General features: G+C 59.9%; 104 protein-coding genes, 2 pseudogenes and 1 other annotated feature (2 of these 107 only partly in view). Of the genes and pseudogenes, 63 read left to right on the top strand and 43 right to left on the bottom strand.

Translation table 11 applies throughout. From position 1 onward, the window contains the following. From ACMGGK_RS11855 to ACMGGK_RS11870, 4 genes are all read right to left on the bottom strand, one after another. A protein-coding gene (locus ACMGGK_RS11855; protein ID WP_420276921.1) for a molybdopterin cofactor-binding domain-containing protein crosses the window boundary here: on the bottom strand, positions 1-2336 show its 5' portion. Its footprint begins 1030 nt before the window's first position; 2336 of the gene's 3366 nt are visible here — the first part of the coding sequence; its start codon is at positions 2334-2336; the stop codon falls past the left edge of the window. Then, a complete protein-coding gene (locus tag ACMGGK_RS11860; protein WP_049298981.1) occupies positions 2329-2871 on the bottom strand; it encodes a (2Fe-2S)-binding protein in 543 nt (180 codons plus the stop codon). Before ACMGGK_RS11860 ends, ACMGGK_RS11855 begins: the two co-directional genes overlap by 8 nt. Before the next feature lie 85 nt (positions 2872-2956). Further along, on the bottom strand, positions 2957-3430 hold the full coding sequence (locus ACMGGK_RS11865; RefSeq protein WP_004938613.1) for a MarR family winged helix-turn-helix transcriptional regulator: 474 nt from the start codon (positions 3428-3430) through the stop codon (positions 2957-2959). A 66-nt stretch (positions 3431-3496) separates the two neighbouring features. Continuing rightward, positions 3497-4555, bottom strand: coding sequence for a 2,5-dihydroxypyridine 5,6-dioxygenase (locus ACMGGK_RS11870; RefSeq protein ID WP_049298978.1), 1059 nt, complete (start codon positions 4553-4555; stop codon positions 3497-3499). A 326-nt stretch (positions 4556-4881) separates the two neighbouring features. On the opposite strand from ACMGGK_RS11870, the gene ACMGGK_RS11875 reads away from it, so the two are divergent. The 5 genes from ACMGGK_RS11875 to ACMGGK_RS11895 all read left to right on the top strand — a co-directional run bounded on the left by ACMGGK_RS11875 (position 4882) and on the right by ACMGGK_RS11895 (position 9684). Further along, a complete protein-coding gene (locus tag ACMGGK_RS11875) occupies positions 4882-6033 on the top strand; it encodes an FAD-dependent monooxygenase (RefSeq protein WP_033634195.1) in 1152 nt (383 codons plus the stop codon). Next, positions 6030-6824 carry an alpha/beta hydrolase gene (locus ACMGGK_RS11880; protein WP_049298976.1) on the top strand — a complete coding sequence of 265 codons (795 nt, stop codon included), beginning with the start codon at positions 6030-6032 and terminating at the stop codon, positions 6822-6824. Before ACMGGK_RS11875 ends, ACMGGK_RS11880 begins: the two co-directional genes overlap by 4 nt. A 15-nt stretch (positions 6825-6839) precedes the next feature. Then, on the top strand, positions 6840-7592 hold the full coding sequence (locus ACMGGK_RS11885; protein WP_016927838.1) for an Asp/Glu racemase: 753 nt from the start codon (positions 6840-6842) through the stop codon (positions 7590-7592). A gap of 9 nt (positions 7593-7601) precedes the next feature. Further along, positions 7602-8231 (top strand): N-carbamoylsarcosine amidohydrolase, encoded by a 630-nt coding sequence (locus ACMGGK_RS11890; protein WP_049298973.1) that lies wholly within the window; start codon positions 7602-7604, stop codon positions 8229-8231. A gap of 142 nt (positions 8232-8373) precedes the next feature. Further along, entirely contained in the window at positions 8374-9684 is a 1311-nt protein-coding gene (locus tag ACMGGK_RS11895; RefSeq protein WP_147882018.1) for an MFS transporter, read from the top strand. Between the two features lie 71 nt (positions 9685-9755). On the opposite strand, the gene dcp is transcribed toward ACMGGK_RS11895, so the two are convergent. Next, complete coding sequence (dcp, locus tag ACMGGK_RS11900) at positions 9756-11957, bottom strand: peptidyl-dipeptidase Dcp (RefSeq protein ID WP_028128196.1); 2202 nt, start codon at positions 11955-11957, stop codon at positions 9756-9758. A gap of 300 nt (positions 11958-12257) precedes the next feature. Between dcp and ACMGGK_RS11905 the strand changes: the two genes are divergently transcribed. The 8 genes from ACMGGK_RS11905 (at position 12258) to ACMGGK_RS11940 (ending at position 23901) form a co-directional block, all read left to right on the top strand. After that, the gene (locus ACMGGK_RS11905; RefSeq protein WP_049298970.1) at positions 12258-12548 is read left to right on the top strand and encodes a hypothetical protein; all 291 of its coding nucleotides are present in this window, start codon (positions 12258-12260) and stop codon (positions 12546-12548) included. A 362-nt stretch (positions 12549-12910) separates the two neighbouring features. After that, a complete protein-coding gene (locus ACMGGK_RS11910) occupies positions 12911-14437 on the top strand; it encodes a hypothetical protein (protein ID WP_016927843.1) in 1527 nt (508 codons plus the stop codon). An 18-nt stretch (positions 14438-14455) separates the two neighbouring features. After that, positions 14456-14905: a toxin-activating lysine-acyltransferase gene (locus ACMGGK_RS11915; protein WP_025302733.1), complete on the top strand. Its 450-nt coding sequence runs from the start codon at positions 14456-14458 to the stop codon at positions 14903-14905. A 17-nt stretch (positions 14906-14922) separates the two neighbouring features. After that, positions 14923-18729, top strand: coding sequence for an AMP-binding protein (locus ACMGGK_RS11920; protein WP_420276922.1), 3807 nt, complete (start codon positions 14923-14925; stop codon positions 18727-18729). Continuing rightward, on the top strand, positions 18729-22874 hold the full coding sequence (locus ACMGGK_RS11925) for a non-ribosomal peptide synthetase (protein WP_420276923.1): 4146 nt from the start codon (positions 18729-18731) through the stop codon (positions 22872-22874). The genes ACMGGK_RS11920 and ACMGGK_RS11925 overlap by 1 nt, the downstream gene beginning before the upstream one ends. Before the next feature lie 244 nt (positions 22875-23118). Then, complete coding sequence (locus ACMGGK_RS11930) at positions 23119-23379, top strand: hypothetical protein (RefSeq protein WP_016927848.1); 261 nt, start codon at positions 23119-23121, stop codon at positions 23377-23379. 24 nt (positions 23380-23403) lie between these two features. Then, complete coding sequence (locus ACMGGK_RS11935) at positions 23404-23571, top strand: hypothetical protein (RefSeq protein WP_016927849.1); 168 nt, start codon at positions 23404-23406, stop codon at positions 23569-23571. Between the two features lie 42 nt (positions 23572-23613). Further along, a complete protein-coding gene (locus ACMGGK_RS11940) occupies positions 23614-23901 on the top strand; it encodes a hypothetical protein (RefSeq protein ID WP_025302730.1) in 288 nt (95 codons plus the stop codon). Between the two features lie 186 nt (positions 23902-24087). Here the strand turns inward: ACMGGK_RS11940 and ACMGGK_RS11945 are convergent, their stop codons facing one another. The 3 genes from ACMGGK_RS11945 to ACMGGK_RS11955 form a co-directional block, all read right to left on the bottom strand. After that, complete coding sequence (locus ACMGGK_RS11945; protein ID WP_016927850.1) at positions 24088-26187, bottom strand: peptidase domain-containing ABC transporter; 2100 nt, start codon at positions 26185-26187, stop codon at positions 24088-24090. After that, positions 26180-27466 (bottom strand): HlyD family secretion protein, encoded by a 1287-nt coding sequence (locus tag ACMGGK_RS11950; protein WP_016927851.1) that lies wholly within the window; start codon positions 27464-27466, stop codon positions 26180-26182. The genes ACMGGK_RS11945 and ACMGGK_RS11950 overlap by 8 nt, the downstream gene beginning before the upstream one ends. A gap of 437 nt (positions 27467-27903) precedes the next feature. Beyond that, the gene (locus ACMGGK_RS11955) at positions 27904-28818 is read right to left on the bottom strand and encodes a LysR family transcriptional regulator (RefSeq protein ID WP_420276924.1); all 915 of its coding nucleotides are present in this window, start codon (positions 28816-28818) and stop codon (positions 27904-27906) included. A 103-nt stretch (positions 28819-28921) separates the two neighbouring features. Between ACMGGK_RS11955 and ACMGGK_RS11960 the strand changes: the two genes are divergently transcribed. Continuing rightward, positions 28922-30088 carry an MFS transporter gene (locus ACMGGK_RS11960; RefSeq protein ID WP_197834756.1) on the top strand — a complete coding sequence of 389 codons (1167 nt, stop codon included), beginning with the start codon at positions 28922-28924 and terminating at the stop codon, positions 30086-30088. Here the strand turns inward: ACMGGK_RS11960 and guaD are convergent. After that, the gene (gene guaD / locus ACMGGK_RS11965; protein ID WP_123867601.1) at positions 30070-31386 is read right to left on the bottom strand and encodes a guanine deaminase; all 1317 of its coding nucleotides are present in this window, start codon (positions 31384-31386) and stop codon (positions 30070-30072) included. The genes ACMGGK_RS11960 and guaD overlap by 19 nt on opposite strands. 426 nt (positions 31387-31812) lie before the next feature. Between guaD and fecI the strand changes: the two genes are divergently transcribed. From fecI to ydfG, 5 genes are all read left to right on the top strand, one after another. Further along, entirely contained in the window at positions 31813-32337 is a 525-nt protein-coding gene (fecI, locus tag ACMGGK_RS11970; protein ID WP_033640439.1) for a ferric citrate uptake sigma factor FecI, read from the top strand. After that, positions 32334-33290, top strand: coding sequence for a ferric citrate uptake sigma factor regulator FecR (fecR, locus tag ACMGGK_RS11975; protein WP_049298962.1), 957 nt, complete (start codon positions 32334-32336; stop codon positions 33288-33290). The genes fecI and fecR overlap by 4 nt, the downstream gene beginning before the upstream one ends. A 114-nt stretch (positions 33291-33404) precedes the next feature. Next, entirely contained in the window at positions 33405-35756 is a 2352-nt protein-coding gene (gene fecA, locus ACMGGK_RS11980; protein WP_079451285.1) for a TonB-dependent Fe(3+) dicitrate receptor FecA, read from the top strand. Positions 35757-35955: 199 nt separating this feature from the next. Then, positions 35956-36477, top strand: a complete 522-nt coding sequence (locus tag ACMGGK_RS11985; protein WP_004938571.1) for a GNAT family N-acetyltransferase — start codon at positions 35956-35958, stop codon at positions 36475-36477. Positions 36478-36602: 125 nt separating this feature from the next. After that, positions 36603-37352 (top strand): bifunctional NADP-dependent 3-hydroxy acid dehydrogenase/3-hydroxypropionate dehydrogenase YdfG, encoded by a 750-nt coding sequence (gene ydfG / locus ACMGGK_RS11990; RefSeq protein WP_016927858.1) that lies wholly within the window; start codon positions 36603-36605, stop codon positions 37350-37352. Between the two features lie 36 nt (positions 37353-37388). On the opposite strand, the gene ACMGGK_RS11995 is transcribed toward ydfG, so the two are convergent. Continuing rightward, entirely contained in the window at positions 37389-37715 is a 327-nt protein-coding gene (locus ACMGGK_RS11995; RefSeq protein ID WP_004938563.1) for a YnfA family protein, read from the bottom strand. Between the two features lie 148 nt (positions 37716-37863). On the opposite strand from ACMGGK_RS11995, the gene ACMGGK_RS12000 reads away from it, so the two are divergent. Both ACMGGK_RS12000 and ACMGGK_RS12005 read left to right on the top strand, forming a co-directional pair. Beyond that, a complete protein-coding gene (locus ACMGGK_RS12000) occupies positions 37864-38232 on the top strand; it encodes a DUF1283 family protein (RefSeq protein ID WP_004938560.1) in 369 nt (122 codons plus the stop codon). 89 nt (positions 38233-38321) lie between these two features. Then, entirely contained in the window at positions 38322-38621 is a 300-nt protein-coding gene (locus tag ACMGGK_RS12005) for a DUF1161 domain-containing protein (protein WP_004938557.1), read from the top strand. 50 nt (positions 38622-38671) lie between these two features. On the opposite strand, the gene ACMGGK_RS12010 is transcribed toward ACMGGK_RS12005, so the two are convergent. Next, a complete protein-coding gene (locus ACMGGK_RS12010; protein ID WP_016927859.1) occupies positions 38672-40159 on the bottom strand; it encodes an MDR family MFS transporter in 1488 nt (495 codons plus the stop codon). A gap of 509 nt (positions 40160-40668) precedes the next feature. Here ACMGGK_RS12010 and ACMGGK_RS12015 point away from each other — a divergent pair. The 5 genes from ACMGGK_RS12015 to clcB all read left to right on the top strand — a co-directional run bounded on the left by ACMGGK_RS12015 (position 40669) and on the right by clcB (position 45529). After that, positions 40669-41385, top strand: a complete 717-nt coding sequence (locus ACMGGK_RS12015) for an ABC transporter permease (RefSeq protein WP_004938551.1) — start codon at positions 40669-40671, stop codon at positions 41383-41385. 64 nt (positions 41386-41449) lie between these two features. Then, positions 41450-42307 carry a glycine betaine ABC transporter substrate-binding protein gene (locus ACMGGK_RS12020; RefSeq protein ID WP_227944616.1) on the top strand — a complete coding sequence of 286 codons (858 nt, stop codon included), beginning with the start codon at positions 41450-41452 and terminating at the stop codon, positions 42305-42307. Positions 42308-42315: 8 nt separating this feature from the next. Further along, a complete protein-coding gene (gene osmW, locus ACMGGK_RS12025; RefSeq protein ID WP_004938544.1) occupies positions 42316-42966 on the top strand; it encodes an osmoprotectant ABC transporter permease OsmW in 651 nt (216 codons plus the stop codon). After that, complete coding sequence (gene osmV, locus ACMGGK_RS12030; protein WP_021505258.1) at positions 42963-44102, top strand: osmoprotectant ABC transporter ATP-binding protein OsmV; 1140 nt, start codon at positions 42963-42965, stop codon at positions 44100-44102. Before osmW ends, osmV begins: the two co-directional genes overlap by 4 nt. Positions 44103-44227: 125 nt before the next feature. Continuing rightward, positions 44228-45529, top strand: a complete 1302-nt coding sequence (gene clcB, locus ACMGGK_RS12035; RefSeq protein WP_176063259.1) for a voltage-gated ClC-type chloride channel ClcB — start codon at positions 44228-44230, stop codon at positions 45527-45529. Here clcB and ACMGGK_RS12040 read toward each other — a convergent pair. Further along, the gene (locus tag ACMGGK_RS12040) at positions 45526-45918 is read right to left on the bottom strand and encodes a helix-turn-helix domain-containing protein (RefSeq protein WP_016927863.1); all 393 of its coding nucleotides are present in this window, start codon (positions 45916-45918) and stop codon (positions 45526-45528) included. The two genes, clcB and ACMGGK_RS12040, sit on opposite strands and share 4 nt — an antisense overlap. Before the next feature lie 70 nt (positions 45919-45988). Between ACMGGK_RS12040 and ACMGGK_RS12045 the strand changes: the two genes are divergently transcribed. After that, complete coding sequence (locus ACMGGK_RS12045) at positions 45989-46483, top strand: DUF2938 family protein (protein WP_049298957.1); 495 nt, start codon at positions 45989-45991, stop codon at positions 46481-46483. Between the two features lie 5 nt (positions 46484-46488). Here ACMGGK_RS12045 and bioD read toward each other — a convergent pair whose 3' ends face one another. From bioD to ACMGGK_RS12060, 3 genes are all read right to left on the bottom strand, one after another. Continuing rightward, positions 46489-47157: a dethiobiotin synthase gene (bioD, locus tag ACMGGK_RS12050; protein WP_049298955.1), complete on the bottom strand. Its 669-nt coding sequence runs from the start codon at positions 47155-47157 to the stop codon at positions 46489-46491. 144 nt (positions 47158-47301) lie between these two features. Next, positions 47302-48519, bottom strand: coding sequence for an ROK family transcriptional regulator (gene mlc / locus ACMGGK_RS12055; RefSeq protein WP_004938526.1), 1218 nt, complete (start codon positions 48517-48519; stop codon positions 47302-47304). Between the two features lie 159 nt (positions 48520-48678). After that, on the bottom strand, positions 48679-49569 hold the full coding sequence (locus ACMGGK_RS12060) for a LysR family transcriptional regulator (protein ID WP_049298953.1): 891 nt from the start codon (positions 49567-49569) through the stop codon (positions 48679-48681). Positions 49570-49716: 147 nt separating this feature from the next. On the opposite strand from ACMGGK_RS12060, the gene ACMGGK_RS12065 reads away from it, so the two are divergent. After that, the gene (locus ACMGGK_RS12065) at positions 49717-50985 is read left to right on the top strand and encodes an MFS transporter (RefSeq protein WP_170913122.1); all 1269 of its coding nucleotides are present in this window, start codon (positions 49717-49719) and stop codon (positions 50983-50985) included. A gap of 51 nt (positions 50986-51036) precedes the next feature. On the opposite strand, the gene ACMGGK_RS12070 is transcribed toward ACMGGK_RS12065, so the two are convergent. Together ACMGGK_RS12070 and ACMGGK_RS12075 are read right to left on the bottom strand one after the other, a co-directional pair. Then, complete coding sequence (locus tag ACMGGK_RS12070; RefSeq protein ID WP_420276925.1) at positions 51037-52323, bottom strand: glycoside hydrolase family 10 protein; 1287 nt, start codon at positions 52321-52323, stop codon at positions 51037-51039. Positions 52324-52449: 126 nt separating this feature from the next. Next, positions 52450-54246, bottom strand: coding sequence for a glycoside hydrolase family 3 protein (locus ACMGGK_RS12075; protein ID WP_420276926.1), 1797 nt, complete (start codon positions 54244-54246; stop codon positions 52450-52452). Between the two features lie 277 nt (positions 54247-54523). On the opposite strand from ACMGGK_RS12075, the gene tus reads away from it, so the two are divergent. Continuing rightward, positions 54524-55462, top strand: coding sequence for a DNA replication terminus site-binding protein (gene tus / locus ACMGGK_RS12080; protein WP_420276927.1), 939 nt, complete (start codon positions 54524-54526; stop codon positions 55460-55462). Here the strand turns inward: tus and ACMGGK_RS12085 are convergent. From ACMGGK_RS12085 to ACMGGK_RS12100, 4 genes are all read right to left on the bottom strand, one after another. Then, positions 55452-55820, bottom strand: coding sequence for a VOC family protein (locus ACMGGK_RS12085; RefSeq protein WP_028128189.1), 369 nt, complete (start codon positions 55818-55820; stop codon positions 55452-55454). The two genes, tus and ACMGGK_RS12085, sit on opposite strands and share 11 nt — an antisense overlap. A gap of 90 nt (positions 55821-55910) precedes the next feature. Then, positions 55911-56600 (bottom strand): helix-turn-helix transcriptional regulator, encoded by a 690-nt coding sequence (locus ACMGGK_RS12090; RefSeq protein ID WP_016927872.1) that lies wholly within the window; start codon positions 56598-56600, stop codon positions 55911-55913. Positions 56601-56661: 61 nt separating this feature from the next. Then, the gene (gene fumC / locus ACMGGK_RS12095; RefSeq protein ID WP_016927873.1) at positions 56662-58059 is read right to left on the bottom strand and encodes a class II fumarate hydratase; all 1398 of its coding nucleotides are present in this window, start codon (positions 58057-58059) and stop codon (positions 56662-56664) included. A gap of 230 nt (positions 58060-58289) precedes the next feature. After that, on the bottom strand, positions 58290-58760 hold the full coding sequence (locus tag ACMGGK_RS12100; protein ID WP_228009684.1) for a hypothetical protein: 471 nt from the start codon (positions 58758-58760) through the stop codon (positions 58290-58292). Positions 58761-59082: 322 nt separating this feature from the next. Here ACMGGK_RS12100 and manA point away from each other — a divergent pair, with 322 nt between their 5' ends. Both manA and ACMGGK_RS12110 read left to right on the top strand, forming a co-directional pair. Beyond that, positions 59083-60261, top strand: coding sequence for a mannose-6-phosphate isomerase (manA, locus tag ACMGGK_RS12105; RefSeq protein ID WP_240429882.1), 1179 nt, complete (start codon positions 59083-59085; stop codon positions 60259-60261). Between the two features lie 140 nt (positions 60262-60401). Next, the gene (locus ACMGGK_RS12110) at positions 60402-61934 is read left to right on the top strand and encodes a YdgA family protein (protein WP_028128187.1); all 1533 of its coding nucleotides are present in this window, start codon (positions 60402-60404) and stop codon (positions 61932-61934) included. A gap of 44 nt (positions 61935-61978) precedes the next feature. Here the strand turns inward: ACMGGK_RS12110 and ACMGGK_RS12115 are convergent. The 3 genes and pseudogenes from ACMGGK_RS12115 to ACMGGK_RS12125 form a co-directional block, all read right to left on the bottom strand. After that, a pseudogene (locus tag ACMGGK_RS12115) lies at positions 61979-62314 on the bottom strand (serine hydrolase); the annotation flags it as partial. A gap of 41 nt (positions 62315-62355) precedes the next feature. Beyond that, positions 62356-63596 (bottom strand): IS3 family transposase gene (locus tag ACMGGK_RS12120; protein WP_420276929.1). Its coding sequence is split into 2 segments (ribosomal slippage): positions 62356-63281 and positions 63281-63596, totalling 1242 coding nucleotides; the frame shifts between segments, so codons are not numbered across the junction. Continuing rightward, positions 63172-63288, bottom strand: a sequence feature (AL1L pseudoknot). (Overlaps the previous gene by 117 nt.) A 51-nt stretch (positions 63597-63647) precedes the next feature. Continuing rightward, a pseudogene (locus tag ACMGGK_RS12125) lies at positions 63648-64472 on the bottom strand (serine hydrolase domain-containing protein); the annotation flags it as partial. A gap of 102 nt (positions 64473-64574) precedes the next feature. Here ACMGGK_RS12125 and ACMGGK_RS12130 point away from each other — a divergent pair. Beyond that, on the top strand, positions 64575-65480 hold the full coding sequence (locus tag ACMGGK_RS12130) for a LysR family transcriptional regulator (RefSeq protein WP_033640465.1): 906 nt from the start codon (positions 64575-64577) through the stop codon (positions 65478-65480). 29 nt (positions 65481-65509) lie between these two features. On the opposite strand, the gene blaSRT is transcribed toward ACMGGK_RS12130, so the two are convergent. Continuing rightward, positions 65510-66646: an SRT/SST family class C beta-lactamase gene (gene blaSRT / locus ACMGGK_RS12135; protein ID WP_016927879.1), complete on the bottom strand. Its 1137-nt coding sequence runs from the start codon at positions 66644-66646 to the stop codon at positions 65510-65512. Here blaSRT and ACMGGK_RS12140 point away from each other — a divergent pair. Further along, on the top strand, positions 66645-66860 hold the full coding sequence (locus ACMGGK_RS12140; protein ID WP_420276930.1) for a hypothetical protein: 216 nt from the start codon (positions 66645-66647) through the stop codon (positions 66858-66860). The genes blaSRT and ACMGGK_RS12140 overlap by 2 nt on opposite strands. After that, positions 66853-67734, top strand: a complete 882-nt coding sequence (locus tag ACMGGK_RS12145) for a LysR family transcriptional regulator (protein WP_097102130.1) — start codon at positions 66853-66855, stop codon at positions 67732-67734. Before ACMGGK_RS12140 ends, ACMGGK_RS12145 begins: the two co-directional genes overlap by 8 nt. Here the strand turns inward: ACMGGK_RS12145 and ACMGGK_RS12150 are convergent. After that, positions 67731-68762 (bottom strand): Mal regulon transcriptional regulator MalI, encoded by a 1032-nt coding sequence (locus ACMGGK_RS12150; protein ID WP_033640467.1) that lies wholly within the window; start codon positions 68760-68762, stop codon positions 67731-67733. The genes ACMGGK_RS12145 and ACMGGK_RS12150 overlap by 4 nt on opposite strands. A 223-nt stretch (positions 68763-68985) precedes the next feature. Here ACMGGK_RS12150 and malX point away from each other — a divergent pair, with 223 nt between their 5' ends. Together malX and ACMGGK_RS12160 are read left to right on the top strand one after the other, a co-directional pair. After that, a complete protein-coding gene (gene malX / locus ACMGGK_RS12155; RefSeq protein WP_420276931.1) occupies positions 68986-70605 on the top strand; it encodes a maltose/glucose-specific PTS transporter subunit IIBC in 1620 nt (539 codons plus the stop codon). Further along, entirely contained in the window at positions 70598-71779 is a 1182-nt protein-coding gene (locus ACMGGK_RS12160; protein WP_049298937.1) for a MalY/PatB family protein, read from the top strand. The genes malX and ACMGGK_RS12160 overlap by 8 nt, the downstream gene beginning before the upstream one ends. A gap of 32 nt (positions 71780-71811) precedes the next feature. Here the strand turns inward: ACMGGK_RS12160 and ACMGGK_RS12165 are convergent, their stop codons facing one another. Beyond that, a complete protein-coding gene (locus ACMGGK_RS12165) occupies positions 71812-72180 on the bottom strand; it encodes an NUDIX hydrolase (protein WP_143778939.1) in 369 nt (122 codons plus the stop codon). After that, complete coding sequence (locus ACMGGK_RS12170) at positions 72177-72773, bottom strand: NUDIX domain-containing protein (protein ID WP_016927885.1); 597 nt, start codon at positions 72771-72773, stop codon at positions 72177-72179. Before ACMGGK_RS12170 ends, ACMGGK_RS12165 begins: the two co-directional genes overlap by 4 nt. Before the next feature lie 96 nt (positions 72774-72869). Here ACMGGK_RS12170 and ACMGGK_RS12175 point away from each other — a divergent pair, with 96 nt between their 5' ends. The 3 genes from ACMGGK_RS12175 (at position 72870) to ACMGGK_RS12185 (ending at position 75416) form a co-directional block, all read left to right on the top strand. Next, on the top strand, positions 72870-73625 hold the full coding sequence (locus ACMGGK_RS12175; protein WP_033640472.1) for a DeoR/GlpR family DNA-binding transcription regulator: 756 nt from the start codon (positions 72870-72872) through the stop codon (positions 73623-73625). Between the two features lie 136 nt (positions 73626-73761). Then, positions 73762-74760, top strand: coding sequence for an adenosine deaminase (gene add, locus ACMGGK_RS12180; protein ID WP_176063265.1), 999 nt, complete (start codon positions 73762-73764; stop codon positions 74758-74760). A 110-nt stretch (positions 74761-74870) separates the two neighbouring features. Further along, positions 74871-75416: an AAA family ATPase gene (locus tag ACMGGK_RS12185; RefSeq protein WP_016927888.1), complete on the top strand. Its 546-nt coding sequence runs from the start codon at positions 74871-74873 to the stop codon at positions 75414-75416. Between the two features lie 11 nt (positions 75417-75427). Here the strand turns inward: ACMGGK_RS12185 and ACMGGK_RS12190 are convergent, their stop codons facing one another. Beyond that, positions 75428-76432 (bottom strand): bile acid:sodium symporter family protein, encoded by a 1005-nt coding sequence (locus ACMGGK_RS12190; protein ID WP_016927889.1) that lies wholly within the window; start codon positions 76430-76432, stop codon positions 75428-75430. A gap of 72 nt (positions 76433-76504) precedes the next feature. Beyond that, positions 76505-77545 (bottom strand): oxidoreductase, encoded by a 1041-nt coding sequence (locus tag ACMGGK_RS12195; RefSeq protein WP_049298926.1) that lies wholly within the window; start codon positions 77543-77545, stop codon positions 76505-76507. Between the two features lie 222 nt (positions 77546-77767). Between ACMGGK_RS12195 and ACMGGK_RS12200 the strand changes: the two genes are divergently transcribed. From ACMGGK_RS12200 to rsxC, 4 genes are all read left to right on the top strand, one after another. Then, positions 77768-78208 carry a DUF2569 domain-containing protein gene (locus ACMGGK_RS12200; protein WP_016927891.1) on the top strand — a complete coding sequence of 147 codons (441 nt, stop codon included), beginning with the start codon at positions 77768-77770 and terminating at the stop codon, positions 78206-78208. Positions 78209-78343: 135 nt separating this feature from the next. Beyond that, the gene (gene rsxA, locus ACMGGK_RS12205; RefSeq protein WP_004938443.1) at positions 78344-78925 is read left to right on the top strand and encodes an electron transport complex subunit RsxA; all 582 of its coding nucleotides are present in this window, start codon (positions 78344-78346) and stop codon (positions 78923-78925) included. Then, positions 78925-79497, top strand: a complete 573-nt coding sequence (gene rsxB, locus ACMGGK_RS12210; protein ID WP_004938428.1) for an electron transport complex subunit RsxB — start codon at positions 78925-78927, stop codon at positions 79495-79497. Before rsxA ends, rsxB begins: the two co-directional genes overlap by 1 nt. Next, entirely contained in the window at positions 79490-81805 is a 2316-nt protein-coding gene (gene rsxC, locus ACMGGK_RS12215) for an electron transport complex subunit RsxC (RefSeq protein WP_176063267.1), read from the top strand. The genes rsxB and rsxC overlap by 8 nt, the downstream gene beginning before the upstream one ends. 33 nt (positions 81806-81838) lie before the next feature. Here rsxC and ACMGGK_RS12220 read toward each other — a convergent pair whose 3' ends face one another. Then, the gene (locus ACMGGK_RS12220; protein ID WP_016927894.1) at positions 81839-82732 is read right to left on the bottom strand and encodes a helix-turn-helix domain-containing protein; all 894 of its coding nucleotides are present in this window, start codon (positions 82730-82732) and stop codon (positions 81839-81841) included. 365 nt (positions 82733-83097) lie between these two features. On the opposite strand from ACMGGK_RS12220, the gene rsxD reads away from it, so the two are divergent. The 5 genes from rsxD (at position 83098) to dtpA (ending at position 88276) form a co-directional block, all read left to right on the top strand. Next, positions 83098-84183 carry an electron transport complex subunit RsxD gene (rsxD, locus tag ACMGGK_RS12225; protein ID WP_004938416.1) on the top strand — a complete coding sequence of 362 codons (1086 nt, stop codon included), beginning with the start codon at positions 83098-83100 and terminating at the stop codon, positions 84181-84183. Between the two features lie 9 nt (positions 84184-84192). Further along, the gene (gene rsxG, locus ACMGGK_RS12230) at positions 84193-84822 is read left to right on the top strand and encodes an electron transport complex subunit RsxG (RefSeq protein WP_004938412.1); all 630 of its coding nucleotides are present in this window, start codon (positions 84193-84195) and stop codon (positions 84820-84822) included. Next, positions 84819-85517: an electron transport complex subunit E gene (locus ACMGGK_RS12235; protein ID WP_004938409.1), complete on the top strand. Its 699-nt coding sequence runs from the start codon at positions 84819-84821 to the stop codon at positions 85515-85517. The genes rsxG and ACMGGK_RS12235 overlap by 4 nt, the downstream gene beginning before the upstream one ends. After that, complete coding sequence (nth, locus tag ACMGGK_RS12240; RefSeq protein WP_004938407.1) at positions 85517-86158, top strand: endonuclease III; 642 nt, start codon at positions 85517-85519, stop codon at positions 86156-86158. Before ACMGGK_RS12235 ends, nth begins: the two co-directional genes overlap by 1 nt. 603 nt (positions 86159-86761) lie before the next feature. Next, the gene (gene dtpA, locus ACMGGK_RS12245; RefSeq protein WP_016927896.1) at positions 86762-88276 is read left to right on the top strand and encodes a dipeptide/tripeptide permease DtpA; all 1515 of its coding nucleotides are present in this window, start codon (positions 86762-86764) and stop codon (positions 88274-88276) included. Between the two features lie 75 nt (positions 88277-88351). Here the strand turns inward: dtpA and ACMGGK_RS12250 are convergent, their stop codons facing one another. Together ACMGGK_RS12250 and ACMGGK_RS12255 are read right to left on the bottom strand one after the other, a co-directional pair. Continuing rightward, entirely contained in the window at positions 88352-90445 is a 2094-nt protein-coding gene (locus tag ACMGGK_RS12250; protein ID WP_143778934.1) for a prolyl oligopeptidase family serine peptidase, read from the bottom strand. A 194-nt stretch (positions 90446-90639) separates the two neighbouring features. Next, on the bottom strand, positions 90640-91203 hold the full coding sequence (locus ACMGGK_RS12255; protein ID WP_049300525.1) for a helix-turn-helix domain-containing protein: 564 nt from the start codon (positions 91201-91203) through the stop codon (positions 90640-90642). Between the two features lie 115 nt (positions 91204-91318). Between ACMGGK_RS12255 and ACMGGK_RS12260 the strand changes: the two genes are divergently transcribed. Continuing rightward, positions 91319-92506, top strand: coding sequence for a benzoate/H(+) symporter BenE family transporter (locus ACMGGK_RS12260; RefSeq protein ID WP_049300526.1), 1188 nt, complete (start codon positions 91319-91321; stop codon positions 92504-92506). Between the two features lie 100 nt (positions 92507-92606). Continuing rightward, positions 92607-93110, top strand: a complete 504-nt coding sequence (locus ACMGGK_RS12265; RefSeq protein ID WP_004938395.1) for a cupin domain-containing protein — start codon at positions 92607-92609, stop codon at positions 93108-93110. Here the strand turns inward: ACMGGK_RS12265 and ACMGGK_RS12270 are convergent. Further along, on the bottom strand, positions 93075-93920 hold the full coding sequence (locus ACMGGK_RS12270; RefSeq protein ID WP_370446670.1) for an aminoglycoside phosphotransferase family protein: 846 nt from the start codon (positions 93918-93920) through the stop codon (positions 93075-93077). The two genes, ACMGGK_RS12265 and ACMGGK_RS12270, sit on opposite strands and share 36 nt — an antisense overlap. A gap of 188 nt (positions 93921-94108) precedes the next feature. On the opposite strand from ACMGGK_RS12270, the gene ACMGGK_RS12275 reads away from it, so the two are divergent. Then, a complete protein-coding gene (locus tag ACMGGK_RS12275) occupies positions 94109-94489 on the top strand; it encodes a RidA family protein (protein ID WP_049300534.1) in 381 nt (126 codons plus the stop codon). 7 nt (positions 94490-94496) lie between these two features. Here ACMGGK_RS12275 and ACMGGK_RS12280 read toward each other — a convergent pair whose 3' ends face one another. Beyond that, the gene (locus ACMGGK_RS12280) at positions 94497-94877 is read right to left on the bottom strand and encodes a nuclear transport factor 2 family protein (RefSeq protein WP_015377744.1); all 381 of its coding nucleotides are present in this window, start codon (positions 94875-94877) and stop codon (positions 94497-94499) included. 276 nt (positions 94878-95153) lie between these two features. On the opposite strand from ACMGGK_RS12280, the gene ACMGGK_RS12285 reads away from it, so the two are divergent. Next, positions 95154-95423, top strand: coding sequence for a hypothetical protein (locus ACMGGK_RS12285; RefSeq protein WP_004938382.1), 270 nt, complete (start codon positions 95154-95156; stop codon positions 95421-95423). On the opposite strand, the gene ACMGGK_RS12290 is transcribed toward ACMGGK_RS12285, so the two are convergent. Next, positions 95420-95812, bottom strand: a complete 393-nt coding sequence (locus tag ACMGGK_RS12290) for a nuclear transport factor 2 family protein (RefSeq protein WP_004938379.1) — start codon at positions 95810-95812, stop codon at positions 95420-95422. The two genes, ACMGGK_RS12285 and ACMGGK_RS12290, sit on opposite strands and share 4 nt — an antisense overlap. A 202-nt stretch (positions 95813-96014) precedes the next feature. Here ACMGGK_RS12290 and ACMGGK_RS12295 point away from each other — a divergent pair, with 202 nt between their 5' ends. The 4 genes from ACMGGK_RS12295 to gstA all read left to right on the top strand — a co-directional run bounded on the left by ACMGGK_RS12295 (position 96015) and on the right by gstA (position 99013). Then, positions 96015-96710 carry an HD domain-containing protein gene (locus tag ACMGGK_RS12295; protein ID WP_079449294.1) on the top strand — a complete coding sequence of 232 codons (696 nt, stop codon included), beginning with the start codon at positions 96015-96017 and terminating at the stop codon, positions 96708-96710. A gap of 95 nt (positions 96711-96805) precedes the next feature. Beyond that, positions 96806-97069: a DUF3811 domain-containing protein gene (locus tag ACMGGK_RS12300; RefSeq protein WP_004938373.1), complete on the top strand. Its 264-nt coding sequence runs from the start codon at positions 96806-96808 to the stop codon at positions 97067-97069. 361 nt (positions 97070-97430) lie between these two features. Further along, the gene (dapA, locus tag ACMGGK_RS12305; RefSeq protein ID WP_049300527.1) at positions 97431-98315 is read left to right on the top strand and encodes a 4-hydroxy-tetrahydrodipicolinate synthase; all 885 of its coding nucleotides are present in this window, start codon (positions 97431-97433) and stop codon (positions 98313-98315) included. A 92-nt stretch (positions 98316-98407) separates the two neighbouring features. After that, on the top strand, positions 98408-99013 hold the full coding sequence (gene gstA, locus ACMGGK_RS12310) for a glutathione transferase GstA (RefSeq protein WP_016927904.1): 606 nt from the start codon (positions 98408-98410) through the stop codon (positions 99011-99013). Between the two features lie 39 nt (positions 99014-99052). Here the strand turns inward: gstA and pdxY are convergent, their stop codons facing one another. Further along, a complete protein-coding gene (pdxY, locus tag ACMGGK_RS12315; protein ID WP_420276932.1) occupies positions 99053-99913 on the bottom strand; it encodes a pyridoxal kinase PdxY in 861 nt (286 codons plus the stop codon). A gap of 305 nt (positions 99914-100218) precedes the next feature. Here pdxY and ACMGGK_RS12320 point away from each other — a divergent pair, with 305 nt between their 5' ends. Then, positions 100219-102573 (top strand): hypothetical protein, encoded by a 2355-nt coding sequence (locus ACMGGK_RS12320; protein WP_420276933.1) that lies wholly within the window; start codon positions 100219-100221, stop codon positions 102571-102573. Between the two features lie 139 nt (positions 102574-102712). Next, on the top strand, positions 102713-105817 hold the full coding sequence (locus tag ACMGGK_RS12325) for a DUF4214 domain-containing protein (RefSeq protein ID WP_193842736.1): 3105 nt from the start codon (positions 102713-102715) through the stop codon (positions 105815-105817). Between the two features lie 76 nt (positions 105818-105893). Here the strand turns inward: ACMGGK_RS12325 and tyrS are convergent, their stop codons facing one another. The 4 genes from tyrS to anmK all read right to left on the bottom strand — a co-directional run bounded on the left by tyrS (position 105894) and on the right by anmK (position 109518). After that, positions 105894-107168, bottom strand: coding sequence for a tyrosine--tRNA ligase (gene tyrS, locus ACMGGK_RS12330; RefSeq protein ID WP_049300531.1), 1275 nt, complete (start codon positions 107166-107168; stop codon positions 105894-105896). A 138-nt stretch (positions 107169-107306) separates the two neighbouring features. Continuing rightward, a complete protein-coding gene (gene pdxH, locus ACMGGK_RS12335; RefSeq protein ID WP_028128179.1) occupies positions 107307-107960 on the bottom strand; it encodes a pyridoxamine 5'-phosphate oxidase in 654 nt (217 codons plus the stop codon). A gap of 89 nt (positions 107961-108049) precedes the next feature. Then, a complete protein-coding gene (locus ACMGGK_RS12340) occupies positions 108050-108352 on the bottom strand; it encodes an MliC family protein (RefSeq protein WP_016927910.1) in 303 nt (100 codons plus the stop codon). Between the two features lie 44 nt (positions 108353-108396). Then, entirely contained in the window at positions 108397-109518 is a 1122-nt protein-coding gene (gene anmK, locus ACMGGK_RS12345) for an anhydro-N-acetylmuramic acid kinase (protein ID WP_016927911.1), read from the bottom strand. A gap of 359 nt (positions 109519-109877) precedes the next feature. Between anmK and ACMGGK_RS12350 the strand changes: the two genes are divergently transcribed. Then, complete coding sequence (locus ACMGGK_RS12350) at positions 109878-110342, top strand: glycine zipper 2TM domain-containing protein (protein WP_420278076.1); 465 nt, start codon at positions 109878-109880, stop codon at positions 110340-110342. A 92-nt stretch (positions 110343-110434) separates the two neighbouring features. Here the strand turns inward: ACMGGK_RS12350 and slyA are convergent, their stop codons facing one another. Continuing rightward, positions 110435-110866, bottom strand: coding sequence for a transcriptional regulator SlyA (slyA, locus tag ACMGGK_RS12355; RefSeq protein ID WP_004931301.1), 432 nt, complete (start codon positions 110864-110866; stop codon positions 110435-110437). Positions 110867-111046: 180 nt separating this feature from the next. On the opposite strand from slyA, the gene ACMGGK_RS12360 reads away from it, so the two are divergent. The 3 genes from ACMGGK_RS12360 to ACMGGK_RS12370 are packed head-to-tail and all read left to right on the top strand — an operon-like array spanning position 111047 to position 114184. Further along, positions 111047-111283 (top strand): DUF1656 domain-containing protein, encoded by a 237-nt coding sequence (locus ACMGGK_RS12360; protein WP_004931303.1) that lies wholly within the window; start codon positions 111047-111049, stop codon positions 111281-111283. A gap of 3 nt (positions 111284-111286) precedes the next feature. Next, positions 111287-112150 (top strand): HlyD family secretion protein, encoded by an 864-nt coding sequence (locus ACMGGK_RS12365; protein ID WP_004931305.1) that lies wholly within the window; start codon positions 111287-111289, stop codon positions 112148-112150. Positions 112151-112153: 3 nt separating this feature from the next. Then, positions 112154-114184: an FUSC family protein gene (locus tag ACMGGK_RS12370; RefSeq protein WP_049300533.1), complete on the top strand. Its 2031-nt coding sequence runs from the start codon at positions 112154-112156 to the stop codon at positions 114182-114184. On the opposite strand, the gene sodC is transcribed toward ACMGGK_RS12370, so the two are convergent. Further along, positions 114185-114706, bottom strand: coding sequence for a superoxide dismutase family protein (gene sodC, locus ACMGGK_RS12375; protein WP_033640491.1), 522 nt, complete (start codon positions 114704-114706; stop codon positions 114185-114187). A 241-nt stretch (positions 114707-114947) separates the two neighbouring features. Between sodC and ACMGGK_RS12380 the strand changes: the two genes are divergently transcribed. Beyond that, positions 114948-115343 carry the start of a polyurethanase gene (locus ACMGGK_RS12380; protein WP_049300536.1) on the top strand. It continues 1449 nt past the right edge of the window, so the window shows 396 of its 1845 coding nt (coding positions 1-396); it begins with the start codon at positions 114948-114950; its stop codon lies beyond the right edge, outside the window.

Genomic DNA, 115343 nt, shown 5'->3' on the forward strand with positions numbered 1-115343 from the left:
GTAATGTTGGTGCTGTAGAGCGTGCCGAACGGCGTCGCCATCGCCAACCCGCCGGCGTTGGTCGCCCCTTCCGACGCGGTATGGCAAACCGCGCAGTCTCCGGCGACGGCCAATTGACGACCGCGCTCCAGCGTGGCGGCCGACCAGGTGCCGGCGCCGGGCGTCGCCACCGGCGCGATCTCCGCCCGCCACGGCAAGGCGCTGCCGGCGATGCCCAGCACGGCGCCCAGCGGCGGATCGTAAGGGCGCGGCATCATCACCACGTCCACCTCCGGCACCTCCGGGAAGGTCAGGATCGGGTAAGCCCCCCACTCTTTGGCGGAGACCGTCGATTCCTCAAAGGTCACGCGCTCTTTCAATACCCGGCTGGTCGATTGCAATACGTTGCCGTGAATTTGGTGGCGCACGCCGTCCGGGTTGACCATCATGCCCGCGTCGTGGCCGACCACGATGCGCGTTACCGCCACTTCGCCGCTGGCTTTGTCGATCGCCACGTCGGCCACCCAGGCGGCCCAGGCCGCGCCAAAGCCGGGAAACTTGCTGTGGATGTAACGGGCGTAGGCAAAGCCGCGCCCGCGCAGCACGCCGTCTTCCGCCGGGGTCTGCATCGGTTCAGTATGCGGCGTCCAGCCGGCGCGTTCTGCGGTGCTGCGCATCAGTTCACTGGCGCGTTCATCATGGATGTAGCGCAGCCGATACTCCAGCGGATCGACGCCGGCGGCGTGGGCCAGCTCATCGATATAAGACTCGTGGGCGAAGGTGTTGGGCAAGGCGGAAACGCCGCGCATCCAGGAGGCGCGCACGATCGGCGCCATGTCCTCGATGCTGACGCGCAGCGACGGATATTCGTATGGCGGCACCGAGGTGCGGTCGCCCATTTCATAGGCCACCGGCAGCGGCTCGACCCGGCCGGTCAGCAACAGCGCCAGCGTCGGCGCGCCGTTGGAAGGATAATAGGTGCGAAAATCGTAGGCGACCGGGTGCCCGGCGGCGTCCAGCCCGCCGTCCACCTCCATCAACTGCGCCGTGCCCTTCGGTTCCCACACATGCTCTTGCTCGCGGGTCAGTTGCACCCGCACTGGCCGGCCCACCGCGCGCGACAGCAGCGCCGCGTCGGCGCAGACGTCATCGGCGCAATTGCGGCCATAGCAGCCGGCCGCCTCCATGCGAACGATCTCGATCTGCGCTTCCGGGTACTCCAGCAGCCAGGCCAGATCGGCGCGCAGCAGGTGCGGGTTCTGGCTGCCTGACCAGACCTGCAGACGCTCCGGTCGGTAGTCCGCCAGCGCGCAGGAAGGGCCAATAGAGGCATGAAGCTGATACGGCCACAGGTAGCTGCGGGTGAAACGCCTGTCAGCCGCCGCCAGCGCCGCGTCCACGTCGCCGGTATCGTGCACCACCCGGGTCGAATGCGGGTTGTCGCGCAGCGCCTGCGCCACGTCGGTCATCTGCGGCAAATTGCGGCGCCAGTCTTTCCAGCTGACCTGCAGCGCCTGCGCCGCCTTAATCGCCTGCTCTTCACGCTCGGCGACAATGCCGATGAAATCGCCGATCACCACCAGTTTGACGATGCCGGGAATATGCGCGATCGAGGTTTCGTCCACCGCCAGCAGACTGGTGCCGACGAATTCGCCGCTGTCGTACCCGGCATAGGGCGGCCGCACTACCCGGCCATGCAGCATGTTCGGCAGGCGCATATCGTGTACGTAGGTGGTTTCGCCGGTCGCCTTGGCCGGAATATCGACGCGCGCGGCGCTGGTGCCCACCAGGCGATATTCCGCCTGCGGTTTCAGCGGCGCGTCGCCGGAAATCGGCAGTTCGACATGGTCGCCGGCCACCAGCTCGGCGTAGCTGAGCGCCTGCCCCTGCGGGCTGCGGATCACGCCCTCTTCCAGCGTCAGCTGTTCCACCGGCGCATCGAAGCGCTGCGCCGCCTGGCGCAACAGCCAACGGCGCGCCTCGGCGGCGGCGTTGCGCAGCGGCACGGCGGAGATCTGCAGCGTGGCGCTGGCGATGGTGGCGCCCTGATTCGGCGCACGTTCGGTATCACCCAACACCATTTGCACCTGATCCATGCGCAGGTACAGCTCTTCGGCGACGATCTGCCCGAGCGCGGTGCGCACGCCGGTGCCGAGATCGACATGGCCGTTAAAGGCATAGATTTCGCCGCTGCCGCACAGGGCGATAAACAGCCCCTGCTCTTTGGGCTTCAGCACCGGCGTTTGCCCCTTGGGCACCAGCCCCGGCGGCGGTTGCACGCTGTCGACGATCAGCAGCACGCCGTCGCGCTGCAGCAAGTCGGCCTGGCTCGGCGATGGGGTACGGGAATCAGTCATGATCGTGGGCGTCCTCATCGCGGCAGAGAATGATGGCGCGCTGAACCGCACGCAAGATTTCAAGATGGGTGCCGCAGCGGCACAGATTGCCGGACAGCGCCTGACGGATCTCCGCCTCACTCGGGGCGGGATTGCGATCCAACAGGGCTTTGGTGGTCATGATCATGCCATTGAGACAGTAGCCGCATTGCGCCGCCTGCTCTTCGATAAAGGCGCGCTGCACCGGATGCGGGCGCTGGCGAGTGCCGAGACCTTCCAGGGTCACGATCGCCCGGCCGGACACGCCGAGGGCCGGGATCACGCAGGAGCGCGCCGCCACGCCGTCGATCAGCACGGTGCACGCGCCGCATTCGCCCAGGCCGCAGCCGTATTTTGGGCCGTTGAGCGCCAGATCGTTGCGCAGTACCAGCAAGAGCGGCGTATCCGCCATCACCTGCGCATGAAGCTGTTCGCCGTTCACCGACAGCATCAGCGGATGCTCCGTCAGCGTGGTTTTCGCGCCGTCCCTGGGCGATTGCACTTCAGATATCGCCATTGTTTGCGTCTCCGCCTGCACTTGATGGTCTTATGGGCTGGCCTCTCGCCACCGACCACCAGGCAACCGACGTTACGCGGGCGAATCAGCCGGTGGCAGGGTCTTCCAGCATTTTATTCAGCAGAAATATCAGCGCTATCCGTTCGGCCGGGTTCAGCGTGCCGAACGTCAATTCTGTGATTTTCGCCGCCTGCGGCACCGTTTCCGCCAGCAGCGCGCCGCCGGCGTCGGTCAGGCCGACCACCACCTTGCGCCGATCCACCGGATCCGGCGTCACCGTGATCAGATCGCGCGCCTTCAGCCGCTCGACGATGCCGCGGATGGTGGCCTGATCCACCGCCGTCACCTGCACCAGCTCGGTCAGCGAGCTCGGCCCCATATCGCGCACCGCGCACAGGGTGATGAACTGCACCGCCGTCAGCTGCGAATCGCCGACGTTTTGCTGGAAAATCGCCACGTGGCGCTGATAAACCTTGCGCAGCAGGTGCCCGACTTGCTCGGTAAAATGATAATTTTCGGGTTGGCCGCTCACGGCTGACGGGTATTCGGGGGGCGTCATTGCGTTACTCTCACCATCTATGGAATCCACGAGAATAGTACAAACCCCCGCCGTTGGCAGCAACGATTACGCCCGGCGCACGCGCGACGCCTCCGGCGCCACCACTTCACCGTCCGCCACCACCGTTTGCCCGTCGAGGCGAATGTCGCAGCGGCGCAGCGCGATATCCATATGGCAAGGCGTTTTGCGCGTGCCGCCCACTTCGGTGTTCGGCCCGGTGGAGAACAGGAAGTTGCCGCAGAACGCGCGCGCGTCCATGCACATGCCGTCGTTCTTGTCGTGCAGGCCCATCGCCGTCCACTGGGCGCGCGGCTGCAGACCCCAGCCGATGTGCGAGATGCCGTACACCTCCGGATCGTCGAAGTATTTCATGTATTCGCGCAGGTATTCCGCCTCGAAGCCGCCGTGAATGCGGGTGACGAACCCTTGTTCGATCTCCAGCGTGATGCGTTCGCGCGCATAGCTTTTGAACGGCAGCAAGATATCGCCGACCTCCAGCACCAGCACCCCTTCCGCCTGTTCCTCATTCGGCCAGGTGAACAGGAAACCGCTCGGCCAGTGATCCCAGCGCCCCGGTTCATCGGCATAGCCGTACTCGGTCACCGTCGGGTATTGCCCCAGCGGCGCGCGGAAATCGCTGCCGGCGGCAGAGGTCACCTGCATCAGCTTCGCCTGCTCCAGCACGGCGGCGGCGGCCAGCACCCGCGCCTTGTCCTCCGCGTTGGGCAACATGCGCGCCAGCACCTCCGGCGGCTCCACCGCCAGCAGGATGCGGGTGCCGGTTTTCAGGATCTGTTCCTGCTCCGGCGAATGCAGCAGCATCATGGTATCGACGATCAGGTCGGCGGCCTCCAGCGCACGCTGCGCCGCCAGATTGCCGGTCAGCGCGGTATCGCCGCAATAGGCGGTCATGTCGTTGCCCATCGCTCGCGGATGGTTGAACGCCGGCAGTTCGACGGCATACACCCTGGCGCCCAGCCGCAGCGCCGCGTCGGTCGCGGCGCGCACCGTGCGCGCATCGGAATAATGGCTTTTCAAAATCGCCACGCTCTGCGAAGCATCGACCTTCGACAGCGTAAGCACCTGCTCGAACAGCTGTACCAACTGGGTTTCATTGACCGCCATGGCCTGTCTCCTGTCTCGTCAAGGGTCACCGACGCCCGCAAGGCGGCGGTGATTTTTCAAACAATTTAAAGTGAACACACTCATTTTATCTAAGTCAAAAAAGCAAAGGAAAGCAAGCTGCGAATATCCACCATAAGAAAGTCCTATTTCATCCCGCATCAATCCTGTGATTAACATGAGTTTAACAGTAACACGCTGTCAATTAGCGTGAGCGAGATCTGATTTAACACTTTTGCAACTTTGCGTTATCTAGCGCATACACTATAAATCGATCGTCCAGCCACGCGTTGGGCCTACGCTGAAAAAAGCCAACAGACAGGGGAAACATGATGAGCAAACAACCACGCATCGCCGTCGTCGGCGCCGGGCTGGGGGGCGCCGCCGCCGCCGGGCTGCTGCAAAAAGCCGGCTTTACCGTCGATCTGTATGAACAGAGCCCGGCGTTCTCGCGCCTCGGCGCCGGCATTCACATGGGGCCGAACGTGCTGAAGATTTTCCGCCGCCTCGGTATTGAGCAACGGTTGGAGCAGATGGCGTCTCATCCCGATTTCTGGTTCAGCCGCGACGCCGAAAGCGGCGACTACCTGTCGCGCATCGAACTGGGCGCCTTCGCCCGCCGGGAGTACGGCGCCGCCTATGTGACGGTGCACCGCGGCGATTTGCAGGCGTTGCAGCTCTCCGCGCTGCAGCCCGGCACCCTGCACTTCGGCAAGTGCCTGAGCAAGATTGAAGATCGCGGTGACGAGGTGGTGCTGAACTTCGTCGACGGCACCTCGGCCCACGCCGATATCGTGATCGGCGCCGATGGCATCAACTCGCGCATTCGCGAGCACCTGCTGGGCGCTGAAGCGCCGACCTACAGTGGCTGGGTGGCCCACCGCGCGCTGATCCGCGGCGAGAAGCTGGCGAAATACAACCTGACGTTCGAAGACTGCGTGAAGTGGTGGTCGGCGGACCGCCATCTGATGGTCTACTACACCACCCAACGGCGCGACGAGTATTACTACGTCAGCGGCGTGCCGCACCCGGCCTGGGATTTCCAGGGCAGCTTCATCGACAGCAGCCGCGAAGAGATGTTCGAGACCTTCGCCGGCTACCACCCGATCGTGCAGGCGCTGATCGAATCCAGCGAACAGGTCACCAAATGGCCATTGCTGAACCGCAAACCGCTGCCGCTGTGGAGCGAAGGCCGTCTGGTGCTGCTCGGCGACGCCTGCCATCCGATGAAACCGCACATGGCGCAGGGCGCGGCGATGGCGATCGAAGACGCCGCCATGCTGACCCGCTGCCTGCAGGAAACCGGCCTCAGCGACTACCGCACCGCCTTCCAGCTGTATGAAGCCAACCGCAAGGAGCGCGCATCCAGGGTGCAGGCGGTGTCCAACGCCAACACCTTCCTGCGCACCCAGGAAGATCCGGCCTGGGTTTACGGCTATGACCTGTATGCGCAAGCGCTGAAATCGGAGAACGCCGCATGAGCACCTTCCTCTACGGCGCCCACGTTCACGCCAACGACATTCGCCAACACTATCTGCGCTACGGCGGCCACGGCCCGGCGCTGATCCTGGTCCCCGGCATCACCAGCCCGGCGATCACCTGGGGCTTCGTCGCCGAGCGGCTGGGGGAAAAATACGACGTCTACGTGCTCGACGTGCGCGGCCGCGGTTTGTCGTCCAGCGGCCCGGAACTGGCTTATGACGCAGAGACCTGCGCACAGGACGTCAGCGCCTTCGCCGCCGCGCTGAACCTGGACAGTTACGCCCTGCTCGGCCATTCGATGGGTGCCCGCTTCGCCCTGCGCGCCGCCGTTTTGCGGCCCGCCGGCGTGCGGCGACTGGTGCTGGTCGATCCGCCGGTTTCCGGCCCCGGCCGCCGCGCCTATCCCGGCCAATGGCCGTGGTACGCCGACTCCATCCGGCAGTCGCTGCCGGGTATGAGCGCCGAGCAGATGCGCGCCTTTTGCCCAACCTGGAGCGAAGAACAGCGCCAGCTGCGCGCCGAGTGGCTGCATACCTGCTACGAGCCGGCGATCCAACGCGCCTACGACGATTTTCATCAGGTGGACAGCCACCGCGACTACCCGCAGCTGACCATGCCGACGCTGTTGATGGCCGCGGGCAAAGGCGGCGTCATTCAGCCCGAAGACCGGGCGGAGATCCGCGCGCTGCAGCCGGAGATCGCCATCGTCGAGGTCGAGAACGCCGGACACATGATCCCGTGGGACGATTTCGACGGCTTCTTCCGCGCCCTGGGCGATTTTCTGGATTAACTGAGGAACACCGACATGAGCAACCACTACCGCATCGGCCAGATCGTGCCCAGCTCCAACACCACGATGGAAACCGAGATCCCGGCGATGCTGGGCGCGCGCCAGCTGATACGCCCGGAGCGTTTCACCTTTCACTCCAGCCGCATGCGCATGAAACACGTCAATAAAGAAGAATTGGCGGCGATGGACGCCGAGTCCGATCGCTGCGCGCTGGAGCTGTCCGACGCGCGGGTCGACGTGCTCGGCTACGCCTGCCTGGTGGCCATCATGGCGATGGGGCTGGGTTACCACCGCGAATCGCAGGCCCGGCTGGCGCAGGTGACGAAAGACAATCAGGCCGCCGCGCCGGTCATCAGCAGCGCCGGCGCGCTGGTCAACGGCCTGAAGGTGATCGGCGCCAAACGCATCGCGCTGGTGGCGCCCTACATGAAACCGCTGACCCAGCTGGTGGTGGACTACATCCAGCACGAAGGCATCGAGGTCAAGGTATGGCGCGCGCTGGAGATCCCGGACAACCTCGACGTCGGCCGGCACGATCCGGCCAGGCTGCCGGGGATCGTCGCCGAGATGGACTTACGCGAGGTCGATGCTATCGTGCTGTCCGCCTGCGTGCAGATGCCTTCGCTGCCGGCCGTCCCGACGGTGGAGGCCCAAACCGGCAAACCGGTGATCACCGCCGCCATCGCCACCACTTACGCGATGCTGACCGCGCTGGAGCTGGAACCGATCGTTCCCGGCGCCGGCGCCCTGCTGTCCGGCGCTTATTGAGGAGGCAGAATGAACGACACCCTCAGCGACAACTATCGCGGCGTCTGGGGCCAGCGCATCGGCTTCGGCCGGCGCCCGGCGCTGCTGGCGATCGACTTTATGCAGGCCTACACCACCGAAGGCGCGCCGCTGTTCGCGTCGGGCGTAGTCAGCGCGGTCGAGGAAAGCCGCGAGCTGCTGGCCTGCGCGCGCCGAACGGGAATTCCGGTGATCCACACCCATATCCGCTATCATGCAGGCCATTTTGCCGATGGCGGCCTGTGGGTGAAGAAAGCGCCGGTGATGAAAGACATGGTGGCGGGCAACCCGCTGGCGGCGTTCTGCCCGCCGGTGGCGCCGCTGGCCGATGAGGTGGTGCTGAGCAAGCAATACGCCAGCGCCTTCTTCGGCACCGCGCTGGCGCCGCTGCTGGTGGCGCAAGGGATCGACACGCTGCTGATGATCGGCTGTTCCACCAGCGGCTGCATCCGCGCCAGCGCGGTGGATGCGGTGCAGCACGGCTTTCGCGCCATGGTGGTGCGCGAGTGCGTCGGCGATCGTCACCCCGGCCCGCACGAAGCCAACCTGTTCGACATCGACAGCAAATACGGCGATGTGGTGCACAAACAGGAGGCGCTCGACTACCTGAACCGGTTATGAGTCAACGATTCACCTGCCACGACAATAACGAAGGCGCAGACAGCGCCTCACGCGACCGCCCGAAACAGGGCGGCGCCCATGCAACGCAAACACAACAGGCGCCTCCTGCGGAGGCCAACACGCACCACCTGGAGACAACATCATGGCCATTGTCGACACCCCGCTGGCGGGGAAAGCGGACGCAGAATCGCTGCTGCTGTACCGCAAAATCACCTGGAAACTGATCCCGTTTCTTTGCCTGTGCTACCTGGCGGCCTACCTCGATCGCATCAACGTCGGGCTGGCCAAGCTGCAGATGGCCGACGCGCTGCAGCTGAGCGAAGCGGCCTTTGGTCTGGGCGCCGGGCTGTTCTTCGTCGGCTATATTCTGTTCGAGGTGCCGAGCAACCTGATCCTGCAGCGCGTCGGCGCCAAGATGTGGATCGCCCGCATCATGATCACCTGGGGGTTGCTGTCCACCGCCACCATGTTCGTCACCACGCCGACCCAGTTCTACGTCATTCGCTTTTTGCTCGGCGTGGCGGAGGCCGGTTTCCTGCCCGGCGTGCTCTTTTACCTGACGCTGTGGTTCCCGACCTATCGCCGCGGCCGCATCATCGCACTGTTCATGATCGGCCTGCCGCTCTCCAGCGTGATCGGCGGGCCGCTCTCCGGCTGGATCATGGGCCATTTCGACATGCGCCACGGGCTGCACGGCTGGCAGTGGCTGTTTCTGCTGGAGGGCATTCCCAGCGTGCTGTTGGGCGTGTTGACCTTCTGGCTGTTGCCTAACACTTATCAGCAGGCCAAGTGGCTGACGCCCGAGGAGAAACAACGCATCGCCGACGATCTGGCGCGCGACGACGCCGAGGCCGCTCACGGCAAGCACAGCTTCCGCGACGGCTTCTTCAACCTGAAGGTGTGGATGCTCGGCGGCATCGACTTCGCTATTCTGCTCAGCGCCTACGCCATGGGCTTTTGGATGCCGACCTTCATCAAAACCGCCGGCGTCACCGACATCACCACCATCGGCTATCTGACGGCGATCCCCAGCGTCGCCGCCCTGCTCGGCATGCTGCTGATCGGCAGCAGTTCGGACCGGCTGCGCGAACGGCGCTGGCATATCATCGTGCCGTTTATCATCGGCGCGTTGGCGATGGCCGGCAGCACCTTCTTTACTCACAACGCGCTGGCCACGGTGCTGCTGTTCTCCATCGCCCAGGCGGCGATCATCGGCGCGGTGCCGGTGTTCTTCAGTCTGCCGGCCACCTTCCTGCGCGGCACGGCGGCGGCGACCGGCTTCGCGCTGGCCTGTTCGCTGGCCAACATCGCCGGGCTGGTGAGCAATTCGCTGATGGGGCTGGCGCTGGATCTGACCGGCAAGAGCGGCGGCGCGCTCTGGGCCTTCGCCGGCTGCCTGCTGCTCAGCTCGCTGCTGGTGGTGGCCCTGCCGGCCAAGGTGGTGAACCGCTGAATGTCGGCCACGCCAAAAAGACGAAGGGCGCATAACGCGCCCTTTTGTTTGCTTATCGGGAGTGGCCGAACTTACTCGTCCTTCAACCCGCGATTGATCAGCATCGGTTCAATGCTCGGCTCTTTGCCGCGCCAGTCGATGTACAGCTTCTCCAGATCCTGGCTGTTGCCGCGCGACAGGATCATGTCGCGGAAACGCTGGCCGTTTTCGGCGGTCAGGCCACCGTGCTCGGTGAACCACTGGAAGGCGTCGTCCGCCAGCATTTCCGTCCACAGATAGGCGTAGTAGCCCGCGGCGTAGCCGTTACCCCAGATGTGCTGGAAGTAGCTGGAACGGTAGCGCGGCGGCACATAGCTGAGATCCACCTTGTCTTTTTGCAGCGACTCGGCCTCGAACTTGTCCACGTCCTGCTGCGGCTGATCGGCGGTCAGCATGTGCCAGTGCATGTCCAGCAGCGCGGCGGACAGCAGCTCGGTCATGCTGTAGCCCTTGTTGAACTTGTCGGCCTTCTTGATCTTGTCGACCAGTTCCTGCGGCATCGCCTCGCCGGTCTGGTAGTGCTTGGCGAAGTGGCTGAACACTTTCGGATCGCTGACCCAGTGCTCGTTGAACTGCGACGGGAACTCGACGAAATCGCGCGCGGTGTTGGTGCCCGACAGGCTCGGGTATTCCTGATCGGCGAACATGCCGTGCAGCGCGTGGCCGAACTCGTGGAACATCGTGATCACGTCGTCATACGACAGCAGCGCCGGCTGCCCCGGCGCCGGTTTGGTGAAGTTGGCGACGTTGTAGATCACCGGCTTGGTGCCGTTGAGCTTAGACTGATCGACGAAGTTGCTCATCCAGGCGCCGCCGCCCTTGTTGTCACGCTTGAAGTAGTCGGTGTAGAACAGCGCCAGCGATTTGCCGTCCTTGTCGAACACTTCATACACCTTGACGTCCGGCTGGTAGACCGGAATGTCCTTGCGTTCTTTGAAGCTGATGCCGTACAGCAGGTTGGCGGCGTAGAACACGCCGTTGTTCAGCACGTTGTTCAGCTCGAAGTAAGGTTTGATCTGCGATTCGTCCAGATCGTACTTGGCCTTGCGCACCTGTTCAGCATAGAACTGCCAGTCCCAGGCCTGCACCTTGAAGTCGCCTTTCTGCTGATCGATCACCGCCTGAATGTCTTTGGCTTCACGCTCGGCGCGCGCGGTGGCCGCCGGCACGATGTTGCGCATAAAGCTCAGCGCGGCATCCGGCGTTTTGGCCATCTGGTTTTGCAGCTTCCAGGCGGCGTAGTTCGGGTAGCCCAGCAGTTTGGCCTGCTCGGCGCGCACCTTGGCCAGACGGGAAATGGTCTGGCGGGTATCGTTGCCGTCCCCCTTCTCAGCACGCGTCCAGGAGGCGTCGAACAGCGCTTTGCGGGTGTCGCGATCTTTCAGGCTCTGCAGCAGCGGCTGCTGGGTGGTGTTCTGCAGCACCAACAGCCACTGTTTCTCCAGCTTGCGCTCGGCGGCCGCCTGCGCTGCCGCGGCCAGCTCACCTTCGGACAGACCGTCCAGCTTCGCCGGGTCGGTTATCGCCAGCGCGCCGTTTTTGCTCGCCGCCAGCAGTTTGTTGGTGAACTGGGTGCTCAGCGTCGCCGCTTCCTGGTTCAGCGCCTTCAGCTTGGCCTTGTCGGCGTCCGACAGGTTGGCGCCCGCCAGCTCGAAGTTCTTATAGGTGACTTCCACCAGCCGACGCGACTCCGGATCCAGCTTCAGCGCATCGCGATCTTGATAGATGGCCTTGATGCGCGCGAACAGCTTGCCGTTGAGCATGATGTCGTCGTTCAGCGCCGCCAGCTTCGGCGAGGTTTCTTCATCCAGCTTCTGCAGCGCGTCGCTGGTGTTGGCCGAGGTCATGGCGCCAAACACGTTCATCACCCGCGTCAGCAGCGAACCGGCCTGCTCCAGCGCCACAAAGGTATTCTTGAAGTTGGGCTTGGCCGGGTTGTTGGCGATCTTCTCCACCTCTTCCCGCTTTTGCTTGATGCCCGCTTCAATCGCCGGCGCGTAGTCGCTTTCCTTGATCAGGTTGAACGGCGGCGCCTGGAACGGCAGGCGGCTTTGATAGAAGAACGGATTCTGAGTCTTTTGCTTGTCGTGCTGATTGGCTTCACCGGTCACGGTAGCCTCCTTCGCCTGGCCGCTGGGCAGCGCGCTATGGTCGGCGTGAGGTTGGGTTTCTGCTGCCTGTGCCTGCGAGCCCAGCGCCATGCCGATCGCCAGCACCAATGTGGATAAACGCATCAAATCGAAACTCCTCCATGTTCACGGAATAAGGTCTCGGGGAATGGCTCCCTCAGAGTCATCACCTAGCTTAGGCGCAGTTGGCAGTTTGAGCAAAAACAAGTGATTAGAAGTTAACCGCCTCGCCGACCGCGGCCAAACGCTTCTTTGACATCTTTATTTTTCATCATCGACACATAGTCACAAAAAGTAATCATTTTATGATTAATTAATTCAATGCCATGATAAATAAAGAGGAATCATAAAATACCCTGTTGACTTATCAGGTTACCCAATGTAACTTGATGTAAATTTTGATTAATGGAGCTAATCAAATTGCACCTTATAACGGAAATAGTTCTTATTGTCATTTTCATCCTCATTATCAGTGCGATCTATAAAAACGCGAAGAAAAAAGGCGTGCGCGCGTACCACATCGTTATGCTGTTCTTGATATTTCCCCTTGCCGTATTTTTAGACTACTGCCTGCAGCGCCAGGCGATCCTTTTGGATACGGCCGCCCTTAAAACCACGGCCAGTTATGGTTTGCCGATGGCGATTATTTTTTCGCTTGTTTTATCTATCACCTCTCGCAAGAAGGAGTTTAAATGAGAGCCTTAACGGAAGTTGAATTGTCATGTATTAACGGATCTGACGGCAACGACTCTTATAATCCGACTTCGCTCATTGTCGGTAGCCTGAGCACAATAGCGAAATTACCCACCCCCGTATCCTTAGCTGTGGGCGTCGGGACGGAAATAGCTATTCAAGCCGCACCACACATGCCGGTTAACGTTGCTATTCCACAGGTTCCTATGGGCCCAACCTGGAATGGCAGTGGCGGTGGCCGCCCTTCACCTTCGTCTTCACTTTCAACACCGGATTCATCAAATTAAAAAAACAGTCTTATTATTCCTTGTGCAATAAGGCCGGGATTTAACTTACTCTGCACCAATAAAAATAACGATTAAAAAATGACAAAGCTCGCCATGCTTCACGAAAGCTTGATCCCTTTCGTCGCAAAAAAGACAGGTTCTCAATTACTCTGGCACAATGCATTAAGCCCTGCCGAACAAGACGAACTGAAAAAAGAGACCAGCTATCTCATCGAAGAAAATAATCGCCATGCTATTTTTGATGACGGTACGCCGCGCTTAAACGATGAAAAAGTCTTTTTCGCCGAACGTTATGGCGGCGGCGCTATTTCGCGCAACGGCGGCGGAGCACGCTGTGGCTTTGATGGGCGTTGGCAGGTTAAAGGTATTGGGGCTAATGCGTTAGTCGGTCAAGGGGCAAAGCATGTCGATGGTGAGTTGACGATGACCGGCGCAGTATTGGAGGCATTATGGGGGAACGTCATGGCCAAACTGCTGCCTTACGGTGCCGTGCCCAATAAGGCGATCTTGTTGACCGATAGCCCCTTAGCCGCCATCTCTCCTGAATCGGCGAGAAGTCCCCATAACCGCAAGGCGTTGCTGGTGCGTGAGCCCGTCGTGCGCCCTGCACATTTTTGCCGCGCACCCTACTATCATCCTCATGATGCAATGCAAAGGCAGCCTTCGGATATTCAGCGGGTCGAAAAGCTGATTGTCGCCGCACCGGCTTTTCTGCCTCGTCCCCCGGAGTTTGACGCCGCAAGCTGGTTGGCATTGCCCCAGGAAGAACAAGCATTCTACGGGCTCTGCGAGCTTGCCCGGCGTCTCGCGACGCAGATCGCGTACTGCCGCACCCGGCATTTGGTGATGATGACCTCACCCTCCAATTGCGATATGGCCGGCAGGCTGCTGGACTTTCATGGTGTTCGCAGTGTTTTTCCCGCAGAACGTCGCGATCCCGGGCGCAGCTACATTCAACACAACAAGCTCAATGAAGACGCCCCTTTGTTGCTGAGAGGCTTGCAAGATCTCGCTTTTTATTTAGCCAAACATCAATTCGGCCCGGCATTTCTCGCGGCAGCGCACCAAGGCATCGGTGCGGCCTTCAACATGGCCTATAAACGAGCCTGCCTGCTGGATAATCTCGGTATGGCGGGTTTTGACCCTGCATTTTTACAACGCCTGCCTCTCACCGCCGAGTGGTTCGCCTTAGGCGAACGCTTGCAAAAAATGTTCGATTTGGCTCCCGGCGTCTTTACCCGTCGACAAGGTCTTGGCCTGGGGAATGCTCATCCGGCGATTGCCCTGTTGCACCGGCTCATCGACGCGCCCGTAAGGGTTCCCGCCGAACAACAGGGTACGACCGCGGAGGAGAGATTTTCTCTGGCGTTCCGTCGGTTATACGCGCAATACCTTCAGGAAACATCAGCAGCTCAAACCTCCGCCGGATTACAACTGGCGATGAAGCAGACCGTCACCAGAAGGTTGGGTTCCCGCACGTTCATGCGCCGTGAAGTGATTTTTCAAGAAATTGCCGGCTGGCGCGGCGAAGTCAGCGAGATCACCGAACAATTGCAAACCTATCTCGACCGTTTCGAGCGCCAGGCGATCAACGTATTACAATAACAACGCTGAGGATATTTCGTGAGTTTTATCAAAGAAAACCAGCAGGGTAAAAGTAGGTTCAGTCAATACGAGAGCCTGGGCTTCGCCGTTAACTGTATGTTGATGAATAAAAATTACAGTTTGTACCATATAAAAACGTTGCAGCTATGGACTCAGGAAGCGATTAATCAAAACCAATTTAAAATATTATTCGACCATTTGGATAACCCGATAGGGTATATAACCTGGGCCTACCTGAGAGATGAGACGCTGAGTCGATTTATTAACGACCCGCAGTTTCTTCTCCATAACTCAGAATGGGATGAGGGCGGCACGCTGTGTATTTTAGATTTTTGCTGCAAGCCAGGCAGCGCGCATTTATGTTTGGAACACCTTAAAAGAGTTCACCCCATCGTAGAACGCCGCACGGTTGTGTGGCGCTCCCGCCGAACGGGCAGACTGATGACTGTAAAAAATAAAGAAAAATAATTGTCAGGGATGAGGCAATGAGCAAACATCAATTACTGGATTCACAGGCAGGATTTTACTATGGCACCAAGATCGGCGATGACAAATCGAGCTATAATATCGCGGAATATGTCGAAATAAATCACACTCTCGATATCGCAAGAATGAAACGTGCTATTCATCGTGTCGTCAGCCAAACCCCTACGCTGCACGTTCTGTTTGATGAGGATAACGGCACGCCTTATCAATATTCCGTCACCGCCAATATCTCAGTGGAATGGGTAGATCTTTCGCAGAGCGCCAACGATATGGCCACCGCTATCGAATTAATGGAAGCGGATGCTAAGCGCCCCTTCTCGCTGAACGCGGCGCCGTTATTCAGACAAAAAATCATCAGGCTGGGTGAGAAACGCTTTCTGTGGTATTTCTGCAGCCACCATCTGCTGCTTGATGGTTACGGCACTTATTTGCTGATCCATCAAGTGGCGCAGGCCTACCGAGACCAGACACAACAACCGCAAGACGTACCGGCGATCGATGCCTTGCTCGGGGCTGAATCTGAGTATAAACAGTCAGCCGCCTATCAAGCAGACCGACATTTTTGGCAAGCGGCCAGCGCCTCACTGCCAGACCCGATGACATTAGCCTGCGCCAATATTCCCTCGGGACAGACCATCCGCCATGTGACGTCGTTGCCCTATCCTGCCGAGCGCCTTGCGCTGCAAACCGAACATCCTTCTTGGCTGGCGCGCACTTTTGTAGCGGTGATGGCGTATTTGTACTTATGTACCGGCGAGAAGCAGCAAACGATCGGCGTCCCTATGATGGCGCGAACAGACGCCCTGTCGAGGCAGGCGCTAACCTGCAAGACCAACGTTGTTCCTTTGACTCTCGATATTGAGGACACCGCCTCATGCCGACAGTTGGCGCAAACCATTGAACACGCGCTCAAGCAACTCAAGAAACATCAAGCGTTTCGTTACGAAGAGATAAAAAGTCTGAGGAGCGTCGCCAGCCGCTCGCCGTTGTTCAACATCGTGGTCAATATCATTCCCTTTGAAGCGGCAGCCTCATTCTCTCCCGCTCAGCGTAGTGAAATTCGTAACTTACGCTCAGGAGGCGCGCAGGATCTGGTCTTCAACATGCGTCCCGATCTCGATAACCAAACGCTGCGGCTGGAGATCGATGCCGACTCAGGGCTTTACGATGCGGCCAGTCTGGTGCGGCACAGCCAGGGGATACAGACCTTGTGCACCTTGCTGTACGACGATCCGGAAAATCTTTCCGTCGCGGCATTGCGACAACGTTTCCCGCTCTCGCTGCTGGGTAAAACAGCCAACGACAATGTGGTCGATATCATGCAGCGTATCGATCGTGCCGTCGTTCAAGCGCCGCAACGCACGGCGATCCTCACGCCTGAACACGCTTCGTCATCGCTTAGAACGCTGTCTTATGCCGTTTTGCAGCAGCAGTGGCGTGCGCTGGCCGATGTCCTGGCTCCCGTTCGCGCCGCACATACCGTACTGTTGCTCGACTTGCCGCAAGGGCCGGAGGCCATCATCTGCATGCTTGCTGCGTTGCAATTGAAAATGCCCTTCGTCAACCTGAATGCCAAAGGGGATGGAGCGGCTTACCGTCAACTGCTTGAACAGTTTAGCGACGCTATCCTGATTACCGATCGCACGCGTCCCTCCGTTCATTCCGAGCCTGGCACATTGGCGCATTGGCGCGCATCGACACTCAATATGCCGACGGATTTCGCACACTTCACCGTGTTTCGCCGGCAAACATCGACTGAGGCGCCGGCGTTCCCGGTCGGAACCAGCTATATCATGTTTACCTCCGGTTCGACGGGAATGCCTAAAGGTGTGATAGGCGCCCGACATGCTCTCAACGTTTTTGTCGATGCGGCGATAAAATGCTATGGCATTCAACCGCACGAACGCGTGTTGCAATTTGCGCCCTTGCATTTCGATGCCTGCATCGAAGAAATTTTCATGACGCTGGGGGCCGGCGCCCACCTGTGTATCGCCCCCGAGACCGTCAAGCACAGCTTTGCCGCTTTCTTCACATTCTGCGACGATCATCAAATCAGCCTGTTGGATCTGCCGACCGCCTACTTTAATGAAATGCTGTTCGCCTCCGGTGGTGAACAGACGCTACCGCCGGCCGTCACTACCGTTATCATCGGCGGCGAAAGCCTTTCACCGCGAGCCAAAGAACGCTGGTTCGCGCACTACCCCAAAGGCAGGAAGTTATTCAACTCCTACGGCCCAACCGAAACAACCGTGGTGGCGACGGCCGCAGAAATCAAAAACGATGGCGCCGCCGTGACGATAGGCACACCGCTGGATGGTATATACACGGCGATCGTCGGCGAGGATCTCAGGCCGTTGCCGCTCGGCTGCAGCGGCGAATTACTGATAGCCGGAGCGACCGTCGGCCTGGGATATTGGCATCAGCCAACGCTGAGCGCGGAAAAGTTCGTCACCCTTGAGGCCAACGGCCATCTCATGCCCGCCTTTCGTACCGGCGATATCGCCTGCCAGCGCCAAGATGGGCAGTTGGTGTTCCTTGGCCGCAAAATTCGTGAAGCGAAAATCGCCGGGCAGCGCGTCAATATGGGTGAGATAGAAAGCTGTCTGGCCCGCTTGCCCTCCATTGTCGAGATTGCCGTACTGGCCAAAAGCGGCGACGCGGGAACGGAACTGTACGCGCATTATCACAGCCGGCAGCCGCTCAGTGAGGCAATGCGCCGCACACTGTACGGCGAACTGCCCAATGCCCATATTCCTCAGCGCTTCGTGCATCATCCAACGCCGCTGGTCAAACTGGCTAACGGCAAGATTGATTATCGCACCCTGGAGAGACAATCCCGGATGCCTGAACCCACACGGGAGTTGCGTTCGACGACATTCAACACCCTGGTGCATGAAGTTTGGCTGGCGACGCTGGGCAGTGACGATGGCGACTTCTTCACGCTCGGCGGCGAGTCCCTGCAGGCCATAAAAATCATTAACGTGCTTAACGCCCACTGTCGGTTGGATCTGAACCTGAGCGACATTCTTGAACATCCAAGACTCGCCGATTTCTGCCGACACCTGACGCAGTTGGCCCATGCACGCTATGGTCTGGATCCGCAGCATCTGGACATCCGTTGCGCTATCGGCCGCTGTCTATCAACCGAGGCGCCGACCAGCAGCAGGCTGTTTATTCAATCTGCCGAAGGCACAGATGAACGGCTTTTATTGGCCGCCCTCGCCGACAAACGCTATGTGGACATTCTGTCACCGCAGGCGCTGCCGTTGCCTGCTGAATGGTCGCTGAACGCGGCCATATTCAACGTACCGAACGAAGCCACTCAATATGCCAGTTGGCTTGATGCACTTTCGGCCCTGCTGCACACCCTGCCCGGCCGAGTTAACCACATGATCTTTATGCATGATACGGCCGGCGGAGCCAGACTCACGCAAGGCCTGCTACGCGATTTCCGACATGAGCGACTACTGTTGCTGCATAAAGTCGATGCGCGCCGCCAAGCCGTCGACGCCGGCGTTACAGAGTTGATAGCCCTCTCTGCGCGGCTGGGTTATTTCCCGCACATTCGGTTCGATACGGCCAATGAGCGATTGAACGGCTGCGTACTGAGGATCTTCGGTTTCGATGATGGGGAGAATATCGACCATCGCGCCGCCTTCACAATGGCGCAGCGGAGAAACCCGGGAGTGCAGTTGTGTAGCTTAGCGCATTGGCTGAATTTGATTTCCGCCCACAGCGACAAACGCCCGAATAAAAGCGGTCGAACAGCGAAAACTATCGACGTCAACATGGAAGGAGCGCACTGATGAGCGTCATCGGCTTGATCAATCTGATGGAAATGGCGAAACAGGGAGCAAAATTCGGCGAGCTGTCGCCTCGACGCCAAACCATTGAGCATGTTGACGCCGCCGCACTCAGTGCGGTGCAGGAAGACATCACCGCATTTTTATCTGTCTGTACGCCGGACAATTCAGAGCGGCACACCGGCGAGAAGCCTTGTTACACCGTCAATCACTACGCGGGGCAATACCTGTGGCTGTATGAAAACTTCACCAAGAACAGCCCGCTGTATAACATTCCGATCGCTAAAGAGATCCTGGGGCCCTTTGAACCCGAGCGTTTGCTCGCCGCGTTGAAAAAACTGCTCAAGCGGCACGGTGCGCTTTGCGGCCGCTACCGGCTAGACGGTGAAGCCATCACCGTTGACATCGTGCATCCTGATGAAACCATTTTCGAACACAGCCTCGAGGACATCAGCAGGCTGAACAGTGAAGAGCAGCAAGAAAATATGCTGGCGGCGCTTAACGCCCAGTGTACGATCCCCTTTGACCTCGCGGCTGAGTATCCTCTGCGCTGTCGGATCTTGAGAAAGAGCGCGCAGCACCACTATCTGTTCTTGACCTTCCACCATTGCGTGGTCGACGGCTGGACGGCCAATTTGCTGGTGGATGAACTGAGCCGTGACTATCAAGCGTACGAAGAGCATTGGCATTATGACAACGGCCAGGCGTTTTTCCGCTATCTTGAAGACCCTTTCCTCGCCGTCGCCAATGTCGATGACAGCATGGCGTTTTGGCGCGATGAACTGGATGGTGCGCCGGAAAAACACGCGCTTGAATACGATATCGCCATCACCGCGGCAGGCAAAACACAGAATATCGTCAGAACATCGCTGACGAACGAACTGCAGTCGGCCCTGGCCCAGTTAGCCAAACATAACGGTACGACGCTGTTTACGCTGTTGCACTCCGCCTTCGCGTTACTGATTGCCAGAGAATCGGCGACGGATCGCGTGGTCATCGGTAGCCCGATCGCCAACAGGAACGAGCCGACGTTAAACGACGCCGTTGGCAGCTTCGTCAACACGATCGCTCACCAATTTATCATCACTGGCGACGACAGTTTCACCGCGCTGCTGCAAAAGAACGCGAATAAATTTGCGCGCGCTTTCAAACATCAGGGATTGCCCTTCTCTTATCTGGTTGAACAACTCAAGCCCACGCGCGGCAAGTTCCACCCCATTTTTCAAATCATGTTCGTCTGCCAACATCGCAAAAGCAACGAGCTAAATCTTGGCGGTGCGCAGGTTAACACCCTGCCAAGACGCTATGCGCCGCCCAAGTTTGATCTGGTTCTGGAAGTGATTTCCGGCGCAGAAGGCATTCAGTTGGAGTGGCAATACAACGCCAAGCTGTTTACGCCGGAGCGTATTAACGGATTGGCGCAAGCTTACGCATTGCTGTTGCAGCAAATTGCCTGCGATCCTTCGCGGGCCGTCGACCACTATTCGCTGGCGCCAATGGCCGATAACCGGCAATTGCGGCAGCTCTCCGTCGGGCAGGCGATGCCGGTATGCTTGCGGCAACCTCTTTCCGATCGGCTGTTACGCGCTGCCCACCAGCATGGGGATCGCCCGGCGTTGTTCGAGGGAGATCAGGTGTGGCATTACGATCGGCTATTGCGGCACGCCGGCCTCGTGGCGCATTGGCTGAACGCCCATACCGCCCCAGGCGCGCTCATCGCCATCGATCTTCCACGCGGCGCTCATCAAGCTATTGCGGCGCTCGGCGTGATCCTCGCCGGACGCGCCTACTTGCCGTTGGCCGAAGGATTACCGGATGCCCGCGTAGCGGCCATTATGCGAATATCGGGTTGCGCCTGGGTTGTGAGCAATCGGGCTCACCATCGCGCCCGCTATCCGCAGACAACCCGCGTTCAGGATCTGGAGGCGCTGTTTTCTCCCCCTGTCACAGGCACAGCAACCTTCCCACCAGGCGAAGCGGAAGCACTCGCCTATGTCATTTATACATCGGGGACGACAGGCACGCCAAAAGGCGTGGCGATGGAACACGGCGCCGTCACCAATACCTTGCTGACCATGAATCAACTGTTTAACGTTTCACATCGTGACAACGTATTGGCGCTCGCCGACCTGGCCTTCGATTTATCGGTCTATGACCTGTTCGGCAGTTGGCTAGCCGGCGCATCGGTAACCGTGTTATCGCCGCACGACGCTAAAGAGCCGTCAGCATGGCTACATGCGATACGCCAGCGGAAAATCAGCATCTGGAACTCGGTTCCCGCCATCTTGCAAATGCTGGTGCAATACTGCGCACAAGAAAACATCCTGTCGCTGCCTCAACTGCGGCATATCTGGCTGAGCGGCGATCGTATCTCTCCGCGGCTGATCGCCGAAGCACATCGGCTTTGCCCCAACGCCACCATCACCAGCCTTGGCGGTGCCACCGAAGGGGCAATATGGTCAATTTATCATCCGCTTACACGAGATACGCACTACAGAAACGCCATCCCCTATGGAACCGCATTGCCGAATCAAAGCATGTGGGTGTTGAATGAAAAACTCGAGCCGTGCGGTTTCGGCGTTACCGGCGACATTTATATCGGTGGCGTTGGCGTTGCCCGCGAGTATTGGCGCGATAGGCAAACCACCGCCGGCAGCTTTGTTCTTCTCCCAACCACCGGAGAACGCGTGTACCGCACCGGCGATCGTGGCCGTTGGCATCGCAGCGGTTACATCGAATTTCTCGGCCGCGAAGACCAACAGGTGAAACTGCAGGGTTTTCGCGTCGAATTGGGTGACGTCGAATTCGCGCTCAAAAGCAGCGAACTGGTCGCTGAAGCGTGCGTCGTCTGTCGCGATGAAACCAGGAACGGCACACCGTATCTGGAAGCCTATTTCACATTGACCGAGGCGGGGAAAGCCAGCGTCCAGGCGGAGCAAAGAATACGCGAGCAGGTTACGGCCGCATTGCCCGCGTATATGGCGCCATCCCACTATCATCTTATTGAACGTTTCCCGCTTTCACGCAACGGCAAATTGGATCGCACCTTGCTATCGCCAGGCACCGAACGGAGTCAGGCCAGCGATGTTGTTCCCGTCGCGTCCGCGGAACTCATGCTGCTACGTGAGTTGTTGGCGGATACGTTAGGCTGTGCTCCAGACAAGATCGACCCCTATGCCAGCTTCTTCAGCAATGGCGGCAGCTCGCTTTCCGGCATCACGTTTTTGGGTAACATCAAACGTGCCCTTAATGTGGAATTAACCCTGGCGGAAATCCTTGGCTACTCACAGCTCGATAAACTTGCCGAGCGTCTGCGCGATAACTCGCCCTTGCCGTTATCGATATTGTCCGGCGCAGCCCATCGCCCCTCTCTGCCCACCTTGTATTTGGTGCATGGTGCCGGTGGCCAGGTGCATCAATATGCAAAGTGGACAAAACAACTTTCCGCCTGCGCCAACATCATCACCATCGCCAGCCCGGGGTTGGCCGCGCCAGGCGCAGACGACACACTCACCCTGCAGCGATTGGCCGCCTCCCATTTGGCGGCCATACCGCGTGCCAAACGCGACACTGCCGTTATCGCCGGCTGGTCATTGGGCGGCCAATTAGCTGTCCATATGGCGGCGCAGGCCACGGAACAAGGCGCGCCCTTTGCGCATGCGGTGCTTATCGACAGCGGTTTGCCCGCCCAGCAACCCTCAGTGAATCGAGGTTTCAGCGTGGCGCAAAGTTACCTCAGTCTGTTCGACTCTCTCGGTATTGCGCGTCATTTGTGTCGGCATCAAGAAACGAATGCGATAGACAGCTTCGCCAACGAGATAAAAATGCACTATGCGCTGAATCAGAGCGTGCTTGCGGAGAAGATCACGCTGGAACATGCCGAAGCCTTTTGTTGGGCGCTGAAAAAATCCTTTGATCTGACGAACAACGCCGGCCCTCTGCCACAGATAGCGATACCGCTGACGCTTTGGCTCAGTCAGCAACGTCGGCGTAAACACCCCAATCTTGCACAACGCTGGGAGAAGCAATCCTCTCATGACGTTCAACTCAATTATTGTGCAGAAACGCATTACAGCATTTTAAACAACGCTCAACTTCTTCGAGCGCTGTCGCGGATGCTGCGCGCGTTGTCCACATCATTGGAATAACGCGAGAAGATACCCCTGGCCATTCAAACCTATTGAGGCACTGATGAAATTACCCAGCAGTTGGATTTTTTTGTTCTGCTTTTACTACACATTCATGGATATTTTTTATTCGTTATTTTTTTCCGAAGACAGGAGGTTTACCAGCACAATCATTCAATCCTTTATCTTTTCAACCTTGCTAGTGGCATTTTTCTGGTATCGGAAAACTGTAAAAACCAAAAACCAATAATATAAGGAAGTCGTTATGAGAGAACTTACGATTAATGAAGTGAACTTTATCGCAGCCGCTGGGGATTTCAGCTATGCGGAACTGGGCGGGGCCGTCGCTGCCGGCGCGGTTGGTGGAGCGATGACCGGCGCCATGGCTGGCGGTGTCGGTGCCGGCCCAGGCGCTGTTGCCGGTGCCGTTATCGGTGGTGCCGCCTATACCGCTGGCAAAATGGTGGAATCCATGTTGGGTGGCAATAAACAAACATCGACGAACAATCCTGCCGACAGTAACTAATACAGGAAGATTCGTGTTCATCATATGAAAAAGTCACTTATTGTATTGTTCGCCATTTTAATTGGGCTTGTTGCTGGCACGATTGCGGATTATTTCACCCTCAATCGCTTCTTGAAATACGCCCTTATCGCCGTTGCCGTTATCGGCACGCATAAATTGCTCAATAGCGATCGCGGGCAGCGCTCGGCATGATAAACGTGGCTTATTTGAAAATTTAATGATTAAGGAGCAAATATGCGCAATCTTACCTCTGAAGAATGTTCAATCATTTCCGGTGCAGGAGATCGCAGCGGTACATTGACGGTTTCCGCGGAAACTGTCGGCGCAGCGATCGGCGGTGGCATCGGCTCTATCGGTGGCGTGGCGGGCGGCGTTGTCGGCACCATTGTCGGCGGTGCTGTCGGTAACTATGTCACCGGCGATCGTGCCCCCGGCTCTGTTGGCCCATCAGGCATTCCCTGGGGCGGGAGCAACGGCGGCGGTACCATGTGGGGGAACAACAACAATACCGATTCGAACTGATCGGGGCCCTGCAAGCCACACGGCTGACCTCCCCGGTTAACGTTGGCTTCAGCGCCTAAAGCGTCATTTCATGCCAGGGTTATCGTTATGATAACCCTTTTTGTCATGGGCCCACCACAGGGGGAGCAACGCGGTTGGTGTAGCGAAAATGTCGAGATGAAGAAGCCAGGTGAAGCGAAGCTGACGTTACCCGAGTTGAATGACTCTATCCGCAGAGGCAATCGTCGATGGACGGTGCGCAATAATCACGCGGGTAATGTTCAGTTGTGAAATAGCGCGGTTAATATGTGTTTCATTATCGAGATCCAGGTGGCTGGTCGCTTCGTCCATAAACAGAATGCTGGGGCGACGATAGAGCGCACGGGCTATCAATAAACGCTGTTTCTGTCCGCCAGAAAGGCTTCCCCCCAATTCGCCGATCAATGTTTCGTAGCCCATTGGCATGTTTTGAATATCATCATGCATATTGCAACGCCGTGCGCACGCCTCAATACGTTTCAGATCCATTTCGGCGTCAAATCCTGAAATATTTTCAGCGATAGATCCCGCCAGCAGCTTGTCATCCTGCAGCACGCAAGCGATACATTGGCGATAATTATTAACGCCAATGTTGCTGATATCCATACCATCGACCAGCACGGCCCCTTCATCCGGCGACAGCAACCCACACATTAACTTCATCAATGTGGTTTTACCCACGCCGGAGGGGCCGACAATCGCCACGCTTTCTCCCGCAGCAATGCTGAGATTCAAATCCGTGATAATGGGTTTCGCCAAACGATCATACTGGTAGCGCAGATTCCGCACCTGAAGCTCTGCGGCGTTGCCTTTTGTGAAGAGCTGACGCGCGGGCATTTGCGGTTCCGGTGACGAAAGCACAATGTCCGCCACCCTTTCATTGTGCAAGCTTAACATTCGCAGCTGAAGCATCATGTCGATCAAGCTGCTGGCACGCTCCGAGAACTGCCCACGGTAGGCGTTAAACGCGATAAACATGCCGATCGTCATTTGATTGTCTATGACCAATGCCGCGCCGAGCCAAAGGATGATCACCTGATCGCAGGTGGCAATAAACGCCCCCAAACCGCCAAACATCATGTTTAACTTGGTCAGCTTGATACCCGCATTGATCGTTTCTACATTTAGATTCAGCCAATACTGTGAACGGGTTTCAGATAACCCCAACGCCTTTAACGTACTGATGCTATATAACGTCTCCATGAAATGAGACCCGGCCCGCGCGCCCTTCACCAACTGCTCTTCCGACAGCTGCCGATAATGTTGATAAGTCGACAGCCTGAGAATGACGTATATCGCCGTAAAGCCGAGCACCACCCAAACTAACCAGCCGCCATAGAGCAGCATCATGACAAAGACCCCGACAGACATGATGCCATCAATAATGCTGCTGACGATGCTGGTAGTGAAAGTCGCTCTTATCGTATCCAATGAGCCGAAACGGGATTGAATATCACCCAACTTGCGCTTCTCAAAGAAGGAAAGCGGCAATTTCATCAGATGATCAAACACTCCCGCCTTCCATTGCACGTCTATCAACGCGCCCATGACGATAGAGATCCACGAGCGCAACATGGATACGCCAGTGCGGAATAAAATAAAGAACAGCAATCCTATACAAATCAGCGCTAAAAGATCATGATCGCCGGCCAAAATCACATGGTCCATGACCAACTGCGTACCAACGGGCAACAGCAGATTAACCGCTTCAATCACGATCGACAGACAGAAGATCTTTAGCAAGGCTCCCTTAAGGCCGCGCACATTGCTCATCAGCTTACGAAAGCGCAATCTGCTTTGCTGTTTGATCGGCTGAAATTCACTGTCTGGCCATAGCTCAAGCGCTACGCCGGTAAAATGCCGCGACAGTTCATGCAACTCCAGCACTTTACGGCCAAAGGCAGGATCATGGATCACCGCCCGCCCTCGGCTGACACTGACAAGCACCACGAAATGCTTCATGTCCCAATGCAGAATACAGGGCATTTTCAACGCTTTAAGCTCATCGATATTCAGCGATAACGCTCTGGATTGCAGCTTGAGTGCGCTCGCGATGTCAATCAACGCGGAAAGCGTCGCCCCGCGTGAAGAAAAGCCGTAGCGGCTGCGCAGATTAAACAGATCGATTTGCAAACCATGGTAATGGCATACCATCGCTAAACTGGCCAGCCCGCATTCCGAGGCTTCAGTTTGCAGGATCTGCGGCACTTTGCGGCGCAGCGACAAATTGAGTTTGCCCTTTAGCGCGTCTAAATAAGATTCAGTCATTGATTGGCCCCATCAGGCTGTTTTTCATATCGTAGAAAGGTGAGAACATCCATTGATATAGAGGCCTTTCTTCCAGAAACAGCGTGGATTGAGCCCGCATGCCGTTAGTGAGCTGCAACGCTTTGCCCTGGTAACTGATATGCGTTTTATCCAGGGAAACGGTCACCTTGTAAAAAGATGCCGTTTGCGCGCTGGGTTGATGCACGGGAGAACTGCTGTAAGTTGACATTTCTTGAATGGAGGCCGGTACATAAGCGATGCTTTCTATTCTGCCGGGAAACTGACCGAACTTCTCATAAGGGAAAGCGTCATAGCGAATGTTAATGCCGTCCCCCGCTGAAACATAAGGCACACTGGTGTTCGGCAACCATAAAACTAGCTGATAAATCGCGCCATTACGTGGAATAATCTGTACCAAGCTGTCACCGCTATTGACCATCTGACCCGGCGTAACGCTGAGAGACTCAATGCGGCCATCGCTTGGGGCATTCACGATCAATGCGCCGCTGGCATCGGCTTCCGCTAACTGCCGTTGCAAATCATTGCGCTGAAACTGGTACTGCGAAATTTGGTTATCGAAATCTGCCGCGCGCGTAACGATGTCACTTTCCAAATTCGTAATTTGCAACGACTCCTGAATGTGTTGACTATGCAGGTTTTGGAACAGACTTTGTTGTTGATAAAATGAATAGGTTTGCCCGCTAAGCTGATCTTTGGTAATCAGACCGCGTTGCTGATATTCCTTATAGGAACGCATGTTGTCCTGAGCAAATGCCACCCCCTCTCGTGCATTATCCAACAGCTGTTTGGACTGCATATGCGCCAATTCATACTGTTTTTTTTGCGCGCGTAGATTTTCCAGCGTCATACGCTTGTTGTCTTGCAACTTTAGAATGATGCTGTCGACATGTTTTAACTGGTTTTCAAGCGCCAGGCGAGTATTGGCGCTCACTTTCCCGTTATCCGTCACTCGGCTGACATCAATCTGATAAAGACGCTGGCCTTTTTTAACCACATCCCCCACTTCGACGAAGCGTTCCGAGATAAAACCCTGTTGGGGCGCAAACACGTTGACTGAGCGGGGGAAGGTGGTGATTTCACCATAAACATTAATGCGGCGTGTATAATGACTGAATATAAGAAAAGAGAGGAAAACAAGAATAAATAAAAACGATAAAAGACCAAAGCACCAGGCAGGCAAGCCGTTTATCAATAAAGCCTTACCCGCCCATTTCGCCCGCTGATGATCCGTGGCTTCCTGTCGAAACAAATCACGCATGACATCCCTTTCCAGAAATAAAATTCAAGCCAGCCTTGGCTCGTAAAATGCGGAAGCATATCGAAAAACAGCAGCAGAGATTAAAACAGGTCTGTTGTTTTTAATTAGCGATATCGTAAAGATAATTATTCTCATTATGATATCGGGCGTTCCGAAGAAATGCAATGTTTTTTACGCACTTACCCAGCCACATAGCCGTATATCACTATGCATATCGATAAAAAACCAATAAAGAGCCTCCTAATCAAATAACGCTATTCATTCTATCTCTCGCCATATGTAATATGCAGCGGCGTAACCGCCGGATCGAGCAGCAATGTGGATAAACGCATCAAATCGAAACGCCTCCATGTTCACGGAATAAGGTCTCGGGGAATGGCTCCCTCTGAGTCACCTCCTAGCTTAGGGCAGTTGGCAGTTTGAGCAAAAACAAGTGATTAGACGTGAGCCACCTCGCCGACCTGCTGTATCAGAAAGGTCAGCAGCGCGCGCGTTTTGGCCGGCAGATAACGGCGGCCGGGGTAAACGGCATACAGCTGCAGTGGCGCCGGCGGCAACGTCAGCGGCACCTCAACCAATCGCCGGTCGGCCAGAAACGGCCGGCAGCCGAGCTCGGAAAGCATGGCGAACCCCACGCCGGCCAAGGCCGCCTTCAGCGCCATCTCCCCGCTGTTGACGCGATAGCGCGCATTGACCGGGACGGTAACGAACTTGCCGTCCGGGCGGACGAACTGCCATGGCATCCCCTTCAGCGCATCCACCGTGCTGATACAGGGCGATTGCGTGAATTGCTCAATCTCCGACGACGGCGGCCACTGCGCCAGCAGCGCCGGGGCGGCCACCACGATGCAGGGGAAAGACGCCAGCGGCTGCGCGACATAGTCGCTGTCGTCCAGCATGCCCCGGCTGATCATCACCGCCAGATCGACATCGTCGAGCAGCGACGTCATACCCGCCAGGTTGGTTACGCAGCTGATTTCGATCTGCGGATGCTGCAGGGCGAACGCCGCCAGCGGCTCGCCCAACAGGTATGGCCCAACTTCATTGGGCACGCACAGGCGCAGCGGCCCGCGCAGCTGTTGCTGCCGCTCGCTGAGGGTTTGCGCGGTGTGTTCCAGCGACGCCAGCAGCGGCTGGGTGCGTTCATGCAGCAACTGGCCGTTCGGCGTCAGCCGCATCGAGCGGGTGCTGCGTTCGATCAACCGCTGCTCAAGCTGGCGCTCCAGCTGAGAGATATAGCGGCTGACGTTGGAGGTTGGCATCGCCAGCGCCCGCGCCGCCCCGACGAAGCTGCCTTGCTCCACCACCGCCACGAAAATGCGTAACAGGTTTAAATCCAATTTATCGCGCATGATTATCCCTGATTTGATAACAAACCATGCCATTTCTACCATCTAATCCCGATCAACGCCAAGCGCTACACTGCCGGCCTGACTCTGCAACCCATGGATGCTTATGACACCCGCGAGAAAGCTGACGGCGATAGCGCTGGTCATCGCCTTTATTCAGTTCACCAATGCCCTGGAATACATGGTATTCAACCCGATATTCATCTACATGGCCGGCGATTTTTCCGTGCCCGTCAGCTTCGCCGGCTATGTCAGCGCGGCCTATACGCTGGCGGCGGTGATTTCCGGCATCGGCGCATTTTTCTGGATCGGCGGCGTTGAGAAGCGGCGCTTTCTGATGCTCAACGTCACGCTGCTGGGCGTGACCACCTTATTGATCGCCACAACCCAGCAGTTTTACTGGTTGTTGGCGCTGCGGCTGCTGGCCGGGCTGTTGGGCGGCACTACGATGGGCGTCGGGATCGGCCTGCTGCTCAACGCCGCGCCTGCCGCGCTGCACGGCCGAATGCTGGCGACGGTGATCGCGTCCTTTTCGTTGGTGAGCATTGTCGGCATGCCGGGCATGCTGTACCTGTGCGAAGTGGCAAGCTGGCGCGCCGCGCTGGCGGCTATCGGCGGACTGTGTCTGCTGGCGGCCGTATTGGTGGCGCTGTTTGTTCCCAAGGATGCGCCGCAGTCACAGGCTGCCGCGCCCGTCACGCTCGATCGCCGGCTGTTGCTGTTCGCCTCCGCCGCCGGCCTGACACAGTTCAGCCCGATGCTGCTGATCCCGGTGCTGGCGCCGCTGCTCACCCAGCGGCTACAGGTGGCAGACGCGCATTTGTCCTGGCTGTTTCTCATCGGCGGCGTGGCCGGCTATCTGGCGACCGTGCTGGCGGGCCGCTGGTTGCAACGCGTTGGCGCCGTGACGCTGACGGTGGGCGCCACTCTGTTGCTGCTGGGCAGCCTGTGGATGGCGGCGCGCGGTGGCGATCGCGGTGAACTGTTCATGGTCGCGTTTCTCGCGGCGGCCTATGCGCGGCTGGTGGCGATCTCTTCCCTGAGCATGCGCTGGCCGGACAATCGGCAACGCGCCGCCTTCGGCACGCTGCAAACCGCCCTGATACACCTGAGCGCCACGGTGGCCTTCTTGCTCTCCTCCACGCTGCTGAGCGGCGGCCTCACCCCGCTCAGTTTGCAACGTCTGTTATGGCTGTGTGCGCTGAGCGCCATCGCCGTCGCGCCGCTCAGCGTTTGGCTGCAGGCGCGGCTGCGTCAGCGCGACGCCTCATAAACCACCTTACCATTCACATAGGTGCGATAAATGTTACGATCGTCTCCCAGGGTCATCAGTACGAACCCTTGCTCCGCAGACGTGGCGCTGTTGGCGTAGCGCAGCTGCTGCAGCGGCGTCACCGCCGGATCTAGCACCACGAAATCCGCCTCTTTGCCGACGTTGAAGTTGCCGATTTTGTCGTCCAGCGCCAGCGCGCGGGCGCCGCCCAGGGTGGCATGATAGAACGCTTCTACGGCGGAGAGCCGGTAATGCTGCAGCTGGCCGACCTTGTACGCCTCGCCTAACGTGCGCAGCATATTGAAGGTGGTGCCGGCCCCCACGTCGGTGCCGATGCCGAGCTTCACCCGCTTGCGCCAGGCCTGCTGCAGGTCAAACAGCCCGCTGCCGAGAAACAGGTTGGAGGTGGGACAAAAGGCGATTGCCGAGCGGGTCTCGCACAGGCAGTCCCACTCCTGCTCCTCCAGATGCAGGCAATGGGCGAATACGCTTTTATCGCCGGTCATGCCGTAGCGGTGGTAAACATCCAGATAGCTGCGGTGCTGCGGGAACAGCGCTTTTACCCAGGCCACTTCCTGCGGGTTCTCGCTCAGGTGCGTCTGCAGCCAAACGTCGGGATATTCTTCACGCAGCCGCTGCACCTGCGCCAGCAGCGCCGGCGTACTGGTGGGCGCAAAGCGCGGTGTAATGGCGTAACCGAGGCGGCCTTTGCCGTGCCAACGTTCGATCAGTTCGCGCGTCTGGCGGTAACTCTGCGCCGGCGTTTCCAGCAGCGCCTCCGGCGCATGGCGATCCATCATCACCTTGCCGGCGATCAGGCGCATGTTCATCGCTGCCGCCTGGCTGAACAGCGCATCGACCGACCGCGGATGCACGGTGCCGAACACCAGCGCGGTGGTGGTGCCGTTACTCAGCAACTCCCGCAGAAAGAAGGCCGACATCGCGTCGGCGTGCTGCTCACAGTCGTAACGGCTTTCGGTCGGGAAGGTGTAATTGTTTAACCAGTCCAGCAGTTGATCGCCATAGGCGCCAATCATTTCGGTTTGCGGATAGTGGATGTGGGTGTCGATAAACCCCGGCACGATCAGTTTGTCGCGATACTCCGTGACCGTGAAACCCGGCGGCAGCAGCGCCTCGCCCTGCCGCCAGCTGCCGAACCAGACGATGACGCCGTCGTTCAGCAGCAGTAAACCGTCGGGAATATGCCGCAAGCGTTCCTCAAGCTGTTGCGGCGCCTCTACACAGGCTGAGATATCAAAAAAATTGCCACGAATAGCCGTGGTGAATTGCAGTGCCATTATTTTCTTCCTTGTCGCGACCGGCCCACCTCACCCGCGTAATAACCTGCGCCGATGAAACAATGCCTTTGTCGCCCAAACGCCAAGACCGGCTTAAGCATAGCAAGCCGCGTGCCAGCTGACGGCGTAAAATACATTATCCCTTAAAGAACAAAGTGATATTAATTAACCAAGGGGAGTTAACCGGCAAAAAAGAATAAAGCAAACGTCGCGCTTCGCCGGCAGATCAATAGCAACCGTTTGCCTGCCAAAATAACACCGCGCCGCTGCACCTTGAATGGGCAAGCGAATATCTTCACGGCGTACGGCTTATTTCAACACCGCGCCTGGGGGTTGAATCTCGGCCTGAGGACAACCGCCAAACTTGAAACGATAACTATTCTCAATTATCATCCGCGCATCTTTTTGACCAGCAATGCGAAAATCATGTCCGCCACCGCTTCTGCCCCGCACGCCGCGCTGTCGCGCCTCTACGCCACCCATCACGCCTGGTTGCAGGGATGGCTGCGCCGGCGCTTGGGCTGCGCGTTCGATGCGGACGATGTGGCGCAGGACACCTTTATGCGCCTGCTGAAAGGCGACGCCGCGGCGACCCTGCGCGAGCCGAAAGATTTTCTGGTCACCGTCGCCAAGCGGGTGATGGTCGATCTGTTCCGCCGCAGAACGCTGGAGCGCGCCTATCTGGAGATGCTGGCGCTGATCCCAGAAGGCTACGCCCCGTCGCCGGAGCAGCGCCAGAGCCTGCTGGACAGCCTGCAGCAGATCGACGCCATGCTCGACGGCCTGGGGCCGAAGGTAAAACAGGCCTTTCTGTTGTCGCAGCTCGAAGGCCTGGGCTATGCGGACATCGCCGCGCGCCTCGGCGTTTCGGTCAGCTCGGTTAAAAAATACATGGCCAAAGCCACCGAGCATTGCCTGCTGTTCAGCCTCGAAAACGACGTTTATTCATGAGCAACGCCATCACCCCCGAGCAGCGCCAGGCGCTGAAAATGGCCGCACACTGGTATGCCCTGCTGTGCGACGAGCGCGTCACCGAACGCCAGCGCCAACAGTGGCAAGCCTGGCACCAGCAGCATGACGATCACCGCTGGGCCTGGCAGCGCGTCGAAGCGTTGCAGAGCCAGCTGCAGGGCGTGCCGGGCAAATTCAGCTATCGCGCGCTCGATCGCGCCGGCCGCCAATCCGCGATCGACCGCCGCACCCTACTGAAAAGCCTGCTGCTGTTACTCGGCGTGGGCGGCGGCGGCCTCCTTTACCAGTCGCCGCTCGGCCGGGAGCTGCGCGCCGACTACCGCACCGCCACCGGTGAAATCAAACCCATTGTGTTAAGCGACGGCACCCAGCTGGTGCTGAACACCGCCAGCGCGGTGGACGTGCATTACGACGATCGCCAACGGCTGATCCGCCTGCACGCCGGGGAAATCAGCCTGGTTACCGGACGCGATCCCCGGCCGCTGTGGGTGCAAAGCCCGCAGGGGGCGATGCGCGCGCTCGGCACCCGTTTTTTGGTGCGCGAGAGCGACGGCGAAACGCGCCTGACAGTGCTGGAGCATGCGGTCGAGGCGCAGCTGGCGCAAAACGCGCAACAACAGCGCCGGGTGAACGCCGGTGAACAGATCAGCTTCAGCGCGACGGCCTTCGGCGACAAACACCCCGCCGTGCAGGAGGACGGCTGGCTGCGCGGCGTGCTGAGCGTCAGCCAGTGGCGGCTGGACCGGGTGATCGCCGAACTGGCGCGCTACCGGCGCGGCCACCTGAGTTGCGATCCGGCCGTTGCCGGCCTGCGCGTCAGCGGCAGTTTCCCGCTCAACGATACCGATCGCGCCCTCGCCCTGCTCAGCCAGACGCTGCCGGTTCGCCTGCAGAGCTTTACCCGCTATTGGCTGCAAATCGTCCCCGCCTGAATTTTTTAAATGAAAATGATAAAAAATCGCATTCTTGATTGTCCCTTTTGCTTTGCTCATCCGACTCCCAGGAAAACACTGCAGCAATAAATAAAAAATGATTCAGGAGAAGGTATGAACAACGCTTGGGGAAAGGGAGCGCCGGCTTCGCTTTGGGGAAAACGGGCCACGCCGCTGGCCGTGGCCATTGGCCTGGTCTTCGCCGCACCGCTGACGGCGAGCGCCGCCAGCGCCGCTGCCACCTATCACATTCCGGCCGGTGAGCTGGACGGCGCGCTGAACGCTTTCGCCGCTCGCGCCGGCATCGCGCTCTCGGTGGACGGCGCGTTGACCGCCGGCAAACGTTCGCCGGGCCTGAGCGGCAGCTACGGCGTCGATGACGGCCTGAACGCCCTGCTGGCAGGCAGCGGCCTGCAGGCTAAAGCGCTCGGCAATAACGGCTACACGCTGGCCAAACTGCCGCAGCCGCAGAAAGAAGAGGACATCACCGTGGTCGGCGACTGGCTGGCGGAAGGCCGCCAGATCGACGTGTTCGAACACCCCGGCGCGCGCGACGTCGTGCGCCGCGAAGAGTTCGTCAAAACCGGCACCACCACCGTGCGCGAAGCGTTGAACCGCGTGCCGGGCGTGGTGGCGCCGGAGAACAACGGCACCGGCAGCCATGACATGGCGCTGAACTTCGGCATTCGCGGCCTCAACCCACGCCTCGCCAGCCGCTCCACCGTGTTGATGGACGGCATCCCGGTACCCTTCGCCCCTTACGGCCAGCCGCAGCTGTCGCTGGCGCCTATCTCGCTCGGCAATATGGATGCGATCGACGTGGTGCGCGGCGGCGGCGCGGTGCGCTACGGGCCACAGAGCGTCGGCGGCGTGGTTAACTTCGTCACCCGCGCCATCCCGAAAACCTTCGGCATGGCGGCCGGCATGCAGGGGCAGCTCAGCCCGACCTCGCGCCAGGATCACCCGAAAGGCACCGGCAACCTGATGATCGGCGGCACCGCCGACAACGGCTTCGGCGCGGCGCTGCTTTACTCCGGCACCCGCGGCAGCGACTGGCGCGAGCACAGTGCGACCAAAATCGACGACGTGATGCTGAAAAGCCGTTACGCGCCGAACGAGGTGCACACCTTCAACAGCCTGCTGCAATACTACGAAGGCGAAGCGGAGATGCCGGGCGGCCTGAGCCGGGCGGACTACAACGCCAACCCGTTCCAGTCGACGCGCCCGTACGACAAGTTCTGGGGCCGCCGCCAGTTGGCGAACTTCGGCTACCAGTATCAGCCGGATCGGCAGCACAAGTTCGACGTGCAGAGCTTCTACACCTATACCCTGCGCAGCGGCTATCTGGATCAGGGTAAAAACCTGACGCTGTCGCCGCGCGAATACTGGGTGCGCGGCGTGGAACCGCGCTACAGCCAGAGCTTCCGCTGGGGCGACTCGGCGCATGAGGTCGGCGTCGGTTATCGCTACGTCAGCGAATCCACCCACGAACTGCGCTACACCAGCAAAGCCAGTACCGGCAGGCTGCCGTCCACCGCCAGCCCGTACGATCGCGACACCCAGTCCGGTACCGAGGCGCACGCCTTCTATATCGACGATCGCATCGACATCGGCGACTGGACCCTCACGCCGGGCATGCGCTACGAGTACATCAAGTCGTATCAGAACAACTACATCAAGAACAACCGCCTCGACGTCAGCTATAACGCGCCGCTGCCGGCGTTGAACGTGATGTATCACCTGAACGAATACTGGAACCTGTACGCCAACACCGAAGGCTCCTTCGGCACCGTGCAATACAGCCAGATGGGCAAAGCGGTGGACAGCGGCAAGATCGAACCGGAGAAGGCGCGCACCTGGGAGCTGGGCACCCGCTACGCCGGCGATGCGCTGACCGGCGAGATCGGGCTGTTCCTGATCAACTTCAACAACCAGTACGACTCCAACCAGGTGACCGACAGCGTGACCGCGCGCGGCAAAACCCGCCATGCCGGGCTGGAAGGCAGCCTGCGTTACGATCTGTCGCAGCTGACGCCGAAACTGGACGACCTGACCGCCTACGCCAGCTACGCCTACGTCAACGCCACCATCCGTGAAGACGGCGGCTACAAGGGCAACCAGGTGCCGTTCTCGCCGAAGCATAAAGGCACGATGGGGCTGGACTACACGCCGGGCAACTGGGCGTTTAATCTTAACGGCGAGTTCCAGTCCAGCCAGTTCGCCGACAACGCCAACACCGTGGCGGAAAGCGCCGACGGCAGCACCGGCCGCATTCCCGGCTATATGCTGTGGGGCGTGCGCGCCGCCTATGATTTCGGCCCGGAAATGGCCGGCCTGAATCTGGGCGTCGGCGTGAAAAACCTGTTCAACCACGCGTATTTCACCCGCGCCTATGACGACAACAACAAGGGTCTGTACATCGGCCAGCCGCGCACGATTTATCTGCAAGGTTCGGTGAAGTTCTGATCCTCAACGGCGGGCGCGGTTAACCGTGCCCGCCGTCTTTCCCATCAACGTGACGACGTCACATAAAGCCGTTCCTCCGCGCCGCCGCAGCGGCGAAAAATAAGTCGCTTCTGCCGCCAATGCGCGTAATATCAACGATCCGCCCCGATTTACCGGTGCGGATTTTTTGCCGTTATGGCCTGAAAAGCGAGGGAATAAGATGAATCACAATGACCTTTCTCAGTGCCGCGTTGACACCGACCGTTTGTTGATTGCCCCCTTTACCGCAGCAGACGCCGACGATGTTTACCAGGCGATCACCCCCACTCTGACGCGCTTTATGACCTTTGAACCGGAGGCGTCGCCGGAGGATTTCGCCAACGTCTGGCAAGGCTGGCTGCCGTTGATGCGCGAAGGTGAAGAAGTGATCTTCGTCGCCCGTCGGCGCGAAGACCGGCAGTTCGTCGGGGTCGGCGGCGCGCATAATTTGCGCAGCCACACCCCGGAGCTGGGCATCTGGGTAAAAGAGAGCCTGCATGGTCAGGGCTACGGCCGCGAAATCGTGCAGGGCATCGCGCGCTGGGCCAGCGAGCGCTTTCAGCCGCCGCACTTTCTCTACCCGGTGGCCGAGCAGAATACCGCCAGCCGCCGCCTCGTCGAGTCGCTGGGCGGCGTGCTGGCCGGCCGTTGCGAGCGCATCAAGTATGACGCCGTGGTCTACCACCTGCCGCCTCAGCGCTAATCAGCATCGGGCCGCCGGCCCGGTGTGACCTTTTTTGCTTTCCGCCGTGATAACCGCTGCCACTGCCTGCGGGTTTGTGCTAATGATAGAGGCATGTAGGGTAAAAACAGTTGAGGAACAGCAACATGATTATTTTTGTTACCGGCGCCACCTCCGGTTTCGGCGAGGCCATTGCGCGCCGTTTTATCCGTGAAGGCCACCAGGTGATCGCCGCCGGGCGCCGCCTTGAGCGTCTTGAAGAGCTGCAGGAAGAACTCGGCCAAGCGCTGCACATCGTGCGGCTCGACGTGCGCAACCGCGCCGCCATTCAACAGGCGATCGAGGCACTGCCGGCCGAGCTGCGTCAGATTGACGTGCTGGTGAACAACGCCGGGCTGGCGTTGGGGCTGGAGCCGGCGCACAAGGCCAACGCCGATGACTGGGAAACCATGATCGACACCAACGCCAAGGGGCTGGTGAACATGACGCGCGCGCTGTTGCCGGCCATGGTCGAGCGCAACGTCGGCCATGTGATCAACATCGGCTCCACCGCCGCCAACTGGCCTTACGCCGGCGGCAACGTGTACGGCGCCACCAAGGCGTTCGTCAAACAGTTCAGCCTGGGCCTGCGCGCCGATCTGCACGGCACGCGCATTCGCGTGACCGATATCGAGCCGGGCCTGGTGGGCGGCACCGAATTCTCCAACGTGCGATTCAAGGGCGATGACGGCAAGGTCAACAAAACCTACGAAGGCGCCGATGCGCTGACGCCGGAAGACATCGCCGAGTCGGTGTTCTGGGTCGCGACGTTGCCGGCGCGCGTCAACATCAACACGCTGGAAATGATGCCGGTCAGCCAGTCCTTCGCCGGGCTGAACATCCACCGCGGCGCCTGAGCCGCGACGGCGGGAGGCAACTCCCGCCGCGTTTCCTCAGGCCGCGCGCCAGCCGGAAACGATAATCAGCATGCCCGCCAGCGCCACGCCGGCGCCGACCCAATCCAGCGCAGACAGCTTGACCCCGTCCACCACCCGCAGCCACAGCAGCGCGGTCGCCACATACACACCGCCGTAGGCCGCATAGACCCGCCCGCTGGCCGCCGGATGCAGCGTCAACAGCCAGACAAACAGCATCAGGCTCAATGCCGCCGGCAGCAGCAGCCAGGCGCTGCCCTGCTTCTTGAGCCACAGGTAAGGCAGGAAACAGCCGATAATTTCAGCCAGGGCGGTGGCGAAAAACAACAGCGTAGTTTTTAACATCAGTCGCAGTTTTCTCTCGATAAAGTAAACGAATCGGCGCTTGGCTGGTGAATTCCAGGAGCGCGGTGGTATATTTATCACCACGCCTGCGGGCGAGGTAACGCCAGTGCCGCCATCATCAGGCGCACTCACTCATAAGGATGAAACGATGAAAACATTTTCGACCCAACGACTGCTGCGCGGGATGCTGCCGGTCGCCATGCTGGCCGTCATGGGCGCCTGGCAGGCGCCGGCGCTGGCCGCCACCTGCACGCAGGGCAGCACCTGCGTCACCGTCGATGGCAAAGGCAGCGGCGCGATGAGCACCGAAGAAGCGCGCCAAAGCAAAGAGCAGTGGAATGATACCAAATCCCTGCGCCACAAGGTCAACACCCGCGTCGAGAAAGAGTTCGACAAGGCCGATCGCGCGGCGGATGACGAAGACCGCTGCAACGACAGCAACAACGTCAACGCCTACTGGGAACCGGACACCCGTAAATGCCTGGATCGCCAGACCGGGCGTCGGATTAATCCTTAATCCGCCTGCGGCGGGCGGGCATGCGTGAAACCCGGCCGCCGTTGCTGCTATCCTGTTACAGGAAGTTCATTGTCTAAAAGGATGACGTGATGAAGAAAACGCTGATATTAACCGCTGTATTGCTGGCCGGCGCCCCATTGGCGGCCCTGGCCTCCTGTGAAAGCGTGAAAGCGGACATTTCGCAAAAAATCGTCAATAACGGCGTTCCGGAGTCCGGCTTCAAACTGGAGATCGTGCCTAACGATCAGGCCGATCAAGCGGGCGGCCAGGTGGTCGGCCACTGCGAAAACGACACCCAGAAGATCGTTTATACCCGCCTGAACAATGGCGACGATAGTGGTGACGCGGCGCAGACCGGCACCAGCCAGGACACCTCCAACGCGCAGTAAGCCGCATCGGCTACCCAGGGCGCGCAACAGCCGCGCCCTTTCCTTTTCCTTTACGCCTGCTCCGCCTCTTCCTCTTCGCCTTGCGGCCGACAACGCGCGGGGATCAGCATCGCCGCCGCCAGCGCCAGCAACGACACCAACGCCGACACCAGGAACACCCAATGCAGCGAAGCCGCCACCTGCTGGATAAGCTGCGCCAGCGCCTCACTCCCCATGCTCTGGCGCACCGCCGGCTCCATCAGACGCTGCACCGGATCGTCAATTTCCGGCAAACGCCACTGCAGGTTGAGGTTCAGCGTGGCGCCCAAAATCGCGGTGCCGATGGCCGAGCCCACCATGCGGGTAAACACCGTACAGGCGGTGGCAATGCCGCGAATGCTGTAATGCGCCGCGTTCTGCACCGACACTAAAAACGTCGTGTTGCACAATCCCATGCCGGCGCCGACCATAAACGCCGCCACCCGGCCCCACAGCAGACCGCCGTTCGGCTGCAACATCAGCAGGATCAGGCCGCCTGCCACCAACAGCAGTGCGCCCAGCAGCGCCGTGGCGCGATACGAAGTCATCAGCATCAAACGGCCGCTCAGCGTGCTGGCCAACGGCCAACCAATCGACATCAGCGCCAGCGTGGTGCCCGCCTCCAGCGGCGAGCCCCCCATCACGCCCTGAATGAAAGTGGGCAGAAAGGCGCTGATGCCCATCATCGCCGCGCCAATCACCAGCCCGCCGATGTTGCCGGCGACGATCACCCGGCTTTGCCACAGCGCCAGCGGGAACAGCGGTTCGACCGCGCGCCGCTCCTGACGTATCAACAGCGCCAGCGACGCCGCCGCCAGCGCCAGCAACGGCGCCACCCACCATCCGAGGCTTTCCATCTGCAACAGCGCCAGCAGCAGCGCCGAAACGAACAGCGTCAGCCAGGCGGTGCCCGCCAGATCCAGCGCGTGCCGCCGCAGTTGCTGATGCGCCGGCAGATAGCGCCAGAGGAAGAACATCGCCAACAGGCCGATCGGCAGGTTGACCCAGAACACCAGCGCCCACGGCAGGTGTTGCACGATAAACGCGCCCAGCAGCGGGCCGATGATCGCCGATACGCCCCACACGCTCGACAGGTAGCCCATCACCTTCGGCCGTTCGGTGGCGCTGTAGATGTCGCCGATGATGGTGGACGCGATCGGCATGATGGCGCCGGCGCCCAATCCCTGCAATAAGCGGAAGCCGATCAGCCAATACATGTCGGGGGCGAAGCCGCACAGCACCGATCCCAGCAGGAACAGCGTCGCGCCGAAGAAGAACACCCGCTTGCGGCCGTAGAGATCCGCCAGCCGGCCGTAGATGGGAATGGTGATCGCCTGCGCCAGCAAATAGACCGCGAACACCCAGCCCAGCAGCGAGAAGCCGCCGAGATCGCCGATGATGGTCGGCATGGCGGTGGCGACGATGGTGGCTTCGATCGCCGACATGAACATCGCCAGCATGCAGGCAATCAGGATCAGCGGGCGATGGGCAATGGGTGCGGGTGAAACGTTATTTGTCATGGCGTTATGCAGGCTTCCTGGCGTTTTTATTTTCCCTGAGTATATCAGCAAGCACCTGCGCCAAGTCTATCCGCCCTCACATCCCGCCGTTGCCGATAGCGAATCGCACCATTTGGACTAACTGTTACGGCGTAACGTTTTACCGCGATTTTTTTTCACTTTACGCGCATCCCAGCGCTGACGCGGGCTGCGGCGCCAATACGGGCAAACTCAATCAGCTGATTTTGCTCATAAAACTTGGCACGGTCAACGACAGGGTGCTATACCTTCCCTAGCCGGCGCCTTTGGGCCCCGTGCTTTCTCGGGTTTAAATATCAGTATCTTATGCTGATTAACTCACGTATTGAGCCTACGTTCAGCACGCTGTGCCGAACGCACCCTTCGCTCAATGTCGCTAACCTCATGCGAAACGCCCGTTTTGTACCGCCACGCCCGCCGGGCCGTGGGCAACAATCAGAGCGGAATGCGCCGTCTCTTCGGCCGCTCCGCGCAACGGAGGACGCAACATCATGCACAAGTCAGCGCCATATCGGCGCCTGCTCCTCGGGAGCCTGTTGTTTATCGCCGTCATCGCGCTGCTGGTTTACGGCATCGGTTGGGAAACCCTCAAGTCGCGCCGGGAAGATTTGATTTACCTCGGTCAGCAGCACATGTTCCTGGTGGTGTGTTCCATGCTGCTGTCGTTGCTGGTCGGCATTCCCAGCGGCATCCTGCTGAGCCGCCCTTTCGCCCGCCGCTGGGCGGAGCACGTGATGCAGATCTTTAACGTCGGCAACACCCTGCCGCCGCTGGCGGTGCTGGCGCTGGCGATGGTGATCATCGGCATCGGCGACCGGCCGGCGGTGGTGGCGTTGTTCCTCGCCTCGCTGCTGCCTATCGTGCGCAATACCTATGCCGGCCTGCGTTCGGTGCCGCCGGCGCTGGTCGAGGCCGCCAACGGTATTGGCATGACCGCCGGACAGCGGCTGCGCCAGGTCGAACTGCCCAACGCCCTGCCGGTGATCTTCGCCGGGGTGCGCATCGCGATGGCAATTAACGTCGGCACCGCGCCGCTGGCGTTTTTGATCGGCGCCAGCAGCTACGGCGAGCTGATCTTCCCCGGCATCTACCTGAACGACTTCCCGACGCTGATCCTCGGCGCCGCCGCCACCGCGCTGATCGCCCTGCTGCTCGATCTGGCGCTGGCCGGTCTCGGCCGCCGGCTCAGCCCGCACACCGCATCCTGATGGGAGAAACGCGATGACTCGATGGTTACAACGACTCCGCCACGCGCTGCTGTTCTCCTTGCTGATGACTGGCGCGGCCGCCTGGGCCGCCCCGCTGACGCTGGCGAGCAAGAACTTTACCGAACAGCGCATTCTGTCGGCGATCACCGTGCAATACCTGCGGGCCAAAGGTTTTCAGGTCGAACCCAAAACCAATCTGGCTACGGTGATCACCCGCAACGCGATGATCAACAAACAGATCGACATGACCTGGGAATACACCGGCACCTCGCTGATCATCTTTAACCACATCAATAAGCGCATGTCGCCGCAGGAGACCTACGACACGGTGAAAAAGCTCGACGCCAAACTCGGCCTGGTGTGGCTGCAGCCGGCGGACATGAACAACACCTATGCCTTCGCCATGCAGCGCCGGCGCGCGGAAAAAGAGCAGATCCGCACGATGTCGCAGCTGGTGGCCAAAGTGGAACAGGTGCGTAAAACCGACCCGAAACACAACTGGCTGCTGGGGCTGGATCTGGAGTTCGCCGGCCGTTCGGACGGTCTGAAACCGATGCAGGCGCTGTACGACATGCCGCTGGATCGCCCGCAAATCCGCCAGATGGACCCCGGCCTGGTCTACAACGCCATCCGCGACGGTTTCGTCGACGCCGGGCTGGTGTACACCACCGACGGCCGGGTGAAAGGCTTCGATCTGCAGGTGCTGGAAGACGACAAAGGCTATTTCCCGAGCTATGCGGTCACGCCGGTGGTGCGCGCCGACGTGTTGCAAAACACGCCGGGGCTGGAAGCGGCGCTGAACACGCTGTCGAAACAGTTCAACAATCAGGTGATCACCGAGCTTAACGCCAAGGTGGATATCGACTACCAGACGCCGCAACAGGTCGCCGACGCGTTCCTCAAGCAGCGCGGCCTGATTTAGGAGGCATGATGAATACCTTACTTTACGCCTGGCAAAACTGGGCCTATATCGCCGGATTGACGCTGGAACACCTGCTGCTGGTCGGCATCGCCGTCGGCCTGGCGATCCTGATCGGCGTGCCGCTCGGCGTGCTGATCGTCCGCCACAAATGGCTGGCGACGCCGGTGCTGAGCCTGGCCACGCTGGTGCTGACCGTGCCCTCCATCGCCCTGTTCGGGCTGATGATCCCGCTGTTTTCCTTAATCGGCCACGGCATTGGCTACGTACCGGCGATCACCGCGGTGTTCCTCTACTCGCTGCTGCCGATCGTGCGCAATACCCACACCGCGCTCGACAACCTGCCCGGCGGGCTGCGCGAAGCCGGCCGCGGCATCGGCATGACGTTCTGGCAACGCCTGCGCTGGGTGGAGATCCCGGTGGCGCTGCCGGTCATTTTCGGCGGCATTCGCACCGCCGTGGTGATGAATATCGGCGTGATGGCGATCGCCGCGGTGATCGGCGCCGGCGGCCTCGGCCTGCTGCTGCTCAACGGCATCAGCAGCAGCGACATCCGCCAGTTGATTACCGGCGCCGTGATGATCAGCCTGCTGGCGATCGTCCTCGATTGGTTATTGCACCGCTTGCAAATTGCGCTCACGCCCAAGGGGATCCGCTCATGATTAAATTGGAAAATCTGACCAAACAGTTCATGCAGAAGAACGGCACACCGTTCAACGCCGTCGACAACATCAATCTGGACGTGCCGGAAGGCGAAATCTGCGTGCTGCTCGGCCCTTCCGGCTGCGGCAAAACCACCACGCTGAAGATGATCAACCGCCTGATCGAACCCACCGGCGGCACCATTCTTATCAACGGTGAAGACACCAGCGCGCTGGATACCGTCAGCCTGCGCCGCAAAATCGGCTACGTCATCCAACAAATCGGTCTGTTCCCCAACATGACCATCGAGGAGAACATCACCGTAGTGCCGCGCATGCTGGGCTGGGACAAAAAACGCTGCCACGATCGCGCCGAGGAGCTGATGAGCATGGTGGCGCTGGATCCCAAGCGCTTTTTGCACCGCTACCCGAAAGAGATGTCCGGCGGGCAGCAACAGCGCATCGGCGTGATCCGCGCGCTGGCCGCCGATCCGCCGGTGCTGCTGATGGATGAACCTTTCGGCGCGGTGGACCCGATCAACCGCGAAACCATCCAGAACGAGTTTCTCGACATGCAGCGCCAGCTAAAAAAGACCGTGATGCTGGTCAGCCACGACATCGACGAAGCGCTGAAGCTCGGCGATCGCATCGCGGTGTTCCGCCAGGGCAAGATCGTGCAGAACGCCAGCGCCGATGAGCTGCTGGCGCGCCCGGCGAACGACTTCGTCGCCTCCTTTGTCGGCCAGGATCGCACGCTGAAGCGCCTGCTGCTGGTGCAGGCCGGCGACGTGGCCGATCAACAAGAGACGGTGACGGTGCGGCGGGAAACGCCGCTGACAGAGGCATTCGGATTGATGGACGATATCGATGCACGTTCGGTGACGGTGGTGGACGCCGACGGCAAACCGCTGGGCTACGTCAAACGCCGTGAGGCGCGCGGCGCGCCCGGGGTGTGCGCCGACAGCCTGCACCGCTTTCGCGTCACCGCCCGCGCGGAGGAGAACCTGCGCGTAGTGCTGTCCAAGCTGTACGAACACAACACCTCCTGGATGCCGATCGTCGATGAAGACGGCCGCTACAGCGGCGAAATCTCGCAGGATTATATCGCCGACTACCTCAGCTCCGGCCGCACGCGCCGGGTGTTGACGCCGCAATAACCCCCGCCGGGGCGCTCGCCGCCCCGCCTATGCCGCAGTTTGCTAAAGATTCACTGGTCATCGGCCGGAGCGCCAAGCACAATGCGCTGATGACCCTTTGATTTTTCTCACGACGCCGCCCACGCATGAAAAGATTGGTCCACCTGCACCACTATCGCGCCCTGCTGCGCAGCCTGTTTATCGCCGTGTTTATCGGCGTCGCCGCCGCCCTGGCGGTGTGGCTGTTCCACCGTTCGATGATTGGCCTCGAGTGGCTGCTGCTCGGCAATGCCGACGGTAGCCTGGTGGCCGCCGCCGCCGCGCTGCCCGGCTGGCGACGCGCGCTGACGCCCGCCCTGGGCGGTCTGGCGGCGGGCCTGCTGCTGTATATTCACCAGCGCTACCGTCACCAGCGTCCGGCGGCGCCCACCGACTATATGGAAGCGATTGAGACCGGCAACGGCAAGCTGGATACCGGCGCCAGTCTGGTGAAGTGTCTGGCGTCGCTGCTGGTGGTGTCGAGCGGCAGCGCCATCGGCCGTGAAGGCGCGATGATCCTGCTGGCGGCGCTGGTGGGATCGCTCTTCGCCCAGCGCTTTACGCACGAGAAAGAATGGAAACTGTGGGTGGCCTGCGCCGCCGCCGCCGGGATGGCCAGCGCCTATCATGCGCCGTTGGCGGGCAGCCTGTTTATCGCCGAGATCCTGTTCGGCACCCTGATGCTGGCCTCGCTCGGCCCGGTGGTGATCGCCGCAGTGAGCGCCCTGCTGATGACCAACCTGCTTAACGGCGGCCAGGCGCCGCTCTACCTGGTGACGCCGCTCGCCGCCCCTCTGCCGACGCAATACCTGCTGATGGCGCTGGTCGGCGTGGTGGCCGGCGCCGGCGGGCCGCTGTTTTTGTGGTTGATGACCGCCACCGGCCGCGCGTTCCGATCGCTGCGGTTGAAGCCGCCGTTGCAGCTGGCGCTGGGCGGCCTGATCGTCGGGCTGCTTTCGCTGCTGTTCCCACAGGTGTGGGGCAACGGTTACAGCGTGGTGCAGGCGCTGCTGATCGCGCCGCCGGGGGTGTTTCTGCTGGGCGCGATCCTGGTATGCAAGCTGTTGGCGATCCTCGCCAGCAGCGGGTCGGGCGCGCCCGGCGGGGTCTTCACCCCGACGCTGTTCGTCGGCGCCGCGCTCGGTTCTATCATCGGTCAGCTGTTCGGCCTGTGGCCAGGCATGGATGCGGCGGTGCCGCTGCTGCTGGCGCTGACCGGCATGGCCACCCTGCTGGCCGCCACCACCCATGCGCCGATCATGGCGGCGCTGATGGTGTTTGAAATGACCGGCGAATACGCGCTGCTGCCCGGCATTCTGCTGGCCTGCGTGATCGCCACCACCGTGTCGCGCGGCCTGCGGCCGGTATCGGTATACCACACCGCGCCACCGCCTAAACGCGAGGCTTAAAACTCGCCCTGCTGCAGCAGCTTCCTGAACTGCGGGCACTGCAGGTGTTCCGGTTCAGGGCAATCGACCATGTGCTGCAAACCGGCGCGCACCTGCCCCAGACGCCGCAGGGTGCGATCCAGTTCTTCAATCCGCGCCGCCAGCAGCCGGCGATCGAGGGCAATGCGTCCCCGCTCGTCAAACAGCGAGGCGATCTCATCCAGCGTAAATCCCGCCAGCCGCCCGAGGGCGATCAGCTTCAGTTGATCCAGCACCCCAGCGGCGTATTGGCGACGTAAACCATTGCGGCCTATCGACGCGATCAGCCCTTTTTTCTCGTAATGCCGCAGCGCCGAGGGCGCGATGCCGCTCAAACGCGCCACCTCGCCAATATCCAGTTCTTTTGCCATTGACTTGAAGTCGACTTTAAGTTGCACACTGTGCGCACATTACACCATGAGTGACTTTAAGGGCACGAAAATGACGACAGAAATTTTACTGATGATTATGCTGGCCGGGGTGGGCGCCACGCTGTGCACCGATCTGTGGGCCATCGTGCAAAAGCGCGTGCTGGGCATCCCGCCCCTTAACTACGCGCTGGTTGGCCGCTGGTTTATCGGCCTGTTCGACGGCCGGTTTTATCACGCTCCGATCATGGCGGCGCCGGTGCGACGGGGAGAAAAAGCGATGGGATGGCTGCTGCACTACGCGATCGGCGTCGCCTTCGCCTTTATCCCGCTCGGCTTGGCGGGCATCGTGTGGTACGCCGCGCCGACGCCGCTGGTCGCGCTGCTGAGCGGCTGGCTGAGCCTGGCGGCACCCTTCTTCGTGATGCAGCCGGCGTTGGGCTTTGGCGTAGCGGCGGCGAACACCCCCAATCCGACGCGTAGCCGCATCATCAGCCTGCTGGTGCATACGGTGTACGGCCTGGGGCTGTTTGTCTCCGCCCGTTTGTTGGCCCCTTTGCTGGCCTGAGCGCGCTAGCGCAGCAGCGTGGAAATGTCGAGATAGTGCGCCAGTTCGCGCTGCTCCGCGCGCGGCAGATACGGGATCTCACCCAGCAGCGGCGCGGAAATGCGCTGCTGCAGCGCCGCGATGGTTTCGGCATAGTGCGCCAACCCCGGATTGATGCGGTTGGCGACCCAGCCCAGCAACGGCAGGCCGTCATTGATAATCGACTGTGCGGTCAGCAACGCGTGGCTGACGCAGCCCAGCTTGATGCCCACCACCAGCACCACCGGCAGCTGTTCCTGCACCACCCACTCGGCGTAAGGCCGCAGATCGTTCATCAGCACCCGCCAACCGCCGCTGCCTTCCACCACCACCGTATCGGCTTTGGCGGACAGATCCCGCAGACCGCTGCTCATCACGCCATAGTTGATGTCCTCGGTCGCATGCGCGTGAAACACCTCATCCAGGCAGGTGATGGGATTGATCTCCTCGTAGGACAGCGGCAGGGTTGAAGATGCCTGCAATACCAAAGCGTCTTTATTGCGGATGCCCTCGCAGGTTTCCTGGCAGCGCGCGGCGATCGGCTTGTAGCCGGCCACCGAACGGCCTTCGGCGGCCAGCGCCTGCATCAACCCGCGGGAAACCACGGTTTTACCGACGTCGGTATCCGTGCCTGTCACAAATAAACGCTTCAACATGAATAAAATGCCCCAGAATGCCCCGTTAACAATGTATCGCCGCACCGGCGGCGAAGAAGTCTTTCGGAAAAATTCTAGGGGATGCTGCCGCGTAGGGGCTTGAGGTAGCTCAATCTTTTGCAGGATTAATAAGAAGTTCTGATGTTAGCCTTGCAGCAGCTGCACCAGCAATGAACCGTTATACAGCGCCTCTTTCACCAGCGCCGCGCCGGGCATGGTGCCCTGATTGAAGAACTGCGTGGATTCGACCTTGACCTGCTCGCTGTAGGCCGGCAGCGCCTGTTGGCGAATGCAGGAGGCGATGGCCGGGTGCAGGATCTCCGCCGCGCGGTTGAGCGGCGAGCCCACCAGGATCTTCTCCGGATTGAACAGGTTGACCATGATAGCCAGAATGCGCCCCACGCTGTGGCCGACGCCGAGAATGATGTCCCGCGCCAGCTGATCGCCCGCCAGCGCGGCGTCACACAGCGATTCGACGGTCAGCGGCGCGCCGTGCAGGCTGGAGCTCATCGAGCCGCTCAGCCGCTGCTGGGCGATCTCCAGCATGTTCTCGATGCTGGCCACGGTTTCGAGACAGCCGTGGTTGCCGCAGTAGCAGCGTTTGCCGTAGGGATCGACCTGGGTGTGGCCGATCTCCACCACGCTGTGGCTGCCGGCGTGCAGCACGTGGCCGCCCGTGATCACCCCGGCGCCGACGTTGTGGTCGATCACCACCTGAATCACGTTCTGGCTGCCGCGCGAGGCGCCGTACAGCGCCTCGGCCATGGTCCAGGCGCTGATGTCGTGCTGCAGGTAAACCGGCAGGCCGGTGCGGGTTTCCAGCGCCGGGCCGAGCGGCATCTCCAGCACATCGTAAAACGGCATGCGATGCACCACGCCGGACTGCACGTCGATCATGCCCGGCAGCGTGATGGCGATCGCCGTCAGCCGTTCCAGCTTGCTTTGGTGGCGGATAAAGAATTGGTCGACTTCGGTCAGGATGCGTTTCAGCAGCGGTTCGGGGTGTTCGGCCGCCAGCGGCAGCTGCTCCTCCACCACCAGTTTACTGCTGAGATCGCGCAGCGCCAGCGTGATGCTGCCGCGGCTGATGCGGGCGGACAGGTAATGCCAGGCCTCGGTGTCCAGCACCAGCCCCACCGCCGGGCGGCCCCGGCTGCCGATTTCCTGGTACTCGGTTTCCTTGACCAGATGGGCTTCCAGCAGCTCGCGCACGATCTTGGTGATGCTGGCGGGCGCCAGCTGCGCGCGTTTTGACAGTTCGATACGCGAAATCGGGCCCAGTTGATCGATTAGCCGATAAACCGCCCCCGCATTGGTCTGCTTGATTTGATCGATATGCCCAGGCTGCCCAACCGCAATCACAAACCTGCTCCTACTATTTTTCGCGCTTCTAAATAAAGACTAGGGGTTATGGTGGGGCTTTTGTCATACAGCGTCAACTATTTGATTAGTTATGTGATTTGCTGCACAAATTCCTCGCAATTTCAGCGTGAATTGATTTTTATTTGCCCAAGTTCAACGTCATTTCAGCATCAACGCCATCAGCGCCTGCGCGGCAGCGGTCAGCGGCCGGCGGCGGTGATGCACCAGCCACACTTCGGTGGTGGCGTCCGGCTCCGCCAGCGGCAAATAGCGCACGCCGTCCACCCTCACCCGGGCGAAAGACGCCGGCAGAATCGAGACGCCCAATCCGGCGGAGACCAGCCCGATGATGGTCATCGCTTCCCCCACTTCCTGGGTGATATACGGGGTAATGCCGGCTTTGCCGAGCAGCAGCAGAATTTCGTCGTACAGCGCGGTGCCCACTTCGCGCGAGAAGAACACGAACGGTTCCCGCGCCAAGTGTTGAAACCGCAGCGCGCCGCCGGGCGTTTCCGCCAGCGGATGCCCTTCCGGCACCACCGCCACCAGCGGCTCACGCAGCAGCAGCTGATAGTGCAGCGCCTCCGGCAGCCGCGTATTGCGCATCACCCCCAGATCCAGCTCACCGTTCAGCAGCGGTTCGATCTGCTGTTTGGTGTTGATTTCGCGCATCTTGATGTGCACCTGCGGGGACTGCTGGCGAAAGGCGCGCAGGCTGCGCGCCACCACGCCGATAAAGGGCGCGGAAGAAGTAAAGCCGATGGTCATTTCCCCCAGTTCGCCGCGATCCAGGCGCGCCGCCTTTTCCGCCGCGCGCCCGACCTGATCGAGCACCTGATAGGCTTCTTTGAGGAACATCTCCCCGGCCTGCGTCAAGCTGACGTTGCGGTTGTTGCGCGCCAGCAAGCGCGCGCCGACCATCTCTTCCAGCGCCTGAATTTGCTGGCTGAGCGGAGGCTGGGAGATGCGCAACCGCTCGGCGGCGCGGCCAAAATGCAACTCTTCCGCCACGGCGATAAAGTAACGCAGGTGTCTCAGTTCGATATTCATATTTAAAACGTCTTAATTTGAATTATTAATATATTAGACAAAAAAATCGCCGCTCCCTATCATTTTGTTATCTGTAACCTGTCTGTTTATCTCCCCGAAGTTCGGTAAGGAAACGCTGTGACAACCCCTGTGCGTTCTGCGGCCGCGATGCCGTCGACGCTGGCCGCCAACGATGACGCGGCCGCTGCGCCAAAAGTAAAACGCTCCACCCTCAACAACAAACTCCCCTATATCGAACGCGGCACGCCGCAGTTTATGCGCGTGACGCTGGCGCTGTTTTCCGCCGGGCTGGCAACCTTCGCGCTGCTCTACTGCGTGCAGCCGATCCTGCCGGTGCTGTCGCAAGATTTCGGCGTCTCGCCGGCGGAAAGCAGCCTGTCGCTTTCGGTCTCCACCGGCCTGCTGGCGATCGGCCTGATGTTTACCGGGCCGTTGTCCGACGCCATCGGCCGCAAGTCGGTGATGGTGGTGGCGCTGCTGCTGGCGGCGGTTTGCACGCTGATTTGCGCCTTTATGACCAGCTGGCACGGCATTTTGCTGATGCGCGCGCTGATCGGCCTGTCGCTGAGCGGCGTGGCGGCGGTCGGCATGACCTACCTCAGCGAAGAGATCCATCCGAGCTTCGTCGCCTTCTCGATGGGGCTGTATATCAGCGGCAACTCGATCGGCGGCATGAGCGGCCGCCTGGTGACCGGGGTGTTGACCGATTTCTTTTCCTGGCGCGTATCGCTTGGCGTCATCGGCCTGTTCGCCCTCGCCGCCGCCTGCATGTTCTGGCGTATCCTGCCTGCCTCGCGGCATTTTCGCGCCAGCTCGCTGCGCCCCCGCACCCTGCTGATCAACTTCAAACTGCATTGGCACGATAAGGGGCTGCCGCTGCTGTTCGCGGAGGGTTTCCTGCTGATGGGCAGCTTCGTCACCCTGTTCAACTACATCGGTTATCGCCTGCTGGCGGATCCTTATCACCTGAGCCAGGCGGTGGTCGGCCTGCTGTCGGTGGTGTACCTCACCGGTTCCTACAGCTCGCCCAAGGCCGGCGCGCTCACCTCACGCTTCGGGCGCGGCCCGGTGCTGCTGGCGTCGATCGTGATTATGCTGATCGGGATCCTGATTACCGCGCTGCCGCAGGTGCCGGCGATCTTTATCGGCATGATGCTGTTCACCGCCGGTTTCTTCGCCGCCCACTCGGTGGCCAGCAGCTGGATTGGCCGCCGCGCGCGCCGCGCCAAAGGCCAGGCGTCGTCGCTGTACCTGTTCTGCTATTACGTCGGCTCCAGCGTGGCCGGCACCCTCGGCGGCGTGTTCTGGCACAGCTTCGGCTGGAATGGCGTGGCGGCGTTCATCAGCCTGATGCTGTTGCTGGCGCTGCTGGTGGTGCATTACCTGAAACGCCTGCCGGAAGCGGCCCGTCTCTGAAAAGAAAAAGCCGCGGCGACTTGCCGCGGCCCGTCATGCCGGAGCCTGTGATTATTGACCGGTTTTCCAGCGGGTGCGCAGGTAGTTCACGGCCTTATCCGTTTGCGGCTCGGTCAGATAACGTTGCCGGAACAGGATGGTTCCCCCCATCCCCGGCAGGCTCTCGTTGAGATCCAACTGCCTTTTCAGCTCGGGGACGCCGCCGTCGACGGTCCAGGCCGGCTCGCTGGCCGATGGCGTACCCACTTTATACAGCGCCACCCCGGCATAAAGCCGAACCGGCGTGCCTTTCACCACCTCGGCCCACCAGTTGGCCAGCACGTCGTAGCGGACAATTTCACGATCAAAAGGCCAATACAGCTGCGGTGCGATGTAGTTGAGCAGCCCCAGCTTGACCCACTGGCGCGTATCGGCATAGGCCGTATCGTACGACGGCGCGCCGGCCCGCGTCGCCGAGCCGGCAGGATCGTCCGCTTGGTTTCGCCATACGCCCGCCGGGCTGACGCCAAACGCGACTGCGGGCTTCAACGCTTTGACGGTGGCGGAAACCTGTTTTATCAATTGCAGCGTATTGTCTCTTCGCCAGGCGGCTTTGTCTGCAAACCCTTGGCCGTATTCGCGATACGTCCTTTCATCATCCAGCGGCGATTGCGGCGTTTCGTAATAGAAATAATCGTCAAACTGAATGCCGTCGACATCATAGTTTTTGACAACTTCAGCCACCACGCCGGTGATCCAGTTGCGCACGTCGGGCAGACCAGGATCGAGCACGAAGCGATCGCTGGCGGTGCGTATCCAGTCGGGATGCAGCGCATAGACGCTGGCCGGCGGCGACTGCAGCGTATGATTAAGTGCATCTATCGTTTGCTGTCGGGTATTCATGGAAACCCGATAAGGGTTCAGCCAGGCGTGGACCTTGATGCCGCGCCGGTGCGCTTCTGTCAGCATAAAGGCCAGCGGATCATAACCGGGATCCTGGCCCACGGTGCCGGTCAATACCTCCGACCAGGGCAAGATGTCAGAACGCCACAGGGCCGTTCCGTCCGGTTTAACCTGAAAATACACCGTGTTAATCCCGGTTTTCACCATGTCGTCCAGCGCGTCCGTCAGCCCCTGCTTCTGCAGGCGCGCCCGCTCTTGCGGGGATTCCGCTTTCAGCGAGGCCGCCGGCGGCCAGTCCAATCCAATGACCGTGGACAGCCAGATGCCCCGCATCGGTGTAACCGGCGGTGTCGGCCGCGAGGGCTTCTCCGGTTCGGGGGGCTTGGCGCATCCGCCCACGCCCAGCATGGCGGCCATCAACAGCCATCCGCCTAATTTTGTTGCGCCTGTCGGCATCAGTATTCTCCTTCCGTGAGTGACGGTTATCCCATGTCGCGGCGTGCGGAGCAAGAAACCGCCCGCTTTCTCAACGCTAGCAAGCTGCCGGCGCCGCCCTTTCTGACGACGCCGGTACTTGTCCCATTACCAGCTCAGCCCCGTCCCGCGAGGGAATGCGATTTTGCCCGTGTTGGTCTCCACATCGTAGTCATGCCAGGTGTTGACCGGCAGTTTGCCCTGCGGGGTGATTTTCCCCGTCAGCACCTGCGCCAGCGATACCATCGAGTGGCCGCGCCATACCCCGCCGTCATAGCCGTAATAGGAATAGGTAGCGACAGCCGCCTCCACCTCTGCGGCATAGTTCACGATATCGTAAGGTGCGCGCAGTGAGAGATGAACGCGCTTTTTCCCCTGCTCGGCGGCGTATTTCAGCCAGCCCGGATAAGGACTGGTATCATTAGCCGCCCCGGTTGCGGAGGTCACGACCCCATCCTGCTCGGCAGGCGTAAAGCGGGTTGAGAGGGTTCCGAGCAAGAACACGTCGCAGCCGGCAATATGTTCCCTGACCTGGGCGTCGCTCAGTTCCGTTTCCTTCGCGGCCACGACGTTCTGATAGCCCTCCTGCGCCATCACGTTCGCGATGCCGTTGGCCTGCTCGCCCCACGGCGTCAGAATAAAGTAGCGCAGCGCCTTGTCCTTTAGCGGCAGCAGACATTGACGGTTGATAACCACGGTAATGGAACGATCGGCGATGCGCTTTTCCAGCCTGTGCGCTGACGACGCAACGTCGTTGGAACAAGGTTTATCGCTATGGCCCATCAGGCCATGGCGTAATTTCAGGCGCAAAATGCGCTCGACCGAGGCATCGATATCAGCCTCGCTGAGATGCCCGGTTTTCACCCGCTCCGCAATGTAGCGGATAAGCTCGGGCAGCAGACTCGCCTGCGCCGGCGAGGCGATGCTGACAGGCATCAGGGCGATATCCACCCCGGCGATAAAGACGTTTTCAGCCGCCGCTTGCTGGCTGAAATGCTCGGCAATCGCGCCCATATCCAGCGCGTCTGAAATCGTTACGCCGGCATAACCCAGCTCATTGCGCAGGATCTGGGTCTGGATTTCGCGCGACATGGTGGCCGGCACCGTGATTTTATCACCGTTGCGGGTGTCGATCTGGCTGTTATCCAGTGCGGGGTACTGAATATGCGCAGTCATCACCATGTCCGGCGCCACGCAGCGGTCAATGGCCTGCTTGTAAGGCGCGATATCGATGGCAAAGGCCTCTTCCCGCGTACGATCGACGCGCGGCAAACCGGTATGCGAATCGGTGGAGGTGCTACCATGGCCGGGGAAGTGTTTGTACGCGGTGATCAGCCCTTGCTGCTTCATCCCCGCCACCATTTTCTCGGCCAGGCGGGCAACGGTGTTCTTATCATCGCTGAAGGCGCGAACGTTAATCACCGGGTTGAACGGGTTGGTGTTGACATCCACGACCGGGGCAAAGTTGGTATTGATATGCAACGCGCGCATATCCTGAGCCATCAGTTTGCCCTGTTCAACGGCGAGCTGTTTATCCGCGCCGCCCTCAATCGCCGCCGCCAGCGCCATATTGCCGGGGAATGAGGCGTAGTCGCCGCGCGGCAGCCGGAAAACGTTACCGCCTTCGTTATCCGTGCCAATAAACAAACGAACGCCGGCGTGCGTTTTCATCGCGGCATACCAGGCCGTCAGCGTTTTGATCTGCTGCTTGTCTTTCAGATTATTGGCAAACAGGATCACCCCACCTATGTGGTTATCGGTGATCAGCTTGCCAATGGCTGCATCGGGAACGGTCATATCCTGATTGCTGCTACCGTTCCGATCCCAGTAGCGAAAATCCAGCATGATTTTTTGCCCGATCTTCTCTTCCAGCGTCATGTTTTTGACTTTCTGTTTAATATCCACCGTAAACCTCCGTTTAAAGCACCCGTTAATGACAGAAGAAAAGATAACCCGAGGGGCTCATAGCGTCCTGCCATTCTGTTTGTTCCAGCGATTGGACAACGGCAAACAAGAAATGGGCTAAACAAAAAATAAACGAGCGAGAGAATTCCCCCTGCTGCCCGCCCTATTTCCCCTGGCAAGCTGGGCGGGCAGTTTAGCCGAGTATTGCCCCATTGCCGATGTTGCCCCCAGTCGGCCGTTCTTCTATAGTATGTTGTAACTAATATGGGAGTGAGCGATGAGCAGATACGATGTGATTGGCCGAATGAACGCCTGCTTTAACGAGCTGGAGCAGGCGCTCGGCGCGTTGCAGCAGCAGATCGCCCCGCTGCGGTTGCTGGCGGCGCGGGTGTTCAGACTGCCGGAGGTTGAAAAAGGCCAGGAACATCAGGCGATTTCGCATATCGCGGTCGAGCAGCATGTGGGGCAAGCGGCGCGCGATCTGGCGCTGGAACACTATCAACGGTTGTTCATCCACCATAACCGGGAGAATGTCAGCAGCAAGGCCGCCGTGCGCCTGCCCGGCGTCATCTGTCTGGCGGTGGAGCAACCGGAATATCAGACGTTGCAGACGCAGTTGGCGCTGATCAACCGCCTGAAGAGCGAACTGGAGCAGATTATCACCGTCGATTCCGGTCTGGCGCCGGAGCAGCGTTTCGAGTTCGTGCACACCCATCTGCACGGGCTGATTACCCTCAGCGCCTACCGCACCCTCACCGCCCTGACCAATCCCGACTCCGTGCGCTTCGGCTGGGCCAACAAGCACATCATCAAAAACGTCAAGCGGGACGACATTCTGGCGCAGCTGGAGAAAAGCCTGAAAGCCGGCCGCGCGGTGCCGCCGCACAGCCGTGAACAGTGGGCCGCCCTGGTCAGCCGCGAAATAGACGACGTCAGCCGCCTGCCGCAGCATGCGACGCTGAAAATCAAGCGGCCGGTAAAAGTGCAGCCGATCGCCCGGGTGTGGTATCAGCAGCAGCAAAAACAGGTGCAACACCCCTGCCCGCTGCCGCTGATCGCCCTGTGTCAGGTTGAAAACGGCGCTGCGGTGCCGAAGATTGGCGAGCTGCTCAACTACGACGCCGACGCGGTGAAACACCGTTACAAACCCGACGCCAGGCCGCTGCGGCTGCTGGTGCCGCGCTTGCACCTGTATGCCGACGACGCTACTCGCTGAGGGCATACACCCGCAGGCGATGGCCGTCCGGATCCCGCGCCACGAAGGTGTAACCGAATTCCATCTCGGTCGGCGTTTGCTCGATAGGCAGCCCGAGTTCGCGCCACTGGTTATAGCGCGCCTCGACCTCTTGCGGATCCTGGCACAAGAAGCCCAGCTCACCGCCGCCGCCGGTCAACGTGGCGGCGGGTTTTACCCCCTGTTTGGCCCACATCCCCAGCTTGAAGCCGTTGTTGAGTACGAACAGGGCGAAGCCGGGAGAAAGTTCCACCGGCGCCTGTCCCAATAAACGTTGATAAAAGGCGGCGCTGTTGAGCGGGTTGTCGACGTAAAGCAGGGTCATGCTGGGAAGGGTCATCGGTCTGTCCTCTGGATGATGGGAACCGGTCGGTTCCCGATAGGCACAGACTAAGGCGCGCGACTGACAGTTTATGGCAGCAGCGTGCCGCTATTGCTCCGCTATGCCCTCGCTGAGGCGCCACTCTTTCAGCAGCCGCCGCCGGCCACGCGGATAACGCTGTTCCAACGGCGTGGCGGCCTGGATGCGATCGAGGCGAAAATGGCGAAAGGCCTGACGCAGCTCGCACCAGGCGACCAACATCTGAAACTGATCGAAAAAGCCCAGCGCAAAGGGCCAAAGCAGGCGTTCGCTGCGCTGTCCCGCCAGATCGAGGTAGTCGATATGCAGTTTGCGCTCGCGGCGGATGGTGTCACGGATCAGCACCCGCATCTCATCCGCCACCGGCGGCGCCTGAACCGGCGCGATAAGCAGCGTATTGGCCTCCAGCTCCTCCCGCAGCGCCGGCGGCAGCACCGCGGCGATCTTGGCCAGCGCCTGGCCCGCCGCGCTCGCCAATTGGCTGTCGCCGCGGCGGCTGACCCAGCGCATCCCCAGCACCAGCGCTTCAGTCTCCGCCGGCGAGAACATCAACGGCGGCAGCATAAAGCCGGGGCGCAGCACATAGCCGACGCCCGCCTCACCGGCGATCTCCGCCCCCTGCTGCTGCAGCGTAGCGATATCGCGGTACAGGGTGCGCATGCTGATGCCCAGCGTCTGCGCCAGCGCATGGCCCGCCACCGGATAACGGTGGCTGCGCAGCAGCTGCATCAGATCGAGTAAACGTTGTGCGCGCGACATCTTAATTTCTCCATAAAAAAGGGGCTTACCTCAGTAAGCCCCCGGTTGTCTCACAGATCAATTATTTCTGCATGCTGCCGACCATCGCTTCCGGCCGCACCCACTCGTCGAACTGCGCTTCGGTCAGGTAGCCGAGCTTCAGCGCCGCGGCTTTCAGCGTCAGCCCTTCCTTGTGCGCTTTCTTGGCGATTTCCGCCGCTTTGTCATAACCGATGTGGGTGTTGAGCGCCGTCACCAGCATCAGCGATTCATTCAGCAATTGGGTGATGCGATCGCGGTTCGGTTCGATACCCACCGCGCAGTGCTCGTTAAAGCCCTGCATGCCGTCGGCCAGCAGGCGAATCGACTGCAGGTAGTTGTGGATCACCATCGGGCGGAACACGTTCAGCTCGAAGTTGCCGGAAGCGCCGCCGATGTTCACCGCCACGTCGTTGCCCAGCACCTGCGCGCACAGCATGGTCATCGCTTCGCACTGGGTCGGGTTGACCTTGCCCGGCATGATGGAACTGCCCGGCTCGTTCTCCGGGATCGAAATCTCACCGATGCCGCAGCGCGGGCCGGACGCCAGCCAACGCACGTCGTTGGCGATCTTCATCAGCGAAGCCGCCAGCCCTTTCAGCGCGCCATGCCCTTGCACCAGCGCGTCGCAGGTCGCCAGCGCTTCGAACTTGTTCGGCGCGGTGACGAACGGCTGATGGGTCAATTCCGCCAGCGCTTTAGCGACGCGCACCGCGTACTCCGGATGGGTGTTCAGGCCGGTGCCGACCGCCGTGCCGCCCAGCGCCAGCTCGGCAATGTGCGGGATACTGTCCTCGATGTGTTTCAGATTGTGCGCCAGCATCGCCGCCCAACCGGATATCTCCTGCCCCAGGGTCAGCGGCGTGGCGTCCTGCAGATGGGTGCGGCCGATTTTGACGATGTCGCGGTAGGCTTCGGCCTTGTCGCTCAGCGTCTTGTGCAGCACTTTCAGCTCGGGGATCAGGTGCTCGCGCAGCGCAATCACCGCCGCCACGTGCATCGCGGTGGGAAACACGTCGTTGGAGCTTTGGCTTTTATTGACGTCGTCGTTCGGGTGCACCTTGCGCTCTTCACCGCGCACGCCGCCCAGCAGCTCGCTGGCGCGGTTGGCCAACACTTCGTTCATGTTCATGTTGGTCTGGGTGCCGGAGCCGGTTTGCCAGATTGACAACGGGAACTGGTCGGCATGGCGATCCGCCAGCACTTCGTCGGCGGCCTTGATGATAGCGGCGCCCCGTTCGGCCGGCAGCAGCCCCAGATCCACGTTCACCTGCGCGGCGGCGCGCTTGGTCAACGCCAGCGCGTGGATCAGCGCGGTCGGCATCTTTTCGGAGGAAATACGGAAATGCGCCAACGAACGCTGGGTTTGCGCGCCCCACAGCTTGTCGGCCGGTACTTCGATGGGGCCCATAGAGTCTTTTTCGATACGAACGCCTGCCATCATGATCTCCTTAGCATAATTCCTAAAATTGTAGGGTTAGGCCGACGCGCTACCCCCCGTCGGCATGCACTCCCAGTATAGTGACATAATAACTATTCGCATTAAGAGAGTTATCTCACAGCACGTTTCATCTCTTTTACCCATTAACGACGCGGTTATTTTCCGCCGGTTAACCCGCGGTGAAATAAACGGCCGGGAATGAGCCTGGAGAATAAAAATGTGGATAACCATTAATGCGGATGACGCGAATTAAAATTATTGATGCGTTGCGCCTGTAAATGATTGAGCTCATCGAACCGTTGCTGCTGCAGATGATTGATCTCGTCGTAGGCGTCCTGCCGTTCATTATGCCGATACACCCCGGTCGCCGCCGCACCGGCGGTGAGTGCCAGCGGATGCGCCACAGCCGCGACCGGCGCGGGTGTAACGACGATCGGTGCCGGCGCGATCACCACGGTGCGTGGCGCCGCGTAGGGATAGGCGACAATCACCGCCGCCTGGGTTGCGCCGGTGCAAAGCCCCAATAGCAACAACAGTTTTTTCATGCAACAGACCTCTTGTTTCGTTAAATCGACGTGTTGGCCGTTACGGTAAACGGGTCTGACGCGCAGGTTTAAGCTCAGCGTGTGATAGCCCGGCGCAGCGCGAAAATAATAATTAAGGGAATGGCTCAGACGGTAAAAAATAAATTCAGCCGACATAGTTTGACATGCTGAAAAAATAAATAATGACGCAGAATGACCAAGCTATCGGCAATAATTCCGCGGGGCCAAAGAATAATCGATCGGCGGGTTTTCCGGGCCGCCTTGAGGCCTGCGCGCCAATTGAGACGCCGATCGTTATCACGCTATACTTTGGCCCCGTTGCCGGGCGCGACGTTATCCGGCGTTTTTTTGATCGCGCCCATGATTTTTCCTGCCGACGCGGGCGTAGGATAGGTGTCGGCACAGATTTAGTTAACCGTATAAAATCAGTAGGTTATTGTCATCCAGTACGACAATGACGTTAAGGACGTTTATCGACATGCAAAAAATGACCAACGCGGTACAGCATTACGCCTGGGGCAGCCACGATGCGCTGACCCGTCTTTACGGCATCGCCAACCCGGATAATCAGCCGATGGCCGAACTGTGGATGGGCGCCCATCCCAAGAGCCCTTCCCGCGTGCCGGGCGCCGACGGTGAACTGCGTTCGCTGCGCGATCTGATCGACGAAGACCAGCCAAAACAGCTGGGCGCCAACGTCGCCAGCCGTTTTGGCGAGTTGCCGTTCCTGTTTAAAGTGCTGTGCGCCGATCAGCCGCTGTCGATCCAGGTCCACCCGAGCAAAGCGGCGGCCGAGGTCGGCTTCGCGAAAGAGAACGCCGCAGGCATCCCGCTGAGCGCCGCCGAACGCAACTACAAAGATCCTAATCACAAGCCCGAGCTGGTGTTCGCCCTGACGCCGTTCCTGGCGATGAACGGTTTTCGTGAATTGGCCGATATCGTTTCCCTGCTGCAGCCGATCGCCGGCGCGCACCACGACATCGCCGCCTTCCTGCAGCAGCCGGACACCGCCCATCTCGAGACTCTGTTCGCCAGCCTGTTGACGATGAGCGGCGAACAAAAATCGCTGGCGCTCGGCGTGTTGAAAGCCGCGCTCAACAACCAGCAGGGGGAACCCTGGGATACCGTGCGCTTCATCGCCGGCTTCTATCCGGACGACAGCGGTCTGTTCTCACCGCTGCTGTTGAACGTGGTGCAGCTCGCGCCGGGCGAGGCGATGTTCCTGTATGCCGAAACGCCTCACGCCTACCTGAAAGGCGTGGCGCTGGAGGTGATGGCCAACTCGGATAACGTGCTGCGCGCGGGCCTGACGCCGAAATTCATCGACGTGCCCGAGCTGCTGGCCAACCTGCAGTTCCGCCCGCAACCGGCTTCCGGCCTGCTGACCCAACCGGAGCAACGCGGCAACGAGCTGTTCTTCCCGATCCCGGTGGAAGATTTCGCCTTCTCACTGCACGATTTGACCGCCGCGCCGCAGGCGCTGGCACAGCGAAGCGCCGCCATCGTGTTCTGCGTCGCCGGCGAAGCGACGCTGGAGAAATCCGGGCAACGCCTGACGCTCAAACCGGGCGAATCCTGCTTTATCGGGGCGTTCGAATCCCCGGTCAACGTCAGCGGCAGCGGCCGCATCGCCCGGGTTTATAACCAACTGGCCTAACCGTTGATAAATTTCAGCAAATTGCTTGCTGAAAGCGAGAGCTGCCCCCACAATTAAGCGCCTGCGGGCGTTTTTTGGCGGCCCCTATTTGCCCCTCCCACGCAACGGAGGGTGATAAGAAAAAAGGATGAAACAGAGCTATGAAAAAATCGTTAGTCGCTGTCAGCGTCATTGTCGTTCTTGGCGCAGCATGGACCGGGGCATCCTGGTACACCGGGAAACAGATCGAGCAGCACATGGGCGAAGTCGTCGACAACGCCAATGGCCAATTGAAAGCCTACCTGCCGAAAGCCGGCGTCAAGCTGAGCTATGAAAATTACCAGCGCGGCCTGTTCAGCAGCAAAGTGCGTTATGTGCTGCGTTCCGACGGCACGGATACCAGCGAAAACGCGGCGCTGAAAGCCGGTGAAGAAGTGGCGTTCCTGGAAACCATCGATCACGGTCCGTTCCCGTTCGCGCAGCTGAAAAAATTCAACCTGCTGCCGAGCATGGCGTCGGTGCATACCGAGCTGGAAAACACCCCGGCGGTGAAAGGCCTGTTTGAAACCACCAAAGGCAAATCGCTGTTTACCGCCGATTCGCGCATCTCGTACAGCGGCGATACCGCGTCCACCATCGACTTTATCCCACTGGACTACCAGAAGGATAAATCTTCGCTGAAATTCAGCGGCGCCACCATTGACGCCGACGTGTCCCGCGATCTGAAAAAATTCGCGCTGGACGCCAATAGCGACACTATCGTGTTCGCCAGCCCGAATGAATTCGGCCAAAACGAGCAGATCACCTTCCAGGGCTTCAACCTGAAAGGCAACAGTAACGAAAGCAAGTTCGGCGTGAAGCTCGGCGATCAGACGATGACCCTGAAACAGTTCAAACTGACGATCGACGGTAAAGACACCGTGGCGTTGGACGGTTTCAATCTGGTGAGCAAGTTCGGCGAGCAAGGCAGCAGCAACATCGGCGGCCAGATCGACTACACCATGGACGCGCTCAAGGTGCAGGGCAACGACTTCGGCGCCGGTAAACTGACGCTGAAAATCGACAACGTCGACGGCAAGGCGCTGAAAGACTTCTCCGACAGCTACAACCGCCAAACCATGGCGCTGCTGCAGCAGGGCGAGAACCTGGATCCGGACGTCTACGAACAGCAGACCTCCGAGATGCTGCAAAAGAACCTGCCGATGCTGCTGAAAGGCAATCCAAGCCTCAGCATCGCCCCGCTGAGCTGGAAAAACAGCAAGGGTGAGAGCATCTTCACGCTGGATCTGGCGATGACCGATCCGAGCAAGGCCGCCTCCCCGGCACAATCGCCGGATCAGCTGATCGCTCAGGCGGTTAAAAAGCTGGATCTCAGCCTGACCATTCCGGAAGCGATGGCCACCGAAGTGACCGCGAAGACCGCCTTGTTGCAGGGCTATAATGCGGAAGACGCGCAGAAACTGGCGCAGCAGCAAGTGCAGGGCCTGGCGGCCATGGGCCAGATGTTCAAACTGACCACCCAGAAAGACGGCGTGATCGCGAGCCAGTTCCATTACGCTGACAATCAGGTTGACCTGAACGGCAACAAAATGTCGCTGCAGGAGTTCATCGGCCAGTTCGCCATGCTGGGCGCCCCGGCGGAAGACGCTGAACCGGCGCAGGAAGCGGAACCCGCTCCGGCACCGGCGCAGTAATCGCCTGAAAACCTAACAAGGGCCCCCTGCGGGGCCCTTTTTATTTACGCCGCATAAACCGCATCGCGGATCTGCTGCGGATAATAACCGCACATGCCTTCAAACGCGGTGTTGGTCAGTATCACCACGCTCAGCTGCGCCTGTGGATCAAAGAACCAGCTGTGGCCGTAAACGCCGCCCCAGGTCAGCGTGCCGGCGTGCTGCGGCGTCTGCGCCGCTTCTGCGTCAATCAGCAGCGCGCCACCAAAGCCGAAGCCCCAGCCCGGCCCTTGCGTTTGCGCCTGCGCGCCCACGTGCGGGCTGCGCAGCAACGCCACCGTCTCCGGCTGCAACATGCCCTGCCCGCCGCTGCGCAACGCTTCCACCAGCTTCAGCACATTGAACCGCCCCGGTTTTTTTGGAGAGTTTTTAGTCCGGAAGCTCAGGCTGCCAGACCATTATTTGTACTGGAAGCATAATAGGCATTTTCAGCTTCTACCGGCGGTATGTGTCCTAGCCGTTCCAGTAACCTTCTATTGTTGAACCAGTCCACCCACGCCAGTGTCGCAAGCTCCACTTCCGCGTGGTTTTTCCAGCTCTTACGGTGGATCACTTCCGCTTTGTAAAGGCCATTGATACTCTCGGCCAGGGCATTATCGTAAGAGTCGCCTGTGCTGCCTGTCGACGCCAACAGCTCCGCCTCCTGCAGCCGCTGGGTGTACGCCAGTGACACGTATTGGGAGCCCTTGTCCGAGTGATGGATTGTACCTGAGGGGCGACGTGCCCACAGAGCTTGTTCCAGAGCATCTAGCACGAACCTTGCTTCCATCGACGATGAGACCCGCCAGCCAACGATCGTGCCCGCGAACACATCGATTATGAACGCCACATAGGCGAAGCCCTGCCAGGTGCTAACGTACGTAAAATCTGCACACCAAAGCTGATTGGGACGTTCTGCCACGAACTGGCGGTTTACCAGATCCGCTGCTGCCGCTGTTTTGCGACCGATCGTGGTCTTGATGACTTTGCCACGGAGTACGCCCCGAAGACCTATTATTTTCATCAGGCGTTCAACAGTACACCGGGCAACGCTAAAGCCCTCGCGGAGCAACTGACGCCAGACTTTTCGTGCTCCATAGACACTGTAATTTTCTTCGTAAACGCGTTTTATCTCCTGGCTGATTTGAGCATCGCACTTTTCTCGTTGGCTACATTTCTCAGGATACAGCCGGCGTTGCTGATGCCAGTAATATGTCGACGGGGCAATATCCAGTTCGCGACATACCGGCCCGACCCCGTGTGTACCACTCAGACACTGCATAAGTGGCATTATTTTTTCCAGTGGCGGTCGAGCTCCGCCTGGGCAAAATAAGCTGAGGCCTGGCGCAATATATCATTGCTGCGGCGTAGCTCCCGATTTTCACGCTCCAGTTCTTTTAAACGCTGGCGCTCATTGGTGCTCAGTCCGCCATCATCAGTGTTGACGGGGCTGACACCACCACTGGCATCATTTTTATGCTGGCGCAACCAGGCTCGTAAGGTGTCGTAATGGCACCCGATTTTTGACGATATGGCACGAATGGCATCCGGCTCAGAGTCATACTCATTACGGTGTTCCAACAACATTCTGACAGCGCGCTCACGCAGTTCAGGGGGATAGCGTTTGGCGGATGGTGATTTCATTTTGGGTCTCCTTTCACTGAGAGTTTAGTCTCCAAGAAACCCGGTACGGTTCACATCGTCGGCATCGCCGACCATGCCCGCGCCGCCGGAAGGATAAGCCTCCGCGTTAAGCGCGCGCGCCGGCGAGAACGTCACTTCTCCCCCCGCCATGCCTTCCGGCAAGGCGATCCGCAGACCTTCATGCATGCGCAGCGGCCCTTGCGGCGTGTTGTAATACGGCGTCGCCAGGTTCACGGCGTCCGTCGCATGGAATGCGGTGTTGCCAAGCCCCAGCGGCTGCGCCACCCATTCGACAAACAGCTGCGGCAGCGACATGCCCGTCACCCGCTCCAGCACCGCGCCAAGCACGTCGATCGCCAGTGAATAATTGAAGCGCTCTCCCGGTTCCGACAGCAACGGCGCCTGCGCCAACAGCCGCAGGTTTTGCTCCAGCGTCAGCGTCGACAGCTCCACGCCGTCCTGGATCCCCAACTGATGGTAAACGCCCGCCGGCGGTTGGTTCAGCCGATAGTCCAGACCGGCGGTATGGCTCAGCAAATGGCGGATCTTGATCGTCGGGCGGCGGCCATCCGCCAGCGCCGGGGTAAACCACGGCAGCCAATCGCTGACCGCATCGTCCAGGCTCAGTTTGCCCCGCTCAATCAGGCGCAGCGCCGCCAGCGTGGTATAGGGTTTGGAGACCGACGACAGCCGAAACTGCGTTTCCCGCCGCATCGGCCGGCGCGCTTCGCGGTCGGCATAGCCGGCCGCCCCGGCGTAACAAATCTCGCCCCGCCGCGCCACCAGCACCACGCTGCCCACGATGCGCCCTTCGGCCATCGCCTGTTGATCGATCGCCGCGATCCGTTCTGTTAACGCCTGTTGTGTTGCCGACATGATTTTCATCTCGCTGAGGGAAAGTAAAACCAGTCTAAAACGTTCGTCATAAATTAAAATAAGGCATAATTTAATGAATCATTAAGCACAGGTTATTAATAGATGAGTTCACTCCTGCAACTGCTGCCCTATTTCGAAGCCGTGGCACGGCTGGGCAACTTTACCCGCGCGGCCAGCCAACTGGGCGTCACGCCGCCGGCGGTGTCGCAAAACATTCAGGCGCTGGAGAATCAGCTCGGAGTGAGGTTATTCCACCGCACCAGCCGCTCGGTGCGCCTCAGCGACGAGGGCCGATTGTTCTATCAGAAGGTGTCACCAGCCATGAGCCAGATCGACGTGGCGGCGGACGACGTGCGCGCCCTGGGCGCGCAGCCGGCGGGCCTGCTGCGCATTACGCTGCCGCAGCTGGCCGCTTCGCTGCTGGTGATGCCGCACCTGGCGGAATTTCAGCGACGCTATCCCGAAGTGCAGCTTGAGCTGTTTACCGAAGACCGCTTTTCCGATCTGGTGCTGGGCAGTTTCGATGCCGGCATTCGCATGCACGCCATGTTGCAAAAGGACATGATCGCCGTGCCAATCGACAACGGCCAGCGCCGGGTGCTGGTCGCCTCGCCCGACTATCTGGCGCGTTGCGGCGCGCCGGCCACGCCGGACGATCTGCTCGCGCACCATTGCCTGCGCTACCGTTTTCCCGGCAGCGGCAAATTGGAACCCTGGTATTTCAGTCGGCACGGCGATGAGCGGGCGCTGGACGTCAGCGGCAGTTTGATCTTTAACGAAGATCGGCTGATCAAGGATGCGGCGTTGGCGGGGCTGGGTATCGCACAGCGTTTTCAGGGTACGGTGTTGCAGGAGCTGGCGCAGGGCGATCTGGTGGAAGTGCTGCCGGAGTATGCCAGCGAGGCATCCGGATTTTTCATCTACTTTCCCGCCGGCAGGCATCTGCCGCTCAAGCTGCGCGCCTTTATCGATTTCATGCGCGAGCGGCGAGATCGACAGCACCGGTAACAGGGGCGCCCCGACGGCGCCCCCCACGATCAGCGCTTATCCAGCGCTTGCACGATGCGGTAAGCCGCCTCGACCCGATCGTCGTTCGGGAACCATTTGTTGGCCAGCATCACCACGGCGATATTCTTCGCCGGGATAAACACCGCGTAGGTGGAGAAACCACCGGTAGAGCCGGTTTTGTTATACCAGCCGGCGCGCAATTCCGGCTGCGGCGGCGTGATGGCGGTAGCCGGCGTGCCGTTCATGATCATCCCGGCGTTGTTGCCCTCGATCAAACGAGACAGTTTCACCGGGTATGGGTAGTTCTCCCACATCAGATCCTGCGTGAACGCGCCCGCCTTGTAATAACCGACGTGCGTCGCGGTCAGCGCCTCGCGCCACGGCTGCGCGACCTTCACCTGCTGCAGGTTGGCGTCCAGATAGCGAATCAGATCGCGAGCGTTGGACTTGATGCCGTAAGACTCGGCGTCCAGCGGGCCGGGATTGACCCGCACCGGCTTATCGTCCTTGTTGTAGCCCTGCGCATAGTTGGCCATCTGCGCCGCCGGCACCTGAACGTAGGTGTGGCTCATGCCCAACGCCGGCAGCATCCCCTGTTCCATCGCCTGGGTAAACGGCTGGTCGAGGCTCTTGGCGGCGATCATGCCCAGCATGCCGATGCCGAGGTTGGAATAGACGCGGTAGCTGCCCGCCGGATGTTTCGGCTGCCAGGCCCGGTAGTAGGCCATCAGTTGGGCGTTGTCGGTCACGTCGTCCGGCACGAACAGCGGCAGGCCGGAGGTATGCGTCGCCAGATTCAGCAGGCTGACGCCGTCGAAGGCGCTGCCGCGCAGCTCGGGCAGGTAGCGGCTGGCCGGATCGTTGAACGACAGCTTGCCCTGCTGCTGCGCATAGACCGCCAGCGTCGCGGTGAAGGTTTTGCTCAGCGAGCCCACTTCGAACAGCGTCTGCTCGGTGATCGGTTTGCCGGTCTGCTTCGAGGCGACGCCATACGGGTAAATCTGCTGTTTGCCGTCGACCGACACGGCGATCGCCATGCCCGGCACGCCATATTTTTTCATCAGCGGCTGAATAACGGCGTCGATATCCTGCTGCTGCGCGGCGTGCGCGGTCGGCAAGATCAGTGCGGCGATCAGCGCGGACGCCAGGCGGTTCATTTTCGTCATGATAGAGGCTCTTCGGTTGCAGGGCATCGGCCGCGGCCAAAAGTTTTTATTGGCGTTATGCACGGCGCTTTCCCTGGTTGATGATGTCATTCCTTTACGGCTGCCGCGACGCTCTCAGCAGCCGCGCCAAATATCGGATTTTGCCGTCGGGTTGACAAGCGATAATAATTTCAGCCAGCATAAAGAAAAACTTATGGCTATCGACAATGCGTAACCGACTTCCCCTCAACGCCCTGCGGGCGTTCGAATCCTCCGCCCGCCACCTGAACTTCACCCGCGCCGGCCTGGAGCTGCGCGTCACCCAGGCCGCCGTCAGCCAGCAGGTGCGCATGCTGGAAGAACAGCTGGGCATTCAGCTGTTCCGCCGCCTGCCGCGCGGGTTGGATCTGACCGAAGAGGGCCAGGCGCTGCTGCCGGTGTTGAGCGACGCTTTCGACCGCATCGAGGCGGTGCTGCAGCAGTTCGAAGGCGGGCATTTCCACGAGGTGCTGACGGTGGCGGTGGTCGGCACCTTCGCCGTCGGCTGGCTGTTGCCGCGGCTGGCGGCGTTCCGCGCGGCGCATCCGTTCATCGATCTGCGGGTGCTGACCCACAACAACCTGGTCAATCTGTCGGCCGACGGCATGGATTTCGCCATCCGCTTCGGCGAAGGCCTCTGGCCCGCCACCTGCAATATCAAGCTGTTCGACGCGCCGCTGACGGTGCTCTGCCCGCCGGCGGTCGCCGCGCGCTTGCGCACGCCGCAGGATCTGCAGCACGAGCAGCTGATGCGCACTTACCGCAAGGATGAATGGGAGCGCTGGTTCACGGCTGCGCAGGTGACGCCGTGGCGGATCAACGGACCGGTGTTCGACTCATCCCGGCTGATGGTGGAAGGCGCGATCCAGTGCGACGGCGTGGCGCTGGCGCCGGTCAGCATGTTCCGCCGCGAACTGGCCGCCGGCGCGCTGCAGCGGCCATTCGCCGCCGAGGCCGCGCTCGGCGCCTATTGGCTGACTCATTTGAAATCGCGGGATCTGACGCCGGCGATGAAAACCTTTATCGGCTGGATCCGCCGGGAGGCGGAAGAGGAACAGCGGCGGGACTAGGCGGAGCCGCGCCGGATCAGCGTCGGCGGCAAAATGACGTTCTGCGCCGGCAGATCGGCGTCACCGATGCGCTGCAGCAGGCGCGCGGCGGCGCTGCGCCCCACTTCCCGCGCCGAGCTGGAGACGAAGGTCAGCGGCGGCTCGGTCAGTTCGGCCTCCGGCACGTCGCCGAAACCGATCAGCGCCACCTGCCGGCCATAGTAGGCGTCGACCCCGTCCGAGCCGATACTGCGGCCGCTGCGCGTCAGGCCAAAATAGGCGCCGAGCGCGACCGACGCCTTGTGGCAGACGATGGCGGTAATGTTCGGGTAGTGGCGCAGCAGTTGCTCTGCCGCTTCCGCCGCCTCACGCTGCCGGCAATCGCACTCGACGATCCATTCGCTGCGAAACGGCAGGCCGTACTGCACCAGCGTGGCGCAAAAACCGCCCAACCGCTCGGCGCGCGTCAATGAGTCGCTCTGGCCGCCAAGGTAGGCGATTTGGCTGTGACCGCGTTTGATCAAAAATTCGGTGGCCAACTTGGCGGCCTGCATATTGTCCGGCCGCACCACGTCCACCCCATCGAGACCGCTGGAGCGCGCCACGCAGACCAGCGGCACGCCCTGCTCGGCCGCCTTTTCCTTCAGCCCAGCCGCCGCGCGGATGCCGCCCGCCAGCACGATGCCGTCGACGCCCTGCGCCAGCAGCGCGTCAAACGCCCGCTGCAAGCCCTGGCCGTCGCGCCCGCTCTGCGTCAAAAACAACAGCTTGTCGTGCGCCTCCAGCGCTTCGCTCAGCCCGGCGGTCATTTCGGCATAGAAGGGTTCGCAAATGTCGCGCAGAATAAGGCCAATCACTCCGGACTCCCCGCCGCGCAGCGTCGCCGCCTGGCGATTGCGCACATAACCCAGCTGCTCTATCGCCTGATTGACCTTCTCGGCGGTGGTCGGCGAAATGCGCCCTTTGCCGCTCAACACCAGGGAAACCGTGGTGACCGACACGCCCGCCTGCTGCGCCACATCGGTGATGGTGATTTTTTTGATGCTCATAGTCTCTGCGAACCCGTTCCTGGGCAACCCGCGCCGTAATGATCAAGGGTATACCGAATCCGTTAGCTCAGTAAAACGTTTTACTGCCTGCCGCATTGTCGCCAAAAACCGGGCGGCAGATTTGTGATTGGCGGCGCATTTTTGCTAGGTAAAACGTTTTATCTTCTTTTTACCTAATCAGAAGTCCCCTTTTTGCTCGTCTTTTCGCCAGGAGAAGTCGGTTATGTCAGCAGCCAACAAACCCAAAATCACCCTCTGGGAGTTCTTCCAGAGCCTGGGCAAAACGTTCATGTTGCCCGTCGCCTTGCTCTCTTTCTGCGGCATCATGCTGGGGATCGGCAGCTCGCTGAGCAGCCGCGACGTGATCACCCTGATGCCGTTTATCGGCCACCCGATCTTCCAGCTGATCTTTACCTGGATGAGCAAGGTAGGCTCCTTCGCCTTCAGCTTCCTGCCGGTGATGTTCGCCATCGCCATTCCGCTGGGCATGGCGCGCGAAAACAAAGGCGTCGCCGCCTTCTCCGGTTTCGTCGGCTTCGCCGTGCTGAATCTGGGCACCAACTTCTACCTGACCGCCGCCGGCGTGCTGCCCACCAGCGATCCGTTGGTGCTGAAAGCCAACAATATCCAGAACATCCTCGGCATTCAGTCGATCGATACCGGCATCCTCGGCGCGGTGATCGTCGGCATCATCGTCTATCGCCTGCATGAACGCTTCCACACCATCCGCCTGCCGGACGCGCTGGCGTTCTTCGGCGGCACGCGCTTCGTGCCGATCGTGACCACCGTGGTGCTGGGCCTGTGCGGCCTGGTGATCCCGCTGATCTGGCCGTGGTTCGCCGCCGGCATCACCGGGCTGGGTTGGGTGATCAACAGCGCCGGCGCCTTTGGCCCAATGCTGTTCGGCACCGGCGAACGCTTGCTGCTGCCGTTCGGCCTGCAGCACATTCTGGTGGCGCTGATCCGCTTTACCGAGGCAGGCGGCACGATAGAGGTGTGCGGCCACAGCGTCAGCGGCGCCCTGACCATCTTCCAGGCGCAGCTCTCCTGTCCGACCACCACCGGCTTCGCCGAGAGCGCCACCCGCTTCCTGTCGCAGGGTAAAATGCCGGCGTTCCTCGGGGGGCTGCCGGGCGCGGCGCTGGCGATGTACCACTGCGCCAAACCGGAGAACCGCCATAAAATCAAAGGGCTGTTGATTTCCGGCGTGGTGGCCTGCGTGGTTGGCGGCACCACCGAGCCGATCGAGTTCCTGTTCCTGTTCGTCGCGCCGTTCCTGTATCTGATCCACGCGCTGCTCACCGGGTTGGGCTTTACCGTGATGGCGCTGCTGGGCGTGACCATCGGCAACACCGACGGCAATATCATCGACTTCGTGGTGTTCGGCATTCTGCACGGCACCGCCACCAAGTGGTATCTGGTGCCGGTGGTGGCCGCCGTTTGGTTCGTCGGTTATTACGCCATTTTCCGCTTCGCCATCCAGCGCTTTAACATTAAAACGCCGGGCCGTGAGAGCGACAGCGCCGTCAGCCAAAGCGCGCCGAGCGGCGCGGTGGGCAAATCCGGCTACAACGTGCCGGCGATTCTGGCGGCCCTCGGCGGCCCGGGCAACATTATCACGCTGGACAACTGCATCACCCGCCTGCGCCTGTCGGTCAACGACATGAGCGGGGTGGACGACGCAGCGCTGAAAGCCAATCGCGCCATCGGCGTAGTGCATCTCAACGACCACAATCTGCAGGTGGTGATCGGCCCGCAGGTGCAATCGGTGAAAGATGAATTAGACTCACTGATAGCCACGGCGCAACCTGCCGCGGCGCTGCAGGGAGCCACCCATGTTTGATTTCTCCACCCCGATCGACCGCCACGGCACCTGGTGCACCCAGTGGGACTATATCGCCGATCGTTTCGGCAGCGACGACCTGCTGCCGTTCACCATCTCCGATATGGATTTCGCCACCGCGCCGTGCATTCTCGAGGCGCTGCAACAGCGCCTGCAGCACGGCGTGCTGGGCTACAGCCGCTGGCAGCACGAAGATTTTCTCGGCGCGCTGCGCCACTGGTATCAGCAACGTTTCAACGTCGCCATCGACACCGCAACGGCGGTGTACGGCCCTTCCGTTATCTACATGGCGGCGCAGCTGATCCGCCAATGGTCCGTACCGGGCGACTATGTGGTGACCCATACCCCGGCTTACGACGCCTTCTACAAGGTGATCCTCGCCAACCAACGCCAGCTGTTGGCCTGCCCACTGCACAAGGCCGGCGACGACTGGCGCTGCGACATGGCGCACCTTGAGGCGTTGCTGGCGCGGCCGCAAACCAAGATCCTGCTGCTGTGCAGCCCGCACAACCCCACCGGCAAGGTGTGGCGCCGCGACGAGCTGCAGCAGATGGCCGAACTGTGCGAGCGCCACGACGTGCGCGTCATCAGCGACGAAATCCACATGGATATGGCATGGGGTGAACACCGCCATACACCGTGGAGCCAGGTGGCGACCGGCGCCTGGGCCTTGCTGACCTCCGGCTCCAAGAGTTTTAACATTCCGGCACTGACCGGCGCCTACGGCTTTATCAGCGACGACGCCAGCCGCGAAACCTATTTCCAGCAGCTAAAAGCCCGCGACGGCCTCTCCTCGCCGGCGGTGCTGGCGGTGGCGGCGCACGTGGCCGCCTATCGCCACGGCGCACCCTGGCTGGACGCCCTGCGCGACTATCTGCAGGATAATCTGACCTACGTCGCCGAGCGGCTGGAGCAGGCGTTTCCCGCGCTGGGCTGGCACCCGCCGCAGGCCACCTACCTGGCCTGGATCGATCTGCGGCCGCTGGCCGTGGACGATCGGGCGCTGCAGCAGGTGCTGATCGAGCGTGAAAAGGTGGCGATCATGCCGGGCTTTACCTACGGCGAAGAAGGCCGCGGGTTCCTGCGCCTCAACGTCGGCTGCCCGCGCAGCAAGCTGGAAGCCGGCATGGACAAGCTGATCGCCGGATTGAGGTTTGTGCTGGACGAGCAATAGCGCGAGGGGGCGAGCCTCTGCCCGCCCCTCCGTTACGTCTGAACAAACGGGATTTCCTCCAGATGACGATAGACCGCCAATCCCCATTCGCTAGCCAACCGCACGTCGTTATCGGCCCCCGCAGACACCCCTTCGATGCGATACACCGCCTGACACTGCGCAATCAGTCGGTGAGCCACCGGGTAAAGAAACGCCTCGCTGACCGCATCGCCAACCTGAGTGGAACCGGCCGCGGCCGCCAAAGGCAGCGCCAGCCACTCGCCGATCACCGGCACGTGCCCCCGCTGGTAAACCGCCAGCGCCGCCTGTTCCAGGCGCGCCAGATTGGCGGCGATACGCTGCGGATCGCCATCGGTGCCGCTGCGATAGGGGCCGGCGATCAAGATTTGTTGTGCTTTCATCGTTGTTCCTCCAACGTCCGATTCAAGGCGACAAACTGCAACAGCATGATGGTTTTGGCGTCAACGATCGTACCCTGACGAACCGCCTGCAGGGCCTGCGCCAGCGGCAGCTCGATCACCTCCAAATCTTCCCCCTCCGCCGCCAGCCCGCCGCCCTCGTTGAGGCGATCGCTCGCCTGATATTCACCGACGAAAAAGTGCAGCTTTTCGGTGACCGAGCCAGGGCTCATGTACGCCTCAAACACTTTCTCCACGTTCTGCACGAAATAGCCGGTTTCCTCTTCAACTTCGGCGCGGATGCGCGCCTCCGGCGACGCGTCGTCCAACAGCCCGGCGGCGGCCTCAATCAGCATGCCGTCATGACCATTGACGAACACCGGAAAGCGGAACTGGCGCGTCAGGATCACCGTTTGCGCCTGCCGGTTGAACAGCAAAATCACCGCGCCGTCACCGCGATCGTAAGTCTCACGGCTTTGCCGTTGCCAGACGCCGTCGCGCCGCAGAAAATCAAAGGTGGTTTTTTTCAGCAGGTACCAGTCATCGGACAACACCCGGGTTTCGACAATGCGAACCCTGTCTTTGGTGGCTATCATCGGTTTACTCCGCCAGAGGAAGGAAATTGATACTATCGTGCAGTTTCGTGTATGATCAAGATATTTCGTGCATAAGAAATTTGAGAGGAAATGGCCATGTTGACCAGCCAACGCAAGAAGATCATTTTGGAAAAACTGGCCCAGGATGGTCAGGTCTTGGCCAAACAGCTCAGCGAGATGTTCGGGCTGTCGGAAGATACGGTCCGGCGCGATCTGCGTGAACTGGACGCCGAGGGGTTGCTGCAACGGGTGCACGGCGGCGCCCTGCCGGTTTCTTCCGCCATCGCCAGCTTCGCCGAACGCAATCACTTGGAATCCGGCGCCAAACGCGCGATCGCCAAAGCGGCGGCGGCGCTGATCGCCCCCGGCCAGGTGGTGATCATCGACGGCGGCACCACCTCCGCAGAGCTGGTCAGGCAACTGCCGGCCAACCTCAACGCCACCATCGTCACCCACAGCCCCAGCGTCGCCGTGGGGTTGGTCGATCACCCCACCGTCGAGGTGATCCTGATCGGCGGCCGACTGTATAAGCATTCGATCGTCAGCGTCGGCGCCGCCGCCGTAGAAGCGATGTCGCATATCCGCGCCGATATTTATTTCATGGGCGTGACCGGCGTGCACCCCACCGCGGGGCTGAGCACCGGCGATCTGGAGGAGGCCTACATCAAACGCGCGCTGGCGGCCCGCGCGGCGGAAACCGTGGTGCTGGCTTCCGCCGCCAAGCTTAACGCCGCCTCGCAGTATGCGATCGGCGATATTACGCTGGCGCACACCGTCATCGTTGAGCGGGCTACCGATGACGCGCTGATCGCGCCGTTGCAGCAGGCGGGCGTCAGCGTGTTGAAAGCCTGATTCACGACGATAATGCGATACACCTCGCATTATTTGTGATGCAAGTCACTTTTTTATGCAACGAGATGGCAAGTTTCATTCATTTGTTTTTATACTGTTCTGCACTTTACCTACGATAAATTAGCGAGTGCCCAGCATGATCGATCCCCGCCTACCGCTTACCGACATTCACCGCCATCTCGACGGCAACATCCGCGCGCAGACCATTCTCGACCTCGGTCGCCAGTTCAACCTCACCCTGCCGGCCAACGATTTGGAGAGCCTGCGCCCGCACGTGCAGATCACCCACACCGAACCGGATCTGGTCAGCTTCCTGCAGAAACTGGACTGGGGCGTGGCGGTGCTGGGCGATCTGGACGCCTGCCGCCGGGTGGCTTACGAAAACGTCGAGGATGCCGCCAACGCCGGCCTGCACTATGCCGAGCTGCGTTTCTCCCCTTACTACATGGCGATGAAACATCAACTGCCGGTCGCCGGCGTGGTGGAAGCGGTGATCGACGGGATCCGTTCGGGCTGCCGCGATCGCGATATCGACATTCGCCTGATCGGCATCATGAGCCGCACCTTCGGCGAGGCCGCCTGTCTGCAGGAACTGGAAGGATTGCTGGCGCACCGCGACGGCATTACCGCGCTGGATTTGGCGGGCGATGAGCTGGGCTTCCCCGGCAGCCTGTTCCTCAGCCACTTCAACCGCGCCCGCGACGCCGGCCTGCGCATCACCGTGCACGCGGGCGAAGCCGCCGGCCCGGAAAGCATCTGGCAGGCGATCCGCGAGCTGGGCGCCGAACGTATCGGCCACGGGGTGAAAGCGGTCGAAGATCCGGCGCTGATGGACTTCCTGGCGGAACACGGCATCGGCATCGAATCCTGCCTGACCTCCAACATCCAGACCAGCACCGTGCCGTCACTGGCGCAGCATCCGCTGGCCACCTTCCTGCGCCATGGCGTGCTGGCGTCGATCAACACCGACGATCCGGCGGTTCAGGGCATCGAGATCGAGCATGAATACCGCGTCGCCGCGCCGCAGGCCGGGCTGACGCCGGCAGAAATCCGCACCGCGCAGGAAAACGGCCTGAAGCTGGCTTTCCTCAGCGAGCAGGAAAAACAGGCGCTGCGCGCCAAAGTTCAAGGCTAATCTCCCAAGGCGCCAAACGGCGCCTTCTTCTCATCCCCCCGTTTTCTTCCGCCTGCGCGTCTTTATCGCTGTTTTCACCCCATCACTCTGTTGCAAGAGAGGAATTCCGCATGTCTGACAAACTACGCCGCATCGTGCTGACCGGCGGCCCGGGTTCGGGCAAAAGCACGCTCATCGACGTTCTTCATCGCCGTGGTTACCCGCACTCCTTGGAGGCGGGCCGGGCGATTATTCAGGATCAGGTGAGTACCGGCGGCCATGCGCTGCCGTGGGGCGATCGCCAGGCCTTCGCCGAGCGGATGCTCGATTGGGAACTGCGCTCATGGCGCGAAGCGACGGGGGAAACATGCTGGTTCTTCGATCGCGGGCTGCCGGATATCGCCGGGTATCTCACGCTGTGCAGACTGCCGATCCCCGCGCATTTGACGGCGGCGATCGGCGCCTTTCGCTATGCCGAAAGGGTGTTCATCGCCCCGCCGTGGCAAGCGATCTACGCGCAGGACAGCGAGAGAAAACAATCTTTCGCCGAAGCCGAGCTGACCTACCGGGCAATGGTGGCCGTCTATCGCCGCTATGGCTATCAGCTGCAAGAACTGCCGCGCGCCTCACCGGACGAACGCGCCGACTTTCTGCTCGACGCGCTGAGCCACCGTTAGCGGCCTGCGGCCTATTTGGCCACCAGCGCCTCCGCCTCGGCCCGCTGTTTGGCGGTTTTACGCGCATAGCGCTGCGCCAGCACCGCGCACACCATCAGTTGAACCTGGTGGAAAATCATCAGCGGCAGCACCATGGCGCCCACCGCCGCGGCCGGGAACAGCACGTTGGCCATAGGAATGCCGTTCGCCAGGCTCTTTTTCGAACCGCAGAAGACGATGGTGATCTCATCGGCGGTGTTGAAGCCCAGCCAGCGCGCCGCGTAGGTGTTGATCACCAGCACCACCGTCAGCAGCACCAGCGACATCACCAGGATGGTCAGCAGCGACCAACCGTCGATGCGGTGCCAAATCCCTTCCACCACCGCCGCGCTGAACGCGGTATACACCACCAGCAGGATCGACGAACGGTCGGTCAGGTTGATCAGCTTGCGATGACGGTCGATCCACTTGCCGATCAATGGCCGCGCCAGGTGACCGATCACGAACGGCACCATCAATTGCAAAATGATTGAACCGATGGCGTGCAGCACGTCGGTATTGCCGCCCTGAGTATGCATCAACGCCCCCACCAGCAGCGGCGACAGGAACACGCCAAGAATGCTCGACGCCGAGGCGCTGCAGATCGCCGCCGCCACGTTGCCGCCTGCCGCCGAGGTAAAAGCGATGGCCGACTGCACCGTGGCCGGCAGCGCGCACAGATAGAGGAAGCCGAGATAGACCGTCGGCGTCATGATGCCCGGCACCAGCAGGTTCATCGCCAGCCCGAGCAGCGGGAACAGCGCAAAGGTGCTGAGGAACACCAGCAGATGCAGCTTCCAGTGACTCATGCCGGCGATGATCGCCTCGCGCGACAGCTTGGCGCCGTGCATAAAGAACAGCAGCGCGATGGCCGCGGTGGTCAGGTGTTCAAAGAAGGTTTTCCAGATGCCTTCGCAGGGGAACAGCGAGGCGACGATCACCACCAAAATCAGAACCAGCAAAAATTTATCAATGCGCAAACGCTGCAACCAGGACATGAAACGAATTTCCTTGCACGTAAAGTCGTAAAAAGGCCCGACGCTTCGCCGGGCACAGAGAAATGGGCAGTATCAAACCACCGGCAGCGCCTGCTGCAGCCGGGCCGATTCCAGCCCCAGTTCGATCAATGCCATCACCGCGATGGCGTCGGCGGCCGGCACCGGGTTTTCGCCTGTACCGGCGATCGCGTCGCGCACCGCCGCGTAATAAGCCGGGTAATTGCCGGGAATGTTGAGCAGCGGTTGCTCCGCCAGCAGATCGTCACGTGACAGCGTCACTATACCCTCGCGCATGTCATAGCCCCAATCGGCCTGCGGCAGACGCTCGCCGGCCTTCAGTCGGTCTTCCTGCGGATCGAGGCCGTATTTGACATAGCTGCCGCGGGTGCCGTGCACCACGTAGCGCGGGCTCTCTGCCGCCGCCAGCATGCTGGCGTGCAGCACCACACGGCGATCGCCATAGCTCAGCAGCGCGTGGAAATAGTCCACCGCCTGCGCTCCCGGCCGCAGCTCACCCAGATCGACAAACAGCCGTTCGGGTTTGCCGAAGAGTTGCAGCGCCTGATCGAGCAGATGCGGCCCCAAATCGAACCAGATGCCGCTGCCGACGCCGCCTTGTTCACGCCAGCGCTGGCGCACCTGCGGCCGGTAGCGATCGAAATGCGACTCGAAATACACCACCTCGCCCAGCGAACCGTCCTTTAACAGCGCTTTAAGGGTAAGGAAATCGCTGTCCCAGCGGCGGTTGTGGAACACCGACAGCAGTAAACCGCTCTGCTGCGCCTGCTGTTGCAGCGCCTGCGCTTGTGACAACGTCACGGTAAACGGTTTATCCACCACCACGTGCTTGCCGGCGGCCAACGCCTGCTGCGCCAGCGGGAAATGGGTATCGTTGGGGGTAGGAATGACGATCAGATCGAGGGCCGGATCGGCGAACAGCGCTTGCGCATCCCCCACCACCGTCATCGACGGCCAGTCGGCGTGCACTTTGCCGGCATCGCTGCTGGAGACGGCGGCCAACTCCAGCCCCGGCGTACCAGCAATCAGCGGCGCATGAAAGGTTTTGCCGGCGTAGCCGTAACCGACCAGCCCGACACGAATTTTCTCAGCCATGGGATTTCCTCTTGCTGGCTCACGACAGACCCTTTCGATTTGACACCATGCGGCCGGATGGAACAAGAAGTAAATGAGATGTTAATTCGAAGCGAGGCCGGAGTAGCCAAACGTGCGGCCCGGCGTCGCGATGCCGAGCTATCCGCTTGATAGAGATGACGAAGCCTATATTACCCGCTAAGCTATGCCGCCTGTGATCCCCGTTTCAATCAGGAAGCCTTTATGTCTCAAGCTGAATACACTCGTATCGGCGGTTGGTTGCTGGCCCCGCTGGCCTATCTGATCGTCACCCTGCTCAGCGCCAGCCTGATGCTGCTCCTGTACGCCATGGCGATCTTCATGCCCGAGTCGCGCGATTATCTGTTGACCAACGCCCAGGCGTTTACCCTGCAATGGTACTTTTCGGTGCTGACCACGCTTTTGATGTGGGGCTTCACCCTGTGGCTGGTGTTTCTGTTTTGCCAGCGCTCGCAGCGCTTCCCCAAACTGTTCTTGTTATGGCTGCTGATCACGGTGATCCTGGCGGTGAAAGCCTTCGCCTTTGCGCCGGTACCGGATGAAGTGGCGGTGCGCAGCCTCGGCTGGCCGCTGCTGATGGCGGCGCTGCTGGTGCCTTATATCAAGCGCTCGCAGCGGGTCAAAGGCACCTTTACCGAACGTTAATGGCGATTGCAGCACGTTTTATCGGGTTTTTTGTGTAAATTTTCGCCAAAAAAGGCAATACCCCTGCGATTCATATGTTGTCGTCCGGCCGCCGATTCCCGATAATAGGCGGCTTTTATTTTTTTAGGCATCGCAATGACCGAATACCTGCTCCTGTTTGTCGGCACCGTACTGGTGAACAACTTCGTTCTGGTGAAGTTTCTTGGCCTGTGCCCGTTCCTCGGCGTTTCCAAGAAGCTGGAAAGCGCCATCGGCATGGGAATGGCCACCACCTTCGTCATGACGCTGGCCTCCGTCAGCGCCTGGGTGATCAACACCTTTATTCTGGTTCCGCTGGATCTGGTGTATCTGCGCACGCTCTCCTTCATTCTGGTGATCGCCGTCGTCGTTCAGTTCACCGAGATGGTGGTGCGCAAGACCAGCCCGGCGCTCTACCGCCTGCTGGGCATCTTCCTGCCGCTGATCACCACCAACTGTGCGGTGCTGGGCGTAGCGTTGCTTAACGTCAACCTCGGCTATAACTTCCTGCAGTCCGCCGTTTACGGCTTCAGCGCCGCCGCCGGTTTCTCGCTGGTGATGGTGCTGTTCGCCGCCATTCGCGAACGTCTGGCGGTCGCCGACGTGCCGGCGCCGTTCCGCGGCTCCTCGATCGCGCTGATCACCGCCGGGCTGATGTCGCTGGCCTTTATGGGCTTTACCGGGCTGGTGAAATTCTAATGACTGCGTTGTGGATAGCTATCGCGGCTTTGAGCGCGCTCGGGCTGCTGTTCGGACTGGTGCTGGGCTACGCCGCGCGCCGTTTTGAGGTGGAAGAGGATCCGGTCGCCGAGCAGGTCGACGCGATCCTGCCGCAGAGCCAGTGCGGGCAGTGCGGCTACCCCGGCTGTCGCCCCTATGCCGAGGCGGTAGCCAACGGCGAGATGATCAACAAATGCGCGCCGGGCGGCGAACAGGTGATGCTGAAACTGGCGGAGCTGCTCAACGTAGAGCCGCAGCCGCTGGGCAGCGAAGCCGCCGCCGAGCCGGAGCGTAAAGTGGCCTATATCGACGAGGCCAACTGCATCGGCTGCACCAAGTGCATTCAGGCCTGCCCGGTGGACGCCATCGTCGGCGCCACCCGCGCCATGCACACCGTCATCACCGACCTCTGTACCGGCTGCGATCTGTGCGTCGCCCCTTGCCCTACCGACTGTATTGAAATGAGACCGGTCGCTACCACCACCGCCAACTGGAAGTGGGACATGAAGACGATCCCGGTGCAAGTGATCCACGTGGAGCAACATGCTTAATCTGTTCGCCGCCTTTAAAAAAGACCGGATCTGGGATTTCGACGGCGGGATCCATCCACCGGAAATGAAAACGCAGTCCAGCGGTGCGCCGCTGCGTGTCGCGCCCCTGCCCAAGACCTTTATCATTCCGCTGCAGCAGCATTTGGGGCCGGAAGGCGAGCTGTGCGTCAGCGCCGGCGATCGGGTGTTGAAAGGCCAACCTCTGACCGTCGGCCGCGGCCGCACCGTGCCGGTGCATGCCCCGACCTCGGGCACCGTCAGCGCCATTACCCCGCACATCACCGCTCACCCGTCCGGGCTGACGGAGCTGTGCGTGATTATCGAGGCAGACGGGGAAGACCGCTGGTGCGAGCGCGATCCGGTGGCGGACTATCGCCAATCGCCCGCCACGGAACTGATTCAACGTATTCATCAGGCCGGCATCGCCGGCCTGGGCGGCGCCGGTTTCCCGACCGCCAGCAAACTGCAAGGCGGCATGAGCGGCGTGGAAACGCTGATCCTCAACGCCGCCGAGTGCGAGCCTTACATCACCGCCGACGATCGCCTGATGCAGGAACATGCCGATCAGATCATTGAAGGCACGCAGATCCTGCAACACATTCTGCAGCCCAAGGTCACGCTGATCGGCATCGAAGACAACAAGCCGGAGGCAATCGCGGCGCTGAAACTGGCGTTGCGCGGCCAGTCCGGCATTGCGCTGCGCGTCATCCCGACCAAATACCCGTCCGGCGGCGCCAAGCAGCTGACCAAAATTTTGACCGGCAAGGAAGTGCCGCACGGCAAGCACTCCTCCGCTATCGGCGTATTGATGCAAAACGTCGGCACCGCCTTCGCCATCAAGCGAGCGATCGTCGACGGCGAACCGCTGATTGAGCGCGTAGTGACCCTGACCGGCGAGGCGATTGAGCGCCCCGGCAATCTGTGGGCTCGCATCGGCACGCCGGTGCAGCACCTGCTCGACGTCGTCGGTTTCCGCCCGCAGGCGCAGCAGATGGTGGTCATGGGCGGCCCGCTGATGGGCTTCACCCTGCCCGCGCTGAACGTGCCGATCGTCAAGATCAGCAACTGCATTCTGGCGCCGACGGTGGATGAAATGACGCCGCAGGAACCGGAGCAGTCCTGCATCCGCTGCGGCCTGTGCGTAGACGCTTGCCCTGCCGGGCTGCTGCCACAACAGCTGTACTGGTTCAGCCGTGGACAGGAGCACGACAAGGCGCGCAACCATAACCTGTTCGACTGCATCGAATGCGGCGCCTGCGCGTTCGTCTGCCCCAGCAATATCCCGCTGGTACAGTACTACCGGCAGGAAAAGGCCGAAATCAAGGCTATCGATCTGGAAGCGGCGCGCACCGCCGAGGCCAAGGCGCGTTACGAGGCCAAACTGGCGCGTCTGGAGCGTGAAAAACTGGCGCGTGAAGAGCGACATAAAAAGGCCGCCGTCAAACTGACCGACGACGATCAGGGCGCAGTGCAGGCCGCGCTGGCGCGCGTGCGCAGCAAGAATGCCGAAGCGGCGGTTACGCCGGTCAACGGCCAGCAGCCGGACAACAGCGAGATGATCGCCGCCCGCGAAGCGCGTAAAGCGCAGGCGCGCGAACGTCGTGCCCAGCTGGCTGCCGAGGTGGAAACGGAAGCGCCACCGGCGACCGCGGGCGACGACGCGCGTAAAGCCGCCGTGGCCGCGGCGCTGGCCCGCGTGAAAGCGCGCAAAGAGGCGCCGGCCGCAGACAGCTCCGCCCCGGCGGCAACAGAGGACGATCCGCGCAAAACGGCCGTTGCGGCCGCCCTGGCGCGCGTGAAGGCCAAAAAGGCAGAGCAGCAGGCGGATGCCCCTGCTCCAGCGGAACCGGCGCCGGCTCCAGCCGAAGAGGATCCGCGCAAGGCGGCGGTCGCGGCGGCACTGGCGCGCGTAAAAGCCAAGAAAGCCGCGCAACAGACGGATGCCTCTGCACCGGCGGAACCGACGCCGGCTGCAGCCGAAGAAGATCCGCGCAAGGCGGCGGTTGCGGCGGCTATCGCCCGCGCCAAAGCCAAGAAAGCCGCGCAACAGGCGGATGCCTCTGCACCGGCGGAACCGGCGCCGGCTGCAGCCGAAGAAGATCCGCGCAAGGCGGCGGTCGCGGCGGCTATCGCCCGCGCCAAAGCCAAGAAAGCGGCGCAACAGACGGATGCCTCTGCACCGGCGGAACCGGCGCCGGTTGCAGCCGAAGAAGATCCGCGCAAGGCGGCGGTCGCGGCGGCTATCGCCCGCGCCAAAGCCAAAAAAGCCGCCAGGGAATCGCTGGCGGCGGAAACGGAAGACAAATGATGACAGCGGCGCCTGGCTGACGCCGGGCGCCGTTTAATCGATAGAGATCAGGTAGGTGTAATCCACTTCAATCTGGCGCAGTTTGGATTCCGGATTCCACTCTTTGGTTTGAATGATCTCCATTTCCATACTGCCGCGCACTTCATCCTTCAACCCCGGCATCACATGCGACATCAGGTAGCCGAAAAACTGCAAACACTCTTTCGCCGACCCCTTATGGTTGATAGAGATAAACTCGCGGCTCGGCAAATGGAAGGTGTCTATCTGATGGTTGGAAAGAATATCCTTTCTGTGTTCAGGATCGACCGCCATCACCAGCGTGGATGAGAGCTCGTCGCCCTCCCCGGCATGAGGGGAGTAGATGCTGTAAATCCGCCGACAGTCAACGTGCAGCCCCTTGAAGAAGTCGTTGAAAATCTCGTCCTTCATCGCCATGCAGGAAGAGTACTCCAGCTCCTGTTCGGAGGCGAAATCCAGCCGGCGCGTGAAGCCGACCAGCTGCATGTCGGGCAGCGTCAGCCGCTTCACTTCCGGGTAATAACCGGCGCCATAGCTGGCTTCGAAGTTAAAGCGCGGCATCAGGTTTTTCACGTCCCAGTGCTCCATCGAGCGGTAGCGATTGGGGGTGGTGCCGAAGCGCTGCTTGAACATGCGGGTAAAGGTCTGCTGAGAGTCGAAGCCCAGCTCATCGGAGATGTCGATGATGGAGCGACGAGTAATGCGCAACGCCACCGCGGCGCGCGTCAGGATGCGCGAACGGATATAGGTGGCGAGTTGAATGCCGGTAATACGCTTGAATTTACGCTGCAGGTGCCACTTGGAATAGCCCGAAATACGCGCGACTTCATCCAGGTTTGGCCGTTTCTCCAGATGTATCTCCACCCACTCAATTAGCTCTTCAATAAAAAAAATGTCTTCATTTGTCATTATTATGGGTTCACTGACTCAATAATGTTCGCGATAGTAACCTACACGGATTATGTGAAAGTTGTTATTTTGTGCGGAAATCTGGAGAGAAATGATATCTCATTCAGACGTTTACCCCATTTCCCGCGGTCGATGGCGGCACAAGTTCCACTGACAATTCCTCACGTTAGCCCATTTCCCGGCCCAAAAAAAATCAAATCGCGCCACCCCGATCGCCAGATGTGCGGAAAGCCGAATACCCCTATCATTAAGGCGTATTACCCTCGCATCGAATCAGGTAGAATGCTCGGCTATCATTTTTGCCGCGCCCGCAGTATGGCGCATCGAAACTGCCGCAGGCGCGGCGCAGAAGGTATCGTTACTCTATGAAGTTCAGGCCGGTATCACCCACAGCCGCCAAAGGCTTACACATCGCCAGCTCGCCTTTCACCCACAACCAGCAAAGCACCAGCCGCATTATGCTGTGGGTCATGTTGGCGTGCATTCCCGGCATTGCGGCGCAGATTTGGTTTTTCGGCTACGGCGTGCTGATTCAGGTGGCGCTGGCGGCGATCGTCGCGCTGGCTGCAGAAGGCGCGATCCTCAGGCTGCGCAAGCTGCCGGTGCGCAGCCGGCTGGCGGATAACTCCGCCCTGCTGACCGCGCTGCTGCTCGGCATCAGCCTGCCGCCGCTGGCGCCGTGGTGGATGATCGTCATCGGCACCTTCTTCGCCATCGTTATCGCCAAACAGCTGTATGGCGGCCTCGGGCAGAACCCGTTCAACCCGGCGATGGTCGGTTACGTAGTGCTGCTCATCTCCTTCCCGGTGCAGATGACCAGCTGGCTGCCGCCGGATGAACTGCGCGCCACCGCGCTGTCGCTCCACGACACGCTGCTGGCGATTTTCAGCGGCCATACCGCACAGGGCGCGACGCTGCACGAACTGCAAATGGGCGTGGACGGCATCAGCCAGGCCACGCCGCTCGACGGCTTCAAAACCGGCCTGCGCAGCGGACACAGCGTGGAACAGGTGTTGCAGCAGCCGCTGTTCGGCGGCGCGCTGGCCGGTATCGGCTGGCAGTGGGTCAACCTCGGTTTCCTGGCCGGCGGCCTGTTTATGCTGGCGCGCCGCCTGATCCATTGGCAAATCCCTTTCAGCATGTTGGCTGCCATCGCCTTCTGTTCCGGTCTGGCCTGGTGGATCGATCCGGCGCATCAGGCTTCGCCGCTGATCCACTTGTTCTCCGGCGCCAGCATGCTGGGTGCGTTCTTTATCGCCACCGATCCGGTCAGCGCCTCCACCACGCCGAAGGGCCGCTTAATCTACGGCGCGCTGATCGGCGTGCTGGTCTGGCTGATCCGCGTCTATGGCGGCTACCCTGATGGTGTGGCCTTCGCCGTGCTGCTCGCCAACATCACCGTCCCGTTAATCGACCACTACACGCAGCCGCGCGTGTACGGCCATCGCTAAGGAGCCGCCATGCTGAATTCCATGAGAAAGCACGGCACCACGCTGGCGGTGTTTGCGGCGGTCACCACCGGCCTGACCGCCGTGGTTTACGCCCTGACGAAAACCACCATCGCCCATCAGGCGGCGCTGCAGCAAAAAGCGCTGCTCGATCAGGTGGTGCCGCCGGAAAACTACGACAACATCATGCAGAACGAATGCCTGCTGGTCAGCGATCCGGCCTTGGGCGACGGTGCGCCGCACCGCTTGTACCTGGCGCGCAAAAACGGGCAGCCGACTGCCGCCGCGCTGGAAACCACCGCGCCGGACGGTTACTCCGGCGCCATTAAGCTGCTGGTCGGCGCCGATTTCAACGGCACGGTGCTCGGCACCCGGGTGATTGAACACCACGAAACGCCTGGGCTGGGTGACAAAATTGAACTGCGCATTTCCGACTGGATTTCCTTCTTCAGCGGCAAGAAAATCGAAGGCCCGGACGATAAGCGCTGGGCGGTGAAGAAAGACGGCGGCATGTTCGACCAATTCACCGGCGCGACCATCACCCCGCGGGCGGTGGTCAATGCGGTGCGCCGCACGGCGTTGTATATGGAAACGCTGCCGCCTAAACTTGAAAGCTTACCTGCGTGTGGAGCCGCCGAATGAGTGAAGCCAAAGAATTGATCGTCCAGGGGTTGTGGAAAAACAACTCCGCCCTGGTGCAGCTGCTGGGCATGTGTCCGTTGCTGGCGGTGACCTCCACCGTCACCAACGCGCTCGGCCTGGGGCTGGCCACCACGCTGGTGCTGACGCTGACCAACGCCTCCATCTCCGCGGTGCGCCGCTGGGTGCCGAGCGAAGTGCGTATTCCAATCTACGTGATGATCATCGCCGCGGTGGTGAGCATCGTGCAGATGCTGATCAACGCCTATGCCTTCGGCCTGTATCAGTCGCTCGGCATCTTTATTCCATTGATCGTAACCAACTGCATCGTGGTCGGCCGCGCCGAAGCGGTGGCCGCCAAGAAGCCGGTCGGCCTCTCGGCGCTGGACGGCATGGCGATCGGCCTCGGCGCCACCGGCGTGATGGTGACGCTGGGCTCGATGCGCGAACTGTTGGGCAACGGCACGCTGTTCGACGGCGCCGACCAACTGCTGGGCGGCTGGGCCAAATCGCTGCGCATCGAAGTGGTGCATTTCGACAGCCCATTCCTGCTGGCCATGCTGCCGCCGGGCGCCTTTATCGGCCTGGGGCTGCTGCTGGCGGTCAAATATCTGATCGACGAAAAAATGAAGGCGCGCAAAGCTCGCGCCGTGGCGGCGGAACCGCTGCTGGAACAAGGACGTGCTGAGAAGGCCTGATGAACAAGCAGAAGCGACTGGAAATTTTGACCCGGCTGCGCGACAACAACCCGCACCCGACCACCGAGCTGGTGTACACCACGCCGTTTGAACTGCTGATTGCAGTGCTGCTGTCCGCGCAGGCCACCGACGTGAGCGTCAACAAGGCGACCGCCAGGCTTTACCCGGTCGCCAACACCCCCGCCGCCATGCTGGCGCTGGGGGTTGATGGCGTCAAGGAGTACATCAAGACCATCGGCCTGTTCAACAGCAAGGCCGAAAACGTGATCAAAACCTGCCGTATGCTGCTGGAGCTGCACGGCGGCGAAGTGCCGGAAGATCGCGCCGCGCTGGAAGCGCTGCCGGGCGTCGGCCGCAAGACCGCCAACGTGGTGCTCAATACCGCCTTCGGCTGGGCGACCATCGCCGTGGACACCCATATCTTCCGGGTGTGCAACCGCACCCACTTCGCGCCGGGCAAGAACGTCGATCAGGTGGAAGAGAAGCTGCTGAAGGTGGTGCCCGCCGAATTCAAGGTCGATTGCCATCACTGGCTGATCCTACACGGGCGCTACACCTGCATCGCGCGCAAACCGCGCTGTGGCTCCTGCATCATCGAAGACCTGTGCGAGTATAAAGAGAAGGTTTATCCAGAATCCTGAGTCTGACGGGGCGGCAAACCGCCCCCGTCGCCGCCACTCCCCCCGCCAGCGCCTCTTTTTTATCGGAAATGTGATATCGCGCAGCAGTAACCCCGGCGTTATCACGGTTTTCAGTGAAAAACTCAGTGCCGCGTTATTTTCAAGCGAAAAATTAGTCAAAAATTGCGGTGAACGTCACGCTTTCAGGATCACAAGGCGTTCACAAATGCCAGTCCCGTTTTCCTAAATTTCTATAATTTTACAAAACGCTGCATATGCACAACATTCCAATGGATTAACAACCACACATACACTGATGCGCTAAAAAATAGCAATTCAGCAGAATATATCCCTGTTTAAAATGCGTATAGCTTTTAATCAAAACAAAAAATCGGCAAACCATTAAAACCCGAAAGTTAATACTGCATAACATTTGCAACATCGCAGCATAATCCTGCGAGCGTTAAATGTAACCGAATATGACAAACTGCTTGCCACGTTGACAAAGATAGTGAACATTAACCGCCGTCCCCATCCTATAACAACGCAAAAGGATGCCGTTCCGCATCAACTTTTGTACTTTCCCGTCCTCCAAAGACGGGCTGCGAAAAAACAGAGGTACCAGTGTCAACAGCAAACAACCAACACCCGGAGAGCGTTAGCCTTAACGCGTTCAAACAACCGAAAGCGTTCTACCTGATCTTCTCGATCGAACTGTGGGAGCGTTTCGGCTATTACGGCCTGCAGGGCATCATGGCGGTTTATCTGGTCAAGATGCTCGGCATGAGCGAAGCCGATTCCATCACCCTGTTCTCTTCCTTCAGCGCCCTGGTATACGGCTTCGTCGCCATCGGTGGCTGGCTGGGCGACAAGGTGCTGGGCGCCAAACGCGTGATCGTGCTCGGCGCGCTGGTGCTGGCCGCCGGTTACGCCATGGTGGCCTACTCCGGCCACGACATCTTCTGGGTCTACATGGGCATGGCGACCATCGCCGTGGGCAGCGGCCTGTTCAAGGCTAACCCGTCCTCCCTGCTGTCCACCTGCTATGAGAAAGATGATCCGCGCATCGACGGCGCTTTCACCATGTACTACATGTCGGTGAACATCGGTTCCTTCTTCTCCATGCTGGCCACCCCGTGGCTGGCGGCGAAATACGGCTGGAGCGTGGCGTTCTCCCTGAGCGTGGTCGGCATGCTGATCACCCTGGTCAACTTTATGATGTGCCACAAGTGGGTGAAGGAAAACGGCTCCAGACCTGACTTCAAGCCGCTGCATCTGCCGAAGCTGCTGATGGTGCTGGTCGGCATCGTGGCGTTGATCGCCGTGTCCAGCTGGCTGCTGCACAACCAGGTGATCGCGCGCTGGGCGTTGGCCCTCGTTTCCGCCGGCATCGTTCTGGTGTTCGCCAAGGAAACCTTCGCCCTGCACGGCGCTGCACGCCGCAAGATGATCGTCGCCTTCCTGCTGATGCTGGAAGCGGTGGTGTTCTTCGTGCTGTACAGCCAGATGCCAACCTCGCTGAACTTCTTCGCCATCCATAACGTGGAACACAGCATCTTCGGCGTCGCCTTCGAGCCGGAGCAGTATCAGGCGCTGAACCCGTTCTGGATCATGCTCGCCAGCCCGATTCTGGCCGCGCTGTATAACAAAATGGGCGATCGCCTGCCGATGCCGCACAAGTTCGCTTTCGGCATGATCCTCTGCTCCTGCGCCTTCCTGGTGCTGCCATGGGGTGCCAGCTTCGCCAACGAACAGGGCATCGTGTCGGTCAACTGGCTGATCCTGAGCTACGCGCTGCAGAGCATCGGCGAGCTGATGATTTCCGGCCTGGGCCTGGCGATGGTAGCGCAGCTGGTGCCACAGCGTCTGATGGGCTTCATCATGGGCTCCTGGTTCCTGACTACCGCCGCCGCCGCGCTGATCGCCGGTAAGGTTGCCGGTCTGACCGCCGTGCCAAGCGACATCAACGACGCGCACGCTTCGCTGGCCATCTACAGCCATGTGTTTATGCAGATCGGCATCGTCACCGCCGTCATCGCTATCCTGATGATGCTGACCGCGCCGAAGCTGTACCGCATGACGCTGGACACCACCGAAGACGCCAATCAGCAAGCGCAGGAAGCCACTGCGGCTCGCTGACCGCCGGCGGATTGAGCGTAAATAAAAACACCGGGGTTAACGCCCCGGTGTTTTTTTATGCCGCAAGAAAAAGGCTTACGCTGACTTGGGTTTGCCGCTCAGGTTGGCCCACATGAATTCGCTTACCAGCGCGCTGTGGAACGCCGCCTGTTGCTTGTCGGCGGCGGCGCTGTGCCCGCCTTCGGTATTTTCATAGAAATAGGCCTGCTGATACCCCATCGCCTGCATGCGCGCCGCCATTTTGCGGGCGTGGGCCGGGTTGACCCGATCGTCGCTGGTCGCGGTATAGAACAGCACCGGCGGGTAGGCCGTCTGCGCCTGAATGTTGTGGTATGGCGAGAAGGTCTTGATGTAGGCCCATTCCTCCGGCTTGCTCGGGTCACCGTATTCGGCGATCCACGACGCGCCGGCGGAAAGCTGGGTATAGCGCTGCATGTCCAGCAGCGGCACTTCGCAGACGATGCAGCCGAACAGCTGCGGATACAGCGTCAGCATATTGCCCACCAGCAGGCCGCCATTGCTGCCGCCGCGCGCGCCAAGATGCGGCGCCGAGGTCACCTTGCGTGCGATAAGATCTTCGGCCACGGCGGCGAAATCCTCGTAGGCGCGATGGCGGTTTTGCTTGAGCGCCGCCTGATGCCAGGCCGGACCGTATTCGCCGCCGCCGCGAATGTTGGCCACCACGTATACTCCACCGCGTTCCAGCCAGGCCGGCGCCTTGCCGCCGAGATAGCCCGGCAACAGCGGCACTTCAAACCCGCCGTAGCCATACAGCAGCGTCGGCGTGCTGCCGTCCGCTTTGAGATCTTTGGCGGCGATCTGGAAATACGGCACGCGGGTGCCGTCCTTGGAGCGCGCGAAATGCTGGCTGACCTGATAGCCGGCGGCGTCAAAGTCCTGCGGCGCCTGTTTCAACAGCGTCGCCTCACCGCCGTCGAGATTGCCCATGTACAGCGAGGTCGGCTGCAGGAACCCGCTGACGGTCAGGAAATAGGCGTTGCTCTCTTCGTCGATGCCGCCGGCGGAAAGGGTGCTGATGGCGTCGGGGTTGCCCAGCGGGCGACGTTGCCAGCTGCCGCCCTGCGGCGTCAGCACTTCCAGCCGGTTGACCACGTTATCCATGATGCTGAGGATCAGGTGATCGCGGGTGCCGCTGTAGCCGCTCAGCGCCTGCTCCGCCGTTGGGGTAAACAGCAGCTGCAGCTCGCGCTTGCCCGCCAGATAGTCATCGAAGTTGGCCGCCAGCAGCGCGCCGGACGGATAGCGCTTGCCGCCCACTTCCCAGTCGCTGCTCGGTTTGATCAGCAGCCATTCCCGATGCGTATCCAGCTCGGCGTCGGCCGGGATGTCGATTTTTTTCTGCCGGCCATCCTGAGCCAGCAAGAAATAGTCACGGCGATAGAAGTCCAGGCTGCGGCCGACGAAATCACGCTCAAAACCCGGCGTGCGATCGTGATAGGCGAAGACCGCCATATCTTCCGGCTGCGCTTCGTACAGCGTTTCGGCGGCGCTCAGCGGCGTGCCGCGCAGCCAGCGTTTGGCGATGCGCGCGTAGCCTGACTGGGTCATCGAACCGGGGCCGAAATCGGTGGCGATGAACAGCGTGTCCCGATCGACCCAGGAAACCCGGCTTTTCGCCACCGGCACGTTGAAACCGTCTTTGACAAAGCGTTTGGCCACCAGATCGAATTCACGGATTTCGGTGGCGTCACCGCCGTCCGGCGACAGCTGCATCAGGCAATAACGGTATTCCGGCGCCAGCGGTTGCGAGCCTTGATAGACCCAATCCTTGCCTTCCGCCTTGCCCAACGCATCGATATCCAGCACCGTCTCCCAGGCCGGTTTGGCCTTGCGGTACTCGTCCAGCGTGGTGCGCCGCAGCAGGCCGCGCGGGTTGGCCTGATCCTGCCAGAAGTTGTAATAGTACTCGCCGCGTTTACTCACCCACGGGATCTGGGTGTCTTTATTGAGGATATCCAGAACTTCGCGCTCAATGCGCTGAAAGTCTTCGCCCTGGCCGAAACGCGCCACGGTGCGCTGATTTTCCTGCTGCACCCATTGCAGCGCTTTTTTACCCTGCAGCTCTTCCAGCCACAGGAATTCATCGCCGGCGGCCGCGCCGCCCTCCGCCGCCATCGCCAGGCGGATACTGTTGGGTAATGAAGTCATCGCGAATACGGCTCCTGCGGTTTGTGCACTGAGTTTAATAAACTGACGTCGATTGGTGACCGGCAAAATCAAGCTCCTTTTGAGTCGGCTGCAACGCCGCCCCGTCATGGGCGACAACCTGTGAAATAAGAGTCATTTTCAACAAGGTAGGCGTTTGGCGGCGCGGAGTCAAAGCCCACGGCCGCCGCGTTGATTCAGGATTGAGGATAGTGGATCAGATCGTGGATACGCACCGTTTGTGAACCGGCGTTGCGGTAGGCATGCGGCCGATCGGCCTGAAAGCGCATCGCCTCGCCGGCCGCCAGGCGGTGCCACTCGCCGTTTATCGCCAATTCCAACCGGCCGCTGATCACGATCACATGCTCGATCACGCCCGGCTCATGCGGCGACGATTCGCTGAGCGCACCCGGCGCGAGATCGATGACGAACATGTCGAAACCCAGTTGGCGATCGTAGGGAAACAGCGGCACCACGCGCATATCGGCATTGTCCTGATCGTACACCGGCAGCTCGCCGTAGCGATGCAGCGTCGCCTGCTGCTGCGCGGGCGAGGCCTCAAGGAAGGCGGAAAACGCCACGTTGAAACCGGTGGCGATCTTCCACAGCGTCGCCACCGTCGGGCTGGACTCGCCGCGTTCAATCTGCCCGAGCATCGCCTTGCTGACGCCGGTGTATTCCGCCGCCTGCGTCAGGCTCCAACCGCGCTGTGCGCGCAACGTGCGCAGGGTGTGCGCCAAATGGCCGGCAAGTTCCTGCATCCTGTTCTCCTCTGCGTATCGTGCCCGATTATACCCGCTTGTGCGCTATAACGCACGATGCTATGCTGATTTCTCGCTGTGCGTTATAACGCACAACCACCGATTGGAGCTGCCCATGCGCCCTGCCGTCACCCTGCGTCATCTGACCCTGCCTGCCGTCATGGCCGGTTTTGTCGCCGTTCTGGTCGGTTATACCAGCTCTGCCGCCATCATTTTCCAGGCCGCCGCCGCCGCGGGCGCCACGCCGGCGCAGATCGGCGGCTGGCTGAGCGCACTGGGGATCGCAATGGGCGTCACCTCCCTCGGGCTGTCGCTTTACTATCGCACGCCGATCCTCACCGCCTGGTCGACGCCCGGCGCGGCGCTGCTGGTCACCAGCCTGCCCGGCACGCCGATCAACGAGGCGATCGGCGTGTTTATCTTCGCCTCCGGTCTGATCCTGCTCTGCGGCGTCACCGGGCTGTTTGCCCGCCTGATGGACTATATTCCACAGGCGATTTCTGCGGCGATGCTGGCGGGGATCCTGCTGCGTTTCGGGCTGGACGCCTTCGCTTCGCTGCAGCTCAATTTTCCCCTCAGCGCCGGCATGGGGCTGGCCTATCTGCTCAGCCGCCGTTTCCTGCCGCGCTACGCCATCGTATTGACGCTGGCGATTGGGTTGGCGATCGCCGCGCTGCAGGGCGATATCCAGCTGGCGCAACAGACGCCGGCGTTCGCCGTGCCGGAATTTATCGCGCCGCATTTCAGCTGGCCGACGCTGCTCGGCATCGGCGTGCCCTTCTTCGTGGTGACCATGGCTTCACAGAACGCCCCCGGGATCGCTACGCTGCAGGCGGCGGGCTACCGCGTCCCCACCTCACCGCTGATCGCCTGGACGGCGCTGACCGCGCTGCTGCTGGCGCCATTCGGCGGTTTCTCGGTGTGCATCGCGGCCATTACCGCCGCCATCTGCATGGGGCCGGATGTGCATCCCGATCCGCAGCGGCGCTATATGGGCGCGGTGGCCGCCGGCGGCTTCTATCTGCTGGCCGGTCTGTTCGGCGGCGCCATCGGCCTGCTATTCAGCGCGTTGCCGGTCGCCTTGATCCACACCATTGCCGGGCTGGCGTTGCTCGGCACCATTGGCGGCAGCCTGCAACGCGCGCTGCATGATGAAAAACAGCGCGACGCGGCGCTGATCGCCTTCCTCATCACCGCCTCTGGCGTCACGCTGCTCGGCATCGGTTCTGCCTTCTGGGGGATTGTCGGCGGCGCCATCGCCCATCTGCTGCTGTCGCTGCCGCGGCGAACCTCCGAGGCGTAACGGGCGGTCTACATTGACAAGCGACGCCGTGGCGCCTTCACTTTCTCTGTCGTCTGACTGTCAATTCACCTAATAAGTGACACCGTCACCAAGGAAGCTTATGACTGAGAAAGCCGCGCTGTTAGCTCAGCGCCTGATACGCAATGTCGAACAGGTAGAGATGAAACATGACCGGCGGCCGCCGCTGTATGACAGCGTCGGCGCCCGTCTCGGCACCGGCACCGCCGCCGACAAACTGGGCGCCTCTTTCGATTGCGTGGCGCCGGGCATGCGTTCCTGCCCCTACCATTTTCACTACGCTCAGGAAGAAATGTTCATCATTCTGGAAGGCAGCGGTACGCTGCGGGTGGCTGGAGAAATGCTGCCGATCGTCAGCGGGGATGTCATTTTCATTCCGCCGGGCCCGGAATACCCGCACCAGATCATCAACACTTCCGATGCGCCGCTGAAGTACCTGTCCGTCAGCACGCGCGAACAGCCGGAGCTGGTGATGTACCCGGATTCCGGCAAATACCAGGCGATGGCGCGCAGCGCAGACGGCGAGCAGGTGCGCTACCTGCAGCGCCCTTCAACCTCGCTCGATTACTGGCAGGATGAACCCTGAATCGCCGTCCGGCAACGGGATATCCAACGCGCGCGCCGCCAGTTCGGCCACGCGGAAGTCGATATCCGCCGCCTGCCCGTCTTCCATGAACCAAGCGGCGGAGAGCCCCGACCAGGCCAGGATCCATTGCAACAAGCGCCGGCGCTCCAACCCGGCCAACCGGCACACCTGTTCCACGCGGCGCTGGAAAATGGCCGGATCGGTGGCGATACCGTAGTTGGGATTGCAGAAGATATTGGCGTAATCGAAGCCCCGTTCGCCGTACAAACGCTTGGGGTCGATCGCCAGCCAGCCGCGTTCGCCGAAGTCGAGCACATTGTCATGGTGGATGTCGCCGTGCAGCACGCTTTCTTCTCGCGGGCTGCTCAGCAATTCCGCCGCCGTTGTGGCGCTGAGGCGCAGCATGCCGCCGTGCGCCTGCGCCGCCGGCCACAGCGAGCTGAACCACTCCTGCAGCGGGATCAATTCGGGCAGCGGTGCCTCTCGCGGCGCATGCAAGGCGGCGATCGCCCGACACAGGATCTGCGTGGCCTGCTCATCGTCGCCATCACGCACCAACTGCGCCAACGAACCTTCGCCCTGCGCGCGCTCCAGCAGAATGCCGTCGTCGTGCCACGCCAGCACCAGCGCGGCGCCTTCCCCGCGCCACCAGCACATGAGCTGGCCGCCGAAGCGCTCCTCCTGCTCGCGGGCGATCTTCAGCATGGCGGCCTCGCCCCGGTAACGCACCGGCATCAGCAGACTGCTGTGGGTTTCGAAGGCTTTGCCGTCCTGTTCCAGTTGCCAGCGTTGCAGGTAGGGAGTAAAAATCGGGTTCATCGTCTCATGCGTCCTTGTGGCCGAGCTGCGCCGCACTGTCACATTCGGGTGAAGACGACGTATAAAAAAGAGGGATGATACTCTCAAATATCATCGGTGCGCGGCGCCTGGCCGCCGTTTCTTCAGTATCCTAACCAAGTTTATCGATTTTATTAACCGGTCTTGCGCGGGGTTTGACCATGACATCATTAAAACGCACGAATTATCCGCAGTTGCCGACGCCGGGCGGCCCCTATGTGCATGCGGTGCGCCACAGCGATCGCTTATACGTTTCCGGATTGACGGCCTTCGCCACCGACGCTCAGGGGTTGAGCGCGCCGGAGCAAACGCAGGAGATCCTCGAACAGCTGGCCACCATTGCCGCCAGCGAAGGCGTCAACCTCAAGGCATTGATTAAAATCAGCGTGTTCCTGACCGACATCGCCGATCTGGCGGGCGTGCGCCCGGTGCTGTTTGACTATTTCGATGGCGCGCTGCCGGCCTGTTCACTGATGGCGGTCAGCGCGTTGTTCTCACCCGCGGTGTGTGTGGAAATAGAGGCGGTGATGGCGTTGCAGTAATGCGCGGCTAGAGCGCGCCCTCATCCGGCACGCAGGGGCCGATCTTGAACCAGGCTTTGGCGATCCGCCCCTGTTCCACTTCATAGATGGCGATGACATCCATTTTGCCGCGCCCCTGCGGGAAATTGCGCGTCACCACTTCCTGATCGACCACCATATTGCCTACCGCCATGCGTTTTATCCGTTCGCCATACAGACTCGGCTCCTGGAAACGCACCAGATGCCGTTCACGGATCGCCGCCTTGCCGCTGGCCAGCAGCGTGTCTGGATGCTCGTAATACTGGGCGTCGTCCGCCCAGCAGGCCATAAAGGCCTCGATGTCGCGGGCGTTATAGGCGTCAAGCTGTTGTTGAACCACATCCTGCGGGCGTGCCGTTTTATCGTTCATCACATCCTCCTGCCGAAGTTAACCGCCGCATGCGTCGAACCCATCACGTTAACCGCCCAATGCTGCAGCTTGATGACACGGCGAGCCATGAATAAAAACCCAAAAATAACGAATAAATAACCTATCACGCCCAATGAACAATTCAAGCGCCCACGCATAAATTTTCTGCGCCGCGCCAGAGGCGGTGAAAACCGCATGACGCCGCGCGTTAATCTTTGCGACGGTGAGGGAAATTCTGCTAATTTAGCGTGGACAGCCTGACGATAACGAAACGCTATGCAGCAAAAACCGGTGTTGGACGAAGCCAGACAGTTAAAACGACTCAACGCCGCCACGCGGCGCCAATCCCATATGTACAAATGGATCGCGCTGATTGCGGCGCTGGATGCGCTGTTGGTGTTTTGGTATGACCGGGATATGCGCAATGTCACCTTCTCGGGAGCGGTTGCGCTGGTATGCGGCTATTTGTGGATCCGCGATCGCAACAAGGCCCGGGGTTATCGGCGCGAGTTCGACCGCAAATTCGGCAAGCGCAGCGGCGATTAAGGCTGCATCGCCTCCAGCACTTTAGCACTGTCGACGATCTGCACGAACTTCACGATTTTGCCGGCGCGCAGCGTATAAATATGCGCAAAAGAGGCGCTGAAGGATTTGCCGGTGGCCCGGTAGGTGCCGTGATAAAAACCCTGAGCGATCACGTTGTCGCCGGCGTCGTAAAAGTGATCGACGTCGGCGCGGTAACCTTGCCATTCGCTGCCCAGGCGCTGATGCACGTTCTTGATGATGTTCTCCGGGCCGATATAGGTACCGGCGTAAGGGAAACCGGCGGCTTCGGTCCACTCGGCATCGGGGGCCAGCGCCGCCAGCAGATTACGGCCGTTTTCTTCGGAGCTGCCTTCATAGGTTGCGCGCACTATTTCAAGAGGGGTTGGCATGTCTCTTCTCCAAATGGCTGATGAGGATATTCCGGCCATCCCCGCGGACACAGGCTCTCACCAAGCGGAGACGGCGGAATGCGGCTATTCTAGGTTGCTTGTTTCGCTGCAAAAACCGCAGTTATGACAATAGTGGGTTGCACTTTAGTAAACAATAGCCATTTTTCTGTCATTTTCCCGGCATCCGACACGGCTATGCTGATTGACCGATTTTCCCCAACAGGAGCTGAACGTGTCTTTACCCTCGCTGACGCAAGAGTTGTTACAACCGTTTTCCCCCTACCAGACGCTGGCGCAAACGCTGTTGCCGCTCACCCTCGAGTCGGACGACGGTTCGCATGACGTGGCGCACCTGCATCGGGTCTGGAAGAACTGCCGTCGGATCAGCAAGCTGGAAGGCGGCGACCGGCGCATTCTCTGCGCGGCGGTGCTGCTGCACGACGCCGTCGCGGTGGAAAAGAATTCGCCGCAGCGCCATCTGGCCTCGCGCATGGCGGCGGAGCAAGCCACGCTGACGCTGACCCGGCTGGAATGGGCGCCGGCGGACATCGCGGCGGTGGCTCACGCCATTGAAGCGCACAGTTTTTCCGCCGGCATCCCGCCGCAAACGCTGGAGGCGAAGATCCTGCAGGATGCCGATCGCCTCGACGCTATCGGCCTTATCGGCGTGGCGCGCTGCTTCTATATCGGCGGCCGCATGCGCAGCGCGCTGTACGACGCCGCCGACCCGCGGGCTGAACATCGCCAATACGACGACAAGCGTTTCAGCCTGGATCACTTCGAAACCAAGCTGTTCAAACTGCAAGACGGCTTCCAGACCGCCGCCGGGCGGCAGATGGCCGAACAGCGCACCGAACGCATGCGGCGCTTTGTCGACGATCTGCTGGAAGAGGTGTAATGCCGGCCTATGGGGCATTTTCGTTATGCCCATAACATTTTCGGTCATATAACGCCGCTAAACTGTAAGTCAACTTCACCGAACGGGCGGCACAGATGAAAAAGTTGACGTTGAAAGAGATGACGGAAAGCGAACAGCGGGAAGTGAAAACCGAATTGGACAAGGCGCGTAAAAGCCATGGCAGGCCGCTGACCAATGCCGAACAGCACAAGGTCAAGGATGAAGTGGTGGCGCGCATCATGGCCGCCAGAGCGAAGCTCGCCAAGGCGGAGCGTGCAGAACGCAAAGCCAATCGCTACCGGCCGAGCGGCGACACTTTCAGTTGGTCCGCCACCATCGGCTCCCGCCCGCCGCGCTGAGCCAACTCAACCCTCCCCGCCGCGGCGGGGATTTTTATTTATTAGCCAAACTCATCCTCACCGGTGAATCATGAATAACAATGTTATCAATCTGTTGTAAATTGACAGTCTGATGAAGAATATTCATTATCACCCCACTTCCCCTTTTCGCGAGACTGCCATGGCCTACCCACGCAACGCTGATATTCTGATGACACCTGCGTTGCTCGTTGGCGGTTTGGCGGCGGTTACATCGAAGAAACAGACGCTCATTTGACCGGGGCGCGCTGTCCCGTCAGATGAGCTGACTGGATGGCACGCAACGCCCCGCCTTCAATTTTCTCATCTGGCTTCTCTGTCGGTCACACAGAAGGAATATTTTATGGCCTCATTTTCGGGTATTTGGGTGGCGATGGTTACCCCTTTCAATCACGACGCCGTCGACCTGCCGGCGGTGCAACGCCTGGCGCGGCACCTGCTCGACGCCGGCGTCGATGGTCTGGTGGTCTGCGGCTCCACCGGTGAAGCCGCTGCGCTGAGCAAAGAAGAACAGCTGGCGGTGCTCGACGCCGTATTGGAGGTGGCGCCTGCACGCCAGGTGGTGATGGGCCTTTCCGGCAATAACATGGCCGCCACACTGCAAATGCAGCAGGCCATTCAGCTGCGCGACATCGCTGGCGTGCTGATCCCGGCGCCTTACTACATCCGCCCTTCGCAATGCGGCCTGATCGACTATTTTACCCAGTTGGCCGACGCCTCCGCCGTGCCGGTGATCCTGTACAACATTCCGCAGCGCACCGGCATCGCCATGGAGCTGGCCACGCTGCGCCGGCTCGCTCGCCATCCGCGCATCACCGCCATCAAGGACTGCGGCGGCAACCCTGACGCCACCATGGCGCTGATCGCCGATGGCGAAATCGATGTGATGACCGGGGAAGACAATCTGATCCTCACCACGCTGTGCCTGGGCGGCACCGGCGCCATCTCCGCCGCCGCGCATGTTCACCCGGAACGTTTCGTCCAGCTGGTGCAGCAGGTCGCCGCCGGCGATCTGGCCGCGGCGCGCAGCAACTTCTATGAGCTGCTGCCGATGATCCACCAGATGTTCAGCTTCCCGAATCCGGCGCCGGTCAAGACGGTGCTGGCCCAGCAGGGGCTGATCGCCAACGAATTGCGTTCGCCGATGCAGGTGGCGCCGCCGGCGCTGCAGCAACAGATCGCCGCGACGCTGGCGCAACTGCAGCCCGCAGAGGCGATCGTCGGTTAAATTTGTTAGCTAAGCCGCTGTAATTTTGGCGCCACGGGACTACGATGAGAGGTTAAGCATGCCCGTCATTCGTCATCAACAAGGAGCTTCCGATGAAACTGTTCTATAAAGCCGGCGCCTGTTCGCTGTCCCCGCATATCGTGCTGCGTGAGGCAGGGCTGGATTTTACGGCGGAGAAGGTCGATCTGGCGCAGAAGAAAACCGAGAGCGGCGCCGATTACCTCGCCATCAACCCCAAGGGACAGGTCCCGGCGCTGCTGCTGGATGACGGCAGCCTACTGACCGAAGGCGTGGCGATCGTGCAATATCTGGCGGACCGCGTGCCGGATCGCAACCTGATCCCGGCGGCGGGCACCCTGTCGCGCTACCACGCGATCGAATGGCTGAACTACATTGCCACCGAGCTGCACAAAGGATTCAGCCCGCTGTTCAACCCGAAAACGCCCGAGGAATACAAAACCATCGCGCGCGCCAAGCTGGAGCAGCAGTTCAGCTATCTGGATTCGGTACTGGCGAAGCAGCACTTCCTGTTGGGGAGCCGTTTCAGCGTGGCTGACGCCTACCTGTTCACCGTGCTGCGCTGGGCATTCGCCCTGCAGTTTGACGTGCGCAAGCACGCCCATCTGGCGGCCTGGTTCGATCGCGTTGCGGCGCGCCCGGCGGTGGATGCGGCGCTGAACGCCGAAGGATTGAAGTAAACATTCGGCCCCGGTGGCTATCGCCGGGGCCCGTTGCACTTACAGTTTTACCGCTTTGAACTCGCTGCGCGGCTGCACGATCCGATCCTGCGCCGCCACTACCTGCAGCTCGTATTCCCCCATCTCCTGAGTCGTCAGCATCACCTCATACACGGCGGCGGTCACGTGCTCCAGCGCTTTATCCAGCGCCTCACCCTTCAGCAGATCCACCAGCAGCAGACCGCTGGTCAAATCGCCGACGCCGACCGGTTGACGCGCGCCGAAGTCCACCAGCGGCCGGCTGATGTGCCAAGCCTCGTCCGCCGTCACCAGCAGCATTTCGAAGCAGTCGGCGTGATAGCCGGCGCGGGCCAGGTGCTTGACCAGCACCAGCCGCGGCCCTGTGGCGATCAGCGCGCGGGCGGCCTGCACCGCATCGGCCACGTTGGCGACGGCCATCTGGCTCAGCATCTCCAACTCCAGCAGGTTCGGCGCCATCATGTCGCTGCACGGCAACGCCTGGCGACAGTGAAACTCGGCCACGCCCGGCGCCACGATGCAGCCTTTTTCCGGATGTCCCATCACCGGATCGCAGAAATACCAGGCATTCGGGTTCGCCTGCTTAACCTGACGCACGATCTCCAGAATATGGTCGCCCTGCTCCGGCGAACCGATATAGCCACTCAATACCGCATCACAGCGCTTCAGCTGATCGATATTGGCGATGCCCTGCGCGATCTCGGTCAGGTGATTGGCCGGCATGACGCAGCCGGTCCACTGGCCGTATTGCGTATGGTTGGAGAACTGTACCGTGTTCAGCGGCCAGACGTTGACGCCCATGCGGCGCATCGGAAATTCAGCCGCACTGTTGCCGGCGTGACCAAACACCACGTGCGACTGGATAGAAAGAATGTTTTTCATCGGAACAACTGACCTCGCCATGCCGTGTGCATCAGCCCGCGGCGAAATGATAATGGGTGCACAACGCGAAAACGTCATGCCGGCGCTGTTAAAAACAAGAAATGAGAGGAATTTTTATGCTTTCGACGGCGGCATATTGTAGCGAAAAGTCCGATCCAAAAAAAGCCGAGAACCGACCGACAAGGCAGTGACAGCGGGAAAAATCAGGCCATCCTCAGACTGGCCTAACATTGCATTTCGGCCCTTATGAACTGTAATTGTCTATTCATTCACTATCACTTCAGCGTATCCAGAGGATATATTTCATGAGCTTACTGAAACTTCAATGGGGAAAGAAGGCCGATGCCAATACCTTGACTTATTTAGCTAAACAGCTTGAGAAAAGCGCTGATAGCCAAAGTGAGTCAGGTGCCTTCGCCGACGCGGCCGCTCTCGATACCTTTAGCCGTTCGCTCGCCAGCGGGACACCTTCCGTCGAGCAGTTTAAGCTGCTGGCCAGCGCCCGCCACTTCCTGCGGGCTGACAACAACGAAAAAATCTACGCTTCGCTGTATCACGAAAATCTGAGCCAGGACGTCTCCCTGGCCGTGCTACAGAACGCCGGCCACGATCGATACCAAACCAGCATCGCGTCATTCTGCAAGGGGATGCTCCCACTCGACGGTGCTCGTGAGCCTCAGTCGACGGATGTCGCCGCCTATCAACTCAAGATCGCTCAACAGCTGAATTACACGCCTATCGCCGAATTGTCGCTCTCCGCCGACGGCATATTGAGCGGCTCGGTGAACACCGGCAGTCAGCATCCGTTGAGTCCTGAGGAATTGGCCGCTCTGACGCACGTCTTTCTTAATGTGAATGCCTCGGCCGCCGTTGATTTCAGCCATTCGCCCCAGTTGAAAGAGGTGACCTTGCAAGGGAGTGCGCCAACCGATACCACCGCCCTGAACTCGCTAAAAAATAAGGGATTCGCTTTGCGGCTTAATCTGGATGATAACCCTTACTTCAAAACGGTAGACAAGATTACATTTGGTACCGAACGGGATGTGGTGGTGATTTCCGATAAGTTCGATCTCGCCAATGCCAAAATGGAAATTCTTTTTGGCATCGGTGGTGCCAGTCTGTTTTGGAATGGCAATGGCGTGAATCATAGCGCCAATATTGTCAGCACGACGTTCACCGCACAGAACTATTTTGATGCGGATGGCGTTATTTCCGCCAACCTGATCTTAAAGGATATCTATCTGACCACAACGGCAAGCGGCAGTATTGAAGGAATAATCAAAACCAATGTTAACCAGTTCCAATTCTTTCCTCAGATCGATCTGGCAGGTTATCGCGGTACCGGAAACATTTATCTGGATGGCAAATTGATCGCGACAGAAGGCGCCAACGTATTCGATTATGGCGTAATCAATCAAACGGCCAGTATTTATAACGACCATTATACAGGCGTCACCCACTTACAGCAGGCGCCCCATGCTGTAAAAAGTGGTGACGGTTATTACTGGACGGGAAGTCAAGGGCTTACGCTTTCCGGTTTCGCCGATAATGTACATATCATCAATCTTCCCGTCTTCGACACGCTGCCTTTTCTCACCATCAACGGCGATGCCGGTGCGCAGAGCAAGCTTCACCTGGAACTGGCGCCGGTTACGCCTCCCTCGACGTTATTTGGCCCTTGGGGGGTAAGCATCGGAAATAGCGCCATCGAACGCCTGGACGCAGGAACGCTCAGTTTCGCCAGCCATTTCATTGGCGCACGGCCGCAAGAAGAGCTGCGGCTGTATGCCAATGGTTCGAAACTCGCCTCGGTGGCGCTGGAAGGCGCCGGCAACAATATTTCCAAGATCAACATCAGCGGCATAGGAAAGCTGGAAGTGACGGTAAAAGCTGACTTTAGCGACAGCTTGAAACATATTGTTATTGAACCCATTTTCGATCCCATGAATGAAGGGATCCCGCGCGTTGAAACCGATCTGAAGCTGGATAAGGCCGGCAGCGGCGGCGGCGAGTTTTATAAACTGCTATCCGCACTGAACGACCCGAGCGCCTATGGCGGTATTATCGGCGCACTGACCGGCGAACAGATCAACATCCAGTACACCAATACTCAGACCCTGACTATCAAAGGCAATACCACGCTGAATAACCTGGCGATGGCCAATCAATACGCGCACCACAACAAAATCAACTTTGAACAAAGCACGATCGACAGCATGGTCACGATTAACACTCTCACGCCGACCGACACGCTTACCGTTGGTGTTCGGGGTCAACAGTGGCTGTTCGACAGCGAAAAATCCGGCAATATCGTGCCTTATGGCAGCCTGACGCAAATGGCCGACATCAATACCCTGTTTGATTCATTAACCGTCGCAGACGACAGCACGGCGCAAGATATATTTGCTCAGGCGCTATCAAAAATAACCCATGGCGGCAGTGAAAATAATCTGCAAAGCGTAGGCGTGTTCAAGTTGGCAACCAATGCATACATTATCATTGATAATAATCACAATAAGCAATTTGACGCTGAGGACATTGTATTCTCCTTGGGAGATAAAGATATTTATGAGATTGCAGAAAACCTTCATTATCGGGCGCCGACTATTGATCTTGCCGGCACTTCCACCCCATCCGTCACAGAGCTAAGTTTGGTCTAACTCTCTGCGGGTGCGGTCGCCTCAAACGGCGGCCGCATTCGCGAAAAATACAGAATTTCCTTAGGCTCAACCGCATTGCAATCATGTGGATTTGGACTGTACTTGTTGATGCTTATTTTTTGTCAACACAGGGGTTAACATGAGTTTATTATCGTCACAACAGGATGTAGCCATCCTTTTTTATGCCACACTCGGTAAAAAAGCCGATAGCGCCGCATTAAACTTCTTTGCCCGCCAGCTGGAATCGGGGCAGTACAGCAGAGATCAGCTGGCCGAAAAATTCATCCAGTCTCAGGATGGGCATCATCGCTATGACGGCCTGACAACGTCGCAAAAAATTCAATACATCTATAAAAATACGACAGGCGCCGATCCAGCACCCGATTTGCTGGCCACGCTGGTCGCGCAAGCCAATGCAGGAAAAACGCTGGGGCTGATTACCAAGGATCTAATCGCCGGCGTGAAGAGCTATATGGGTGATGCTGCGGCACCGGTCGCACAGCAACAGCATTTGTTTGATATTATTGATACAACCTTACACCCCGCTTTGTCCCCCTATCCCGCGAATGCTGAAGCGGCAGCCGATATTCAAGCCCTGTTTTACATCGTAGGCAGCCTCGCGGTGGCGGAAGGCGTCAATTATTGGAGCCAGGTGCTGGCGACAGGAAAAGCTGACGCCAGCTATATTGCCGGCCGTTTCGTCGATACGCGTAGCGCGTTGACCACGTTAAGTAATGAAGACTTCGTCAAAACCGTCTATAAAAATACTTTCGGCGTTGATGCTGGCGCAAGCGAGCTCGCCAATTATGTCACCGGGTTGAATAATCACACCGAAACGCGAGGCGACGTCATCATGCGTCTGATCGCCGATATTCGCAACGACACAGCACATGCCGCCGCCAAACAGGCTTTTCTTAATGCTACCCATGTCTACGCTGCGGGTGAGATGGCTGCGGCCAACTATCAGGAAAGCGTGGCGCTGCTCTTTCTGCAACTGGGGAAAAAGACCACGCTGGAATCAACCGGACTGGACAGTTACAGCAAATTCCTCGCCGCGGGGAACTCCGAGCTCGATCTGCTGACCATTCTGGCTAAATCCTCCCCCTTCAAAGATGCCGCAGACTTCGCCAGGATTTATCACGAACTGTATTACGGCCCGGCGCTGAGCGAACTGCAAAAACAGGCAATTTTGCTCAAAGCCGGCAATAATCCGCTGCAGGCGACGCTGAATATTTTGCATGCGTTCCGCAACGGGGAAGCGCCGCTGGAGGGCGGAGTCAGCCCAAGTCACGAGCAACTCGTCAATCTCGAATACAAAATTGGCAGCGAGCTGGGATACCAGATCCGCGGCAACGTCACGATGTCGAATGCCGACGGCGCCCTCAACGGCAGCCTGAATACCGGTAAGCAACACGCGTTAAGCCATGCGGAAATCAGCCAGCTGCGCGAGATCACCCTTAACGCCGAGATCGGCTCCGCGGTCGATCTCAGCTTTGCCAAATCGTTGCAAAAAGTCACGCTGCAGGGCGACTTCGCCACCAGTGAAGCAATGCTTCAATCGCTGAGAAACCTGAATGTCACCCTTTTTCTTAGCGAGGGCAACCTGCTGAACGCCCCCGAAGGGATTAACTTTTCCAACGTGAAGAACAGCACCGTCGTCGCCGACCGGCTCGATATGACGACGGCAGCCGCGCAAATCAATCTGGCCGCCGGGAAGCATCAGCTTGTCTGGCAAGGCAATGCCACCGCCGACAGCGGCAATAGGGTCAGCCGTGATTTCAAAGCGACGGCGCTTAATAGCGATCCCGAGACATCTTACTATAGTGTCTCAGCCAATTTTTTCACCAAGGTCGTCCACCTGACGGCCAGCGTCGGCGGCGGCTATGACGCTGAAATTACAAATAACGTTAATCAGTTCCTATATTTCAACTATGTAGATTTGACCCACTATCGCGGTACCGGAGAGATTTATCTTAACGGGCAGCGGGTCGCTACCGAAGGCAACAAGGTATTTGACTTTGGGGTGTTCACGCAAGAAGCCACCGTCTCCCACCCGATTTACGGTAACATCAACTCGCTAAAACAAGGCGAAATGGCGCAACCCAATGCTTCGCAAAACGCTACGGGGTCGGCTGGAGGGGTAATTACGGCCTACTCCGGAGATTTAACGCTGCTCAACGTCAGCAGCGGACAGTTTACCCTCGGCGGCGACTTGACCGCGAAAAGCCGTATCCACATCAGCGATACGGCACATAGCGACGACAGTTTTAAATTATTCTTTACCGATACGGCTAGCCATACGGTAACCAACCTCAATATGGGTACTTTCAGCTTTACATCGAACCATAAAGAAACGCTCGAAATCCGTATGGGCAGCAATCTCGACATTGTGCAAAATCGCACGTTGACCCTGAGCGGCGGGGACAACTCGATTAGCACGTTGATGCTGAGCGGCTATATGTACACAGGCGATAAGCCGCTGGTGCTTAATCTGACCGTTGCCGCAGATTTTAGTGATAACCTGAAAACCATCATAGGCAGCGAATTTACCGATGAACGCCGTTATTACTCCGACATGAAGCTGTTCCTCGTCGCAGAAAAAGGCGGCACCGGCGGCGGCGCTTTCTACAACACGCTAAACACGCTGGCCAATAAAGACGATTTCGCCCATGTCATTGCCGAACTTGCCGGCGACCAGTTAACGGTCGACCGCACCGGATTGACCGTCTATAAAGCCGACGTTAAGGGCAACACGACGTTGGATAGCGCCGGTACGTTACATTTTACCGATAGCAAAATAGACAATATGGTCACGCTCAATACCGGCTATGCCAACAGCGTCATCTCCGTGGGAGAAACCGACAACCCGTGGGTTTTCTCCAAGACAGGAGACAAGACCGCAACCTTGTACGGCAGCGCCACCACCCAAGCTGAGTTACAAAATGCGTTCAGTGGCCTGAATGCGACGGACAATGCCCAAGCGCTGTTCTCACAGGTACTGGCGAAAATAACGAACGGCGCCAGCACCAATAACCTGGCGGAAGTCGGATTGCTAAAGTTGGACAAATCGCTCTATGTCATCGTGGATAGCAATCATAATCACAGCTTTGACGCCGATGATGTGGTGTTCTCGATCGGCAATCAGGATCCTTATCTGGCTGCCGTCTCTCTGCACTACCACTCGCCCGCCGTCACCGTGAACGGTGTTGCGGCCGAAAACTCGCTGCCGGAGGCGTTTGCCTAATCGTCATCCGCGCCATGCGATAAAAAAAGCCCGGGGAGCTCCCCGGGCTTTTCATGTCATATAGACTGGCTGACGCTTACTGCCAATCCACCAGGCAGTAATGCTTTTTGCCGCGACGCAACAGCGTGTAGCGGCCGAACAGACGGTCTGAATCGCTGAAGCGGTATTCGGCATCGGACTGCTTCTCGCCGTTGATGGTCACCGCGTTGGAGCCGATCATGGTGCGCGCCTGGCCGCGTGACGGCACCAGTTCGGCATTCACCAGCGCCTGCTGCAGATCGGCGTCGCGCTCAAGTTTGATGGTCGGCATGCCGTCCTGCGCCAGTTGGGCGAAGTCCGCTTCGGTCATGTCGTGCAGCGCACCGGAGAACAGACTCTGGGTGATGCGCTTGGCGGCCGCCAGGCCTTCCGCACCGTGCACCATGCCGGTCACTTCTTCCGCCAGCACGTACTGGGCGCGTGGCGCCTTACCGCTGTTCTTGTCTTCTTCTTCCAGCGCGTTGATGTCTTCCAGGCTCATGAAGGTGAAGAACTTCAGGAAGCGGTAGACGTCGGCGTCGGCGGTGTTGATCCAGAACTGGTAGAACTTGTACGGACTGGTTTTTTCCGGCGCCAGCCAGACCGCGCCGCCCTCGGTTTTACCGAACTTGGTGCCGTCGGCTTTGGTGATCAACGGCACGGTCAGGCCGAACACCTGCTTCTGGTGCTGACGGCGCGTCAGATCGATACCCGAGGTGATGTTGCCCCACTGATCGGAACCGCCGATCTGCAGTTCCACCTGGTGGCGGTTATACAGCTCGGAGAAATCGTAGCCCTGCAGCAGGTTATACGAGAACTCAGTGAAGGAGATGCCGGAGTCGTCGCGATTCAGACGCTGCTTGACCGCTTCCTTGTTGATCATCTGGTTGACGGAGAAGTGCTTGCCGATGTCACGCAGGAAGGTCAGCACGTTCATGCCGCCGAACCAGTCGTAGTTGTTGGCCGCGATAGCGCTGTTGTCGCCGCAGTCGAAGTCGAGGAACGGGGAAACCTGTTTGCGGATCTTCTCGACCCACTCGTTCACCGTATCGGTGGTGTTCAGCTTGCGCTCCGCCGCTTTGAAGCTCGGATCGCCGATGAGGCCAGTGGCGCCGCCCACCAACGCTACCGGCTTGTGGCCGGCCAGTTGGAAGCGCTTCAGGCACAACAGAGGAACCAGATGGCCCAAATGCAAGCTGTCAGCGGTCGGATCGAAACCGCAATACAGTGCAATTGGCCCTTGCGCCAGTCGCTCCGCTAACGCTTCCTCATCCGTAACCTGGGCAACGAGGCCCCGCTCTTGCAGTTGTTTAATCAAGTTGCTGCTTGCCATCAATGACTCCATGTATAAACGAATGCACCTTTGCCGGTACACGGCCTTTCGCCCAGTGGCGAAATAAAAATTCAGGGTAGCGCATAGAATAAAGCGCCGGCGGCATCAGCACCAGCGCTTAGAGAGGATTTTCCGCCTTCAGGGTGCCAGTCGGTCAATTTTCCAGTCATTCCCGTCCCGCTGATACAGGAAACGGTCATGCAGACGATGGGCGCCGCCTTGCCAGAACTCGACAGAGTCAAATTTCACGCGGAATCCGCCCCAGAAACTCGGCAACGGCACCTCGCCCTGCTGGAACTTCTGCTTCAGCTCGAGGAATTTGCTTTCCAGCACGCCGCGCGCGGAAATGCGCGACGATTGTTGCGAGACCCAGGCGCCGATCTGGCTGTCCTTCGGCCGGCTGTTGAAATACTTCAGCACCTCGAGCGTCGACAGACGCTCCGCCTGGCCGAGGAAAATCACCTGGCGATCGAGCATGTGCCAGGGGAACAGCAGGCTGATATGCGGGTTGTGCGCCAGCTGTTGCGCCTTGCGGCTGCCGAGGTTGGTGTAGAACACCAGCCCCTGCTCATCGAAATGCTTCAGCAGCACGATGCGTTGATAAGGCTGGCCGTGTTCGTCGACGGTCGCGACGCACATGGCGGTGGGATCCGCCAGGCGCGCGTCGCAGGCCTGTTTCAACCAACGCTCGAACAGTTCGAGCGGGCTGGCGGTCAGATCGTTGCGGCGCAGGCCGCCCCGGGTGTATTCACGGCGCAGGTCCGCAACATCAAACTCATTCTTTTCAATCATCTGGGTTATCGACCAACTGAAAAAATCCGTCGTTACATTCTGCGCCTGCGGCGTCAGGAACTCAATCGCTCCGACGCCGCCGTCAACCCTCACTCCGTCAACACGCAGTCGCTCATGACTACCTTGCCGTTGCGCTCAAGATAGGCGTTACGGTCTTTCGACCAAAAAGTGTATTTACCGTCGCTGTATTTGGCGCCGGTCAGCGCCAGCACCTGCTTAAGATGCAGCTGCTCGCCATCCATCAGCAGGCTGACTTCACTCGCCTTGCCGTCGAGCGCCACCGTCAGCGGCGTAGTGCCACACTGATAGTGCATCGTCTGGCTGCTCTGCGGCAGGATGTAACTGCAGCCGGACAGCGCCAGCGCGCCGGCGACGAAAAAGACTTTTTTCATGCTGTTGCTCCTTAGAAAAATCCTCACAGGCTATCCTAACAGAGCTAACGGCCCCCCAATGGCAAAACCGGATAAATCCCACCCAGCACCGTTTCACGGCTGGCGCCGGTTACCGAAGGCAGATTGCCGGCCTGGCCGGACAGCGTACGGAAGGCCAGCCAGGCAAAGGCCAACGCCTCCATGTCGTCACCGCTGACGCCGAAATCGTCGGTCAGCCCAACTTCCGTGCCCGGCAGCAGCGCCGACAAACGCGCCATCAGCAGCGTGTTGCGCGCCCCGCCGCCGCACACCAACAGACGCTCGCACCCGCCGGCCAGCTGCACCTGTTCGCTGATGCTGACGGCGGTCAGTTCCGTGAGCGTGGCCTGTACGTCGACCGGCGCAATCGCCGGCAATCCGGCCAGCTGCCGTTCCAGCCAAGCGATATTGAAATACTCGCGGCCGGTGCTTTTCGGCGCCGGCTGCGCGAAGTACGGATCCGCCAGCATCTGCTGCAACAACGGCAAGCAGACCCGCCCCTGCATCGCCCAGCCGCCGTCCTGATCATAAGGCTGCGCGCGGTGGCGCCACACCCAGGCGTCCATCAGCATGTTGCCCGGCCCGGTATCGAAACCGCGCACCGCCGTACCGGGCAATAGCAGAGAAAGGTTGGCGATGCCGCCGACGTTTAGCACCATGCGCCGCTCGACGGGATGCCCAAGCAGCGCCTGATGAAATGCCGGCACCAGCGGGGCGCCCTGCCCACCGTACGCCATGTCACGCCGGCGGAAATCGCCGACGGTGGTGATATTGGTCAGCGCGGCGATGCGGTTGTTATCGCCGAGCTGCATCGAGAAACGCGCGTCGCCTTCCGGCTCGTGCCACACCGTCTGGCCGTGGCAACCGATGGCGGTGACCTGCTCCGCGTCGATGCCGGTTTGCTTCAGCAGGCCGAGCACCGCCTCGCCGAACAGCGAGCCCAACTGCGCGTCCAGCCGGCCGACGGCGGCCAACGTAGTTTGCTGCCCCTGGCACATCCCCAGGATCTCTTTTTTCAACGCCATCGGCATCGGATGGCTATAGCTGGCCTGCTGCGCCACCATGCGATCGTCGATCGCGGCCAATACCACATCGATTCCGTCCAGACTGGTGCCGGACATGACGCCTATATAGCGGCCTGACTTCATAGCAACATCCTCTAACCCGCGCGGTAAGCAAAATTTATCCTGACAAATAAACCAGAATTGCCGGATTAACGCCATGAATTATGATGCTTTTTTTACGCACCGTGAGCCAGATGCCCCCTGGCGCCGCTGTGGCACGGGCTATGTGTTAAACCGTGCCATAACAGGCGACGGAATGTCGCCAAGGCTGTCATAAAGGTAAACCGCGGTTTATTATTGGTTGAACAGAGAAAAGTTAAGCTGCATGCAGCGATGAAGCATGGCGGTGTGTCAACTTTCAGCCATACTTTGTCTATCATTTTCACTGAATCTTGCCTGGTGAGCATTGCCAGGCTATGGACTACTACCATCAGGAGTTTTATATGATCAAGCGTCTTCTCGTCGTCGCCGTCGCCGCCGTTACGCTGGCCGGCTGTGCCAATGAATCCATGTCCGGCGATGTCTACTCGTCCTCGCAGGCCAAGCAGGTACAGACCGTCACCTACGGGACGCTGGTTTCCGTGCGTCCGGTTAAAATTCAGGGCGGCGAAGGCTCCAACGCCATGGGGATGATCGGCGGCGCGGTGATTGGCGGGCTGTTGGGCAACACCGTTGGCGGCGGCACCGGTCGTACGCTGGCTACCGCGGCGGGCGCTATTGCCGGCGGCGCGGCAGGTAACGGCATCGGTGAAGTGGCCGGTCGTACCTCCGGCTACGAGCTGGAAATCAAGACCGACCAGAAAGAGAACATCGTGGTGGTACAGAAAGCGGGCGACAGCAAGTTCAGCCCTGGCCAGCGTGTGCGCATGGCGCGCATGGGCGACACCATCACCGTTTCCCCGCTGTAAGTCAGTCGGCGACAAACGGCAAACCGGAGGCAATCGCCTCCGGTTTTATTTCTGATGCTGTGAAACTGTAATCGTAGAAAATAAGAATATTATTATTTGTTCTGCAGTTCGGTGATATTTTGTTCTAACTTGCCAATCAGCCCTACCAACAGATGCACTTCGTCGGCGGTAATGCCGCTTAAAATCTCACTGCGTGTAGACGTGATCACGCTGTCCACTTCCCTGATGATCGGATCGGCCGCCTCGGTCAGCTTGATGCGCTTCGCGCGGCGATCGTTGGCACAGGTGTGACGCGTGATCAGCCCCTTCTCCTCCAATTGGTCCAGCGTGCGAACCAGTGACGGTTGCTCGATACCGATCGCCTTGGCCAACTGGATTTGCGACTGCTCCGGCGGCAAACGATTGATATTGTGCAAAGTGACCCAGTGCGTTTGGGTCAGCTCCAACGGCTTGAGCCGATGATCGATGAGCGCGCGCCAAACACGAACTAATCGTGCTAAATCTGAACCTAATGTTGACTCCACTTCCCCCTCCTTATAATTAGCATGCTAACATTACCTCCCAGAGTTTAGACTATTTTGGGTAACTCACATTAAAAACACAAATGTATATAATGTATATTGTGGAAATAGCCACTATTTTTAGCCGTTATTGTTTAATCGTTATGCAAATATTCAACATATTCACCCTTAGGGATTGTTAATGTGAATACATCATGGTTACACACCTCATCCCCCTTACCCGATTTGGTCCTGGGGGCATCGCTTTATTTTCCGCCTATATTTAAAGCTTTTTTACTAGGACTGGTCTTATGGCTGCTGATTCATCAACTGCTGAGAGACTGGATGTATTCCGGTGAAATCTGGCATCCCATGTTGATGGACCTGTCCATTTTCGTTCTGACCGTCAGCGGTTCCTTATGGATTTTAGCGAGTTGGTAACCCATGCAGCATAAAACATTAAAATACTTCTCTACGGTGATCGTCTGCGCCATTGCCGTCTGCGCCGGTTGGTGGCTCTGGAATTATTATATGCAATCCCCATGGACCCGTGATGGAAAAGTGCGCGCCGAACTCGTCAATATCACCCCTGAAGTCTCTGGAAGATTAGAGAAAATAAGCGCGAATGACAATCAGTTCGTACCTGCGGGAAGTCTGATTTTTACCCTCGACCCGGTGCCCTACCAGATTGCGCTGGACAATGCCGAGGCCGCGGTGGCAAAAGCGCAATCCGATCTGGCCAAAGCGGACCACGAGGCTGCCCGCCGCCGCGGTTTACCGCGTAACGTTATTTCCGCTGAAGACTTGGACGAGTCCAATTTAGCCGCTCAGGCAATGAAGGCCGCCTATAAAGCCGCGCTGGCCAACCTGGAACAGGCCAAATGGAATTTGAGCAAAACCAAAATTTATGCACCAACCGACGGTTATATCACCAACCTGCAGGCACGCGTCGGAAACTACGCCAACGCCGGCACGCCCCTGGTGGCGTTGGTGGATGTGCATTCGTTTTATGTGCTCGGATATTTCGAAGAAACCAAGCTGAAGCATATAAAAGAAGGCAATAAAGCGGACATCGTTTTATATAACGGCAACACGCCGCTGCAGGGGGAAGTAGAGAGCATCGGGCGCGCCATTTACGATCAGAGCGTCGACAGCAGCAACGATCTATTAATGGACGTTAAGCCTAATGTGCCTTGGGTGCGTTTGGCCCAGCGCGTGCCGGTGCGGATAAAATTGCTCAACGTGCCCGCCGATTTGACGCTGGTCGCCGGCACCACCTGCACCATCTCGATTCATCAGCGGAACTAAAGTGTGAATCTGCCTTTTCTGGAGTGGAGCCGGACCCCCTGGGGTAAGGCGACCGGCGGACAATGGCGCTATGCCCTGCGCAACTCGCTGGCGATGTGTCTGGCGCTGTGGGTGGCGTTCGTGCTCGAACTCGACGAACCCTATTGGGCACTCACCTCCGCCGCGGTGGTGAGCTTCCCCACCATCGGCGGCGTGATCAGCAAAAGCATCGGCCGCATCTTCGGCAGCCTGGTGGGCGCCGCCGCGTCGGTGGCGATCGCCGGCCACTGCCTGAACGATCCCTGGCTGTTTACGCTGTTCATCGCCGCCTGGATCGGGCTGTGCACCTACGTCTCGAATCATTACCAAAACAACGTCTCTTACGCCTTCGCGCTGGCGGGCTATACCGCCGCCATCATCGCCTTCGGCACGGTCAACGTCACCGACACCCAGCAGATCTTCGACATCGCTCAGGCGCGCGTTTGCGAAGTGATCACCGGCATTCTGTGCGGCGGGTTGATGATGATGATCCTGCCCAGCACCTCCGACGGCGAAGCCCTGCTGACCTCGCTGCGGCGCATGCAGCTGCGGCTGCTGGAGCACGCCGCCATGCTGTGGCAGCCGGAGGTCACCGCGCAGATGCGCACCTCGCACGAAGGGGTCATCGGCCAGATCCTGACCATGAACCTGCTGCGCATTCAGGCATTCTGGAGCCACTACCGGCTGCGGCGGCAAAATAACCTGCTCAACTATCTGCTGCATCAACAGCTGCGCATTACCAGCGTCATCTCCAGCCTGCGCCGCATGCTGCTGAACTGGCCGGATCGCCCCGCCAATCTGATGCCGGTGCTGACGCAACTGCTGGACGAACTGCGCGATCCCGCCACCGATAAATATCGCTTGGCGCGCCTGCTCCAGCAGATCGCGCCGCACGATCCCGCGGACTATCGCCATCGCGCCTTCTGGCTGCGGTTACGCGATTTCTGTTGGCTCTACCTGCGCTGCAACCGCTGGCTGCGGCGGTTGGAAAGCGCCACGGCGGTCAGCGATCTCCAGCCGCCGCGCGTCACCCCACTGGCGCGCCATACCGACAGCTACGAAGCCGCCTATAACGGCCTGCGCACCTTTTTATGCATCGTGATCGGCTGCGCCTACTGGATCAACACGCAATGGGACGCCGGCAGCGCGGCGCTGACGCTCACCGCCATCAGCTGCGTGCTCTACTCTTCCACGCCTTCGCCGATCAACAGCGTCAGCACCTTGCTCAAGGCGGTGCTGCTGCTCTCGGTCGCCTGCTTCGTGGTGAAATTCGGTTTGATGATCCAGATTGACGATTTCTGGGTGTTTTGCGCCTTCCTGTTCCCGATCCTGGTGACCATGCAGATGCTCAAGCTGCAGAACCCGCCTTATGCCGCGCTTTGGGGGCAGCTGATCGTCTTTATGGGCTCGTTTCTGACCGTCAGCAATCCGCCGAGCTATGACTACCAGTCCTTTATCAATGACAACATCGCTAAAATCGTCGGTGTATTGCTGGCCGGGTTGGCGTTTCAGATCCTGCGCCCCAGCTCGGACAAACGCAAAAGCCGCCGCATTATCCGCGCGCTGCGGCGCGATTTTATCGATCAGTTGAGCAAACGGCCGCAGCAGAGCGAAAGTCAGTTCGAATCGCTGATCTACCATCGCATCAGCCAACTCAATCAAAGTCAGGATCAGGAAGCGCGCACCTGGCTGCTGCGTTGGGGCGTGGTGCTGCTCAACTGCAGCCATATCGTCTGGCAGCTGCGCGACTGGCAGACCCGTTCCGATCCACTGTCGGCGGTGCGCAACGTCTGTATCCACTGCCTGCGCGGCATCATGACGGAGAAAGGCGTGCAGCACAGTTCGCTGGACGCCACGCTGCAGGAACTGCTGCGCATGAGCAACGCGTTGGCGCATCACCCGGAACAGGCGGCGCGCGATCTGGCCGGCCTGATCTGGCGGCTTTACTGCTCACTGCAGCAGCTGCAACAGGCGATGAGCCAGCCCGCCGCCGCACCGGCCGTTAGCGGCGGGTGATCACTTGATCACGCCGCAGGCGAAGCGTTCGCCGCCGCCACCGAGCGGCTGTGGATGATCCGAATGGTTATCGCCGCCGGCGTGCACCATCAGCGCCTTGCCCTCAATTTCGCTGATTTTTTTCAGCCGCGGCGCCAACACCGGGTAATTCGCCATGCCGTCGGCGGTCACATAGATGGCCGGCAAATCACCCAGGTGCCCGTCGGCGTACGGCCCGAGGTGTTTCCCGGTCTTTTGCGGGTCGAAATGTCCGCCGGCCGCCAGCGCCGCCACCGCTTTGCCGTCCTTCATGCCCGGCTCGCAGCTGCCTTTTTCATGCACGTGGAAACCGTGTACTCCGGCCGGCAACGCTTTCAGGCTCGGCGTGAACAGTAAGCCGTACGGCGTTTCGCTGATGACCACGTTGCCGATGTCCTGACCGATACCCTGCCCGGTCACCAGATGCATCTCGACGTCGGTTGCCGCCGCCTGAGCCGCGCCACACGCCATCAGGCCGAGCGCCGCATACCAATAACGTTTCATCAATCAGTCTCCTTAATGACTATATCGAGCTATCAGTATAGGAGAGCCTGCGCCGGCACTGTTAACCAACGCACAATCTCGCCAATTTGATTCGCAGACCTAATATTTGGCACTAATAATAATTCTACCGATGTTGGTCCTCCGACCAGCTGTCGTTCGGCTAACGTTGTTTCCCTGTTTCCACCGCCGGCGCATGAGAGTTCGCTTCCAGGCCAGGCGGCATACTTCATAAGGAACTGATATGGGCATCTTTAGCTATAAGGATCTGGACGAAAACGCGTCGAAGGCGCTGTTTTCCGACGCCTTGGCCATCTCTACCTACGCTTACCACAATATCGATAACGGCTTCGATGAAGGCTATCACCAGACCGGTTTCGGGCTGGGTCTGCCGCTGACGCTGGTCACTGCGCTCATCGGCAGCACCCAGTCGCAGGGCGGCCTGCCGGGCCTCCCCTGGAATCCCGACTCCGAACAGGCCGCGCAGGAGGCGGTAAACAATGCCGGCTGGTCGGTGATCAGCGCCGAGCAGCTCGGTTACGCCGGCAAAACCGATGCGCGCGGCACCTACTACGGCGAGACCGCCGGTTACACCACCGCACAGGCCGAGGTGCTGGGCAAATATGACAGCGAAGGCAAT

The organism is Serratia sp. BNK-33-b, from assembly GCF_048684565.1.
GTDB classification, from domain to species: domain Bacteria; phylum Pseudomonadota; class Gammaproteobacteria; order Enterobacterales; family Enterobacteriaceae; genus Serratia; species Serratia marcescens.

Coding starts and splice junctions, on each gene's coding strand:
- ACMGGK_RS12260 (WP_049300526.1), top strand. CDS start 91,319: ATGCGCCCTGCCGTCACCCTGCGTCATCTGACCCTGCCTGCCGTCATG.
- ACMGGK_RS12170 (WP_016927885.1), bottom strand. CDS start 72,773: ATGATAGCCACCAAAGACAGGGTTCGCATTGTCGAAACCCGGGTGTTG.
- ACMGGK_RS12130 (WP_033640465.1), top strand. CDS start 64,575: ATGAGTTCACTCCTGCAACTGCTGCCCTATTTCGAAGCCGTGGCACGG.
- ACMGGK_RS11885 (WP_016927838.1), top strand. CDS start 6,840: ATGAGCAACCACTACCGCATCGGCCAGATCGTGCCCAGCTCCAACACC.
- ACMGGK_RS12020 (WP_227944616.1), top strand. CDS start 41,450: ATGACTGGCGCGGCCGCCTGGGCCGCCCCGCTGACGCTGGCGAGCAAG.
- rsxD (WP_004938416.1), top strand. CDS start 83,098: ATGAAGTTCAGGCCGGTATCACCCACAGCCGCCAAAGGCTTACACATC.
- blaSRT (WP_016927879.1), bottom strand. CDS start 66,646: ATGACGAAAATGAACCGCCTGGCGTCCGCGCTGATCGCCGCACTGATC.
- fumC (WP_016927873.1), bottom strand. CDS start 58,059: ATGGCAGGCGTTCGTATCGAAAAAGACTCTATGGGCCCCATCGAAGTA.
- ACMGGK_RS12365 (WP_004931305.1), top strand. CDS start 111,287: ATGCAGCATAAAACATTAAAATACTTCTCTACGGTGATCGTCTGCGCC.
- ACMGGK_RS12045 (WP_049298957.1), top strand. CDS start 45,989: ATGACGACAGAAATTTTACTGATGATTATGCTGGCCGGGGTGGGCGCC.
- ACMGGK_RS11910 (WP_016927843.1), top strand. CDS start 12,911: ATGACAAAGCTCGCCATGCTTCACGAAAGCTTGATCCCTTTCGTCGCA.
- tus (WP_420276927.1), top strand. CDS start 54,524: ATGAGCAGATACGATGTGATTGGCCGAATGAACGCCTGCTTTAACGAG.
- ACMGGK_RS12085 (WP_028128189.1), bottom strand. CDS start 55,820: ATGACCCTTCCCAGCATGACCCTGCTTTACGTCGACAACCCGCTCAAC.
- fecA (WP_079451285.1), top strand. CDS start 33,405: ATGAACAACGCTTGGGGAAAGGGAGCGCCGGCTTCGCTTTGGGGAAAA.
- ACMGGK_RS11875 (WP_033634195.1), top strand. CDS start 4,882: ATGATGAGCAAACAACCACGCATCGCCGTCGTCGGCGCCGGGCTGGGG.
- ACMGGK_RS12090 (WP_016927872.1), bottom strand. CDS start 56,600: ATGTCGCGCGCACAACGTTTACTCGATCTGATGCAGCTGCTGCGCAGC.
- sodC (WP_033640491.1), bottom strand. CDS start 114,706: ATGAAACGTTATTGGTATGCGGCGCTCGGCCTGATGGCGTGTGGCGCG.
- ACMGGK_RS12175 (WP_033640472.1), top strand. CDS start 72,870: ATGTTGACCAGCCAACGCAAGAAGATCATTTTGGAAAAACTGGCCCAG.
- ACMGGK_RS11955 (WP_420276924.1), bottom strand. CDS start 28,818: ATGCGCGATAAATTGGATTTAAACCTGTTACGCATTTTCGTGGCGGTG.
- ACMGGK_RS11945 (WP_016927850.1), bottom strand. CDS start 26,187: ATGACTGAATCTTATTTAGACGCGCTAAAGGGCAAACTCAATTTGTCG.
- ACMGGK_RS12195 (WP_049298926.1), bottom strand. CDS start 77,545: ATGGCTGAGAAAATTCGTGTCGGGCTGGTCGGTTACGGCTACGCCGGC.
- rsxC (WP_176063267.1), top strand. CDS start 79,490: ATGCTTAATCTGTTCGCCGCCTTTAAAAAAGACCGGATCTGGGATTTC.
- ACMGGK_RS12100 (WP_228009684.1), bottom strand. CDS start 58,760: ATGTCGGCTGAATTTATTTTTTACCGTCTGAGCCATTCCCTTAATTAT.
- ACMGGK_RS12165 (WP_143778939.1), bottom strand. CDS start 72,180: ATGAAAGCACAACAAATCTTGATCGCCGGCCCCTATCGCAGCGGCACC.
- rsxG (WP_004938412.1), top strand. CDS start 84,193: ATGCTGAATTCCATGAGAAAGCACGGCACCACGCTGGCGGTGTTTGCG.
- ACMGGK_RS12015 (WP_004938551.1), top strand. CDS start 40,669: ATGCACAAGTCAGCGCCATATCGGCGCCTGCTCCTCGGGAGCCTGTTG.
- bioD (WP_049298955.1), bottom strand. CDS start 47,157: ATGTTGAAGCGTTTATTTGTGACAGGCACGGATACCGACGTCGGTAAA.
- ACMGGK_RS12340 (WP_016927910.1), bottom strand. CDS start 108,352: ATGAAAAAAGTCTTTTTCGTCGCCGGCGCGCTGGCGCTGTCCGGCTGC.
- ACMGGK_RS12145 (WP_097102130.1), top strand. CDS start 66,853: ATGCGTAACCGACTTCCCCTCAACGCCCTGCGGGCGTTCGAATCCTCC.
- ACMGGK_RS12350 (WP_420278076.1), top strand. CDS start 109,878: ATGATCAAGCGTCTTCTCGTCGTCGCCGTCGCCGCCGTTACGCTGGCC.
- ACMGGK_RS12290 (WP_004938379.1), bottom strand. CDS start 95,812: ATGCCAACCCCTCTTGAAATAGTGCGCGCAACCTATGAAGGCAGCTCC.
- ACMGGK_RS12150 (WP_033640467.1), bottom strand. CDS start 68,762: ATGAGCATCAAAAAAATCACCATCACCGATGTGGCGCAGCAGGCGGGC.
- ACMGGK_RS11890 (WP_049298973.1), top strand. CDS start 7,602: ATGAACGACACCCTCAGCGACAACTATCGCGGCGTCTGGGGCCAGCGC.
- ACMGGK_RS12320 (WP_420276933.1), top strand. CDS start 100,219: ATGAGCTTACTGAAACTTCAATGGGGAAAGAAGGCCGATGCCAATACC.
- gstA (WP_016927904.1), top strand. CDS start 98,408: ATGAAACTGTTCTATAAAGCCGGCGCCTGTTCGCTGTCCCCGCATATC.
- nth (WP_004938407.1), top strand. CDS start 85,517: ATGAACAAGCAGAAGCGACTGGAAATTTTGACCCGGCTGCGCGACAAC.
- ACMGGK_RS12265 (WP_004938395.1), top strand. CDS start 92,607: ATGACTGAGAAAGCCGCGCTGTTAGCTCAGCGCCTGATACGCAATGTC.
- rsxB (WP_004938428.1), top strand. CDS start 78,925: ATGACTGCGTTGTGGATAGCTATCGCGGCTTTGAGCGCGCTCGGGCTG.
- ACMGGK_RS11880 (WP_049298976.1), top strand. CDS start 6,030: ATGAGCACCTTCCTCTACGGCGCCCACGTTCACGCCAACGACATTCGC.
- ACMGGK_RS12065 (WP_170913122.1), top strand. CDS start 49,717: ATGCCGTCGACGCTGGCCGCCAACGATGACGCGGCCGCTGCGCCAAAA.
- ACMGGK_RS11950 (WP_016927851.1), bottom strand. CDS start 27,466: ATGCGTGATTTGTTTCGACAGGAAGCCACGGATCATCAGCGGGCGAAA.
- pdxH (WP_028128179.1), bottom strand. CDS start 107,960: ATGATTGAAAAGAATGAGTTTGATGTTGCGGACCTGCGCCGTGAATAC.
- ACMGGK_RS11920 (WP_420276922.1), top strand. CDS start 14,923: ATGAGCAAACATCAATTACTGGATTCACAGGCAGGATTTTACTATGGC.
- ACMGGK_RS12110 (WP_028128187.1), top strand. CDS start 60,402: ATGAAAAAATCGTTAGTCGCTGTCAGCGTCATTGTCGTTCTTGGCGCA.
- ACMGGK_RS12185 (WP_016927888.1), top strand. CDS start 74,871: ATGTCTGACAAACTACGCCGCATCGTGCTGACCGGCGGCCCGGGTTCG.
- ACMGGK_RS11865 (WP_004938613.1), bottom strand. CDS start 3,430: ATGACGCCCCCCGAATACCCGTCAGCCGTGAGCGGCCAACCCGAAAAT.
- ACMGGK_RS11925 (WP_420276923.1), top strand. CDS start 18,729: ATGAGCGTCATCGGCTTGATCAATCTGATGGAAATGGCGAAACAGGGA.
- dapA (WP_049300527.1), top strand. CDS start 97,431: ATGGCCTCATTTTCGGGTATTTGGGTGGCGATGGTTACCCCTTTCAAT.
- ACMGGK_RS11960 (WP_197834756.1), top strand. CDS start 28,922: ATGACACCCGCGAGAAAGCTGACGGCGATAGCGCTGGTCATCGCCTTT.
- ACMGGK_RS12000 (WP_004938560.1), top strand. CDS start 37,864: ATGAAAACATTTTCGACCCAACGACTGCTGCGCGGGATGCTGCCGGTC.
- osmW (WP_004938544.1), top strand. CDS start 42,316: ATGAATACCTTACTTTACGCCTGGCAAAACTGGGCCTATATCGCCGGA.
- ACMGGK_RS12040 (WP_016927863.1), bottom strand. CDS start 45,918: ATGGCAAAAGAACTGGATATTGGCGAGGTGGCGCGTTTGAGCGGCATC.
- ACMGGK_RS12255 (WP_049300525.1), bottom strand. CDS start 91,203: ATGCAGGAACTTGCCGGCCATTTGGCGCACACCCTGCGCACGTTGCGC.
- clcB (WP_176063259.1), top strand. CDS start 44,228: ATGAAAAGATTGGTCCACCTGCACCACTATCGCGCCCTGCTGCGCAGC.
- ACMGGK_RS12070 (WP_420276925.1), bottom strand. CDS start 52,323: ATGCCGACAGGCGCAACAAAATTAGGCGGATGGCTGTTGATGGCCGCC.
- ACMGGK_RS12220 (WP_016927894.1), bottom strand. CDS start 82,732: ATGACAAATGAAGACATTTTTTTTATTGAAGAGCTAATTGAGTGGGTG.
- ACMGGK_RS11930 (WP_016927848.1), top strand. CDS start 23,119: ATGAGAGAACTTACGATTAATGAAGTGAACTTTATCGCAGCCGCTGGG.
- osmV (WP_021505258.1), top strand. CDS start 42,963: ATGATTAAATTGGAAAATCTGACCAAACAGTTCATGCAGAAGAACGGC.
- ACMGGK_RS12160 (WP_049298937.1), top strand. CDS start 70,598: ATGTTTGATTTCTCCACCCCGATCGACCGCCACGGCACCTGGTGCACC.
- ACMGGK_RS12005 (WP_004938557.1), top strand. CDS start 38,322: ATGAAGAAAACGCTGATATTAACCGCTGTATTGCTGGCCGGCGCCCCA.
- ACMGGK_RS12140 (WP_420276930.1), top strand. CDS start 66,645: ATGATAGAGGCTCTTCGGTTGCAGGGCATCGGCCGCGGCCAAAAGTTT.
- ACMGGK_RS12060 (WP_049298953.1), bottom strand. CDS start 49,569: ATGAATATCGAACTGAGACACCTGCGTTACTTTATCGCCGTGGCGGAA.
- ACMGGK_RS11995 (WP_004938563.1), bottom strand. CDS start 37,715: ATGTTAAAAACTACGCTGTTGTTTTTCGCCACCGCCCTGGCTGAAATT.
- ACMGGK_RS11870 (WP_049298978.1), bottom strand. CDS start 4,555: ATGGCGGTCAATGAAACCCAGTTGGTACAGCTGTTCGAGCAGGTGCTT.
- ACMGGK_RS12275 (WP_049300534.1), top strand. CDS start 94,109: ATGACATCATTAAAACGCACGAATTATCCGCAGTTGCCGACGCCGGGC.
- ACMGGK_RS12300 (WP_004938373.1), top strand. CDS start 96,806: ATGAAAAAGTTGACGTTGAAAGAGATGACGGAAAGCGAACAGCGGGAA.
- pdxY (WP_420276932.1), bottom strand. CDS start 99,913: ATGAAAAACATTCTTTCTATCCAGTCGCACGTGGTGTTTGGTCACGCC.
- ACMGGK_RS11905 (WP_049298970.1), top strand. CDS start 12,258: ATGGAGCTAATCAAATTGCACCTTATAACGGAAATAGTTCTTATTGTC.
- malX (WP_420276931.1), top strand. CDS start 68,986: ATGTCAGCAGCCAACAAACCCAAAATCACCCTCTGGGAGTTCTTCCAG.
- ACMGGK_RS12200 (WP_016927891.1), top strand. CDS start 77,768: ATGTCTCAAGCTGAATACACTCGTATCGGCGGTTGGTTGCTGGCCCCG.
- ACMGGK_RS12010 (WP_016927859.1), bottom strand. CDS start 40,159: ATGACAAATAACGTTTCACCCGCACCCATTGCCCATCGCCCGCTGATC.
- ACMGGK_RS12325 (WP_193842736.1), top strand. CDS start 102,713: ATGAGTTTATTATCGTCACAACAGGATGTAGCCATCCTTTTTTATGCC.
- add (WP_176063265.1), top strand. CDS start 73,762: ATGATCGATCCCCGCCTACCGCTTACCGACATTCACCGCCATCTCGAC.
- ACMGGK_RS12190 (WP_016927889.1), bottom strand. CDS start 76,432: ATGTCCTGGTTGCAGCGTTTGCGCATTGATAAATTTTTGCTGGTTCTG.
- ACMGGK_RS11985 (WP_004938571.1), top strand. CDS start 35,956: ATGAATCACAATGACCTTTCTCAGTGCCGCGTTGACACCGACCGTTTG.
- manA (WP_240429882.1), top strand. CDS start 59,083: ATGCAAAAAATGACCAACGCGGTACAGCATTACGCCTGGGGCAGCCAC.
- fecR (WP_049298962.1), top strand. CDS start 32,334: ATGAGCAACGCCATCACCCCCGAGCAGCGCCAGGCGCTGAAAATGGCC.
- ACMGGK_RS12235 (WP_004938409.1), top strand. CDS start 84,819: ATGAGTGAAGCCAAAGAATTGATCGTCCAGGGGTTGTGGAAAAACAAC.
- fecI (WP_033640439.1), top strand. CDS start 31,813: ATGTCCGCCACCGCTTCTGCCCCGCACGCCGCGCTGTCGCGCCTCTAC.
- ACMGGK_RS12285 (WP_004938382.1), top strand. CDS start 95,154: ATGCAGCAAAAACCGGTGTTGGACGAAGCCAGACAGTTAAAACGACTC.
- tyrS (WP_049300531.1), bottom strand. CDS start 107,168: ATGGCAAGCAGCAACTTGATTAAACAACTGCAAGAGCGGGGCCTCGTT.
- ACMGGK_RS11940 (WP_025302730.1), top strand. CDS start 23,614: ATGCGCAATCTTACCTCTGAAGAATGTTCAATCATTTCCGGTGCAGGA.
- ACMGGK_RS12280 (WP_015377744.1), bottom strand. CDS start 94,877: ATGAACGATAAAACGGCACGCCCGCAGGATGTGGTTCAACAACAGCTT.
- anmK (WP_016927911.1), bottom strand. CDS start 109,518: ATGAAGTCAGGCCGCTATATAGGCGTCATGTCCGGCACCAGTCTGGAC.
- rsxA (WP_004938443.1), top strand. CDS start 78,344: ATGACCGAATACCTGCTCCTGTTTGTCGGCACCGTACTGGTGAACAAC.
- guaD (WP_123867601.1), bottom strand. CDS start 31,386: ATGGCACTGCAATTCACCACGGCTATTCGTGGCAATTTTTTTGATATC.
- ACMGGK_RS12250 (WP_143778934.1), bottom strand. CDS start 90,445: ATGACTTCATTACCCAACAGTATCCGCCTGGCGATGGCGGCGGAGGGC.
- ACMGGK_RS11860 (WP_049298981.1), bottom strand. CDS start 2,871: ATGGCGATATCTGAAGTGCAATCGCCCAGGGACGGCGCGAAAACCACG.
- ACMGGK_RS11895 (WP_147882018.1), top strand. CDS start 8,374: ATGGCCATTGTCGACACCCCGCTGGCGGGGAAAGCGGACGCAGAATCG.
- dcp (WP_028128196.1), bottom strand. CDS start 11,957: ATGCGTTTATCCACATTGGTGCTGGCGATCGGCATGGCGCTGGGCTCG.
- ACMGGK_RS11935 (WP_016927849.1), top strand. CDS start 23,404: ATGAAAAAGTCACTTATTGTATTGTTCGCCATTTTAATTGGGCTTGTT.
- ydfG (WP_016927858.1), top strand. CDS start 36,603: ATGATTATTTTTGTTACCGGCGCCACCTCCGGTTTCGGCGAGGCCATT.